The following is a 114,422-nucleotide window of genomic DNA, read 5'->3' as shown; positions in this document are numbered from 1 at the left end:
GCGTGCCCGGTGCCGGACTGCAGGAGGGCGGCCCAGGCGTGGCCGCGCAGCGAGTCGAGGCCGACGCGGCGGGCGGCGGCCCGGTCGCGACGGTGCGGGTCGTCGCGGTCGCGGTAGGCGCGGGCCAGGGCGAGGCCGGTCGGCGCGTGCAGCCGGTGCTCGGGGCCGCCCGCCTCGGCGAGGGCGCCCTCCAGGAGGGCGATCCCGCGGGCCAGCCGCTCCCGTCTGTGGACCCGGTCGATCTGCATGGAGGCGAGCACGCAGTGGGCCATGCCGAGGCAGTTGGCGTAGCGCAGCCGGTTGTCGCTGCCGGGGTCGGACAGGTCGTACGCCTCCTGCAGCAGCCGGGCCGCGTCCGACAGGCCGGGCCCGTCCTGTGCCGTCCCGGCCCTGCCGAAGCGGGTGACGCCGTTGTCGCCGAGCACCCAGGCCCGGTGGTCGCGGGGCAACCGGGCGGCCTGGCGGCGCAGTTCGAGTACCCCGGGGCGGTGGGCGGGCGGCGCGAGCGGGGGCACGCCGAGCGTCTCGGCGAGATGGTCGCGGGCGGCGCGCGCGTTCTCCATGAGCGTGTAGATCTGGATGCGGCTGGGGTCTTCGTCGCTCATCTCGGCGTGTCCGGTGGCGAGTTGGACGATGCTGCGGTCGGCCGCCGCGAGGTCGCCGCGGCGGGTCGCAGCGAACGCGTCGTGGGAGGCCTGCTGCAGGTCCATGGACTGCCGCAGGTACCGGGGCACGGTCGGGTCCTCGCGCAGCCGCCGCCACGCCTCGGCGCCGGCCTCCATGTCGTCGGCGGCGCCGCCCGTCTGCCCGCGCCGGGTCTGCGCGGCGAGCCGGGCGAGGGCGACGCCGTAGTCGCGACCGGAGTCCTGCCCCGCGGCCTCGGCCTGGTCGAAGTGGGCGAGCACGGCGTCGAGGCCGGAGCCGGAGCCGGCCATCTCGGCGCCGAGCAGGGAGACACCGGCCACCGCGTGCGCCTTGCCGAGCCAGGCGGGGTCCTGCTCGACCCGCTGGAACACGGCCTCGATCAGCTCGCGCCGCTGGTCGGCGGTGACGTGGCGGCCGTCGGGGTCGAAGGCGATGAGGTTGCCGAGGAGCATCGAGGCGAGCCGGGCGCGCGCCTCGCTGCCGGGCTCGGTGGCGCGCACGCCCGCGAGCACCTGGTCGAAGGCCGCCTGCCGCCGGTGGCTGCCGGTCACGTCCCGGCCGAAGCCGGGCAGGTGCTCGTCCTCGCCGAAGTCGAAGTGGGAGCGGCCCTGCTGGAGGTCGTCGTTCATGGCGTTGTACGCGGAGAGGACGCCTTCGACGTCGAGCCCCTCGGGTACGCCCTCGCGCTCGGCGAGAAGCCCGTGCTCGACGAGCCGGTAGCGGGCCCAGGCGTCCATCAGAAGGGCCATGGGCCTCAGGCCCTGCACGTCGAGGGAGCTCCGCAGGGTCGGGGCGACTCCTTCGAGGACGTCGCGGGCCCGCCCCGGGTCGGGGTCGTCGGGGTAGCGGGCCTGCTGGAAGAAGGCGAGGAACATCGCGGTGACGGTGGAGTCGCCGTCGCGTGCGGGGTCCCAGGTGTCGAGGGCGTGCCGGAGCAGGGCGATGGCCCGGTCGCGGCCGCCGGCGTCGTCGCGCTCCGCGGCCCGTTCGTACAGCAGCCGCCCGAAGACGTCGAGGTACGGCGGCAGCAGCCGGTCCTCGGCGCCGGGCACGGCCAGCAGCCGGGTCAGCTCGACCTCGGCCGCCGCGCCGTGGGCCTGGTCCTTCCAGACCGCCCAGAGCGTCGCGCGGATGAACACGGCGTCGCAGCGCACCTCCCACGCCCACTCGGGGGCGTCGGCGCCCGAGCGGCGCAGCTCGGTGAGGGCGGTGTCGAAGGCGTCGCGGGCGGACTCCAGCTCGCGGCGGTCCTCGGTGGCCCGCCCGTGCAGCATCAGGGCGACGCCGGCGCTGTGCCACACCTGGGGCACGTCGGCGGCGGCGACGGGGTGCGCGCCGTCCAGGGCGGCACGGTAGTGGCGGGCCGAGGCGGCGGCGTCGTCGAGGTCCCCGCGCAGCGCGAACCGCCGGATGTGCAGCAGGCCCAGGTCGACGCGGAGGTCGGCGATCCCCTCGATGGCCGGGTCGGCGGCAGACAGGGCGTCGTGGTGGCGGGTGAGCGCATCATCGAGGAGGGCGCCCTCGTCGTCGGCGGGGGTACGGCGCTCGTAGCGTTCGCGGGTGCAGGCGACGAGCAGGGCGTGCGCGACCTCGCGGACCGGGTCGAAGTCCGGGTCGTCGGGCGGCAGTCCGTCCGCGCCGACACCCAGCAACTCCACCACCTCGGAAAGGAGTTCCCGGTCGGGTCGGGCTTCGTCGTAGCGCTGCGCCCGCAGATGCCCGAATATCACCCGCCATGCCGACCACATGGGGTCGTCGGCGGGGCCCGGGCGGCCGAAGGCGTGCTCGAAGGCGTCGAGCGCGACGGCGTCCTCGTCGTCGCCGTGGCCGAGGGCGTGCAGGCGGTAGCTCAGCTCGCCCGCGTAGCCGCAGAGGGCGGGCGCGTCCGGGTCGCCGGAGGACAGGCGGGAGAGATCGTCGAGCACACGGTCGCGCTCGGCGGCGATCTCCGCCACGAGGGCGGACAACTCTGCTGCGTCGTCGGGCATATGAGCAATTCTTCTACGACTTCTACGGCGTCTGTGGCGTCTGTGGCGTCTGTGGCTTCTACGGCGCGAGGCGGGTGAAGTAGGGCCGGAGGACGGAGTCGAGCCATCCGCGTCCGTCGTCGGTCGCGAAGTCCACGGTGTGGCCTTCGACTTCGGTGACGGCGTCGGGCGGACAGCGGTCGCCGAAGAGGACCACCGTGCGGTCGCCGGGCTCGCGCTTGGAGGACCAGACCATGCCCTGCGCCCAGGGCTCGGTGTGGCGGCGGATCCAGTGCGCCCAGTCCCGGGTGTAGGCGTACTCGGCGGCCTCGGTCTGCACCAGCCAGCTGTCCTGGTGGACGCCCGCGAGGTCCTGCGCGGTCATCAGGGCGACCACGGTGACGTCGGCGGCCAGCCGCAGGGTGCTCACGCCCCGGCCGCGCACCGCGGCCCGGGGCAGCAGCCGGGGGCCGCCCGCCGGGTCGAAGGGCAGCGAGCGCAGCAGGGTCTCGCAGACGGCGGCGGCCGGGGTGGTGCCCGCGTAGAGGTAGCCGTAGCGGTCGCAGGCGGTGGCGTCGAACCGGCCGCCGCCGTAGAGGCAGTGGGCGGGGCGCGGGTTGAAGGCGGTGGCGGGCCGGTGCAGGGAGTGCACGCGGTGCAGCACGGTGCCGCGGGTCAGCACGGCCTTGGCGGGGGTGGCCGTCAGGTGCTCGGGCGGCCGGTAGTTGGGCACGGTCAGCTCTCTTCCTGGGGGGTGGGCGGCACGCTCACTCCTCCTCCATCAGGAACCGCGCGATGTCGACGAGGTGCGGGTCGCGTCCGGTGCCGAGCAGCGCGGCGGGCGCGCCGCCGAGCCAGGCGTTGGGCGACAGCCACCAGTCGGCGGCGCCCCAGGGGTCGTGTGCGGCGTCGAGGAGCGCGTTGACCTCCAGGACGACCAGCCAGGGCAGGGTGTCCTCGGAGAACTGGAAGCGGGGCAGCCGCGCCCGGCCGCCGGGGCCGGGCAGCCGGATCAGTCCGGGCGCCTGCGGGTCGCCGCCGCGCCGCAGCAGGGCGTCGGCGTCCAGCGCGGGCGCGGCGAGCAGCCGTTCGCGCACGGGGCCGAGGACCGGGCCGACCATACGGTGCCCGTCGAGGACGAGGACGGCGAGGTCCTCGGCGTGGAAGCCCTGGTAGGCGGGTGGCGTGCCGGGGGGCGCGCCGGCGAGCCGGGACTCGGCGCCGGGGCCGAACTCGCCGGGCAGCGCCTCGCGCAGCAGCCCGGCGGCCTCGGCGGCGGCGTCGTCCCGCGCGCGGGTGTCGCCGTGGTGGTCGCCACGGATGTCGCCGTGGTGACCGCGGACGACGGCGAGCAGGGCGGCGAGCCGCTCCCGGGTGGGCTCGGCGAGCCGGCCGGCCAGCCGGTCCCAGCCGGCGGCGGCGACGGCGAGCACGGCGTACGGATCCACTGGTCCCCCTGTCACCGCTTCTCCTGTCCGGGCCCGTGCGCTCCGCCCAGCAGCCGTTCCACGAGGTCGGCCCGGGCGTGGCGGCGCATCACCAGGTGCACCTGCCACGGCGCGCCGCGGGCGAGTTCGGCCTCCACGGCGGTCCACAGCGCGCCGAAGCTCTCCAGCGGCGGCAGCCCGCCGCGGCCCGCGCCGAGCAGCGGCAGGCAGATGGAGGTGAGCGGCGGGTCGTGGCGCGGGGCCTCGTCGGCGAGCAGCCGGAAGGCGCGGGTGACCCCGCGGGTGATGTCGGCGGGCTGGACGTCGTAGTCGCTGGTGCCGGGCCGGGGCACGGCCACGGCCACGTGGTAGATGCGGCGCACGCCCTGCTCGGCGAGGGCGCCCGCGCCGGTCGGGGCGACCGTGCCGGGCAGGGCCGCCCGGCCGGGTGTCCCGTGCCGGACGGCCCACCCCCGCAGCTCGTCGTGGACCAGGTCCTCGACGAGCGCCCCCGTCGGGTCGGTGCGCGCTCCCGCGCGCCGCAGGGTCGCGGCGACGGACGCCTTGTAGGAGGCGGGCAGCGCGAAGTGCGTGTTGGACGGGGAGACGACGACGTCGACGTCCCGCAGCAGCTCGACCGAGTGCACGTGCAGGGTGATGGCGACGGTGCGGTCGTGGACGTACGGCCGTACGACGCGGTGGGCGGCGGCCAGCCGTCCGGGGCGGACCGGGGCGGCGGTGCGGCGGGCGGCGATGCCGAGGAGCTGTTCGGCGATCTGCCCGAGCACCATCAACTCGTGGTGCTTGCGGAACCGTTCGACGCTGACGCCGTACACCTCGGCGGCGCGCCTGCGCCGGTCGGCGGCCGGCCAGTCGCGGGTGCCCTGGGCGAGGCCGAGGCTGTACTCGGCGGCGGTCTGCAGGGTGCCGCCGCCGATCGCCAGGACGGCTTCGCGCAGCAGGCGTTCGATCGCGTGGGCCGGTAACTCGCCCTCCTCCCCCGGCCGTTCACCGGCCATGCGGGCGAGCTGCGGGGTGTCGAGTCCGCGCAGCCGGACGACTCCGGCCCGCCGCACGGTCCTCACCTCGGCGAGCACCGCGCCGTGATCGGGCAGGTGAGGGAGGTGCGGCATGAACCCAAGAATTCCATCGCCGCCTCCGCCCTCACAAGCCCGATCCGGTTGCTCCCCCTCGTCCATTGCACACGGCGGGCCGGTCGGGGCCCGGGTGGAAACGGGTCGATTCCGGGGCGGAGTCGCCGCACGGCCCGACTCCGAGTCCGACTCCGCTGCCAGGAAAGGGAGTTCTTCGCGGAGGTGGGCGGTCAGCCGAGCACGGCCAGCGCGTCGATCTCGATCAGCAGGCCGGGCGGCAGGCCGACGTAGACGGTGGTGCGGGCGGCGGGCGGCTGGGTGAGGGCCTGCTCCTCGAAGTAGCGGTCGTAGATCTCGTTGAACTCGGGGAAGTGGGCGACGTCGGTGAGGTAGACGCGGATCATCACCACGTCGTCCCAGCCCGCGCCACCCTCCTCCAGGACCGCCTTGACGTTGGCGAGGGTCTGCAGGGTCTGCTCGCGCAGGGTGGGCCCGGCGGGCACGGGGGCTCTGCCCTCCTCGGCCGGCAGGAAGCCGACCTGGCCCGCGGTCTGGAGGATGTTCCCCTTGCGGATGCCGTGCGAGAACTTCGCGGGCGGGGCGGTGTGGGTCTTCGGGGTGAGCGCGATCTTGTCCGTCATGCGGGTTCCTTTGCTGGGTCGTTCTCCGGGGGCCGCCCGGAGTACTCGGCGCTGACGGCGTCGGCGGTGCGGCGCACCAGCGGGAGCAGGGTGAGGAGTTCGTCGGCGCCGACGACGACGTTCGGCGCGGAGACCGACAGCGCGGCGGCGACCTTGCCGTCCGCGCCGCGGATCGGGGCGGCGACGCAGTTGATGGACTCCTCGTGGCCGCCGAGGTCGGTGGCCCAGCCCTGTTCCCGCACCTTGGCCAACTCGCGCAGGAAGGCGGGGGCGTTGGGGGTGGAACGGGGCGTGTAGAGGGGGTAGTCGAGGCCGCCGGCGACGGTGCGGCGCTCGGCCTCGGGAAGGTCGGCGAGCAGCAGTTTGGCGACGGCGGCGACGGTGAGGGCGACGGGGCGGCCGATGCGCGAGTACATGCGCACGGGGTAGCGGCTGTCGACCTTGTCGAGGTAGAGCACCTCGCCGTCCTCGTACACCGCGAGGTGCACGGTGTGCCCGCAGCTCTCGTTCAGCCGGACGAGGTGGGGGTGGGCGATCTCGCGGACGTCGAGGTTCTCCACGGCCTCCTGGGCCAGGGCGAAGAGGCGGGCGCCGAGGCGGTAGCGCTGGTCGGACTGGCGGTAGACGAGGCCGTGCTCGTCGAGGGTGCGCAGCAGGCGCAGCGCGGTGGACTTGTGCACGCCGAGCCGGTCGGCGACCTTGCCGAGATCGGCGGGTCCCTCGGCGAGCAACGGCAGGATGCTCAGGGCCCGGTCGACGGACTGGCTCATGCGGTGGGCACCTCCTCATGGACGCCGACCTCGGCGCCGGGGGCGGGCGGGGTCTCGGAGTGGGACTGGGCGTGGGTCGCGCCCTGGGTCTCGGCGTGGGCGTCGGCCTCGGACTGGGTCTCGTCCCGGGGCGCACTCCGGGAGTCGGCCCGGGTCTCGTCCCGAGAGTCGCCCCGGGGCTCGTCCCAGGCGTCAGCCCGAGGCTCGTCCCGGGCGGCGCCCCGGGGCTCGTCGCGGGTCTCGTCCTGGGCGTCGGCCCGGGGCTCACCCCGGGAGTCAGCTCGGGTCTCGTCCCAGACGTCAGCCCCGGGCTCGTCCCAGACGTCAGCCCGGGGCTCGTCCCGGGCGTCAGTCCGGGCCTCGGCCCGGATCTCACCCCGGGAGTCGGCCCGGGTCTCGTCCCAGACGTCAGCCCCGGGCTCGTCCCAGACGTCAGCCCGGGGCTCGTCCCGGGCGTCAGTCCGGGCGTCAGCTCGGGCCTCGGCCCGGATCTCACCCCGGGAGTCGGCCCGGGTCTCGTCCCAGGCGTCAGCCCGGGGCTCGTCCCAGGCGGCAGCCCCGGGCTCGTCCCGGGCGTCGGTCCGGGTCCAGCCCGTGGCGAGTCGGAGTCTCCCCCACGCGGTGTCGTCGAGCGCGGTCAGGCGGTCGGCGTGGGCGCGGGACGGCGGGCGGGCGAGGTCGCCGGGGACGGTGAGGGCGGCCGCGGCCGCCAGGTGTCCGTGGCGCAGGCGGTCGCGGAGCGGCAGCCCGCGCAGCGTGGCGGAGAGGAACCCGGCCGCGAAGGCGTCGCCCGCGCCGACGGCCGCCACGACGTCGACCCGCAGGGCGGGCGCGTGGGCGGTGACGGGCCCGGCGAAGGCGGTGGCGCCGTCCGCCCCCTGCTTGACGACCAGGATCCCGGGGCCGGGCAGCGCGGCGCGGACGGCCTCGGGGCCGACGAGGCCCCACAGCTCGGCGGCCTCGTCCGCGCCGACGAACACGAGGTCCGCGGCGCGCGCGAGGTCGAGCAGCACGGGCCCGGCGGCCCGCTCCCGCCACAGGGCGGGCCGGTGGTTGACGTCGAAGGAGATCAGCGGGCCGCCCGGGGCCGCGGGCGCGGTCAGCGCGCGGACGAGGGCGTGGCAGCCGGCGGAGAGGGCGGGGGTGATCCCGGTCAGATGCAGGACGCGGGCCGCGCGCAGCGCCGCGCGGTCGACGTTGTCCGGGGTCATGGCGGAGGCGGCCGATCCGGCGCGGTAGTAGGCCACCTCGTGGTCGCCGTGCGCGCGGTCGGCCGCGGTGCGGAAGTAGACGCCGGTTTGACGCGCCGGGTCGCGGCGCACGGCGGCGACGTCGACGCCGTGGCGGCCGATCGTGGCGAGGAGGTGGTCGCCGAAGCCGTCGGCGCCGACCCGGCCGACCCAGCGGGTGGAGTGACCGGCCGCGGCGAGGGCACAGACCACATTGGACTCCGCCCCGCCGACCCCGCGCACGAAGGCGGGCGCGTCGGCGAGGCGGCCGGGACGGGTGGGGTGGAAGGTCACCATGGACTCGCCGAGCGCGGCGACGTCGACCCGGGCGGGGCCGGCAGCGGCAACGGCTGCGCCTGCGGCTACGGGACCTGCGGTGGTCACGGTGCTCGGGGCTCCTCGGGGCGGGCGCGGTGGGCGAGGCGGGCGGGTCGAGCGGGGCGGGGCGCGCGAGGTCGAGCGGGGCGAGACGGGCGGCGCGAGCGGGGCGGGCGGACGGAGCCGGTTCGTTGACCCCGTGTCGGGCGAGATGTTAGACAGCGGTGAGCGACATACGCAATGGACGTTGCACAGGACGCAACGTACCTGATCAGGAGGGTCGATGAGGTCCGAAGCGCTTGCCGGGCTGGCCGCGGAGCGGGTCGGTCACCGTTTCAAGGGGCTGCCCCCGGACGCCGAGGGGCTGACCGTCGGGGAACTCACCGCGCAGCGCCGGAACCTGTTCGACGGCGGCTTCACCACGCCCGTTCTCGCCCTGTCCGCCGAGCGCCTGGAGCACAATCTGCGCCTGATGGAGACGTACGCGGTCCGGCACGGCCTCGCGTTCGCCCCGCACGGCAAGACGACCATGGCCCCCCAGCTGTTCGATCGGCAGATCGAGCGCGGCGCGTGGGGCATCACGCTCGCCGTCCCCCACCAGGTGTGGGTGGCGCGGGCGTTCGGCGTGCGGCGGATCTTCCTCGCCAACGAGCTGGTCGACCCGGCGGCGCTGCGCCGGATCGCCGGCGAGCTGGCGGCCGACCCCGGTTTCCGCTTCGTCTGCTACGTCGACTCGGTGCGCGGCGTGGAGCTGATGGACGCGGCTCTCGCGGGGAGCGGGCGCCCGCTGGACGTCGTGATCGAACTCGCCGCGGGCGACGGCGCGCGGACCGGGGTGCGCACGGAGGCGGAGTGCGCGCGGGTCGCGGACGCGGTGGCGGCCGCACGGCACCTGCGGCTGGTCGGCGTGGCGGGCTACGAGGGCGAGGTGCCGGGCGCGGACCCGGAGCGGGTGGGCGCCTGGCTGTCCCGGCTGGTGGCGCTGGCCGCCGGCTTCGACAAGGAGGGCCGGTTCGGGGGCGCGGACGAGATCGTGGTGAGCGCGGGCGGCAGCGCGTGGTTCGACACGGTCGCCGAGGTCTTCGCCGAGATTCCGGAACTGTCCCTCCCCGTGCTCAAGTTGCTGCGCTCGGGCGCGTACGTGTCGCACGACGACGGGCACTACCGCAGGCTGACGCCGTTCAACCGGGTGCCCGGGGAAGGCGCGTTGGAGCCCGCGTTCCGGCTGTGGGCGCAGGTGGTGTCGCGGCCGTCGCCCGAGCAGGCGTTCGCCAACGCGGGCAAGCGCGACGCGGCCCACGACCTGGATCTGCCGGTGGCCCTGGCGGTGCGCCGCGACGGTGTCGAACGCCCCGCGACCGGCGTGTCGGTGGCCCGCCTGTCCGACCAGCACGCGTGGCTCGACACCGGCCCGGAGGCGGACGTCGAGGTCGGCGACTGGGTCGGGCTCGGCCTGTCCCACCCCTGCACGACCTTCGACAAGTGGCAGTTGATCCCGGTGGCCGAGGCCGACGGCACGGTGGTCGACTACATCCGGACGTTCTTCTAGGAGGCCTGCGATGGAGGAGTTGGTCGTCCGGGACGCGGACGTCGTCGACGGCACCGGCGGCGACGCCTACCGCGCGGACGTGGTGGTCGACGGCGGCCGGATCGTCTCGATCGTCAAGGAGGCGGCCGCCGCCGGGTGCCAGCGCCCGAAGGCGCGCCGGGAGCTGGACGCGGAGGGCCTGGTCCTCGCGCCCGGCTTCATCGACATGCACGCCCACTCCGACCTCGCCCTGCTCACCGACCCCGGCCACTGCGCGAAGGCGGCGCAGGGCGTCACCCTGGAGGTGCTGGGCCAGGACGGGCTGTCGTACGCCCCGGTCGACGACCGCACGCTGGCCGAGGTGCGGCGCGCGATCACCGGCTGGAACGGGCCCGGCGACGACGTCGACTTCGACTGGCGCTCGGTCGGCGAGTACCTGGACCGCCTGGACCGCGGGATCGCCGTGAACGCGGCCTATCTGATCCCGCAGGGCACGGTCCGGGCGCTGGTCGTCGGCTGGGCGGACCGGCCCGCCACCGCGCGGGAGCTGGACCGGATGCGGCGGTTGGTCGCGGAGGGGCTCGAACAGGGTGCGATGGGGCTGTCGTCCGGACTCACCTACACGCCCGGGATGTACGCCGAGGACGGTGAACTGACCGCGCTGTGCCGGGTGGTGGCGGAGTACGGCGGCTACTACTGCCCGCACCACCGTTCCTACGGCGCCGGGGCCCTGGAGGCGTACGCGGAGATGATCGCGCTGGCCCGCGAGGCGGGCTGCGCGCTGCATCTGGCCCACGCGACGCTGAACTTCGGCGTGAACGAGGGCCGGGCGCCCGAGCTGCTGGCGCTGCTGGACCAGGCGCTGGACGCCGGGGCGGACCTCAGCTTCGACACCTACCCGTACACCCCCGGCTCGACCACGCTGGCGGCGCTGCTGCCCGGCTGGGCGGGCGCGGGCGGCCCCGCGGAGGTCCTGGCCCGGCTGGGCGACGAGGCGACCGCCGAGCGGATCCGGTACGACCTGGAGGTCACCGGCGCGGACGGCTGCCACGGGGTCCCGGTGGACTGGGACACGGTGGAGATCTCCGGGGTGGGCGACCCGGCGCTCGCGGAGTACGTCGGCCGTACGGTCCAGGAGTCCGCGGACCGGCTCGGCGAGGCCCCGTGGACCACGGCCCGGCGGCTGCTGCTCGCCGACCGGCTCGGCCCGACGGTGCTCCAGCACGTCGGCCACGAGGAGAACGTCCGCGCGATCATGCGGCACCGGGTGCACACGGGCGGCTCCGACGGCATCCTGCGCGGCGCCAAGCCGCATCCGCGGGCGTACGGCACCTTCCCGCACTATCTCGGGCGCTACGCAAGGGAGTTGGGAGTGCTGCCGCTGGAGGAGTGCGTCGCGCATCTCACCGGCCGGCCGGCCGCGCGGCTGCGGCTGCCGGACCGGGGGCTGGTGCGCGAGGGGTACCGGGCGGACCTGGTGCTGTTCGATCCGGCTTCGGTCGCGGCGGGGGCCACCTTCGAGCAGCCGCGGGCGCTGCCGACGGGCATCCCGCACGTCCTGATCGACGGCCGGTTCGTGATCGAGGACGGGCACCGCACGGACGTACTGGCCGGACGGGCGGTCCGCCGTACCCCGGTGTGACGGGCCCGCGCGCGGTCACCACCCCGTGGCGCCACGGCCGTGTCCCGACGGCCGTCGCGCTGCTACCGGGGACGGGTCACGGCTTGGGCAGGGTGCAGCCCGAGGCGCTCAGGTTCAGCACGTTGCCCGTGGTGAAGCAGGCGGGGATGAGGTAGGTCTCCTCGGCGTAGTTGATGCCCTCGCGCACGGTGACGTTGCCGTTCTCGTCGACCTCGCACGGGTTGTCCTCCGTGCAGCGCTCGCCGTCCTCGTTGCCCGTGTTGTTGACGGCGACCACCAGGCCGGTGGAGGTGTCGATCACCGGGGAGCCCGAGGTGCCGCCGATGGTGTTGCAGGCGGAGGTGTAGCGGACCGAGTCCTTCCAGGTCCAGTCGCCCTCCTTCAGCCGGTACACGAACCCGTCGATGGCGCAGGTGTACGTGGTCTTCCAGTAGCCGGACACCACCTTGATGGCGGCACCGGCGGTCGGGTGCGTGGCGCTGAGGGTGAGCGCGCTGATGCCGTAGGAGCTCTTGATCGCCGCGTACGTCGTGGTGGTGCGGTAGATCGTGACGTCCGTGTCGGTCATGGTCGAGTACACGACCCGGTTGGCGCGGAGCGTGGCGACCTTGCTGCCGGAGGAGTTCAGCAGCCCGAACGTGCGGCTGGAGGACTGGTTGGTGATGACCTCGCCGGCCGCCGGGAAGCCGGTCTCCAGGCAGTGGCCGTTGGTCATGACGAGCGCCGGGTCGCTGTCCGCCGAACCGGCGAACCGGATGACGGAGCCGGAGCAGTTGCTGAGCGAGACGGTGCCCGCGTAGGTGACGGTCACCGCGGCGGGCGCCTGGGGAGCGGCGACCGCGGGTGCCACGCCCGCCCCGGTGACGACCAGGGTGCCGAGCACGGCGAGAAGAGGCTTCTTCATGTGGGGGTCCCCTCTTCGGACGGGAACGGCCGGAGATCTTCCGGCCGAGCCTTGTTTTGTCATGGACATTCTGAGGCCGGAGAGAGGGTCCGACAAGAAGCCCTGTGAGCCGGGCCTTTGAACGCGCGGGCACGGCGAAGAGCCCCCGCCCCGGAGGAGGGGGCGAGGGCTCAGGAAGCCACGCGGACTGCGGCCGTGTCCCCGGCCGGACGCCTGGTCGTGTCCCTAGCGCTGCGACCGCACTAGCCGCGCCCGTGACCGTGCCCGTGGCCGTGGGTCGGGTAGCTGACGCTCGGCGTGGGGGTCGTCGCGGAGGCGGACGCGGTCGTCGGCGAGGGCGAGACGGACGCCGGCGGGGCGGACGTCCGGCCGGCCGACGCCGTCGCGGCGGCGGGCGTGCTCGTCGCCGTCACCGAGGGGGCCGCGGCGGAGGCGCCCGCCGTGGTGGTCGCGCTCAACGGCAGCGCGCTCTCGCTCACGGCCGCGGAGGACGCGGACGCCGTCGCCGACGAGGCCGCGTCGCCCGGCGCGGAGTCGTCGGCGCTCGCGCCGCCCCGCCCCGCCGTGCCCTGGGAGCCGTCGGGCGAGGACGACCCGGAGAAGGTGAGCCCCGCGATGACGGCGGCCAGCGACAGGGCGCCCACCGCGCCGACGGCCGTCGCGACCCGGCGCGAGCCCGACCGGTTCGACTTCTTCAGGGCCCGCCGGCGCCCCGCCCGTCCCCCGTCGTCCGCACCGGCGGTCGGGGCGCCGGGACCCGGCGGCGCGAGGTCGGCGACCCGGGGCAGTTCGCGCGTCTCGTCGTACGCGTTCTGCCAGCCGTGCGCCGCCGCGGGGTCGGCGTACGCGTCGTACTCCGGGGCGTCGACGAGCCCCGGATGGTAGACGTTCGGCACCGCGCCGGGCAGGTCACCCGTGCGGCCCTCGCCCTGGACACCGAAGGCGTCCGTGGCATCGTTGGCGGCATTCACGCCGTGCGCCCCGTTTCCGTAGTGGGATGCCTGGACATGGCCGGGGAATTCTAGATACCACCCGGTCCGGCGGAACACGGAGGGCGGCAATCACCCGCGGCACGCCGTCTCACGTGGCGGAAAACACGGGCCAAACGCCGTTACCGGGCCGTAAGCTCCCAGTCATGCAGGTGATCCAGTCGACGAAGCTCGCCAACGTCTGTTACGAGATCCGGGGCCCGGTGCTCGAGGAGGCGATGCGGCTGGAGGCTGCCGGTCACCGCATCCTCAAGCTGAACACGGGCAACCCGGCGGCGTTCGGCTTCGAGTGCCCGCCGGAGATCCTGGAGGACATCCTCCGCAACGTCTCCACGGCGCACGGCTACGGCGACGCCAAGGGCCTGCTCGCCGCCCGCCGCGCGGTGGTGATGCACAACCAGACCCTCGGCATCGAGACCGACGTCGAGCACGTCTTCATCGGCAACGGCGTCTCCGAGCTGATCGTGATGGCGATGCAGGGCCTGCTGGACGACGGCGACGAGGTCCTGGTCCCCGCGCCCGACTACCCGCTGTGGACCGCCGCCGTGTCGCTCTCCGGCGGCACCGCCGTGCACTACCGGTGCGACGAGCAGTCCGACTGGATGCCCGACCTCGCCGACATCGAGCGCAAGGTCAGCGACCGCACCAAGGCGATCGTCATCATCAACCCGAACAACCCCACGGGCGCGGTGTACGACGAGGCGATGCTGAAGGGGATCACCGACATCGCCCGCCGGCACAACCTGCTGGTCTGCTCGGACGAGATCTACGACAAGATCCTCTACGACGGCACCACGCACACCCCCACCGCGAAGATCGCCCCCGATCTGCTCACCCTCACCTTCAACGGCATGTCGAAGGCGTACCGGGTGGCCGGCTACCGGGTGGGGTGGATGTCCATCTCCGGCCCGCGGGCGCACGCCGACTCCTACATCGAGGGCCTGACGATCCTGGCGAACATGCGCCTGTGCGCCAACATGCCGGGCCAGCACGGCGTGGTCGCCGCGCTCAGCGGCCGCCAGACCATCAACGACCTGGTGCTGCCGGGCGGGCGGCTGCGCGAGCAGCGGGACGTCGCGCACGAGCTGCTCACCCAGATCCCGGGCGTGACCTGCGTGAAGCCGAAGGGCGCGCTGTACCTCTTCCCGCGCCTGGACCCCAAGGTCTTCAAGATCAAGGACGACCGGCAGATGGTCCTCGACCTGCTGCGCAGCGAGAAGATCATGGTGGTGCAGGGCACCGGCTTCAACTGGCCGGAGCCGGACCACTTCCGGGTGGTCACCCTGCCCTCGGTGGACGACCTGCGGGACGCGGTCACCCGGATCGGCACGTTCCTGGACGGCTACGGACAGCCGTAGGCCGCCGGCCGCGGACCGGACCGCCACCACAACGGCCGCGGACCGGCACGCTTCCCGCCCCGTCCGCTCACCACACGCGGTCGGCCGGACGAGTTCTGTCATCGCCACAACTTTAGACGAAATCTAAGCTAGGATGGCTTCTGCCACTGCACAGGAGGCCATCCATGTACGAACCGATCCGCACCAAGTCGGTCCACACGACGATGGCCCGCGCCACCTCCGACTTCCCCCACCGGTCGCGCGAGGAGGAGCTGGACATCCAGCTCGCGGGTCATCTCGCCGCGCTGCTGGCCGTCACCGACGAGCTGCGCACGCTGACCCCGTCCACCGACCTCGACACCGCGGCCGAGCGGCTCGCCACCCAGGTGGCGCGGCTGCGCGGCGGACGTCCCCCGCTGCGCGCGACGGCGACCTCCGCCGCGGCGCCCACGGTGCTGCACCGCAGGGCGCACGCCCTCGCGGGGCGCGCCCTGGTCGTCGCGGCCTCCCGGGCCGACACCGCGGCGGCGATCCTCGCCGCCGAACGGATGGACGCCCACGCCGCCGCGGAGGAGTTGAGCGCGGCCCACTGACCCCCCGCGGGGTCCCCCATCGGCCCCGGTCCGCGTGCACCCGCAGCGACGCGCGGACCGGGCGCCATGACCTCCCGCCCCGGCCCGGTGAGGGTCCAGGTCGCCCGCTCGCCGGAAGGCCCGGCTCCGGTTGCATACCGGGAACGCCTGGACACCCCCCGTTCACCCGTCCCGACCGGGAATGTCTGATTCCGAGAGCACGCTCCGGGACGTGAGACGCATAGCGGGAATCGTCCTCGCGGTGCTGCTGATCGGTGGCGTGGTGGCCGCCGTCGTCACGGGCCGGAACAACGGGGACACGAGCACGGCAACGAAGACCGTGCGCGCAGTGATCGGGTCGGAGAAGGCCGAGTTCTTCGCCGATCCCGACGTGGTGAAGGCCCTCGCCGCCAAGGGCTACACCGTCAAGGCCGAGACCTCCGGGTCCTGGGCCATGGAGGGTCTCGACCTCAAGGGGTACGACCTCGCCTTCCCGTCCAGCCAGGCGCCCGCCGACGCGCTGGCCGCGAAGTACCACGCCCGGGAACCGCTCCCGCGGCCCTTCTACTCGCCGCTGGTCGTGGTCGCCCACCGCAGCGCGGCCGCCGTGCTCGCGGCGAACGGACTGGCCACGCTCGACGGCAAGGGCCGCGGCATCCTGCGGATGAGCGCCTATCTCGACGCGGTGCGGCACGACCGCACCTGGCAGCAGCTCAAGGGGGCGTCCGCGCACGGCGAGTTGAGCGGCACCCTGTACATCGCCAGCACCGACCCGGAGACCTCCAACTCCGGCGCCCTGTATCTCGCGGCCGCCTCCTACGTGGCGAACGGCGGCAAGGTGGCGGCGGGCCAGGCCGACATCGACCGCACGGCGCCGCTGATGCGCAAGCTGATCAGCGTCCAGGGCGCCCAGCAGTCCAGCTCCGACGGCCCGTTCCGGGACTTCGTCAGCGGCGCCGGCAACCCGCTGGTGCTCGTGTACGAGTCCCAGGTCGCGACCCTGCTGACACAGCAGCACGGCGCCGACGACCTGGTGGTGCTCTACCCGGACACCACCGTCAACAGCGACCACACCGTGGTCCCGCTGACCGACACCGGGCGCGCGCTCGGCGAACTGCTCAGCACCGACCCGGCCTTGCGCAGGCTCGCCGTGAAGCACGGATTCCGGCCGCAGGGGGACGCCGCCGAGTTCACGGCGGCCACGGCCGACCGCGCCACGTATCTGAACCAGAAGCTCACCGGTGTCCGGCAGGCGCCCGTGCCCACCTCCACGGTGCTGCACGAGATGGCGCGCCGGGCGCGCGGACAATAGGGGGAACGCACATGACCGTCAACAGCAGCGCCGGCGAAGGCGAGTTCACGCTCACACCGCCCGAGGCCGTCGCCCCGGTGCCCCGGGAGAAGGCCGGCGGGCTGGTCCCCGTCGACGAGAGCGTCCGCGCCGACATGGCCCGCAAGGCCGCCGCCTACGTGGGGGAGCTGGCCTCCCTCGACGCCCGCTCGCCCCAGTTCGCCGGCAAGGTCGGCGAGATCACCGCCCTCGGCGCCGGGGAGATGCGCAGCGCCACCGCCCAGTCCAACCGGATGCTGGAGCGCGCGGTGCGCAGCCTGCCCGACAAGGGCGGCGACGCGCAGTCCAAGGTCGCGGGCTCGCTGGTGGAGCTGCGCCGGGTGGTCGAGGACCTCGACCCGCGCGACCTGCCCGCCGCCAAGGGCCGCAGGTTCCTCTCCCGGCTGCCCGGCGGCAACCGGCTGCGCGACCACCTCGCCAAGTACGCCAGCGCGCAGTCCACCCTGAACACCATCGTCGGCTCGCTCCGCGGCGGCCAGGACGAACTGCGCCGCGACAACGCCGCGTTGCAGACCGAACGGGTCCGCCTGTGGGAGAACATGGGCAAGCTCCAGGAGTACGTCGTGCTCACCCAGGCCCTCGATGCGGCCGTCGAGGAGCACATCGCGGGCGTGGCCGGCGAGGACCCGGCCCAGGCCGACACGCTCCGCGCCGACATCCTCTTCCCGGTCCGGCAGAAGCACCAGGACCTGCTCACCCAGCTCGCGGTCTGCGCCCAGGGCTACCTCGCGATGGACGTCGTACGGCGCAACAACGACGAGCTGATCAAGGGCGTCGACCGGGCGGCCACCACGACGGTGTCGGCGCTGCGCATCTCCGTGATGCTGGCCTCCGCCCTCGACCACCAGAAGAAGGTCGTCGACCAGGTCAACGCGTTGCGCGGCACCACCGAGGACCTCATCCGCGGCAACGCCGAGATGCTCGCCACGCAGAGCGGCGAGATCCAGCGCATCGCGGCCGATCCGGCGGTCGGCGCGGAGACCCTGCGCTCGGCGTTCCAGCAGATCTACCGCACCCTCGACACGATCGACACCTACAAGGTGCAGGCGACCGAGGCGATGGCCGCCACGGTCGAGTCGCTGACCGCGGAACTGCAGGGCGCCGGGGCCTATTTGGAGCGCAGCCGGGCACAGGGCGCGCTGGACGGGGGGCTCGCATGAGATCCCCGCGCACCCTCGCCGCGGTCCTCGTGGCGACCGCCCTGCTCGGCGCCTGCTCCGGCGGCGGCCACCAGGACAGCACGTCGAACGCCCCCGAACCCGGCACCCTGCGCGTCCTCGCCTCCAGCGAACTCAGCGACATGACCGCCGTGTTCGACCGGGTCCACAAGGACACCGGCATCCGCATCCGGCCCACCTACATGGGCACCCTCGACGCCGTCGACCTGCTCGCCAAGGGCAAGGCGGACGGGAAGTACGACGCGCTGTGGCTGTCGTCGGACGCCTATCTGCGGCTGCGCCCCGAGGCGGCGAAGCGGGTGGAGTCGGAGACGTCCGTGATGTCCAGCCCGGTCGCCATCGGCGTGCGCACGGCCACCGTCCGCGCCCTCGGCTGGAACCCGGACCAGGTCACCTGGTCCCAGGTCGAACAGGCCGTGCAGGACGGCAGGCTGACCTACGGCATGACCGACCCGGCCCGCTCCAACTCCGGCTTCGCCACGCTGATCTCGGTCGCCTCGGCGCTGTCCGGCGCGCAGTCCGCGCTCACCGACGCCGACGTGACGAAGGCGACGCCGAAGCTGAAGGAGTTCTTCAAGGGGCAGAAGCTGACCTCGGGCTCCTCGGGCTGGCTCGCCACCGCCTACAAGCGGCGCGGCGACATCGACGCCCTGCTCAACTACGAGTCGGTCCTCAAGGGCATCCCCGGCCTCACCGTGATCCGCCCCCGGGACGGCGTCGTCACCGCCGACTACCCGCTGTCCTCGCTCACCGCGAGCGACGCCCGCACCCGCGAGGACGTCCGCAAGGTCACCGACGACCTGCGCACCGACGCCGTACAGAAGCTGATCACCGACACCACCCACCGGCGGCCCGTCGTCGCCTCGGTCGCGCCCGCGCCCGGCCTCGACACCGGCAGGCGGCGCGAACTGCCCTTCCCCGGCAGCCGGTCCGTGGCCGACGGGCTGCTCGACTCCTACGAGAACACGCTGCGCCGCCCCTCCCGCACGGTGTACGTCCTCGACACCTCCGGCTCCATGGAGGGCGACCGGCTGTCCCGGCTGAAGTCGGCGCTGACCGGTCTCACCGCCGACTTCCGGGACCGGGAGGAGGTCACGCTGATGCCGTTCGGGTCGAAGGTGAAGAGCGTGCGGACCCATGTCGTCGACCCGGCACGGCCGCGCGACGGGCTCGACGCGATCCGCAAGGACACCCGCGCGCTCAGCGCCGACGGCGGCACCGCGATCTACACCTCGCTGGAGCAGGCCTACGGCCAACTGGGCGTGGACGGGGACAGGTTCACGTCGATCGTGCTGATGACCGACGGCGAGAACACCGCGGGCGCCAAGGCCGGCGACTTCGACGACTTCTACCGACGGCTGGTCGGCTCCCAGCGGAACATCCCCGTCTTCCCCATCGTCTTCGGCGACTCCGACCGCTCGGAGCTCCAGCACATCGCCGACCTGACCGGCGGCCGCCTCTTCGACGCGCAGCAGGGCTCGCTGGACGGCGCCTTCGAGGAGATCCGTGGCTACCAGTAGGAAGAGCGAGCGGCCGGGCCGGGGACTGCTCGGCCGGCTGGAGTCCCGCAAGAACATCGCGGGCAGCGCCTGCGGGCTGGTCGGCCTGGTGCTGACCTTCACCGGAGTGGCGGGGCCGTACTGGCCCGTCGTGGTGGCCGGACTCTACGGCGCGGGCGCGCTGATCGCCCCGCCGGAGCGCCCGCCGCTGCCCGACTTCCCCGATCCCTCCGCCCAACTGGAGGAACTGCGGGAGGACTTCGAGCGGCTGCGCGGCTATCTGCGGGAGGTCGGGCTGCCGCCCGTCGCGGCGGCCGGTGCCGAGCGGCTCGACGAGGTGCTGGCCGCGCTGCTCGACCCGGGCTGGGCGGCCGAACTCCTCGCCCAGGACCCGGAGAGCCTGCATGTGCTCGCCCGGACCGTGCGGCGGGACGTCCCGGAGGCCGTGGACACCTTCAACCGGACCCGCTGGTGGACCCGGCTCGCCCCGGGCCAGCAGCCGCCCGAACACCACCTGGAACGCCAGCTGGCGCTGCTGCACGAGGAGTTGCTGCGGACCGCCGACGCGCTGCGCGAGACCGAGGCGCGCCGCCAGGAGTCCCACACGCGCTATCTGGAGGACCGGGGCCAGGCCGGCTGACCCGCCCGCCCCCGCCCGTCCCGGGTCAGCCGCCCGCGACGGCCGCGACCAGGATGACGATCACGAGGAGCGCCAGCAGCACGGCCACCGCGATCTGCGGTGGGCCGAAGGCCGGCTTCGGCGGGTTGGGCGGGACCGGGGGCACGCCCGCGGGCACCGGCGGGTTGAACACGTCGTGCCCGGTGGTGGTGGCCCGCGCGCACCACGGGCAGGCGTTCAGATGGGAGCCGTAGACGTGCAGCGGGCGGGTGGCGCAGCGCTTGACCTGCCGGCGTTCCTTGTCGAGGGCGCGCAGCCACGCCTCGGCCGACGGCCGGAACTCGGGGTCGTGCACCCCGATGCCGAAGGCGCTGCGGGCCAGCACCAGCAGCTCGGGCGGCAGCACCGACGGATCGAGCGTGCTGCGCGGCACGGTGACCAGCTCGGGCCGCACCACGTAGGAGACGCTGGAGACGATGTTGTCCTTGACCCCCGACTGGGAGACGCTGTCGCGGGCGACACCGCCGAAGGGATGGTTGCCCGCGGTCAGCAGCTGGTAGACCAGCACGGCGAGCGCGAAGTCGTCGCTGGCCGCGGTGGCCGGTCCGCCCGCCTGCCGCTCGGGCGCGGAGTAGTCGGTGGTGTGCATCAGGCAGGGGAAGACCTCACCGCTCTTCTCGTCGGTGAAGGCGATGGAGTCGCAGTCGAGGAACGTGACGAAGCCGTTGGCGTCCACGACGACGTTGTTGCTGGAGAAGTCGCCGATAACCAGCTTCTCGTGGTGCATCCGCGCCGTCATGAAGGCGAGGTTCCAGCCGACCCCGAGCAGGAACCGCCAGTCGGCCCGGTCGGGGAACCGCTTCAGCCGCTGCGACCGGGTGAACAGGCCCACCAGCTGCACGTGCTGGGGCTCGCCGAAGCGGCGCATCGCGTAACCGATGAACTTTCCCTGGCTGTTGCGGGCGATGGCGGTGGGCCAGGCCAGTTCGGGCGGCTGCGCGCTGTCCAGGGGACGGCCGCCCAGCGGTGACATGGTGCGCATCCGGGTCAGCCGCCGCTCCTGGTCGGGTCCCGGCATGTCGTGGTAGAGCTTCACCACCACCTGCTGGTCGCCCCGGACCGCGTACACGGCGGCCTGTCCGCCGCTCTTGAGGGGCGGCTCGACCAGGACGACGGCCCTGCCGTCCAGGAAGACCGTGCGGTCGGTCATGAACGCCCCCTGCGCACGGCCCGCAGCAGTGTCTTGTCGTCGGCGTTGAGCGCGGTCAGCCGGTCCGATCTGAGCAGCGCCGCGAGCGCGTCGTGTGCGTTGTCGGTGACCGGCCCCGGAGCGTCGAGGGAGCGCAGCACGGCCTCCACGAAGGCCGTGTGCGGGATCGTCCCGCCGCCCGGCCCGCGGCTCAGCGCGGCCTGGGCGAGGCCGTCCGTCGACAGCAGCACCCCGTCCACGCCGGGGTCCTTGACGCAGCTGTCGTAGACCCAGTCGGGCGCGTCGTTCGAGGTGAGGAAGACGGTCTCGTTGCTGTACTCGCTGACGGCCGCGGGCTGCGGCAGCAGGTGGTACTGGCGTACGCCGTCCTCGGTGCCGGCCCGCAGTACGACGAAGCCGTCCCCGACGCTGACCTGGCCGATCCACTCCGGGGCGAGCACCACGACCGTGAGGGTCGTCGCGAAGTCCGGCGCGTCGGCCCCCGTGTGCTCGCGGAAGGCCTGCCGGACCTCGAGGAAGGTCTCCCTGAGCGCGTCCCGGACCTTCGCCCCGGGCAGGGCGGCCAGGGCGCCGGCCCGGCGCCCGAAGTGGTCCATGGCCAGCCGGACGGCGAACTTCGACCCCTCGTCGGACCGGGGCCTGCTGCCCGCGCCGTCGGCGACGGCCAGCACGGTCACCGGGCCCACGACGCGGTGCTCGCACGCGTCCTGGCAGGGCACGCCCGAGCGCCGGTGGCGGTAGCCCTCGACGCTCACCCCGTGGACCCGCCACGGCGTGTCCCGGTCCTGCGAACCGTTCACCGCTCCCCCTCCGGACCGCTCACCGCTCCCCCTCCGGACCGCTCACCGCTTTTCCTCCGGACCGTTCACCGCTTCCCCTCCGGACCGCTCACCGCTTCCCCCGCATGTCAGCTCTCCCAGGCCGGGCGCTGCGTCTTGAACTGGCTGAAGATCTTCTCGAACACCTCGTCGCCCGCGCCCTTCTGCTCGGCGTTGGCGCTGGCCGACATCATCTGGAGCAGCTCGCGGAACGGGAAGCCCTGGATGCGCGCGTTGAACTTCGGCGCGAAGTTGCGCAGCACCTGCTCGCCCAGCTCCGTGATGCCGCCGACGCCGATCGCGTAGAGCCGGAAGCGGCGGTTGCGCTGCTCCTCCTCCAGGACCGGGATCAGCCGCCGCCAGGTCTCGGTGAAGTGCCCGGTGGCGTCGGTCGGCAGTCCGTCGGTGACCAGGCAGATCTGCGGCCGGTAGTACTGCAGCCCGCTCGCCCTCAGCTCGGCCTTGCGGGCGGCGATGATCCGCATCGACAGCTCCAGCGCCTCCGTCATCAACGTGACCCCGGAGGCCGCGAGTTGCGGGGCCTGGAACATGTGGGCGGGCACGAAGGGGCTCACCCCGGCGCGCGCGTCGAGGAGTTGGGGTCCGCGCCAGGAGCAGACGCCGAACCGGCCGCCGAAGGTGACCACCGCGACCTCGACGCTGTAGCTGAGGGAGACGTCCTCCTGGAGCTCGCGGGTCCATTCGGCCAGCGCGGTGTTGAGGGTCTGGATCGGTGCGCCCGCCATGGAACTGGAGATGTCGAGGCAGAGCACCAGCGGCAGCCGCTGGGCGTTGTTCTCGAACTCGATGTCGGCGTACTCCGCCGGCATCGTGGGCGGGTATTCGCTGGACATGGTGATCTCCTGACGAGCCGCTGATGCTCAGTGGTGGTGGACCCGTTCACCGGGCGCCCGTGACGGGCTGTTGCTCGGAGGGGAAGGCGTAGAAGACGTCGTCGTCCTGGTCGTGCGGTTCGGTGAGGTCGATGACGCCGCCGGGCGGGGGCGGCGGCTGGCTCGGGTCCGCCCACACCGCCCGGTACAGCACGCGGTCGACCTCGACGTAGCCCTGCGGGTGCAGCTCGGTGCGCACGACGGCCGTGGTGGACGGGGAGCGCCGCGGGCCGACGGCGCGGCCGGGGCTGCGCGGGGGCTCCTTGGGGCGGGGGCGCACGACCGCCGTCGGCTCGTCGCCGCCCCGGGCGGGCATGGCGGCCGTGCGGGCCGCGGCCGGGCCGCCACCGGCACCGGCACCGGCGAAGGCGTGCCGGGAGTGCGGGAGGGCGCCGCCGGTGCGGCGGATGAGGAACACCAGCACGCCGAGGACGATCACCAGCAGGGCGATCACGGAGATCAGGATCCCGCTGGTGGAGCCCGAACCGGAGTCCTCGGCCCGGCCCCCGGCGCTGCCGCCCGCCTTGTTCTGCGCGGTCTTCGTCGCCGCGGGGTGGGAGGCGGAGGCGGACGGGACGGTGATCACCTGCCGGTCGAGCGCCTCGGCCACGCCGTCCTGGACGAGGTCGGCGCCCTCGGCCGTGGTCCGGCCGGCGGTCGCGGCGAACGGCTTGCAGTCGATGGCCTTCGTCCCGCAGATCCCGTCGTGGGTCAGCCGGGTCACGGTGTCGGCGGACAGCAGCTCGATCCGGGCCTTGTCGGCCACGAACCGGTTTCCGGCCAGCAGCAGCAGTACGGTGCCGCCCTGGCCGGTGCGTACCCCGGACGGCACCTGGACCATGAGGTCGCTCCGGCGCTGCACGACGGCCTTCTCCGCCTCGCTGTCCGGCTCCTTGTAGTCCAGCGGCTTCCTGAGGGTCACCGTGACCGGCGTCCCGCCGTACGCCGAGCAGCTCACCAGCTCCGTGAACGCCTGGCCGCAGTCGACCGACGCGGTCCCCGAGGCCGCCACCGCCGTCGACGCGCCCCACATCACCGGCAGCGCGCCGAAAGCGAGCAGCAGGAACGAAAGGAACGGTCGCCTCATAAGACCCCCCGTGGCCGAAACCGCACGCGCCCATAGTGGCGGTAACAGGGGCAGTCTGTAAGGGTTTTGCAAGGAACGATCAAATCCGACTTACAACTCGAACACCTCACGACACCTGGTGAACATCTGCCGCGCCCGTTCCGCCCAGTCGGTCACGAGATCGTCGAACTCGGTCTGTGTCAGGCGGCAGTTGAGCGGAAGGTCGCAGACCCCGGCCAGACAGGGGCTGGGGCCGCGCACGTCCCAGACCGACAGCATCGGATAGAGCTGCTCCGTGTTCCACGCGTTGGCCGCCGCCGCGGCGACCGCGAGCTGGTCCTGGCGCAGCGCCCGGCCGTCGGTGAAAAACGCGACGAGGAGCCGTTTCGTCGTCATGAAACGCACGGTGAGCAGCCGCCCCGTCTCCCGCACGTCGAGCAGCAGGGAGACCGAGTCGGTGTTCGCGTCGGTCTCGGTGGGGTGGTGCTCGCGCTCCCCCCACGTGTGGACCAACTGCCGCCAGCGGGCGCCGATCTCCTGCCCGGCGTACGGTTCAGCGACCGCCACGTGCCACCGCCTCGGAGACCATCGCGTCGGTCAGGCCCGCGTCCAGCAGCGCCTGTGCGTGCAGGCGCAGGCAGGACGGCACGGAGAGGCTGGTGCCGGGCGCGCGGCGGCGGCGGTCGGCGAGGTCGCCGGCGCGCCTGGTGATGCTGCGGGCGACGGTCTCCGGCGGCCAGACCGCCGTCGGCGGCTCCTCACCGAGCAACGCGCGCAGCAGAACGGCGAGTTCGGGCCGCTCCTCCGGGCGCCGGGCCAGGCAGTGGGAGACGGTCCCGCGCAGGGTGTCGGGCACCCCGGTCAGGTCGGGGGTGCCGTGCACGATCCGGTAGGAGACCTGGTCGCCGCCGCCGAACGGCGGGCGCCCGGTCAGCGCGTACGTCAGCACACCGCCGAGGGAGAACACGTCGCTGGGCGGCCCGACCGGCTGCCCCCGCATCTGCTCGGGGGACATGAACGGCGGGGTGCCCATCACGACGCCGTGCCGGGTGAGTCCGGGCACGCCGTCGACCCGGGAGATGCCGAAGTCGATGACCCGCGGCCCGTCGGCCGCCAGCAGCACGTTGGCGGGCTTCAGGTCGCGGTGCACGACCCCGGCGGAGTGGATCGCCTGGAGCGCCTCGACCAGTCCGGCGCCGAGGCTGCGCACCTGCGCCTCGGCGAGCGGGCCGTCGCCGCTCACGGCCTCCGACAGCGGCGGTCCCGGCACGTAGAGCGTTGCCAGCCAGGGCAGTTCGGCGTCCGGGTCGGCGTCGACGACCGGCGCGGTGTAGGCGCCGCTGACCGCGCGCGCGGCGGCGACCTCGCGGGCGAAGCGCGCCCGGAACTCGCGTTCGGCGGCCAGTTCGGGCCGGACCACCTTCACCGCGACCTCGCGGCCCGCGGGCGACCGGCCGAGATAGACCCACCCCATCCCGCCGGAGCCCAGCCGCCCGACGATCCGGTACGGCCCCACCCGCAACGGATCACTGACCGGTGTGCGCACCCCGCTCACCTCTTTCACGGGTTCGTTCAAGGATGTCCCGAGTGTCCCCCGAAATGGGCGACGGCAAAGAGGCGATGCGGGAATTGGGGGTGGCGGATTGTGGCTCCGGCGCCTCCGTGCCCTGCGGGGTGCCCTGCGGGCGGCATGTTCGAGGGTGCGGGGGGTTGCCGTGCGGGCGGGAAGGCCGGGGGCCGCGGTGGGGGTGGCGCCCGGTGGCCGGGTGCGGGGCCGTCGTGGCTGGTCGCGCAGTTCCCCGCGCCCCTTTCGGGGGCCGCCGTGCGGGAGGTGCACGGTGGTCGGGTGCGGGTGCGTCGTGGCTGGTCGCGCAGTTCCCCGCGCCCCCTTCGGGGCGCTGACCCCGGCGTTGCTTCGGTGGTGGGGCATGGCGGGGCCCGCCGTCGTGGTCTCCGTCGGGGCGGACGGAGGGTGGACGGCGGGCCCATGGCCTCGCACGCCGTTGTGCGGGGCTCGCCGGTCTCACCGCGGCCGGCCCGTGACGATCACTGGTCAGGGCGCGTCGGCCGGCCGCGGAGTCGTGGTGCGGGCGTCAGCCCAGGCGCTCGACCAGCGCGTGGTACTGGTCCCACAGCTCCTTCGGGGTGTGCTCGCCGAAGGTCTTGAGGTGGTCCGGCACCAGCGAGGCCTCCTCGCGCCAGATCTCCTTGTCGACGGTGAGCAGGAAGTCGAGGTCCGACTCGGGCAGTTCGAGCCCGGCGGTGTCGAGGGAGTCCCTGGTCGGCAGGATGCCGATCGGGGACTCGACGCCCTCGGCACGGCCGTCGAGACGGTCGACTATCCACTTCAGGACGCGGCTGTTCTCGCCGAAGCCGGGCCACACGAACGCGCCTTCGTCGTTCTTGCGGAACCAGTTGACGTAGTAGATCTTCGGCAGCTTCGCCTGGTCCTTGTCCTTGGCCACGTCGATCCAGTGGGCCATGTAGTCGCCCATGTTGTAGCCGCAGAACGGCAGCATGGCGAAGGGGTCGCGGCGCAGTTCGCCGACCTTGCCCTCGGCGGCGGCGGTCTTCTCGGAGGCCACGTTGGCGCCGAGGAAGACGCCGTGGTTCCAGTCGAAGGACTCCGTCACCAGCGGCACCGCGGTGGCGCGGCGGCCGCCGAAGAGGATCGCGGAGATCGGCACGCCCTTGGGGTCCTCCCACTCGGGCGCGATGATCGGGCACTGGTCGGCGGGGACGGTGAAGCGGGCGTTGGGGTGGGCGGCGGGCTCCGCGGAGTCCGGCGTCCAGTCCCGGCCCTTCCAGTCGGTGAGGTGGGCCGGGGTCTCCTCCGTCATGCCCTCCCACCAGATGTCGTTGTCGTCGGTGAGCGCGACGTTGGTGAAGACGGAGTTGCCCCACAGCGTCTTCATCGCGTTGGCGTTGGTGTGCTCACCGGTGCCGGGCGCGACGCCGAAGAAGCCGGCCTCGGGGTTGATGGCGTAGAGCCGCCCGTCCTCGCCGAAGCGCATCCAGGCGATGTCGTCGCCGATCGTCTCGACCGTCCAGCCGGAGATCGTCGGCTCCAGCATGGCGAGGTTGGTCTTGCCGCAGGCGCTCGGGAAGGCGGCGGCGACGTACTTGGACTCGCCGTGCGGCGGGGTCAGCTTCAGCACCAGCATGTGCTCCGCGAGCCAGCCCTCGTCGCGGGCCATGACGGAGGCGATGCGCAGGGCGTAGCACTTCTTGCCGAGCAGGGCGTTGCCGCCGTAGCCGGAGCCGTAGGACCAGATCTCGCGGCTCTCGGGGAAGTGCGAGATGTACTTGGTGCTGTTGCACGGCCACGGCACGTCCTGCTCGCCGGGCTGGAGCGGGGCGCCCAGGGTGTGCACGGCCTTGACGAAGAACCCGTCGGTGCCGAGCTCGTCGAGGACGGGCTGTCCCATGCGGGTCATGGTGCGCATGGACGCGGCGACGTAGGCGGAGTCGGTGATCTCGACGCCGATCGCGGAGAGCTCGGAGCCGAGCGGACCCATGCAGAACGGGACGACGTACATCGTGCGGCCGCGCATGGAGCCGCGGAAGATGCCGTTCTCACCCGTGAAGATCTCGCGCATCTCGCCGGGCGCCATCCAGTGGTTGGTGGGCCCCGCGTCCTGCTCCTGCTCGGAGCAGATGTAGGTCCGGTCCTCGACCCGGGCGACATCGGTCGGGTCGGAGGCGGCGTAGTAGGAGTTCGGGCGCTTGATCGGGTCGAGTTTCTTGAAGGTGCCCTTCGCGACGAGCTCCCCGCACAGGCGCTCGTACTCGGCCTCGGATCCGTCGCACCAGACCACGTTGTCCGGCTGCGTGATGTCGACGATCTCGTTGACCCACGAGATCAGTTCCTGGTGCTGGGTGGGGACGACGGTGGGAGCCGCGATGTCGCGCGCCACGATTGCTCCTAAATGAGGGATTTTGGGTTGGAGGCCCCGTGGGGGCTGCGACCCGGACGCCCGCCAGACGGATGCCTGGCGCTCATCCGGTGCCGACCGCACTCATTTGATCCTGCGATGCGTCCGCCCATCTGTCCAGAGGGCCTCACAGGTGAGCGGCGTGATGAAGACCACGGTTTCGGCGTTTCTTTGCGTGCACGTTTGGTTCAGCTGAAGGACTTTTTGCGTTGCGGCCTGATCAAGATCGATCGCGCCGTGATCGGGACATGACCGCCGTGAGACGATGGCCACTCTTGGTCCCCGCGTGGGACCACCCTGATCCGCAACTTACGGTTCCGTAGGTACGATGCCCCGCATGACTGCGCACGTCCCCGAAGCAGCCAAGGGCCAGGACGCCGGCGACGGTTCCGCGCCGCCCTCCCTGCCGCAACAGATCAAGCAGCAGGCCCAGGAGCTCGTCGAGCCGGTCAAGCCGAGACTGCGCGGCTGGCTGCACCTCGGCATGTTCCCGGCCGTCCTGGTGGCGGGCCTGGTCCTCACCGCCCTGGCGGACTCCACCCGCGGCCGTATCGCCTGCGGGGTCTACATCCTGACGGCGTGCCTGCTGTTCGGGGTGAGCGCCCTGTACCACCGGGGCAACTGGAGCCCGCGCATGGACGGCATCCTGCGCCGGCTGGATCACGCCAACATCTTCCTGATCATCGCGGGCACCTACACACCGCTGACGATCCTGCTCCTCGGCGGGAGCAAGCGTCAGTGGCTGCTGTGGGGCATCTGGGCCGCCGCGGCGGCCGGCATCGCCTTCCGGGTGTTCTGGGTCGGCGCCCCGCGCTGGCTCTACACCCCCTGCTACATCGCGATGGGCTGGGCCGCGGTCTTCTTCCTGCCGGACTTCATGCGCACCGGCGGCATCGCGGTCCTGGTGCTGGTGATCGTCGGCGGTCTGCTCTACAGCGCGGGCGGCGTGATCTACGGCATCAAGCGCCCGAACCCCTCGCCGCGCTGGTTCGGCTTCCACGAGGTGTTCCACTCGCTGACGCTCGCCGCCTTCGTCGTGCACTACGTCGGCATCTCGCTGGTCGCCTACCAGCACGGCTGACCCTCCGGCCGGCGCACGCCCAGCCCTCCCAGCCCTCCCAGCTCTCCCAGCGGTCACGGCCTCCCGGTCGTGGCCGCTTTCGCATGTCCGGCACCGCCCCCGCCGCCGCTTTCTGCCGCCTTGCTAGAGAGCCACTCGCATTCTATTGACAGCACACCTCTTTTGACAGCTACTCTCATTTCATGGTTGCTCTCACTCAGAACGTGCAGACGCAGCGCGATCCGCGCCGCTGGTGGGCCCTCGGGGCCCTGGTCGCGAGCATGCTGGCGCTCGGCTTCGACATCACGATCCTCAACGTGGCGCTGCCGACCATGGCGGACCAGCTCGGCGCCTCGATCAGCCAGCAGCAGTGGATGGCGGACTCGTACACCGTCGTCTTCGCCGCGCTGATGCTCCCCGCGGGCCTGCTCGGCGACCGCTTCGGCCGGCGCCGGATGCTCATCACCGGCCTCGCGGTGTTCTTCGCCGGCTCCCTGGTCGGCACCCTGGCCGACGACGTGAACTGGGTCATCGCCGCACGTGCCGTCATGGGCGTGGGCGGGGCGCTGGTGATGCCGCTCGCGCTGTCGGTGCTGCCCTCGCTGTTCGGGCCCGACGAGCGCACCAAGGCGGTCGGCATCATCTCGGCGTCGTCGGCGATGGGCCTGCCCCTCGGCCCGATCATCGGCGGCTGGCTGCTCGACCACTTCTGGTGGGGCTCGGTCTTCCTGATCAACCTGCCGATGGCCGCGATCGGCGTCGTGGCCTGCGTCTTCCTGCTGCCCGAGACCCGCGACCCGTCCTCCCCCAAGGTCGACGTCGTCTCCACCGCGCTCACCGCGGCCGGCCTCGGCTCGCTGATCTACGCCATCATCGAGGCCCCCGACCGCGGCTGGGGCGACCCGCTGGTCCTCGCCCTGTTCGCCGTCTCCGCCGTACTGCTGACGCTGCTGGTGCTGCGCGAGCGCCGCTCCGCGCGCCCCATGCTCGACATGAAGCTGCTCGCCGACCGCGGCTTCCTGCTGAACACCGTGGCCGCGACGCTGGTCATGTTCACCATGTCCGGGCTGCTGTTCGTGCTCCCGCAGTACCTCCAGGCGGTCCTCGGTCACGACGCCTTCGGCACCGGCCTCAGGCTGCTGCCGATGATGGGCGGCCTGCTGGTCGCCGCGAAGGGCGCGCCGCCGGTGGTGACCCGCTTCGGCTCACGGGCCGTGGTCTGCGCCGGGCTCGTCGTGCTCGCCTTCGCGGCGGTCCTCGGCAGCCGTACGACGGCGGACTCGGGCTACGGCTTCACCGCGCTGTGGCTGTCGATCGCGGGGCTCGGCTTCGGCTTCTCCGTGGTCCCGGCGATGGACGGCGCGCTCGCCGCCCTGCCCGCCGACCGGGCCGGCAGCGGCTCCGGACTGCTGATGACCCTGCGCCAGGTCGGCAGCGCGATCGGCATCGCCCTGCTCGGCTCCCTGCTGGCGAGCACCTTCCGCGACCGGCTGGACGTCACCGGGCTGCCCGCCCGGCTCGCGGACACCGCCGGGGACTCCGTGGTCGCCGCGCACATCGTGGCCCGGACGGTCGGCTCCGCCCATCTCGCCGCCTCGGCGAACAGCGCCTATGTGCACGGCATGGGCCTGATCCTGCTGGTCTGCGGGGTCGCCTCGGTGGCCGCCGCCCTGCTCGCGGCGGTGTTCCTGCCGAACACGCCGGTCGCGGAGCGGCCCGAGGGCGCCGGATCGCGCGGCTACGACGGGGACGGCCTCCCCGCCGGACACGCACCGGTCTCCCCCGGCTCGGACGCCTCGGACGGCTCGGACAGCTCGGAACCGGCCATGGCCGCCCCCGAGGCGGATGACCGACAATGACCACCATGACGGAACGCACCACCACCCCCGCCGACCGCCCCGCCCTGGGTCTGCGCGAGCGCAAGAAGATCAAGACCCGCGAGGCGATCCGCACCGCGACCTACGGGCTGATCGGCGAGCAGGGGTACGACGCCACGACGATCGAGCAGATCGCGGAGCGCGCCGAGGTGTCACCGTCGACGGTCTTCCGGTACTTCCCCACCAAGGAGGACATCGTCCTCACCGACGAGTACGACCCGCTGATCATGGAGGAGCTCCGGTCCCGGCCCGCCGACGAGCCGTGGCCGGACTCCCTCCGGTACGTGATGCACCGGGCCACCCAGCTGGGCGCGGACGAGGACCCCGAGGTCTCCCGGCTGCGGACCCGGCTGATGGTCGAGGTGCCGGCGGTCCGCTCGCGGATGATGCAGAGCATGTCCTCCACCGGGCGGATGCTCTGCCAGGCCATCGCCGAGCGCACCGGCCGCGACCCGGAGGGCCTGGAAGTGCGGGTCTACGCCATGTCGTTGATCGGCGGCCTGATGGAGACCTCCCTGTACTGGGCGGAGAACGGACACCGGGAGGACTTCCAGGCCCTCCTCGACCGCACCCTGGACGTCCTCCAGCACGGCCTCGGCACCGAAAAGAACTGAGGCCGTGCCCGTCGGCCGTGCCATGCTGACCGGGTGAACGGACCCGAGATCCACGTCGGCTTCGCCCCCGGACTGCATGTGTTCGTCCCGCAGGCGCGGCGCCACGGCGCCACCGCGGTCGCGACGGACGGTGTCTCCACCCTCGGCCATGTCGTCGAGTCGCTGGGCGTCCCGCTGACCGAGGTCGGCGCATTGAACGTCGACGGGCGCCCGGTGCCCGCCTCCCATGTGCCGGCCGCCGGCGAGACCGTGACGGTGGCCCCGGTCGACCGCCCCCAGCGGGTGCCCGGGGCTCCCCTGCGCTTCCTGCTCGACGTGCACCTCGGCACCCTCGCGCGGCGGCTGCGGCTGCTCGGGGTCGACGCCGCCTACGAGTCGACCGACATCGGCGACCCGGCCCTCGCCGCCCGCTCGGCCGCCGAGAAACGGGTCATGCTCAGCCGCGACCGCGGTCTGCTGCGCCGCCGCGAGCTGTGGGCCGGGGCGTTCGTCTACAGCACCCGCCCCGAGGACCAGCTGCGCGACGTCCTCGAACGCTTCGCCCCCGAGCTGCGCCCGTGGACCCGCTGCACCGCGTGCAACGGGGTGCTGGAGCGGGCCACCAAGGAACAGGTCGCGGACCGGCTCAAGGGCGGCACCGAGCGGTCCTACGACGTCTTCGCGCAGTGCCGCGCGTGCCACAGGGTGTACTGGAAGGGCGCGCACCACGAGCAGTTGGAGGCGATCGTCAACCGCGCCCTGGCCGAGCACGGCTGACGACCACTCACCACCGGTTGCCCGGAGGGCCGTTCAGAGGCCGCCCAGCGCCTCGCGCAGGCGTTCCGGGTCGGTCGTCGGGGCGTCGCAGGTAAAGTTGCGGCAGACGTAGGCGGTGGGCGCGCCGTCGACCAGCGGCCGGTCGGCGAGGAGGGGGAACTCGTCGCTGTCCGGCGTGCCGAAGGCGACCACCGCGCCGGGCGCCGTGCCCAGAAGTGCCGTACGGTGCAGGGCCTTCGAGGCCTCGTCGTCGAGGGACGGGCCGACCACCGCGACCTCGCGGGGTCCGTCGCGGTACGCCTCCGCGACCGCGAGGCCCCAGCCGATGAAGCGCGGGACGCGCGGCCCGAGCGCCGCGACCACCCCCAACGCCCGCTCCGCGGCGGCCCGATGGGGTTCGGAGCCGGTCTGCGCGGCATAGCCGAGCAGGGCGCCCGCGGCGGCGCTCCAGCCGGACGGCGTGGCGCTGTCCGTGGGGTCCTGGGGGCGGCGGATGAGCGGCTCGGCGTCCTCGGCGGTGTCGTAGAGGGTGCCGGTGGCGGGGTCGGTGAACCGGGCGAGGACGTGGTCGACGAGCAGTTCCGCGAAGTCCAGCCAGACGCCCTCGCCGGTCACGGAGGCGAGCGCGAGGAAGCCCTCGGCGACGTCGGCGTAGTCCTCCAGGACGCCCGCGTGGGCGCCGGCCCTGCCGTCCTTGCTGGTGCGCACGAGCCGGGCCTGCTCGTCGAGGTGCACCCGCACGAGGAGGTCGGCGGCGCCGACGGCGGCCTCGACGAGGTCGGGCCGGTCGAAGTAGGTGCCGGTCTCGGCCAGCGCGGCGACCGCGAGGCCGTTCCAGGCGGCGACCACCTTGTCGTCGCGGCCCGGCGCGGGGCGCCCGTCGCGCGCGGCGAGCAGCCGCGCGCGGACCGACTCGACCCGTTCGGCGTCGTAGAAGCCGTCCTGCTGCGGGAGTTGGAGCACGGAGGCGCCCTCCTCGAAGGTGCCCTCCTCGGTGACGCCGAAGTACCGTTCGGCGAGCTCCGCGTCGTCCGCGCCGAGGACCTCGCGCAACTGGGCGGGCGTCCACACGTAGTAGGCGCCCTCGACGTGCCGGCCGGTGCCGTCGTCGCTGTCGGCGTCGAGCGCGGAGGCGAACCCGCCCTGTTCGGTGCGGAGTTCGCGCACCAGGAAGTCGGCGGTCTCCAGCGCGACCCGGCGGGCGAGCGCCGATCCGGTGGCCCGCCACAGGTGCGCGTAGACCCGGCACAGCAGGGCGTTGTCGTAGAGCATCTTCTCGAAGTGCGGCACCACCCAGTCGCGGTCGACGGAGTAACGGGCGAAGCCGCCGCCGAGCTGGTCGTAGATGCCGCCGCGTGCCATCCGCTCGCAGGTGTCCTGGGCCATCTGGAGCGCGCCCTCGGCCCCGGTGCGGGCGTGGTGGCGCAGCAGGAACTCCAGGGCCATGGACGGCGGGAACTTCGGCGCCCCGCCGAATCCGCCGCGCTGCGGGTCGTACTCCCGGGTCAGTCCGAGCAGCGCCTGCGCCAGCTCGTCCTCCTGCGGCGGCCGCTCGCCGGTGTGCGCGATCTCCCGTTCCGAGAGGTCCCGCACGATCTTCCCGGCGACCTCGGCGACCTCCTCGCGCCGCTCGGTCCAGGCGCTGTGCACGCCCTCGAGGACCTGCCGGAACGAGGGCATCCCGGCCCGCGGCTCGGGCGGGAAGTAGGTGCCGAAGTAGAAGGGCTCGGCGTCGGGGGTGAGGAAGACGGTCATGGGCCAGCCGCCCTGGCCGGTGGCCGCCTGCACCGCCTCCATGTAGACGGCGTCGACGTCGGGCCGCTCCTCGCGGTCGACCTTGACGCTCACGAAGTGCTCGTTGAGGTACTCGGCGGTCGCCTCGTCCTCGAACGACTCGTGCGCCATGACATGGCACCAGTGGCAGCTCGAGTACCCGACGCTCAGCAGCACGGGTCTGCCCGCCTCCCGCGCCGCCTCGAAGGCCCCCTCGGACCAGGGCCACCAGTCGACGGGGTTGTCGGCGTGCTGCAGCAGATACGGGGACGTCTCATGGCCCAGGCGGTTCGGCATGGCATCCATCCTGCCGCAGTACGCGGATCGGGGCGTGGATCAACGGCCCGGAAGGCGCGAGGGCCACCCGACGGCGGACACGGGACGGCGGGCACGGGCGGGTGCCGCCCCCGGTCCCCGCCCCTCCCGCCCCGGTCCCGCCCGGTCCCGCCGGACAGATCCGCTTCCGCTCTCTCGCGCAAGCGTCCCGCCCCAAGCACACTCGTAGGCGTAGGAGTTGCCGCCGGAGGGGGACGGGACATGCGGGACGGCCATCGGGCGGAGGTCGAACGGATGATCGGGCGGGCGGTGGAGGAGGAGGTACGGCGGTCGGGCGGGCGGCTCGACGCGCAGGTGCTGACGACCAGGGCGCGGTCCGCGCTCGACGCGATGGCGCAGACGGCGGCGCAGGAGTACGACGCCTATGCGGGCGCCCTCGCCGAGGCGGAGGCGGGCCAGATCAGCTTCGGGCAGCGCTACGCCCGCGAGGGCGCCGGAACTCCCCTGCTGGTGGCGGCCGTTGCGGCCGTCGCCGCCGCGGTGGCCGACCTGTCGCTGGGCACCGGGGCAGGCACCGCGCTCGGCGCCGGCGCCGTCGTGGGGGCCGTGGGAGCCGCGGCCACCGTGGTGAAGGTGGCCGGGGCGCACCTGCCCGCCGCCCACCACCGGGCCGGGGCGGTGAGCCAGCCCGGCGGGCCGGAGGCGCTGCGCCTCCAGTGGCTGACCGCGCTGGAGGTGCGCGGCATCCGCCCGTTCCTCGATCAGCAGCGCATGATCAGTGCGTCCACCGGCCCCAAGGCGGGTCCCAAGCTGCGCGGCAGCGACAAGAGCGCCGCGGCCCGCAGGCGCAGCGCGCTGGAACAGTCCTTCGCCCAACTGCCGGACGCGGACCGCACGTTGGCCGGTCGTCGCAGTGAGCTGGCGCAGCTCAGGCAGTGGGTACAGGCGGCCCGCGCGCACACCGAGACCCGGCCGACGGTCGTCGTGCTGCACGGCGCGCCCGGCTCCGGCCGGACCGCGCTCGCGCTGCGCGCCACCCACGACCTCAAGGACCACTTCCGCGGCGCCTGCGTCGTCGACCTGCGCGGGGACAGCGCCGGGGAGACCCCGCTGACCACCCGCGACGCCCTGCTCCATCTGCTGAACCGGCTCGGCGCGCCCCGCGAGCAGCTGCTGTTCCGCGAACGCTCGTCCCCCGACCAGCAGGTCAAACGGCTCGGCGAGCTCTACCGCCAGCACCCCGCGAGCCTGCCCGTGACCATCGTGCTCGACGACGCGCGCGACCCCGAACAGGTCCGCGCCCTCCTCCCGGAACGCTCCGACAGCCTGGTCCTGGTCACCGCCCGCGAACCGCTCGACCTGCCCGCGGACCTGCCCGCCTGGGTGCACCGGCTGCCGGTCCAGGCGCTCGGCCCGGCCGGCGCCGAGGAACTGCTCGCCTCCGCCGCACAGCACCGCCCGGAACCGTACGACGCCGAATCCAGCGACCGGATACGGCAGTTGTGCGGCGGGCTGCCGCTGGCGCTGCGCATCGCGGGCTCCTCGCTCGGCCCGCGCTCGCCCCGGGAGCTGGCCGGCGACCTCGGCGCGTACGGCCCCGTGGCCCCCGTCGAGCGCGCCCTGTGGCTGCGCTACACCGACCAGCAGGAACCCGCCCGGCGCCTGCTGCGGCGGCTCGCGCTGGCCGGCCGGGCCTCGCTGGGCACCGCCGCGGCCGCCGCGCTGCTGGCCACCGACGAGCCGGAGGCGACCCGCCATCTCGACGCCCTGGCCCGCGCGGGCCTGCTCGACCAGGTGCGCGGCAGCCGCTACCGGCTGCACGACCTGGTGCGCGCCTTCGCCCAGGCCCGGCTGCTCGACGAGGAGGACCCGGCCGAGCGCTCCGCCGCGCAGGAACGCCTCATCGTGAACTACGCCGACCTCGCCGACTCCGTGCTGCGGCTGGTCGACGGCAACATGTCGACCCGCTCCGACCGCTTCGGCCCGCACGGCTTCACCTCGCTCGACGAGGCGCTGCGCTGGCTGGACGACGAGTCGAGCTTCATCACGGCGACCCTGCGGCACGCCGAGGGCGTGAACCAGGCGGCCGTACGCAATCTGCTGGGCGCGCTGTGCGACTACTGCCTGCTGCGCGGCGACCTCTACCGGCTGGGCGAGATCAGCGAGCTGGCCCAGGCCGTGGACGAGGGCCTGCTGGTGCGCTCGGTGCAGTGGCGCACCGGCATCGCCGCCCGTCAGCTGGGCGAGCTGGACAAGGCCCGCACCACGCTGACCTCCGTGGTCGACCTGTACGTCCAGGCCCATCACGACGCGGGCGCGGCCCGCGCGCTGTGCTCGCTGGGCATCACCCTGCACCACCAGGGCCAGCTCACCGAGGCCGCCGCCCGGCTCCAGGAGGCCCTCGACCTCCAGCAGGCCCCCGAGCTGGCGACGGACCGGGCCTGGACCATGCACGCCCTCGCGGCCGTGGAACGCGACCGCTCCCGCCTCGCCGACTCCCTCGACCTGCTCACCCGCTCCCTGGTCCTGCACCGGCGGGGCAAGTCCGTGCACGGCGAGGCCTGGGCCCACTTCCAGCTGGGCCAGCTGTATCTGCGCATGGACGACGTACCGGGCGCCGAGGCGCACCTGCGCACGGCCCTCGACCTCTACGGCCGCACCCGCGACGCGCGCGGCGAGGCCTGGGCGCTCACCCAGCTGTCCCGGGCCCGGGTGGTGGCCGGCGACCCGCTGCCGGCCGTGGACGGCTTACGGCAGGCGGCGGCCCGGCACCGGGACAACGAGGACGCGCGCGGCGAGGCCTGGACCCTCTACCACCTGGGCCAGGCCCTGGAGGAGACCGGCGACCTGGACCAGGCGGTGCGCGAGCTGGAACGGGCCCGGACGATGTTCTCGCGGATCCGCGACGTGTACGGCCTGGCCTGCGCCCGGCACCACTCCGCCCGCGTCACCCGCGACCAGAGCGCGGCGCGGACCGGTTCGCTGCGCAACTCCGGCTTCGCCCGGCAGCTGCTCGTCGACGCCCGCGCCGACTTCCAGCGCATCGGCGTCGCCCACGGCGAGGCGTGGACCTGCCTGGAGCTGGCGGTCGTCGAGGCGGGCAACAGCCGTGCCGCGCAGGCGCTGGACCTGTGCGACCAGGCGCTCACCCTGTTCACCTCGTACGGCGACCGGCGGGGCGAGGACTGGGCGCGCTTCCTGCGCTGCACGCTGCTGCCGTACGCGGCGCCCGGCGGCATCGAGGTGGGCACGGCGGTCGCCCAGGAGGACCTGTCGCAGCTCGCCCGGACGGGCCACGCCCTGCGCGACGAGAAGCTCGGCGACTACATCGAGGCGTACCAGCTGCTGCTGGAGCGGGGCGCCGGGCTGGAGGCGGGGTGGCAGGCATGGCGGCTCGGCATGGTGCCCAGCCGCCATGCCCGCGAGGTCATGGGGGTGGCCGTACCGGCCGCCCGGCAGTGACGCCCACGGGTACCCCGCGAGACGGGGCGGCTCGGCGGCCGCCCCGGCCGGTCGCGGCGGCGGCCCCGCCGGGTCGCGTCCGGCCCGCGGGGCCGCTCTCAGCCCTGCCGGGGCTCGGCGTCCGCCGGGACGGCGTCGGTCGGCTCGGCCGCCGCGGACGCGTCCGAGGACTCCTTGAAGTCGACCTTGCCCATGTGCTTGCTCATGGACTTCATCAGGCCCCACACGGCCAGGGCCATCACCGCGAAGACGATGAACCCCAGGACACCGGGGGTGACCTTGTTCTCGTCGACCTCCTTGGCGAGGGGGACGAGGTGGGTCACTGCCAGGCTCACACTTGCGCTCATGTCAGGCATTGTCGCGGACGCCCGCGAAGAGGTCGTCCTCGGGGAGGGAGGTATCGACGAGCGACTTCGCCAGCTCGTACTCCTCCGTCGGCCAGACCTCCTTCTGGATCTCCATCGGCACCCGGAACCAGCCGCCGTCCGGATCGATCTGCGTGGCGTGCGCGATCAGCGCCTTGTCACGGATCTCGAAGAAGTCCGCGCACGGGATGTGCGTGGTCAGCGTGCGCTCGGCCCGCTCGAACTCCTTCCACCGCTTGAGCCAGTCCCCGTACGGCGACTCCAGGCCCCGCTCCAGCAGCGCCTGGTGCAGCGCCTCGGTACGGGGGCGGTTGAAGCCCTGGTTGTAGTACAGCTTCTGCGGCTGGAACGCCGGGCCGAACTCGGACTCCGGGTACTTCTCGGTGTCCGCCGCGCCCTCGAACGCCACCATCGAGATCTTGTGGGTCATGATGTGGTCGGGGTGCGGGTAGCCGCCGTTCTCGTCGTAGGTGGTGATCACCTGGGGACGGAAGGAACGGATCTGCTTGACCAGCTCTCCGGCGGCCTTGTCCACGTCCTCCAGCGCGAAGCAGCCCTCGGGCAGCGGCGGCAGCGGGTCGCCCTCGGGCAGACCCGAGTCGACGAAGCCGAGCCACTCCTGGTGGACGCCGAGGATCTCGCGGGCCTCGTCCATCTCCTTCTTGCGTACCTCGTGGATGTTCTCCTCGATGTACGTGTCGCCCTGGAGCTTCGGATTGAGGATGGAGCCGCGCTCCCCGCCGGTGCAGGTCACGACCAGCACGTCCACCCCCTCGGACACGTACTTCGCCATGGTCGCCGCGCCCTTGCTCGACTCGTCGTCGGGGTGGGCGTGGACGGCCATCAGTCGCAGCTGGTCAGTCAAGACTCAATCCTCGGTAGGTCGGCGCCCCGATGGGTCGGGGTGCGATCGGCGGCTTCTATAGTGACCGAATCGGGGGGCGAATAATTCCGCGGAGAGGACGATCATGAGTACGGCGAGCACGCGGCTGCCCGAGGGCCGCTACGGCCGTTCCTCGGACGAGCGCTCCGACCGACGGCTCAGAATCGCCGCGATCGTCATGGGATCCCTGCTGGCCGCCGCGGTCGGCTGGTTCGCCTGGGACTACGTCGGCGGGACCGAGATCAGCGCCCAGGTGATCACCTTCCAGGCCAACGACACCGCCGTGCAGGTGCACCTCGAGGTCCACAAGGACGCCGGCACGGACGGCTACTGCACCCTGCGCTCACAGGCCGCGGACGGCAGCGAGGTGGGCCGGGCGGACTTCCACTTCGACGGCAGCGCCACCCGGATCGACAAGGTCGTCACGCTCCGTACGACCGCCCGGGGCACCACCGCCGAACTGCTGGGCTGCCACAGCGGCTGACCGGCGCACGCGCCCCGGTCGCACATCACCCTCGCCTTGTCGGCGCTGACCAGGGCCTATGGAAATTCAGTGCCTTATGTCCTCCCCCTTCGGCGCTTGAATTGTTAGGCTCGTGGTTTCGCCCTTCCGTGAGGAAGCATTCTTCTGGGTAGGGCGATGCTTTGTATTCCCAGTACCGACGAGGAGCACCTGTGACCCAGACCAGCGAGAACGTCACCTGGCTGACCCAGGAGGCGTACAACAAGCTCAAGGACGAGCTTGCGCACCTTACTGGTCCTGCGCGCACGGAGATCGCCGCCAAGATCGCGGCCGCGCGCGAGGAGGGCGACCTGCGCGAGAACGGCGGGTACCACGCCGCCAAGGAGGAGCAGGGCAAGCAGGAGCTCCGTGTGCGCCAGCTGACCCAGCTTCTCGAGAACGCCCAGGTCGGCGAGGCGCCGGCGTCGGCGGACGGCACGGTCGCGCCGGGCATGGTCGTGACGATCGCCTTCGACGGCGACGAGGACGACACGATGACGTTCCTGCTCGCCTCCCGTGAGTACGCCAGCTCCGACATCGAGACCTACTCGCCGCAGTCCCCGCTCGGCACGGGCGTGATCGGCCACAAGGTCGGCGAGGACGCGGACTACGAGCTGCCCAACGGCAAGAAGGCCTCGGTGCGCATCCTCAAGGCCGAGCCCTACTCGGGCTGAGCCCTGCCACGCGCCCTGACCAGGACGAGCCCCCGGTGTCCGCGGACACCGGGGGCTTCGTCGTGCCGGTCCGAGGTCACGCCGTCAGGCCGTCACGGCGTCACGGCGTCAGGCCGTCGCCGAGCGGTACTTGCGGACCGCCAGCGTCCGGAAGATCGCGACGATCACGACCGAGTAGAGCAGCGAGGCCCACACGGGGTGCGCCATCGGGAACGCGTCGGACTGCGAGACGCCCGGGTCGCCGAAGAGCATGCGGCAGGCCTGGACGGTGGCGCTGAACGGGTTCCACTCGGCGATCGGCTGGAGCCAGGACGCCATCTGCGAGGAGTCCACGAACGCGTTCGAGATGAAGGTGACCGGGAAGAGCCAGATCAGCCCGCCGGAGGTGGCCGCCTCCGGGGTGCGCACCGACAGCCCGATCAGCGCGCCGATCCAGGTGAACGCGTACCCGAGGAGCAGCAGCAGGCCGAAGCCGGCCAACACCTTTCCGACGTTGGTCGGGTTCTCGAAGCCGGGCCGCCAGCCCACCAGCAGCGCCACGATCGCCAGCACGAACAGGGTCACCGCGGTCTGCACGAGGTCGGCCAGGGTCCGCCCGGTGAGCACCGCGCCGCGCGCCATCGGCAGCGAGCGGAACCGGTCCACCAGCCCCTTGTGCATGTCGTCCGCGATGCCCGCACCGGCACCCGCGGTGGCGAAGGTGACCGTCTGCGCGAAGATGCCGGCCATCAGGAAGTTCTTGTAGACGTCCGGATCGGTGGAGCCGCCGACGGTCATCGAGCCGCCGAAGACATAGGTGAACAGGACCACGAACATAATTGGCTGAATCAAGCCAAAAATGATCATCTCTGGAATCCGACTCATGCGAATCAAATTCCTGTGGGCGATGACCAGGGAGTCGTTCAGGGCGCTCACTTGGCGGCCTCCTTCTGCTGCCGGGGCTCCTTGGCCGCCGGGTCGCCGGAACCGTTCGCCCCGTTCTCCTCGGCGGTCAGCTCGGCGACATGGCCGGTGAGGGAGAGGAAGACGTCGTCCAGGGTGGGGCGGCGCAGTCCGATGTCGTCGATCTCGATGCCGCGGGTGTCGAGTTCGCGGATCACCTCGGCGAGCAGCTTCGCGCCTCCGGTGACCGGGACGGTGAGCTTGCGGGTGTGCTCCTCGACCGTGGTGTCGCCCTTGCCGAAGCCGCGCAGCACCTCGGCGGCGGTCGGGATGTGCTCCCGCTCGTGCACCACGACCTCGACGCGCTCGCCGCCGGTGCGGGCCTTGAGCTGGTCGGAGGTGCCCTGGGCGATGACCCGGCCCTGGTCGACGACCGCGATGTCGTGCGCGAGGTGGTCGGCCTCCTCCAGGTACTGGGTGGTCAGCAGCAGCGTCGTACCGCCGGAGACCAGTTGCTTGATGACCTCCCACAGCTGCTGGCGGTTGCGCGGGTCGAGGCCGGTCGTCGGCTCGTCCATGAACATCACCGGCGGCGAGACCACCAGGGCCGCGGCGAGGTCGAGCCGGCGGCGCATACCGCCGGAGTAGGTCTTCGTGGGGCGGTCGGCCGCGTCGACGAGGTGGAACTGCTCCAGCAGCTCCTCCGCGCGCGCCTTCGCCGCCGCGGCCTTCAGCTGGTAGAGCCGGCCGACCATCTGGAGGTTCTCGCGGCCGGTGAGATATTCGTCGACCGCCGCGAACTGGCCGGACAGGCCGATGTTGCGGCGGACGGCGTCGGGGTGCTTGAGGACGTCGATGCCCGCCACGACGGCCGTGCCGCTGTCCGGGCGCAGCAAGGTGGTCAGACAGCGGACCGTGGTCGTCTTGCCCGCGCCGTTGGGCCCGAGCAGGCCGAGGACCGTGCCTTCGGGGACGTCGAGGTCGACGCCGTCCAGAGCCTTTACGTCACCGAAGGTCTTGACCAGGCCTTCGGCATGGATGGCGCCTGGCATGTGAGTCTCCGTGTCGTCGGGGTCGTCGGAAAGCAGTGCACATGAACCATTGACCGGAACCGGGGACGGAACTGAGCGGTACGTCGGCCGTCGGCGGTCCCGCCGCCACCGTCCCCCGCCCTCACGTCACCCGTCCACCCGACACACCATAACGCGATGTATCGCGTCTCTCAATGGACTTCACTCGAACGGGTGCGGCCTCGTTCACACCGTGCCACGGTACGGCGGCGGGGCGGCGGGCGCCGCCGGATTTCCGGGCGGGCCGTCCGGGCGCGCGCCCCGGCTCAGTCGATGACGGTGTAGCCCGCCTCGCGCAGCGCACGGCCGAGCTCGTCGCAGTGGGCCGGGCCCTTCGTCTCCAGGTGCAGCTCGACCTCGGCCTCGGTGAGCCCGAGCCGCGGATCGGTCCGCACATGGCTCACGTCGAGGACGTTGGCGTCCGCCGCGGACAGCACCCCGAGCAGCGTCGCGAGCGCGCCGGGGCGGTCCGTCAGGCGCAGCCGTACGGCCAGGTAGCGGCCCTGCGCGGACATGCCGTGCCGCAGCACCCGCTCCATCAGCACCGGGTCCACGTTGCCGCCGGACAGCACCGCGACGACCGGCCCCGCGAACGAGCCGGGCGCGCTCAGCAGCGCCGCGACCGGGCTCGCGCCGGCCGGCTCGACGACCAGCTTGGCCCGCTCCAGGCAGAGCAGCAGCGCGGCGGACAGCTCGTCCTCCGTGACCGTACGGACCTCGTCCACCAGGTCCCTGACGAGCGCGAACGGCACCTCGCCGGGCCGCCCGACCCGGATCCCGTCGGCCATCGTGGCGGGAGCCTCGATCGACACCGGCCGGCCCGCCGACAGCGACGGCGGATAGGCGGCCGAGCCCACCGCCTGCACCCCGACGACCCGCACATCGGGCCGCAGCGCCTTCACGGCGACCGCGATGCCCGCCGCGAGCCCGCCGCCGCCCATGCCGACCAGGATCGTGCCGACCTCGGGGCACTGGTCCAGCACCTCGAGGCCCACCGTGCCCTGGCCCGCGATGACGTCCGGGTGGTCGAAGGGGTGGATGAACACCGCGCCCGTCTCGGTGGCGTACTCCTGCGCCGCGGCCAGCGTCTCGTCGACCACCTGGCCGTGCAGCCGCACCTCGGCGCCGTACTCCTCGGTGGCGCTGATCTTCGGCAGCGGGGCGCCCTTCGGCATGAACACCGTCGAGCGGACCCCGAGCAGGGAGGACGCCAGCGCCACGCCCTGCGCGTGGTTGCCGGCGCTCGCGGCGACCACACCGGCGGCCCGCTCCTCGGGCAGCAGCCCGGCGATCCGCACATAGGCGCCACGCAGCTTGAACGAGCCGGTCCGCTGGAGGTTCTCGCACTTCAGGTGCACCGGCGTGCCCGCGAGCCGGGACAGGAGCCTGCTGCCCTCCATCGAGGTCACCCGGGCGACACCGGCGAGCATCTTCTGGGCTCCCCGCACATCGTCGAGGGTCACGGAGCGCAAGGAGTCGGCCGTGCTGTAGCTCATCTCTCCAGCATCGCAGTTCACACTCGGTGGGCGCCGCTGTGACCAACCTCCGAGACTGGTTTGGGCAGCGCCGGTACGCCCCGCCCCCCGGCCGCGTACTCTGTCCCCCATCCCAGCAGCCTCCATGAAGCGAGCCCCCGGCCATGCCCACAACACCTGGAATGTCGATGGACATGTCGACCGTCGGTGACCCCGGTCTCCTCGACACCTTGCAGCACGAGGTGGCGGTGTTCGCCCGCCGTGCCGAACAGACACGGCTCGGTGGGGTCGGCCAGGTGCGCAACTCGATGGACCGGGCCGCGTACCTGCTGCTCAACCGCCTGGACAAGGAAGGCCCCATGGGGGTCAAGGCGCTGGCCGCGTCCATGGGCATCGACTCCTCGACGGTGACGCGGCAGGTCGCCCCGCTCGTGGACACCGGCCTGGTCAAGCGCACCTCGCACCCCGAGGACGGGCGCGCGGTGGTGCTCCAGCTCTCCCCGCGCGGGCAGGCGCGCCTCGAGGAAGTCCGCTCCTCGCGGCGTCAGTTGATGGCCGAGCTGACACACGACTGGGCGCCCGAGGAGCGCGAGACGTTCTGCACGCTCCTCATGCGCTTCAACACCGCCCTGTCCGCCCGGACGAGCGCCCAGGGCCTGCCCGGCGCGGAGCCGTCGCCCCAGTCCTGAGCGCCCTGCCCGCCCGTGTCCGGCTCCCCGGCTCTTGACCGTGGGGCCACCCCTGGCCTCATATGAGATCGGGCCCGTCGTGCGCGGTCTTTCGGCCGCGGGGCGGGGCCCGTCACCTCCGGGTGACCGGGATGCAGTCGGGAGGCGCGGTGGGAGAACGACACGCGTCGCGACGCGCCCGCCGGGCGAAGGAGTTCGAGGCGTTCGTGGCGGGCGCGGCCGGGCGGCTGCTGCATGCCGCCACCCTGCTCACCGCCGAGGCTCCGGACGACAACCCGCGCGCGCGGCGCCTGCTGGCCCTGGCGCTCGCGCACACGTACGCGGGCTGGGACCGGCTGCGCGGCGAGGATCCGTACGACCGGGCCCGGCAGTATCTGGCGGCCCGGTTCGCGCACGGCGCCTGGCGCCCGCACGGCTTCGGCCGCTCCGCCCGGCGGGCACCGGGCGCCCTGGCCGCGCTCGGCCCCCAGGAGCGCCTGGTCCTCGTGCTCAGGTTGTACGAGGGGGTCGCCGAGGAACAGGTCGCGGCGCTGCTCGGCCTGCCCACGGAGCGGGTCCACACGGTGTGCGACCGCGCCACGGCCACCCTGCTGCACCCGCCGCGCGGACCGGCGCCCGCGCCGGTGCGGGGCGCGAAGGCGGTGGCGTCGTGAACCGGCCCGAACGCGAGGCCGCCGTACGGCGGATCATGGAGCGTGGCGCGCCCCAGGTGCCGCCCGACCTGTACGCGGACGCCGTACGGCGCGGCGGCCGGATGCTGCGCCGCAGGCGCGCGGCCCGGCGGCTGATGTGGCTGCTGCTGTGCGCGGCGGCCGTCGCCTTCACGGTGTGGGCCCTGACGGCGCGCCCGTGGGTGGAGCCGCCGTCCGAGACGACTCCACCGCTCACGGGCTGGTGACCCCGGCGAGTCCGGCGACGACCCGCCGGGGGCGGGTCTAGCCGAGCGCCTGCCGGAGGTCCTCCAGGAGGTCGTCGACGTTCTCGATGCCCACGGAGAGGCGGACGAGGTCGGCGGGGACCTCCAGGGGGGAACCGGCGGCGGAGGCGTGCGTCATCCGGCCGGGGTGCTCGATCAGCGACTCGACGCCGCCGAGGGACTCGCCGAGGGTGAACACCTTGGCGCGGTTGCAGACCTCGACGGCCGCCTCCTCGCCGCCCTCGACCCGGAAGGAGATCATGCCGCCGAAGGCGCGCATCTGCTTGGCGGCGACCTCGTGGCCGGGGTGGTCGGGCAGGCCCGGGTAGAGCACGCTCGTCACGCGCGCGTGCCGGGTCAGCATGTCGGCGACCTTGCCGGCGTTCGCGCTGTGCCGGTCCATGCGCACCGCGAGCGTCTTGGTGCCGCGCAGCACCAGCCAGGAGTCGAAGGGGCCGGCGACGGCGCCCATCGCGTTCTGGTGGTACGCCAGTTCGTCGCCGAGCGCCTGGTCGGACACGATCAGGGCGCCGCCGACGACGTCCGAGTGGCCGCCCATGTACTTGGTCAGCGAGTGCACGACCACGTCCGCGCCGAGCGAGAGCGGCTGCTGGAGGTAGGGCGTGGCGAAGGTGTTGTCGACGACGAGCCGGGCGCCCGCGTCGTGGGCGACCTGGGCGACGGCGGCGATGTCGGTGATGCCCAGCAGGGGGTTGGAGGGGGTCTCCACCCAGACCGCCTTGGTCTTCGGGGTGAGGGCGGCCCGGACGGCGGACGGGTCGGAGGTGTCGGCCACGGACCACTCCACGCCCCAGCGGGAGACGACCTTGGCGAAGAGCCGGAAGGTGCCGCCGTACGCGTCGTTGGGGATGACCACGTGGTCGCCCGGGCTGAGCAGCGTCCGCAGCAGGCAGTCCTCGGCCGCGAGACCGGAGGCGAACGCCAGGCCCCGGCGGCCGCCCTCCAGGGCGGCGAGGTTCTCGTCCAGGGCGGTCCTGGTCGGGTTGGCGCTACGGCTGTACTCGTAGCCCCCGCGCAGTCCGCCGACGCCGTCCTGCTTGTAGGTCGAGACCTGGTAGATGGGCGGGACGACCGCGCCGGTGAGGGGATCCGCGGTGTTGCCGGCGTGGATCGCGAGGGTCTCGAAGTGCTGACTGATGTGCCTGTCACTCATGGGCCCCGAGCGTAGTCCGCCGACGGGGGTGGTGCGGGGCGGTGCGCCCGCCCCCGGGCCCGGACGGGGGACGGCCGCGGGGGCGCGAGGCGCGGGTGCGGACGGGGTGTGTGACGCGTTGTCCACCTGCGAGAGGGAGTTGTCCACCGGCGCGGCGGAGTTGTCCACGGGTGGAGCCGAGTTGTCCACAGGCTGCGGCGGGAGTTTTCCACAGCCGCCGGGGCACGTTGGCCAATTGTCGGCGGCGTCTGGTTCGCTTGAGGCATGGAGATTCTCTGGGTCCTGATGGCGCTGGTCATGATGGGCTGCGTGCTGCTTCCCTTCCTGCGGCGCCGCCGCGGCATGATCGAGCAGGTCCCGCCGGGGCACCCGGACGCCGCGGACCCGGCGGACTACGGCTTCGTGCGCGAGGAGGACCTGGACGTCCGGATGCCCGGCCCGGACCAGGACCTGCTGGACGTGCTGGACCTCGTGCAGCGCACGCAGGACCACCGGGCGGCGACCCAGCTGCTGGCCGGCACCCCGGCGGAGGGCGAGGTGCGCTGGCAGCGGGTGCAGGCGTTCGCGGGCGCCGCGTCGCTGGAGCTGCAGCGGCGTCCGGGCGGCGTGAGCGAGGTGCCGGGCGGCCAGTGGCAGCGGGTGTGGCGGGCCGAGCAGCCGAAGGACCCGGGGGGCGCGGCCGTGCACGCGGAGTTCCTGGTGCAGCAGGCGTGGCGGACGTCGACACCGGGGACGGACGAGTTCCGGATCATCATGGAGGAGGCCAGGGACGCCTGCGGCCAGGCCGCGCTGCTGGCCCCGGGCGACCCGGTGCCGTACATCGTCGAGCTGTCGGTGGCGCGGGGGCTCGGCTACGCGCAGCCGGAGTTCGAGAAGCTGTGGCTGAAGATCCTGGACCGCGCCCCGCACCACATGGGCGCGCATCTGGCCGCGCTGCACTACTGGTGCGAGAAGTGGCACGGCTCGCGCGCCCTCGCGTACGAGTTCGCCGAGGCCGCGGCGGCCCGCGCGCCGCAGGGCTCGCTGCTCGCGGCGATGCCGCTGTTCGCGGTGTTCGAGCATCTGCCCGAGGTGAACCTGGTCCGCGGTTTCTACCAGAGCGAGGTCGTGACGAAGGCGATGCACGGCGCGCTGTTCGCGGTGCACTCGGCCCGCCCGGACGACCCGATGCTGGCGCACGTGCGCCATCTGCTGGTCTTCTTCCTGGTGCGCGCGGAGCGCTGGTCCGAGGCGATGGACCAGCTCATACACGTGGACGGGCACGTGGGCGCCCTGCCCTGGACGCTCTGCGGCGATCCGGCGGCCGAGTTCGCGGTCTACCGCGCGCTGGCGGTGGCGGGCTACGAGGCGAACGGCGGCAGCCCCGCGACGCTGATGAGCTGACCGCCGTAATTCGTTTGCCCCCGGCGGGCCGGTGCGCGCCAATGGGAGCATGGCCGACATTCAGGGCTCGTACGACGACCTGTTCCTCGCGGTGCCGCGACTCCTCGGGGAATTCCTGGACGCGGGGGACGCGGGCGGGTCGGTCGCGGTGTTCGTGGACGGCAAGCCGGTGGTGGACGTCTGGGGCGGGTTCGCCGACGCGGACCGGACGGCTCCCTGGCAGCGGGACACGATCACCAACGTCTGGTCGGTCACCAAGACGATGACGGCGCTGTGCGCGCTGATCCTGATCGACCGCGGCGACCTCGACCCGGACGCGCCGGTGGCGCGGTACTGGCCCGAGTTCGCCGCGGCGGGCAAGGAGAAGGTGCTGGTACGGCACCTGCTCGCGCACACCGCGGGGCTGCCCGACTGGGACGGCCCCGTCGAGGGTCTCTACGACTGGTCCGCCGCGACGGCGGCGCTGGCCGCGCGGCCGCCGCTGTGGGAGCCGGGGACCGCGGCCGGATACCACTCGCTCACCCAGGGGTTCCTGGTCGGCGAGGTGGTGCGCCGGGTCGGCGGACGGTCCCTGGGCGAGTTCTTCGCGCGGGAGGTGGCCGGCCCGCTGGACGCCGACTTCCACATCGGGCTGTCCGCCGAGCACGACTCCCGGGTGGCGCGGTCGGTCCCGCCGCCGTCACAGGACGAGGACTACGCGGCGAGCGCCCCGGGCGGCGACCCGTCCTCCGCCCCCGCCGCCACCGCCATGCGGGTCCGTGACGGCAACGGCGTGGCGTGGCGGCGCGCGCAGATCCCCGCCGCGAGCGGCTTCGGCAACGCCCGCTCGGTCGCCCTCGTGCAGTCCGTGATCGCCTGCGGCGGCACGGTCGGCGGGGTGCGGCTGCTGTCCCGGGCGGGCTGCGACCTGGCGGGCGAGGAGCAGTTCAGCGGCGACGACCGGCGGCTTGGGATGCCGGTCCGCTGGGGGATGGGCTACGGGCTGTTCGGCGGCTCCGTCGGCTGGGGCGGCTGGGGCGGCTCCCTCGTCGTGACCGACCCCGAGGGCGGGATGACGGTGGCGTATGTGACGAACCAGATGCGCGAACCCGCGGACGACAACCGGGGGATGGAACTCGTGATGGCGGCCTACGACGGGCTCACGGGCCTGCGCGCCTGACCCGGGGCCCGGGACCCGCGCCGCCGCCCGCGCCGACACCCGCCCCGTCCCCCACGGGGCCGCCCGCGCCCCGCAGTGCCGGGAGCAGATCGGCGAGTCGTTCGAGCTGTGCGTGCTGGGCGGGCAGCCCCAGGGCGCCGAGCCGGGCGACGACCTGCCGGGCGCCCGCGGCGGCGTACCGGTCGAGGCGCTCGCGCACCCGTCCGGCGGGCCCGATGACGACGGCCTGGATCTTCTCCAGCTCCTCCAGCGGCATTCCGTAGGCGGCGCGGGCGTAGGCGTCCATGGCCCGGCGGCCGTGTTCGGCGTCGTCGTCGACGCGTACGGTGACGAACAGGGCCGGGGTGACGTCCTCGGGCGCCCGGCCCGCGCCGGCGGCCGCCGCGCGGACGCGGGAGAGGCCGGCGGCGTACTCCGCGGGGTCGGGCGGATAGGGCAGCCAGCCGTCGTACGACCGGCCCGTGCGGGCCAGCGCGGAGGGGCTCGCGCCGCCCAGCCAGACCGGCGGCCCGCCGGGCCGCCCGCGATGGGGCACGGTCACCGGCGGGATGTCGTCCAGGCGCAGGATCTCGCCGTGGAAGCTGCGGGCGCCGTCCCACATCGCCCGCCACAGCGCGACGGTCTCGTCCAGCCGGGCGAAGCGGCGCTCCCACGGCACCCCGGACAGCGTGTAGAGGGGCTGCCCGAAGCGGCCGGGGAAACCCGCGCCGACGGTCACGGTCAGCCGGCCGCCGGAGAGCAGGTCGACGGAGGCGAGGGACTGCGCGGCCTGCACCGGCAGGCGCAGGAACGGCAGCAGGGCGGCCGTGCCGAGGGCCACGCGGTCCGTCGCCGGGGCGAGGGCGGCCAGCATGGTGAGGGCCTCGACACGGGGGCTGATCAGGGAGTCGTTGACGAAGAGCGAGGCGAGGCCGAGGCGCTCGGCCCGGCGGCCGAAGCCGACCAGGTCCCGAGGGTCGTCGCCCGCGCTCCACTGGGCGGTTCCGGTCGGAAGCAGTACGCCGATGTCCATGGCCACGATGGTCGGCACGGGCGGGGGCGGCGACAATTCCCTGCGGGGAATGGCCGGGCGCCCGGCGTCCCGCTAGAACGGAGGCGTGGACTTCCCCCGCGCGCTCCGCGAACGCCGTACCGGCCGCCGGCTCAGCCAGCTCGACCTGGCGCTGCGGGCGGGCACGACCCAGCGGCACCTGAGCTTCATCGAGTCCGGCAGGTCGCTGCCCGGCCGGCGGATGGTCGTACGGCTCGCCGAGTCCCTCGACCTGCCGCTGCGCGACCGCAACGAGCTGCTGATGGCGGCGGGGTACGCGCCCGTGTATCCGGAGAACTCGCTGGACGCGCCCGAGCTGGCGCCGGTGCGGGCGGCGATCGAGCAGATCCTGCGCGGGCATCTGCCGTATCCGGCGGTGGTCGTGGACCGGCGCGGTGACCTGGTCGTCGCGAACAGCGCCTTCGACGTGATCACGGAGGGCGCGGCGGCCGAGCTGGTGGGGCCGGGCAGGAACGTGTACCGGCTGGCGCTGCACCCGGACGGCGTGGCGCCCCGCATCCGCAACCTGGCCGAGTGGTCCCGCCACATCCTGACCCGCCTCGATCACTTGCCGGACCTGCGGGACGAACTCGCCGCCTACGCGCCCGCCCTGGAACCCTCGGAGGGACTGCTCGGCTTCGCGGTCCCCCTCCGACTGCGCTCCTCGTACGGCGAGTTGAGCCTGATGACGACGGTGACGACGTTCGCCACCGCCGTCGACGTGACGCTCGCCGAACTCAAACTGGAGGCCTTCCTGCCGGCCGACCCCGAGACGGCCCGCGCCCTGACGGCGGCGGCCGGGGCGGCAGCCGCCGACAGGGGAGAGCCGAAGGCGTAGAGCCCGTCGCGCGGACCGGGCCGGGCGTCGGACGAGCCCGCCTGCGGGCCCGTGCCGTCCACGGACCCGCTCACGAGCGCGACATCACTGGCCCGACATCGCGTTCCCGAACTCGGGGTCGTCGCCGGACTTGGTGATGCCGACGGACGTCGCGCCGAAGCTCACGGCGCCGGTGGTCGTGACGCCCCCGGTGGCGCCGCGCAGGACCCAGACGGCGCCGTCGTCGCTGTTCTCCCCGCCCGCGCCCACCGCCAGGTCGGCGCGGCCGTCCTTGTTGAGGTCGGTGAGGTGGAGAGCGTGGGTGAACAGGTCGCCCGTCTCGTTGGCGCCCGGCACGCCCGCGGTGCCCTGGTTGAAGGACTGCGCGCCGGTCGCCGTCAGGCCGGACTTGCCGCCGCGCAGCACCCAGACGGTGCCCACGTCGGAGGCCGAGCCGATGTCCTCCCCGGTCGCGCCGACGGCGAGGTCCGGATAGCCGTCACCGTTGACGTCGCCCGCCGCGAGCGAGGCCCCGAACCAGTCCTCGGACTCGTCCGTCCCCTGCACACCCGCCGTGGCCTGGCTGAACAGGGCGCTGCGCGTGGTGTCGACGCCGGCCGTGCCGCCGTAGAAGACGGTGGCGTAGCCGCCCTTCGCCGGCTGGGGCAGGACGGAGACGAAGTCGTTGCCGACGACCAGGTCGTCGTGGCCGTCGCGGTCGAAGTCGGCCACGGTGAGCGCGTCCGAGTACCCCGCGCCCGCCTCGGTCTGGAAGGTGAGCCCCGCCGAGCCGCCCCGGTAGACGAAGTTGCCCGTGGCGGACCCGATCACCAGGTCGTCCTTGCCGTCGTTGTCGAAGTCCCCGGCTGCCAGCTGAACGGCGCCGTCGGGGGCCGCGCCGGAGTCGATCTGCGCGTCGAGGCGCAGCTTGCCCGCCGCGCCGCCGGACTTGGTGAAGCCGCCCTTGAAGATCCACACGTCCTTGCCGGTGGAACCGACCGCCAGATCGGCCTTGCCGTCCCCGGTGAAGTCGCCGACCGCGAGGGACTGGCCGAACCGGTCGTGGCCCGAGGCGTTGGGGTCGCTGATCGTCGTACCGCCCGACAGGCCGGACGAGCTGCCCCACAGGATGGTGACCGAACCGCCGTCGGCGTCGCTGCCGACGTCCTCCAGCGGCGTGCCGACGACCAGGTCGCCGTAGCCGTCGTTGTTGAGGTCGCCGCCGGCGAGCTCGGTGCCGAAGCGGTCGGAGGTCTCCGAGGCGCCCGGCACACCGGCCGAACTCTGCGAGGTGACCTTGTGGCGCGAGGCGCTGACACCGCTCGACGAACCGTAGTTGACGACCACGGCCCCGGCCTTCGCCTTGCCGCCGGCGACGGCGCCCGGGGCGTTGGTCGCCAGATCGCGGTAGCCGTCCCCGTTGTAGTCGTCGGCGAGGCCCGACGGGGCGGCGCTCGCCCCACCGGGCAGACCGATCAACAGTCCACCGGCCAGGACGGCACCGACGACGGTGACACCCACGAACGCGGGACGACGGGAGCGCTGATGACGGGACCGAAGCATGGGTTCCCCTCCAAGACATGCGTGCTTACCTGGAGTTGACCTTTGGTGAGAGAAAACGGTTGCACCGTGCAGGCATCTCGTCGATCTTTCACATTTACTTCACGTCCACCCTGCGGTCCGCCGCCCGCCATCACCCCCGTCCCGTCCCGGTGTTCACGCCTCCGAAATCGGCCAGTCCGCCGCGAGTTCGCGCTTGAGGATCTTGCCGGTGGGGCCCTTGGGGAGCGCCGCAACGACCGTCACCACGCGGGGGTACTTGTAGGCAGCCACCTGCTCCTTGGCGTAGGCGCGGATCTCGTCCGCCGTCGCCCGCTCGCCCGGCCGCAGCACGACGGCCGCGGCGACCTCCTCGCCGTGCGAGGGGTGCGCCACGCCGACCACCGCGCACTCGGCGATCGCGGGGTGGCCGTAGAGGACCTCCTCGATCTCGCGCGGGTAGACGTTGTAGCCGCTCCGGATGATCAGGTCCTTCTTGCGGTCGACGATGAAGTAGCAGCCGTCCTCGTCGACGCGGGCCAGGTCACCGGTGTGGAACCAGCCGTCGCGGAAGGCCAGGGCGTCGGCGTCGGGGTTGGCGAAGTAGCCCTTCATCACGTTCTCGCCGCGGACGGCGATCTCGCCGATCGCGTCCCGCGCGTCCTGCGCGGCCGGGTCCAGTACGGTCCCGTCGTCCGCCACCAGACGCAGTTCGACGCCCCGCACCGGCGTGCCGATCGAACCCGCCTTGCGCGGGCGGTCGGGGTGGTTGAAGGCGGCCATCGGCGAGGTCTCCGACAGGCCGTAGCCCTCCAGGACCGGCGCCCCGAACGTCTTCTCGAAGCCGTGCAGCACCTCGACGGGCAGGGCGGCGCCACCCGACACCGCGAGCCGCAGCCGCGGCGGCGCCGCGGGGCGGTCCCCCGGCCGCTCGGCGTGCAGCAGCGCCGAGTACATCGTCGGTACGCCCAGGAAGACGCTGACCTCGTCACGGTGCATGATCTCCAGCGCCGTCACCGGGTCGAACCGGGGCAGCAGGGTCAGCGTCGCGCCCGCGGCCACGGCGGTGTTCATCGCACAGGTCTGCCCGAAGGCGTGGAACAGCGGCAGGCCGCCGAAGAGCACGTCGTCGGGGCCGAGCCGGAGCAGCGTCTCGGCGGTCGTGGACGTGTTGCTCAGCAGGTTGCGGTGGGTCAGTTCCGCGCCCTTGGGGGTGCCGGTCGTGCCCGAGGTGTAGAGGATGACGGCGGTGGCGTCGTCGGAGCGGTCCACTACACCCGCGTCGGCCGGGGCGAGGTCCGTGTCGCTCTCGGTGACGGGGTCCGTGCCGCTTCCGGTGGCGGCGTCCGTGCCGCTCCCGGTGGTGGCGTCCGTGCCGCTTCCGGTGGCGGCGTCCGTCGTCAGGAACGTCGTCCCCGCCGCTGCCGCCGCCTTCGCGACCTCGTCCGCGCAGGCCGGGTGCGCCAGCGCCACCCGCGCCCCCGAGTCGCGCAGCACGAACGCCGCCTCCCGCTCCTTCAGCAGCGGGTTCATCGGCACCGCGACGGCTCCGGCGCGCAGGATGCCGTAGTAGACGACGGGAAAGGCGGGCACGTTCGGCAGGGTCATGGTGACCCGGTCGCCCGGCCGTACGCCGTGGGCGCGCAGCGCCGCGGCGAGCCGGGCGCTGGCCTCGTCCAGCTGCCGGTAGGTCAGGGTGCTGTCGTCGTGGCGCACGGCGACACGCTCCCCGTGCGCTGCCGCGGAGGTCAGCAGGAGGGTGGCGAGATTGGTCATGGCGGCGGGTCCTCCGGTCGGCGGGGCGGATCGAGTCGAGTCGGTGAGGTCGGGGCGGGTCGAGTCGGTGAGGTCGGGGCGGGACGGGTCGGTGAGGTCGGGACGGGGCGGGGTGGGGCGGCGCGGGCGCCGGATCAGCGCGGGCGCCGGTCCGTCGCGCGGGCGCGGCCGGGCGGGGCCGTGCGCAGGTTCCGGGGGCGGATGACGTCGCGCGGGGCGATCCCGCGGCGGGCCCGGTCGGCCGCGACCGCGGGGGCGGTCTCGCGGGCCAGCCACAGCCGCAGCAGATGCCGCCCGCGCCCCGGTCCGACGACGTCCTCGTAGGCCGTGCGCCCGTGCAGCACCACATGGCTGTCGAGCAGCAGCAGGTCGCCGGGGCGCAGGTCCACCTCCAGCCGTACGGCGGGCGAGGCGGCCGCCGCGTCGAGGGCGTCGTACAGCTCGGCCCCGGTGCCGTCCAGGCGGCCGCGGTCGTAGCGCATGCTCGGCCGGTCGCCGTCCCTGACCACGATCGGGGAGGTCTGGTACGGCCGCTCCTCGCCCGGCTCCCCGACCTCGCCGAACGTGTGGCTGCGGTACAGCAGTTCCGCGAGGTCGGGCCGCGTGTCGAGCACCGTGTTGTGCACGGCCGCCGCACCCGCCAGCAGGACGCTGCCGCCCGAGCGGGCCGGGCGGACGCACAGCAGCCCGAGCAGATCCGACTCCGCGGTCCGGAACGGCTGCGCGGCGCCGGTACGGACCGGTTCCGGGGCACCGGTCGGACCCGCCACCACCGGGGTACCAGCCGAATACGCCGGCACCGGGTCACCCGCCGGACACGCCGGCCCCGTCGCCGGGACCGGGCCCGTGCCGCCGTACGGCAGCTCCCCCGCGTCCCGGATGTGGCACAGGGTGCGGCCGTCGGCGGTCTGCGGGACGGGCCGGCCGAGGTACTGGCCGATGCCGCGCAGCACCGTGCCCGCCTCCGCCTCGCCGAGCAGGTCCGCCGGCACACCACGGAGCAGCGCGAGACCGCGGCCCGTGGCGAGCGTGGCGGCGACGCGCGCGAGCGGTGCGGCGAGCGTCGGCAGCGGGAAGTCGCCGACGGTCATCCGCAGCAGGGTGGCGCCCCGCTCGCGCGCGGTGTGCACGGCGGTGCGCAGTTCGGCGCACTGCCCGGCGGTCAGCGTCAGCGCCCAGTCGTCCTCGCGCCCTGCGAGCTCGGCGCCGTACCAGAGGACAGGGCCGGTGAACGGCTCGGCGGCGGGGCGGGGGAAGGGCTCGGCGGCGGGGCCCGGACTCGGCTCGGTCGGCGGATCGTCGGCCATGGTCGCCTCCACGAGGTCGGATGAACGGGGACCGGGATCGCCGTCCCGCGTCGACGGGGATGCTATGAATCACCTGGCCGGAGTGCTTGACGCAAGGGGACGAGAAACTTAACTTCTGGGGACCCGCAGCCCTGGAGCGTGCCCATGAGGCCCCTTGTCCGCACCGCCGCGCTGAACGGATACGTCGAGCTGAGCCGTTCCCTCGGTCTCGACCCCCGCGCGCTGATGAAGAGCGTCGGCCTCGACACCGCCGACCTGGCCGTCCAGGACCGCTGGATCTCCGGTACGGCCGTGGTCCGGCTGCTGGAGCTGTCCGCGGCCACCTCCGCGCGCGAGGACTTCGGCCTGCTCCTGGCCGAGCTGCGGCGCTTCTCCAACCTCGGCCCGATCAGCCTCCTCGTCCGCGAGGAACCCGACGTGCGCAGCGCCCTGGCCCTGCTCATCCGCCACCAGCACACCTACAACGAGGTCCTGCACGCCCGGCTGTCCGAGGGCAACGGCGTCGCCACGCTCAAGGTCGACGTACGGCTGGGCGAGCCGCAGCCGACCCGGCAGGGCACGGAGCTGGCGGTGGCCGCGTTCCACCGGGTGCTCTGCGGCTTCCTCGGCCCGCACTGGCGCCCGTCGGCGGTCTGCTTCGCGCACCGGGCGCCGCGCGACACCGCGAGCCACCGCCGGGCGTTCGGGCCCGTGATCGAGTTCGACCGCGGCTTCAACGGCATCGAGTTCTACGCCGACGACCTGGACGCGGCCAACGCCATGGCCGACGCGCAGCTGCGCAGCTACACCCGGCAGTACTTCGAGCCCGTCGCGACCTTCCGGGAGGCGACCGAGGCGGACCGGGTGCGCGATCTCATCGAGGCGCTGCTGCCGACCGGGCGCTGCTCCATCGAGCAGGTCGCGCGCAGCCTCGGCGTCGACCGGCGCACCGTCCACCGGCATCTGGCGCGCTCCGGGCAGACGTTCTCCTCGCTGCTCCAGTCCACCCGTACGGCGCTCGCGGAGCAGTTCGTGCCGAACCCGAGCCGGTCCCTGACCGAGGTGTCCACGCTGCTCGGGTTCTCCTCGCTGAGCGCCTTCTCCCGCTGGTTCCACGAGCACTACGGCGTCGGGCCGCGGGAGTGGCGCCGCAATCCCGGCGGCGGGGCGGCGGCCGGTGTCCCCGATTGACAAGTCACGTGTCACGGCAGGCAAAGCGGGCCCGTGTCGGCCGCCCTACCTTTGCAGCACCGCACAGGCGGCCGGCCCCGGAGGGAGCCCGCTGCAACTTCCCCCAAGGGGGCTCCCTCCGGACCGGTTCGCTGCCGCCCGGGCGGATGGATCAAGAGCCGTAGAGCCGTAGAGCCCGTAGAGCCCGTAGAGCCGTAAGCCACAGAGCCGCCAGCCGCCGGCCGCCAGCCGGAGAGCCCGTCACCGCGCCGCAGCCGCGAAGCCGCCCTCGTACCGCCGTCATCACCTCGTCGTAGCGACAACCCCCTTCGCCGCAGGGCTTCTTCGCCGTGCCCGCGGCAGCTCAGGCGTACCCGTCAACCCCACCTCAAGGAGACGCACCGTGCACTTCCACGACGACTCTCTCTTCCCGGAGAACCAGGAGAAGCTGGTCATCCAGGCCGCGCCCTACGGCCCCGAGTGGCTGCCCGGCGACGCGGACGACCTGCCGCTGACCATGGACGAGCACGTCCAGGCGGCCGTCGACTGTTACAACGCCGGCGCGACCGTGCTGCACATCCACGTCCGTGAGCTGGACGGCAAGGGCTCCAAGCGGCTGTCCATGTTCAACGAGCTGATCGGACGACTGCGCGAGGCCGTGCCGGACATGGTCCTGCAGATCGGCGGGTCGATCTCCTTCGCCCCCGAGGGCGAGGGCTCGGAGGCCAAGTGGCTCGACTTCGACAGCCGTCACATGCTCGCCGACCTGGACCCCAAGCCCGACCAGGTCACCATCGCGATCAACACCAGCCAGATGAACATCGTCGAGATCATGACCGACGACGATCTCGAAGGCACCTCGATCGCCAAGCCCGACTACTACAAGGCGTACCGGGACATGTACCTGGAGGCCGGTCCCGACTTCTACCTCGAGCACCTCAAGCGGCTCGGCGAGAGCGGTATCCAGCCGCACTTCCAGCTCGCCACCCTCGCGCAGCTCGAAACCGTGGAGCGCCTGATCCGGTCCGGTGTCTACACCGGCCCGCTGGTCCTCAACTACGTGGCCATCGGCGGCGGTTTCGCCGGCCGGCACCCCGCCGACCTGATCGAGTTCGTGCGCCGCGTCCCCGACGGCGCCGTCCTGACCATCGAGAGCTCGATGCGTGCGGTGGCACCCATGAACGCGATCGGCATCGCGCTCGGTGTGCACGTCCGGGTGGGCAACGAGGACAACCTGTGGCGGCGCAAGGGCGAGCGCATGTCCAGCGTCGAGCAGGTCGAGCAGATGGTGCAGATCTCCGAGGCGCTCGGCCGTGACATCGCCACCGGCGCGGAGGCCAGGAAGATCTACCGGATCGGCGAGACCTTCGCGAGCACCGACGAGACGCTCGCCCAGCTCGGCATGGTGCCCAACCGCCGTCCGGGACAGCGCGGCTTCATGCTGCGCGACGCCTGATCCGTCCCGTCCCGTCCCGGCCGCCCGGCCGCCCGTCCCCGCGACTACGACCCCTCTCTGGAGCACCCCGTGGCATTCGCCGTCCGCTTCCGTGAAACCGGTGGCCCCGACGTCCTCACCTGGGAGGAGGTGACCGTCGGCGACCCCGGCCCGGGTGAGGTGCGCGTGCGGCACGAGGCCGTCGGGCTGAACTTCGCCGACACCTACTTCCGCACCGGCCTGTACCCGGTCCGGCTGCCCGACGGCATGGGCGTCGAGGCCGCGGGCGTGGTGGAGGCGGTCGGCGAGGGCGTCACCGACGTCGCCGCGGGCGACCGGGTGACGTACACCGGAAGTCCGCTCGGTGCGTACAGCACGGAGCGGGTCATGCCCGCCTCGCATCTGATCAAGCTGCCCCCGCAGATCAGCTGCGAGACGGCGGCCGCGATGACCATGCGCGGTCTGACGGCGGCCTATCTGCTGCGCAGGATCCACCCGTTGAAGCCCGGCGACACCGTGCTGCTGCACGCGGCGGCGGGCGGAGTGGGCCTGATCGTCAGCCAGTGGGCCGCGCTGCTCGGCATCCGTGTGATCGGGACGGTGTCCAGCGAGGAGAAGGCCGAACTCGCCCTGGCACACGGATGCGAGCACGTCATCCGCTACCGGCAGGAGAACGTGGCCGAGCGGGTGCGGGAGCTGACCGGCGGGGCGGGCGTCCCGGTGGTCTTCGACAGCATCGGCAAGGACACCTTCGCGGGGTCGCTGGCCTCGCTGGCCCGCCGCGGCCTGCTCGTCTGCTTCGGCACCGCCTCGGGTCCGGTGCCGCCGATCGACGCCATGCAACTCGCCGTCGCGGGCTCGGTGTTCGTCACCCGGCCCGCGCTGGCCGACTACATCGCCGACCCGGCCGAGCGCGCCGCCCTCGCGGGCGAGCTGTTCGAACATGTCGCCGCGGGCCGGATCAAGATCGAGATCAATCAGCGCTACGACCTCAAGGACGCGGAGCAGGCCCACCGCGACCTGGAGTCCGGGCGGACCACCGGGTCCTCCGTCTTCGTCCTCTGACCCGGCCGACGGCCCTCGTCGCCCCGGCCGACCGGGGCGGCCTCGCCCGACCGGACCGGCCTGACCGACAGGACCGCAGGACCGACCTGACCGACCTGACCGGCAGGACCGACAGGACCGACCTGACCGGCCGGGGCGACCGGGCCGGCCGAGGCGCCCCACCCCGCCCCACCCCCCACCACGTCACCCCATGGAGTGAGCACCCATGACAGACACCCTTTCGCCGTCGGACCAGGCCCCGGCGCAGGCGCGCCCGGCCGCTCGATGTACGTCGATCGAGGTCGAGCGGCTGACCTGCAGCATCGGCGCCGAGCTGCGCGGGGTGAACCTCGCCGACGCGGCCCGTGACGACGAGCTGTTCGCCGAGATCAAGGGCCTGCTGCTGGAGCACAAGGTGCTCTTCCTGCGGGACCAGGACCTCTCCCGCGCCGACCATGTCGCGTTCGCCTCGCGCTTCGGCGCGCTGGAGGACCACCCGGTCGCCGGCAGCGACCCCGACCACCCCGGCCTGGTGCGGATCTACAAGGACCTCGACAGCCCGCCGGAGCACTACGAGAACGCCCTCCACACGGACGGCACCTGGCGCGTCAACCCGGCGATGGGCGCCGTGCTGCGCTGCGTCGAGTCGCCCCCGGTCGGCGGCGACACCATCTGGGTCAACATGGCGGAGGCCTACCGCCGGCTGCCCGACCCGGTGAAGGCGCAGATCGAGGGGTTGCGCGCGCGGCACAGCATCGAGGCCAGCTTCGGTGCCGTGATGCCCGAGGAGAAGCGGCTCGCGCTGCACGAGCAGTACCCGGACGCCGAGCACCCGGTGGTGCGCACCCACCCGGAGACCGGCGAGAAGATCCTCTTCGTCAACGCCTTCGCGACGCACTTCACCAACTTCCACACCCCCGCGAACGTCCGCTTCGGCCAGGACTACGCGCCCGGCGCGAGCCAGTTGCTCAGCTACCTGATCAGCCAGGCCGCCGTCCCCGAGTACCAGGTGCGCTGGCGCTGGACGCCCGGCTCCGTCGCCATCTGGGACAACCGCTCCACCCAGCACTACGCCGTACAGGACTACTGGCCCGCCGTCCGCAAGATGGAGCGCGCCGGGATCGTGGGCGACAGACCCTTCTGACCTGCAACTCCCCTGCAGTTTCGAGCAGTAGAGGTGATGACAATGGAGTTTCACACCACTGCGCAGTCCCCGGCTCCGGCCGTGGCGGCGACCCCGTCGGCCTCCGGGCCGGCCTCCGAACCGGTCTGGCCCGTGGGCCGCGGCTATGCCTGGACGGTCTTCGCGCTGAGCTTCGGCCTGCTGCTGTCCGACTACATGTCCCGGCAGGTCCTCAACGCCGTCTTCCCGATGCTGAAGTCCGAGTGGCTCCTGTCGGACGGGGCCCTCGGTTCGCTCAGCAGCATCGTGGCCCTCGCGGTCGGCGTGCTGACCTTCCCCATGTCCCTGATGGCCGACCGGTGGGGGCGGGTGCGCAGCCTGCTGCTCGCCGCCACCCTGTGGTCCATCGCCACCATCGGGTGCGCGATATCGGCGAACTACGGCCAGATGTTCGTGGCCCGGCTCTTCGTCGGCATCGGCGAGGCGGCCTACGGCAGCGTCGGCATCGCCGTGGTGCTGAGCATCTTCCCCATCGCCCTGCGGGCCACCCTCTCCGGTGCCTTCATCGCGGGCGGCGCGTTCGGTGCCGTGCTCGGCGTCTCCATCGGCGGCGCGGTCGCCGACGCCGCGGGCTGGCGCTGGGCGTTCGCCGTGATGGGCATCCTCGGCCTGGTGCTCGCCGCGGTCTACGGCGTCGTCGTCAAGGAGCGCAAGCTCGTGCCGGCCGCGGACCTCGGCGACACGCCGGAGGACGCCGCCGAGGCGAGCGCGCCGCTCCGGGCCCATCTGCCCCGGCTGTTCTCCTCCGTCTCCGTCATCAGCGCCTACGTCGGCAGCGGTCTGCAGCTGTTCATCGCCGCCACCCTGCTGTCCTGGCTGCCGAGCTACTTCAACCGCTACTACCACCTCACGACGGCCAAGTCGGGCAGTGCGGCCGGGGTGTACGCGCTGGTCATCGGCGTGGGCATGATCCTCGGCGGCGTCGCCTCCGACCGGATCAGCGCCGGCGTCCCGATCCGCAAGTGGGCCGTCGCCGTCGGCTGCAGCATCGGTTCCCTGGTACTGCTCACCGTCGCCTTCCAACTGCCCAACGGGCCAGCCCAGTTGATCACGCTGGGGCTCGGCGCCCTGCTGTCGGCCGGTTCCGCCGGACCCGCGGCGGCGATGGTGGCGAACCTGACCCCCGCAAACGTCGCCGCGACCGCCTTCGGCACCCTCACGCTGGCCAACAGCCTGCTCGGCCTGGCCCCCGGCCCGGCGCTGACCGGCGTCCTCGCGGACCACGTGGGCCTGCTGGGCGCCCTGCGGGTCATGCCCCTCGTCGCGATCGCGGCCACCGCCGCCTTCCTGGTCGGCCGGCACTGGTACGAGCGCGACCTGCTCCGCATCGGCGGCCACCCGGCGCCGGCCGCGGAGCCCGAACTCCCCGCGGAGAGCACCTCATGAGCACCACCCCCGAGTCCACCACGGTCACCGTCCCCGAGCCCACCACGGTCACCGTCCCCGAGCCCACCGTGGTCGTCGTCCCCGGCCTGCGCGACCATGTCGCGGACCACTGGCAGACCCTGCTGGCCGACCGGCTGGTGGGCGCCGGCCGGGCCGTCGCGACCGTCCCCCCGCCGCCGGGCGACCGGCTCGACCTGGACGCCCGGATCGCCGCCCTCGACGCGACGATCAGCGCGGTCGACGGACCGGTGCTGCTGGTCGCGCACAGCGCCGGCTGCGCCACCACCGTGCACTGGGCGCTGCGCCACCGCGCCGACGTCGTGGGCACGCGTGCCGACGTCGTGGGCGCGTTGCTCGCCACGCCGCCGGACCTGGAGACGCCGCTGCCCGCGGGCCACCCGGCCCCCGGCGAGCTGGCCGAGCACGGCTGGACCCCCGTGCCGCGCGCGCTCCTGCCGTTCCCGGCCGTGGTCGCGGTCAGCTCCGACGACCCGCTGGGCGAGCCGGAGCGGGTCACCGAGCTGGCCCGCGCATGGGGCGCCGAGACGGTGGAGCTGGGCCCGGTCGGGCACCTCAACCCGGCCTCCGGGTACGGCGAGTGGCCCCGGGCCGAGGAACTGATCCGGGCGCTGGAGCACGCGTGAGCACGGACGTCGTAGGAGAGACGGACCCGCGGGGCCGCGAGGCCGGCGCGGACGATCCGTGGGGCGGCCCCGGCGGTGCGCCGCTCTGGGCCCCCGGGCGGTGCGAGCTGGAGGAGTCCAACGTCGCGTTGTTCATGGATTGGCTGGCCCGGACCCGCGATCTGCGGTTCGCCGGGTACGCCGAGCTGTGGCGGTGGAGCTCCGCCGAACCGGCCGCCTTCTGGTCGGCGGTCTGGGAGTACTACGGCCTCGACGAGGTCGGCGGCTACGACGAGGTGCTGGCGGACGCCCGGATGCCGGGCGCCCGCTGGTTCACCGGCGCGCGGCTGAACTTCGCCGAGCGGTGCCTCGCGCGGGCGACCGACGCCCGGCCGGCGCTGGTCGCCGTGGACGAGGGCGGCGAGCCGGTCGAGTGGTCCTGGGACCGGCTGCGCCGCGAGGTCGCGGACGTCGCGGCGGCGCTGCGGCGGATGGGGGTGCGGCCCGGCGACACGGTCGCCGGGTATCTCACCAACCTGCCGCAGGCGGTGGTGGCGCTGCTGGCGTCGGCGGCGGTCGGCGCCGTGTGGACGGCGTGCTCCCCCGACTTCGGCACCCCCAGCGTGCTCTCCCGGCTGCGGCAGGCCGAGCCGGTGGTGCTCGTCGCCGCGGACGGCTACCGCTACGGCGGCAAGGCGCACGACAAGCGCGCCACGGTCGCCGAACTCGTCGACGGGCTGCCCACGGTCCGGCACGTCCTCGCCGTCGGCCATCTCTTCCCGTCGGACACGGACTCCTGGTCGCTGCGGGCCGGGGTCGGGCTGACGGCGTGGTCCGCGCTGCCGTCCACCGGCCGGGACCCGGACTTCGCGGACGTCTCCTTCGACCATCCGCTGTGGATCCTGTGGTCGTCGGGCACCACCGGCATCCCCAAGGGGATCGTGCAGGGCCACGGCGGCATCGTCGTCGAACTGCTGAAGGCGCTGGGGCTCGGCTGCGATCTGCGGGCCGAGGACCGGTACCTGTTCGTCACCTCCACCAGCTGGATGGTGTGGAACTTCCTGGTCGGCGGACTGCTGCACGGCTCCACGATCGTCCTGTACGACGGCAGTCCGACGTTCCCCGACACCGCCGGCGCGCTGCGGGTCGCCGAGCGGACCGGGGCGACGCTGGTCGGGGTGGGCGCGGCCTATCTCGCGGCGGTGCAGCGGTCGGGGCTCGACCCGGCGGCCGAGCTCGGCCTGGGCGCCGTGCGGTCGGTGCTCCAGACCGGGTCGGCGATGGCGGAGAGCACCTGGCGGTGGGCGCACGAACGGCTCGTGCCCGGGGTGTGGCTCCAGTCCATCTGCGGCGGCACCGACGTGTGCTCCGTGCTCGCGGGCGGTACCCCGCTGCTGCCGGTGCGGGCCGGCCGTATCCAGGCCCCGGCGCTCGGCGTGGCGCTGGCGGCGTGGGACGCGTCGGGGCGGCCGCTCACCGGCGAGCAGGGCGAGCTGGTGGTGACCGCGCCGCTGCCGTCCATGCCCTTGCGGTTCGTCGGCGACCCCGACGACGTGCGCTACCGGGCGAGTTACTTCGCCACCTACCCCGGGGTGTGGCGGCACGGCGACTGGGTGACCGTGGCGGAGGACCTGTCGGTCGTCGTGTCGGGCCGGTCCGACTCCACGCTGAACCGGATGGGCGTACGGATGGGCTCCGCCGATCTCTACGACGTCGTGGAGCAGCTGCCCGGCGTGGCGGACAGCCTGGTCGTCGGCGTCGAGGAGGACGACGGCGGCTACTTCATGCCGCTGTTCGTGGTGAGCGGTGGGGAGGGGGCCGGCCCGTCGGGCGAGTCCGACGAGGACCTGCGCGGCCGGATCACCGCGGCCGTCCGGGCGCGGCTGTCGCCCCGGCACGTGCCGGACGTGATCGTGCGGGTGCCGGCCCTGCCCCGCACGCTGACCGGCAAGAAGCTGGAGGTCCCGGTCAAGCGGCTGCTGCAGGGCGCGGAGGTCTCCGAGGTGGCGGGGCCGGGCGCGGTCACGGAGGCGCACATGCTGGACTGGTTCGCGCACTTCCACGCCGAACGGCGGCAGCGGTCCGCCGGCTGACCGACGTCCGGTCCGCCCGGCCCTACGGCTCGGACGGCCCGGACGGGTGCGAGGGCCCGGACGAGGCGGCCGGGTCGGGCGCGGCGGGTGGGCGCGGCGAGGTGGGCGGGTCGTCGTGGCGGCCGGCGTCGCGGCGGCTCAGGGAGGTCATCCAGGTGCCCAGCCCGGCCGCGACCAGCACCACCACCACGACCAGCGCGAACTGGTTGGTGTCGGCGACGACGACGGCGACGACGCTGCCCGCGCCGACGGCCATCACCGCGCCGCCGCCCCGCACCACGTTCATCGGTCGCTCGCTCTCCGCTCTCCCCCAGGGGGACGGTTCGAGGCTAGTGGCGGAACCGGCCGACCGGGGAAGCGAGCGGAAGCAGCCGTCTGGCCATTTCCGCAGGCCAGAAGGGGTGTGAGGGCCATCCTGGCGCCGCGGGCCGTCCCCAGGGGACACGGCCGTGTCCCGAAGGGGCACGTCGCTGCGTCCGCCGAGTGATCTCGGCACCCGACCGGCGCAGCACGTTTGACCTGGGGCTCACGGGGGTTTAGCTGGAGGTCCAGCACCTCGGAGCGTGTCCATGGAACCTCTCGTCCGCAGCGCCGCACTGACCGGCTACCCGGAGCTGTGCCGTGCCCTCGGGGCGGATCCGGCCGCGCTGCTGCGCCGGGCGGGCGTCGACCCGCATCTCCTCGCCGACCAGGACCACTGGATGCCGGCCGCGGCCGCCGCCCGGCTGCTGGAACTGGCGGCGGACGCCTGCGGCCGGGAGGACTTCGGTCTGCGGCTGACGGAGCGGCGGCGCCTCGCGAACCTCGGGCCGGTGAGCCTGCTGGTGCGCGAGGAGCCGGACGTGCGCAGCGTGCTCCGGCTGCTGATCCGCTACCAGCGCATGTACAACGAGGCCCTGCGGGCCGCTCTGCACGAGGACGGCTCGACGGCGACGCTGCACATCGCCCTGGACATCCCGGCCGTGCGGCAGCTCCGGCAGGCCACGGAGCTGGTCGTCGGCGCCTACCACCAGATCCTCGCCGGATTCCTGGTGCGGCGGCCCCGGCCGTACCGGGTCTGCTTCACCCACCCGGCGCCCGCCGACCCCACCACACACCTCCGGCTGTTCGGGACGGCCCCCGTGTTCGGCGCGGGCTTCGACGGGATCGTGCTGCCGACCGCCGCGCTGGAGGTGCCCAACAGCCGGGCCGACCCGGTGCTGCGCCGCTATGCCGAGGAGTACGTCGGCCTGCTGGCGCACGGCGAGGACCCGTCCGCCCCGGAACGGGTGCGCCGCATCATCGAGATCCTGCTGCCGACCGGCCGGTGCAGCGCCGACCAGGTGGCGCGCAGCCTGGGGGTCGACCGCCGTACCGTGCACCGGCGCCTGGAGGGGTCCGGCGAGACGTTCTCCTCCGTCCTCGACGCGACCCGGGTCGACCTCGCGCGCCGCTTCGTGGCCGACGGGAACCTGCCGCTGACCGAGGCCGCCCGGCTGCTCGGGTTCGCGTCCTCGGGCGCCCTCTCCCGCTGGTTCCGCGCCCGCTTCGGCACCAGCCCGACCCGCTGGCGCGGCGACCCGGACCTCCGTGCCGCCGCACCCGACGGATGACCGTCGCCGTACGCGTCAGATCGTCGCCGTGTCGATCACGAAGCGGTAGCGCACGTCGCTGGAGACGACGCGGTCGTAGGCCTCGTTGATGCGGTCCGCGGAGATCAGCTCGATCTCGGCGCCGAGGCCGTGCTCGGCGCAGAAGTCGAGCATCTCCTGGGTCTCCGGGATGCCGCCGATGCCGGAGCTGCTCACGCTGCGGCGGTGGCCGAAGAAGGACGACAGCAGGATGCGCACCGGCTCCTCGGGGATGCCGACGTTCACCATGGCGCCGTCGGTGCGCAGCAGCGACAGGTAGGCGGCGAAGTCCAGCGGCGCGGAGACCGTGTTCAGGATGATGTCGAAGGTGCCCTTGAGCTCCTCGAAGGTCGTCGGGTCGCTGGTGGCGCGGTAGTCGTCGGCGCCGAGCCGCAGGCCGTCGTCCTTCTTGCGCAGCGACTGCGACAGCACGGTGACCTCCGCGCCGAGCGCGTGCGCGATCTTCACGCCCATGTGCCCGAGCCCGCCGAGGCCGACGACGGCGACCTTCTTGCCGGGGCCGGCGTTCCAGTGCTTGAGCGGGGAGTAGGTGGTGATGCCCGCGCACAGCAGGGGCGCGGCGACGTCCAGGGCGAGGCCGTCGGGGATGCGGACGACATAGCCCGCGTCGACGACGATCTTCTCGGCGTAGCCGCCGTAGGTGCGCTCGCCGTCCTTGCCGACCGCGTTGTACGTCCAGACCGGGCCGCCGCCGGTGCAGTACTGCTGGAGTCCGGCGAGGCAGTTGTCGCAGGTGCGGCAGGAGTCGACCATGCAGCCGACGCCCACCCGGTCGCCGACCTTGAACCCGGTGACGGCGGAGCCGACCTCGGAGACGACGCCCGCGATCTCGTGGCCCGGGACCATCGGGAACATGGCGGTGCCCCAGCCCTCGCGGGCCTGGTGGATGTCCGAGTGGCAGATGCCCGCGAACTTGATGTCGATCAGTACGTCGGACTCCCCCACGGCCCGGCGCTCGATGGTGGTGCGCTCCAGCGGAGCCTTGGCCGCGGGGGCGGCGTAGGCGGCAACAGTGGTCATGCCGGGTCTCTCCTGGTGTGAGGGGTCGTGACGGGTGTACGGCCGGGGTGCCGGCCGTACGCCTCAAGCCTGCCGGAGCCTCCTCCGGCCGTGCGTCTCCACCCTGCCGGATGCCCGTCCCGCCACCCAGATCACGCCCTTGCCTACGCTCACCGGTCCTACCACTGGCGGGGTCAGGCTGCTGGACGTACGACCCTGAATACTGGACGGTATGGACGAACAGCCCGACACCGAGCCCCGACCCGCCGCGGGGGCCGGCGCGCCGCTGGACCGGCGGGCCGAGCTGAGCGAGTTCCTGCGCAGCCGCCGGGCCCGGCTGAAGCCGGAGGACGTGGGGCTGCCCGACTTCGGCCGGCACCGCCGGGTGCCGGGGCTGCGCCGCGAGGAGCTGGCGCAGCTGGCCGGGGTGTCGGTGGCGTACTACACCCGGCTCGAACAGGGCAACGGGCGCAACGTGTCGGCGGAGGTGCTGGACTCGATCGCCCGCGCGCTGCGGCTCAGCGACGCCGAGCACGCGCATCTGACGCATCTGGCGAAGCCGAAGCAGCACAAGAAGAAGCCGTCGGCGCGGGCGCAGCAGGTGCGCGGCTCGCTGCGGCAGCTGCTGGACACGATGGACGGGGTGCCGGCGTATCTGGTGGGGCGGCGCTCGGAGATCCTCGCCTGGAACCGGATGGCGGCGGCCGTCTTCGGGGACTGGGGCGAGCTGCCTCAGGCGGAGCGGAACTGGGCGCGGATGGTGTTCCTGCGCCCCGCCTACCGCGACCTGTTCGCGGACTGGGAGCAGAAGGCCATCGACATCGTCTGCCAGCTGCGCATGGACGCGGGCTGCTATCCGGACGATCCGCGGCTGTCGGCGCTGGTCGGGGAGTTGTCGGTGAAGAGCGAGGACTTCCGGCGGCTGTGGGCGACGCACGACGTGCGGGAGAAGAGCCACGGGCTCAAGCAGCTGCACCATCCGCTGGTGGGGCCGTTGCAGCTGTACTTCGAGTCGTTCCGGCTGCCGGACGATCCCGATCAGGCGCTGGTCGTCTATCACGCGGAGGCGCACTCGGCGTCGGGCGACGCGCTGCGGCTGCTGGCCAGCTGGGGCACGGACGCGACGACGGCGGCCCCCACGGCCTGAACGGACGCGGGGTGGCCCGGCGCGAGCTCGCGCCGGGCCACCCTGTCGTTCAACCGCTCAACCGCGCAACTGTCCAACCGCTCAGCGGCCGTAGTACGCGTTGTAGATCGAGATCGTCGACTTGTTCCCCTTCTTGTCGGCGATCTTGGCGTGGAAGGAGATGCCCTGCCCCGCCGCGGGGTTCTTCACGGTGATCTTCCCGCCGTGCACCACGAGCTTCTTCCAGGTCTGCCCGTAGTCGTACGACACCCACACGCCCAGCGACTTGAGGTTGCGGCCCGCCGCCGCGCCCTCGACGGTGACCGGGAAGGTGACCGTGCGGCCCGCCTCGACCCGGCTGTCGAGCCCGGTCGTCGCGCCGAACCGGGCGGTGGAGACGGGGAGCGTCGCCACGTCACCGGCGGCCGGCTTCTTCGAGCGGAACGTGAAGCTCGCGTCGATCCGGGTGGAGGCGGCCGCGACGCGGACGCTCCGCTTGACCGAGGTGGTCAGCCGGTACTCGGCGTCGCCCGCCGGGACCTTGAAGGGCTTCTCCCCGAACAGCGGGTCGTCGGTGGTGCCGACCTTGGTGCCGTTGCGGTACAGGGTCGTGGTCACCGAGCTGAACGTCGACGAGCCGGCGTGCCGGGACGAGTCGGCGTACAGCGGCACCAGGCCGTAGAGGTCGTTGCCCTCGCGGAAGACGCCGTAGCCGGAGCCCAGACGGGGGCCGAAGACCGCGGTGTTGAAGGTCTTCGTGTACGACGAGCCGCCCTTGAAGGTCTGCGCGGCGCCGAGCGTGTAGTACGCCTCGTCGACCGGGAACCCGTCGGCGTCGACGCCGCCGTACTGCTCGAAGTCGAGCTCCCACTGGATGCCGCCCAGCGTGGACAGGTGCAGGACCCGGGTGCCGGGCAGCTGCTGCGGGACGCCGATGCCGGAGCCGCCGGAGCTGCCGGGCAGCCAGCCGAACGCGGTGACCGCGCCCTTCTTCCCGCTCGCCGCGGCGCCCATGCGGGTCTTCACCGTGGCCAGGTCGCTCGCCTTGTAGTGCTTGGTGTAGCCGGTGGCGAGCTTGCTCACCTGGGCGACCACCGCGGTGTCGTACTGCTCGTCGTCGCCCTTGGTCCAGTGCGCGTCCCACTGCTCGGAGAGCGAGCCGTCGGTGACCGCCGGACCCAGGTGGGCGGTGCGGAAGCCGGCGTAGGAGTCGAGGAACCAGCCGAAGGACACACCGAAGTCGGCGGTGTCGATGCTGTACTCGGGCGAGGCGAACGCCGACGTGGCGGCCGTGTCGGGCACGGTGATGTCGACCGGCTTGGTGGTGCGGGCGTCGAGCGTCACGGTGGTGTTCTTCGTGACGTCCAGCCGCGGTTCGGCGATCCAGTCGGCGCCCTTGGTGAAGTCCTCCGGGTCCACGAAGATCCCGCCGTCGAGGACGTAACGCCCCTTGGGCACGCGGACGGTGACCGTGCCGGACTTGTCGTACGGCGAGAACCACTGGCCCTTGCCGAGGCCGCTCAGCCCGGACAGGGAGGCGTTGTAGTACGGCGCGGGCGCGCCGTCGCGGCCGATGACCTTCAGCGTGACGTCGTACGACTGCACCTCGCGGACCACCGCCGCGGCGGTGCGCACGCTCTGCCCGTCGCCGGTCGCGGTGACGTAGGCGGAGTAGGCGCCGTCGACGGTGCCGCCGAGGCGGGTGTCCGCGGTCAGACCGACCGACGCCGTGCCGCCCGCGGGGACCGTCACCTTGGTCTTCGCCAGCTTGAAGAAGCCGGCCGGCGCGGTGTGGCCCTTGGGGTCGGTGGCGGTGACGGCCAGGCTGAGGGTGACGTCCTTGGTGCCGAGGTTGCGGTAGGTCACCTGCTTGGTGGCCGGCTGGTCGTCGGTGTGCGGCCACTGCTGGACGCCGAAGCTCACCGAGACGGGGTCGGCGACGACGGTCGTCTTGATGGCCCGGTCGACGGCGATACGGCCCGCGCCCTGCTGGAACGGCGTGTACGCGCCGCCCTTCGCGGAGCCGGTCAGCGCGCCCTTCAGCTCGGCGTAGCCCCAGGTCGGGTGCTCCTGCTTGAGCAGAGCCGCGGCGCCCGCGACGTGCGGGGTCGCCATGGAGGTGCCCGAGATGGTCAGGTAGCCGGGCGGGTTCTCGCCGACCTCCTTGTCGATGACGCTGCCGGGGGCCGCGGCGGCGGTGATGTCCACGCCCGGCGCGGTCACGTCCGGCTTGATGGCGTAGTCGCCGACGCGCGGGCCGGTGGAGGAGAAGTCGGCGAGCTTGTCGTGCTTGTCGACGGCGCCGACGGTGAGGGCGGCGTCGGCGCTGCCCGGCGAACCGATCGAGTCAGGGCCCTCGTTGCCGGCCGCGATGGCGAACAGGATGCCCTTCTCGGTGGAGAGCTTGTTCACCTCGGCCTCCAGCGGGTCGATCCCCGGGGAGTCCTGGCCGCCCAGGCTGAGGTTGACCACGTCGGCGCCCTCGGCGGCGGCCCACTCCATGCCCGCGAGGATGCCGGAGTCGTCACCGGAGCCGGTGTCGTCGAGGACCTTGCCGTTGAGGATCTTGGCGCCGGGCGCGACGCCCTTGTACGTGCCGTGCGACTTGGCGCCGGTGCCCGCGGCGATGGACGCCACGTGGGTGCCGTGCCCGAAGTGGTCGTTCGCGTCGGCGGCGGTGGAGAAGTTCTTCGAGGCGATCACCTGGGTGCTGAGGTCCGGGTGGTCGGCGTCGACACCGGTGTCCAGTACGGCGATCTTGACGCCCTTGCCGGTGTACCCGGCGGACCACGCCGCGGGGGCGCCGATCTGCGGCACCGAGGTGTCCAGGGCGGCCTTGCGGACGCCGTCGAGCCAGACGTGCGCGACCCCGGAGGCGGCGCGGTCGCCGTCGGTGACCGCGTCCCACAGCTCGTGCGCGTCCTTGCCCGGCGTCTGCACCGCGTCCGCGTTCAGCGTCTTCAGGGTGCGGCGCACGGTGCCCGCCTCGCGGACGTCGGCCCGGGTGGCGCCGGCCGTCCCCGCGTAGCCGACGATGACCTTCAGGCCCTTCTTCTGCGAGGCGCGGGCGGCGGCGGTGTCGAGCCCCGTGATGTCGAACAGCCGCTGGTCCAGCTTGCCGGTGGCGACCAGATGGGCGGCGTCCGCCGGGATGACGTAGGTGTGCCCGTCGGCCTTGCGGAGCTGGACGGGTATGTGCGCGCGCCCCTTGGCCGGCTCGAAGGCGAGGATGCGGGACTTGGCGCCCACGGTGACGCGGTCGCCGGTGATCAGGGTGATGTGGTGCTGAGAGGTGAACGAGGCGGCGCCGGCCGACGCGCGCTGTGCGGGCCTGGCCGCCGCCGGGTTGGTCATCCCCGCGGCGAGGGCCACCGCGGCGGCCGTGGCCACCGTGGCCGCGCATGCTCTTTTCACTTGTCTGCGCAAGAGTCCCCCTGCTGATGAGTGCCGGGTGGTGCCGGTCAGCACTCACCCGTCCGGGGGTGGTCTCGAACGCATGTGCGTCACCCCCCGGTCTACGGAGTATCCCGGGGGGTGATCAGTCACTACAAGAAGATGAGGAAACGGTGAGAAGACCGCCGGAAGACTGTTACATCCGGCCCCAACTCCGTTACCAGATCGCGGGGTTACTTCGCCGCGTTCTCCTTGACGGTTATCTTGCCCTTGCGGATCGTGGCGAGGCGCGGGGCCTTCTTCGCGATGGCGGAGTCGTGGGTGACCATGATGAAGGTCAGCCCCAGCTCCTTCCACATGCGGTCCAGGACGTCCATGATCTCGTCACGCATGCCCTCGTCGAGGTTGCCCGTGGGCTCGTCGGCGAGCAGCACCTTCGGCTGCTTGACCAGGGCCCGCGCGATGGCCACACGCTGCTGCTGACCGCCGGACATCTCCGAGGGCAGGTGCCCGAGCCGCTCGCCGAGGCCGACCGACTTCAGCGCCTCGGCCGCGCGCTCGCGCCGGTCCTTGGCCTTGATGCCGAGGGGCACGAGGGCGGTCTCGACGTTCTCCTGCGCGTTGAGCGTCGGGATGAGGTTGAACGACTGGAACACGAAGCCGATGTTCTCGCTGCGCACCTTGGTCAGGCGCGCCTCGGAGAGCTTGGCCAGGTCGGTGCCGTCGAAGACGATCTCGCCGGCGCTCGGACGGTCGAGGGCGCCGAGCATCTGGAGCAGCGTCGACTTGCCGCCGCCGGTCGGGCCCTGGATGACCAGCCGGTCGCCGTCGGCGATGGTGAGGTCGATGCCGTCGAGGGCGCGCACGACGTCCTTGCCGCGCGAATAGAGCTTGGTGACGTTTCTCAGTTCGTACATGGGAACTCCTGGTGGGCTTCGGGTGGTACGCGTCGTCGGTGACCGAGGGTCGAGGGGGAGCAGAGGCACGGTGTCCCGAGCTCCCCGGGTCGGCGTGCTCGGCCGTGCGGTGACGTGCCGCTACTCCACCCGGCGCAGCGCGTCCGCGGGACGCAGCCGCGACGCGCGCCAGCCGCCGAAGCCACCGGCGATCAGACCACCGGCCACGGCGAGACCCACCGCGATCACGATGGTGCTCACGCTGACCGGCGCGGTGAGCGCCACTTCGAGGGTCTTGGAGGCCGCCTGGCGGGCGCCGCCACCGCCGCCACCGCCGGGCAGGCCGCCACCGCCGCCGCCACCACCGGGGAAGCCGCCGCCACCACCGGTGCCGCCGCTGCCCGAACTGCCGAGGGACGCCTGGAGCGTCGGGCTGATGGCCGTGACCACGTACGCGCCCGCCAGACCGAGGCCGATACCGAGGGCGCCGCCGACCAGGCCGTTGACGATGGCCTCGCCGACCACCTGCCGGGTCACCCGGCCGGACTTCCAGCCGAGGGCCTTCAGGGTGCCGAACTCACGGACGCGGCGGGAGACCGCCGAGGAGGTCAGCAGACCCGCGACCAGGAACGCGGCCACGAGCACCGCGATGGACAGCCACTTGCCGACGTTGGAGGCGAGGCTGGAGGCCGTGGACAGCGAGCCGGAGACGGTCTTCGCCAGGTCGGACGAGGTGGTGACCGTGGTGCCCGAGATGTTCTTCTGGATGGTGCCCTTGACGGCGTCGATCTTCTGGGAGTCGGTCGCCTTGACGTAGATCGTGGTGACCTTGTTCTTCTCGTCCGCCAGCGTCTGCGCCTGCTTCAGCGGCATGTACAGGTTGGCCGCCGAGTCGCCGCTGCTCGCGGTGGCGATGCCGATCACCTTGTACTTGACGCTCTTGACGGTGACGGTCGAACCGACCTTGTACTTCTTCTCCTTGGCGTACGCCGAGTCCGCGATGATGACCTTGGCGTCCGTCTCCGTGGTCTTGAAGGCGCGACCGCTGGTGATCTTCGAGGAGGTCAGCGGGCCGAGGCCGGCCTTGGTGACGTCCGTGCCGAACACCGAGTACGAGTTGATGTTGAAGTTGGCGCCGCCGCCCTGGACCTCGCCCTGCGGGGCTCCGCCCTGGCGGTTGAAGCCGCCGCCGCTGTTGCCGTCCTGCTTGAACTGGCCGCGGGTGAACTGACCGCTGACCTTGACCACGTTGAGGCTCAGGCCGCCGACCGCGGTCGAGACGCCCTGCTGGCCCTGGACCTTGGTGACGGTCGAGGAGGCCAGCGTGGTGAAGCCCTGGACCATGACCCGGTCGCTGCTCTGGGTCTTGGAGCTGTCGTCGCCGTTGGCGTCGAACTTGAAGTTCGGCCGCTGCGACGCGCTCGTGGACGCGCTGGCCGCCTTGGTGACGGTCATGTCGGTCCCCAGGCCGTACAGCGACTGGAGAACCTTGTCCTGCGCCTTGTTCATGCCCGAGGACACCGACGTGACGACGATGACCAGGGCGATGCCCAGCGCGAGGCCGGAGGCGACGACGAGGGCCGCTTTTCTGCGGCGGCGCAGTTCGCGCCTCAGGTAGGTGAAGAACATGGCCGCAAGCTAGGCAGGCGGTGTGATGACTCGATAAGGCCGAAATAAGAGAACCATGAGAAGACTGTGCAGGCCCCCGGAAATCTCCAGGAGAACGCCGGGAGTGCACCGAACCGAGACCGGAACGTGACGGACCGGCCCCGCAAGCGGCGATGCCGCCCCCGGTGAGGGGCGGCATCGGCGCTACGGCTCGGCAGGGGTCGGGACTCCGCGTCAGGCGGCGGAGCCGGCCTTCCACTGCGCCCAGTCCATGTTCCAGCCGTTGAGGCCGTTGTCCGGGGAGACGGTCTTGTCGCCGGTGTTCTGGACCACCACGACGTCGCCGATCATCGAGTTGTTGTAGAACCACGCGGCCGGCATGTTCGCGTCGCCGGCGCCCTTGACGTCCTGGAGGCCGACACAGCCGTGGCTGGTGTTGACGCTGCCGAAGACGGACGGGCCGCCCCAGTAGTTGCCGTGGATGAAGGTGCCGGAGTTGGTCAGGCGCATGGCGTGCGGCACGTCCTTGATGTCGTACTCGCCCTTGCCGTCGTCGTCGGTGAAGCCGACCGTCGCGCCGTTCATGCGGGTCTGCTTGAACTTCTCCGAGATCACCATCTGGCCCTCGTAGGTGGTGTGCTCGGGCGAACCGGCGGAGATCGGGATGGTCTTGACCGTCTTGCCGTCCTGGGTGACCTTCATCTGCTTGGTCTTGGCGTCGACGTACGAGACCTGGTTGCGGCCGATCTTGAAGGTGACCGTCTTCTGCTGCACGCCGTAGACCCCGGAGGCGCCCTCGACGCCGTCGAGCGCGAGCTTCAGCGTGACGGTGGAGCCTTCCTTCCAGTACGTCTCGGGGCGGCAGTCCATGCGGTTCGCGTTGAACCAGTGGCAGGCGACCTCCTGGCCGGAGGTGGACGTGACCGTGACGCCCTTCTGCACGGCGGCCTTGTTGGTGATCGCCTTGTCGAAGTTGATGGACACCGGCATGCCGACCCCGACGGTGGAACCGTCCTCCGGCGTGAAGTTGCCTATGAAGCTGTTGGCCGGGGAGACCGTGGTGAAGGAGGCGTTCTCGTGGGCGACCAGGCCCGCGGAGTCCTTGGCGGTGGCGGCCACCTTGTAGGTGGTGGAGCGCGCCAGCTGGCCGGTGGGCTTCCAGCTCTTCTGGTCCGCGGAGAGCCGGCCGGCGACCGCGGTGCCGGACTGCGTGGTCATGGTGACGTCGGTGAGCGTGCCCTTGCTGACCGTGACGGCCGCGGAGTTGTTGATGGAGGCGTTGTCGGAGCCGTCCTTGGGCGTGATCGTGATCTGCGCCTCGGACGACTTCTTGGCGGCGGCCGCGTCGGCCTTCGCCTGCGAGCTGTCCTCGTCGCCCGCGGCCGCCTTGTGGCTGCCACTGGAACAGGCCGTGAGCACCAGCACACCGCCGAGCAGGGCGGACGCGGCCGTCAGCCTGCGCCGCTTGCTGTTCGTCATCACACGCTTCTCCATAGTCGCCGATCGGTCGTATCCCCGTGCCCCGTGATCCCCCGATAGGAACTGCAACGCACCGCGCGGCACATCCGGTTCCGCTTCCCGGACAGGTGTGGGGCACACCACGTCCGCCGGTACGACGGAGACGGGTGTGCCCCGGGCTGCTCCGGACCGGGCCTAGGCCCGGTCCACCTCCGCCTCGTCGTCGGCGTCGCGTTCCTCGCCATCTTCCACGTCGAGATCCCAATCGGGCGAATCCGGGTCATAGTCGATCTGCTCGCTGGACCAGGAGGCTTGCGCGAGTTCCACCCCGGGCACCTCGCTGACCAGGTCGAACGGGTCGACGAGATAGGCGAGCGCCTCGGCCGTGTCTTCCGTCACAGCGCTCTCGGCGTGGTCCCGTTCGTCGCCGGGCATGTCCTCATCGGCGGCGATCCGCTCGAGCGCGGCACCGATCACGGCGTCGGCGTCGTCGACTTCGAGGATCAGGTCCACGCGAAGCCGTACATAACGTGCAGTCTCTTCAGTGCTCATGCCCCGGAGCGTAGAGCCCATGGCCACTGTGACTTTCCCGTGACCCGCGCTGTTCACTAACATCGCCCCACACGGCCAATTCGCCAGCGTCACAAGGGGATCGATATTCCGTGTCATCCGCGCGCCGCTCGTTGCTGACCGCCACCGCCGCGGCCACCGTCCTGGGGGCCCTGTGGTTCGTCCCGTCCGCCCACGCGTCCCAGGACGACTCGGCGAGAACGGCGTCCCCGGCGGTCACGCAGCAGGCCCGGGTGACGACCGGGGCGGACAGCGCCGCGGCCGCGCAGTCCGGCTCCCAACTCGCCGACACCGGAAGCGTGGACACCACGCCCTACGTCGTCGGCGGCACTCTCTTCCTCACGCTGGGCGCGGGGTTCGTGGTCTATTCGGTACGCCGGGAACGCCTCGGTTTCTGACGACATGACGGACGCGTCCGGGTCCTCTTCTCGCGGAAAGGCCCCGGACGCGCCGTCGTTCGTGCCGCGCGGCGCCCGGCCGGGCGCCATCTCGCCTACCGGAGCGGGCCGGTGACCTTCTCCGCGGCCGCGACCAGCCCGCCGCCGCGCACGAACGCGTCGGCGGCGGCGAGGTCGGGGGCGAGGAAGCGGTCGGGGCCGGGGCCGCCGACGCCCGCGGCACGGGTCGCCTCGATGACGGACCGCGTGGCCGGGGCCGGGGTCAGGCCCTCGCGCAACTCGACGGCGCGGGTGGCGGCGTAGAGCTCGATGGCGATGATCCGGGCCAGGTTCGCGACGGCCGTGCGCAGCTTGCGCGCCGCCGACCAGCCCATGGACACGTGGTCCTCCTGCATCGCGGAGGACGGGATCGAGTCGGCGGAGGCCGGCACGGCGAGCCGCTTCATCTCGCTGACCAGGGCGGCCTGCGTGTACTGGGCGATCATCAGGCCGGAGTCGACACCCGCGTCGTCGGCGAGGAACGGCGGCAGGCCGTGGCTGCGGTTCTTGTCGAGCAGCCGGTCGGTGCGCCGCTCGGCGATGGAGCCGAGGTCGGCGGCGGCGATGGCGAGGAAGTCGAGGACGTACGCCACCGGGGCGCCGTGGAAGTTGCCGTTGGACTCCACGCGCCCGTCGGGCAACACCACCGGGTTGTCGACGGCGGAGGCCAGTTCGCGCTCGGCGACCAGGCGGGCGTGCGCGAGGGTGTCCCGGCCGGCGCCCGCGACCTGCGGGGCGCAGCGCACGGAGTAGGCGTCCTGGACGCGCGGGGCGTCGTCCTGGTGGTGGCCGGTGAGCTGCGAACCCTGGAGCACCGCCAGCATGTTGGCGGCGGAGGCGCCCTGGCCCGGGTGCGGGCGGATGGCGTGCAGCTCGGGCGCGAGGACCTTGTCGGTGCCGAGCAGCGCCTCCAGGCTGAGGGCGGCGGTGATGTCGGCCGCCGTGTAGAGGGCGTCGAGGTCGGCGAGGGCCATGACCAGCATGCCGAGCATGCCGTCGGTGCCGTTGAGGAGGGCGAGGCCCTCCTTCTCGCGCAGCTCGACCGGCGCGATGCCGTGCTCGGCGAGCAGCTCGCCGGCCGGGCGGACGGTGCCGTCGGGGCCCTCCGCGTCGCCTTCGCCCATCAGGGTGAGGGCGCAGTGGGACAGCGGGGCGAGGTCGCCGGAGCAGCCGAGGGAGCCGTACTCGTGGACGACCGGGGTGATGCCGGCGTTGAGCACGTCCACCATGGTCTGCGCGACCTCGGGCCGCACGCCGGTGTGGCCGGAGCAGACGGTCTTCAGCCGCAGGAACATCAGGGCCCGTACGACCTCGCGCTCGACGCGGGGGCCCATGCCGGCGGCGTGCGAGCGGACGATGTTGCGCTGCAGCTGGGCGCGGAGTTCCGGGCTGATGTGCCGGGTCGCCAGGGCGCCGAAACCGGTGGAGACGCCGTAGACCGGCTCCGGCTTGGCGGCCAGCGCGTCCACGATCTCGCGGGCGGCGGCGAGGGCCGCGACCGCCTCCGCGGAGAGCTCGACGCGGGCACCGGCGCGCGCCACGGCGAGAACGTCGGACGCCGTGACACCGGACGTCCCCACCACCACAGTGTGCATATCCATATTCAGGAGCGTACGCATTGAATGCGGCGATGTCACTAGCGGGCCACGGGGGCGCCCCTTACCAGGGGGTGTGCTCCGCGTCACGGGGCGGCGGGCGCCTCAGGGCCGGCGGCCGCGGAAGCGGCGGCGTTCGGCGCGGGTCGGGGACGGCTCGTCGGCCAGGCGCACCACCGGGTCGTCCGGGCCCTCCCGCCCGGCCACCACCGGACGGTCCCCGCGCACGGCCTTGGCCCGGTACTGCGCCGCGTCCGCCAGCCGGAACAGCCGGCGGGCGTCCCGCACCGGCCCGATCGGGTCGTCGGTCGAGGCGACCCCGCAGGCCACGCCCTCGCCCAGCTCCAGCTCGCCCGCGCGGCGGCACAGCTCCTCGGCCGCCTTGACCACGTCGTCGGCGGGCGGGCCGACCGCCAGCAGGCAGAACTCGTCCCCGCCGAGCCGCGCGACGAGCGCGCCCGGCAGCATCGCGCCGCACAGCGAGAGCACCGAGCCGAAGCGTTCCAGCAGGCGGTCGCCGACCGCGTGCCCCTGGGTGTCGTTGACCCGCTTCAGCCCGTTCAGGTCGCAGACGACCAGGCTGACCACCACACCCTCGCGCCGGTGCCGCTCGACGGCCTCCTCCAGGCGTACGTCCACCGCGCGGCGGTTGGCGAGTCCGGTGAGCGCGTCGGTGTAGGCGAGCCTGCGGGCCTCCTCCAGGCGCTCGGTCTGCGCGATGCCCGCAGCCGCCACGGCCGCGAGAACGGTCGCGAAGTCGGCGTCGGCGCGGCCGTAGACGGGGGCTCCGGCGCGGCGGGCGACGTACAGCTCGCCCCAGGCGCGGCCGTGCAGCACCACCGGCGCGACCACGCAGCAGCCCCGGCCGCGGCGGCGCAGCGCGGCGACGCGCTGATGGACGTAGCCGGGGCGTCCGGCGGCCGGGCCCTCGGCCGTCTCCACCCAGGCGCTCGGGCCGCCGCCGCCCACCCAGCGCTCGTGCAGGAACTCGGTGATCTCCGGGAACTGGTGGACCGGGTAGGCCTCCGCCTCGGGGAACTCCTCCTCGTCGGCGGCCCGCTCGCCCACGTTCACCAGGACGCGCAGCCGGCCCAGTTCCCGCTCCCACGCCGACAGCGCGGCGAAGCTGCCGTCCAGCGCCCGGCACGCGCCCTCGGCCGCCGCCCGCCACGACTCGCGCGGGGTGTGCGCCGCCGCCATCCCCTGGGCCAGCCCCACCACATCGGCAAGCCGCTTGTCCTCACCCATCTGTCCAGGCTAGGGAGGTTTTACCCGTTTTGGGACTTTGATGCGCCGAACAGGTGGGCGGCCCGGCCGGTCCCGGCGCCGCTCGCGCCCGGGGCCCGTCGCCACCTTCCCGTCCGCCACGCGACGCCCGGCCCTACTCCCCCGGCCAGCGCGGCGCGCGCTTCTCGTTGAAGGCCGCGACGCCCTCGGCGCGGTCGCCGGAGAAGGCCACCGAGCGCCAGGCCGCGTCCTCGACCTCCAGGCCCGCCCGCAGGTCGAGGCCGTGACCGAGGCGCAGGGCGCGCTTCGCCGCGCGCAGGCCCACGGGCGAGTGCGCGGCGATGCGGCCCGCGAGGGCCAGCGCCTCCTCCCGGTCCCGGCCCTCGTCGACCAGGAGGTCCACCAGGCCCAGCTCCCGGGCCTCGGGCGCCGCCACCCGGCGCGCGGTGAACACCAGCTCGGCGGCGCGCGCGGCGCCGACCCTGCGGGGCAGCAGCTGGGTGCCGCCGCCGCCCGGGATCACGCCCACGGACACCTCGGGCAGGCCGACCACGGCCGTGCCGTCGGCGACGATCAGGTCGCAGGCGAGCGCCAGCTCGAACCCGCCGCCCAGCGCGAAGCCGTGCACCGCGGCGACGGTCGGCTGCGGCAGCTCCAGGACGCCGGTGTACGCGGCCCGCGTCACCGGGCGCTGGCGCAGCAGGTCGGCGTCCGTGAAGGAGTTGCGCTCCTTCAGGTCGGCGCCGACGCAGAAGGCCCGCTCGTGCGACGAGGTCAGGACGACGACCCGGACGTCCCGGTCGGCGCCCAGCGCGGCACACGCCCCGGACAGGGACCGGGCCATCTCGGTGGACACGGCGTTCATCGCCTTGGGGCGGTCGAGTACGAGTTCGGCGACATGCCCGCCCCCGTCCCGCCGCACCACCACGAACTCGCCGAACCGCTCCTCGTCCATGACACCCCTCCTGGTTAACGCAGGTTAACTTGCCGGACCCCGATCATGACAGCCGCGGGGGCGGGGGGAAAGCCCCGCCCCGGCGCCCGCGGGCCCCGTACCGGCGTCGCCCTCGCCGCGCCCATCGCCCGTACCGCACCACCGCAAACCCGCGGAACCATCGGCTACCCGTTCGAGTGATATTGCACCCCGATCACCCCGCAACCGGCTCAAATGCGCATAACGTGCGTCCGCCACGGCATGGGCACCGGGAGGTACGGACATGGTGAGTACGGCGTCGGCGCGGCCCGGAAGGGGCCGCCACCGCAGGCCACGCCCCCGCAAGGTGCTGTTCGCGGCCGGGGGTCTGGCCCTGGCGGCCGGGGCGCTGAGCCTCGTGCGGCTGACGCCCCACGCGGGGGTGGGCGGCGTCGGCACGGCGGAGGCGGAGCCGCACCGGCCGGTGGCCGAGGGCACCGAGAGCGTCGGGGAGCACTCCGCGAACGCGGCCGCCACGGTGGGGGCGGCGCCGTCGGCTCGGCCCTCGGCGACGTCCACGATGGGGGGCGCGTCCGCGCTGCCGACCGGGGCGGTGAGCCTCGCGCCGGCCGCCACGGGCTCGCCCACGGCGGCGGCGGCCGCCCGCGCGGCGACGCCGTACGCCACCTCGGCGCCGGTCGCCACGACCATCCCGGACCGGCCCAACACTCCGCGGCCCACGGCCCCGGCCCCGTCCGCGACGCCGACGTCCGCCGCGCGCGCCGCCTCCCCGGCGCCGACGACCGCCCGGCCGCAGCCCACGGGTACGCCTGCGCCCGCTCCGACCGGCAGCCAGGGCCTGTGCGTCCCGCTCATCGGCCTCTGCGTGGACCCGTACCTGACGAACTCGGCCTGACGGCCCGCACCGGACCACACCGCTCGTCCCCCGCCCGCGGCCCGGTGGGGCCCTTTCGCGCAGTTCCCCGCGCCCCTGTCGGGGCGCCCCGATAGGGGCGCGGGGAACTGCGCGAGCAACCACGAGGAACCCGCGGACGGCCACTCCCCCAGGGGCGCGGGGAACGGCGCGAGCTACCACCACGGACCCGCGGACAGGTGAATCCCCAGGGGCGCGGGGAACGGCGCGAAGGGGTCCCACCGGGCCACGGTGGGTGGGTGGTCGAGCTCAGCCGCCGGCGTTCCCGCCGGCGTTCCGGCGGGTCAGGAGCCACGGTTCGACCACGCCGAGCCCGCGGACCGGCCGCTGCCACATCGGCTGGAGCGCGAAGCGGTAGGTCGGGGGCTCCTCGCCCTCCTTCTCCGCCGCGGCGGCGGCCTCCGCCGCCTCCGCCTCCGACGCGGGGGCCTCCCCGGAGCGGATCAGCTCCTCCGCGAAGGCGCTGTCGACCAGGACCGCGTCCCGCGGCGCTATGGACGTCAGCCGCGACGCCAGGTTCACCGTCGTACCGAAGACGTCGCCCATCCGCGTCGTGACCGTGCCGAAGGCCATGCCGACCCGCAGCTCGGGCATGGTCTCGTCGTTCGACATCGTCTCGATCAGCCGCAGCGCGATCTCCGCCGCGATCCCGCCGTCGTCCGCCGCGTAGAGCACCTCGTCGCCGAGGGTCTTGATCAGCCGGCCGCCGTGCGCGGCCACCAGGTCGGCCGCGGTGGTCTCGAACGCCTCGACGAGCTCGCCGAGTTCCTCCTCCTCCATCCGGCGGGTGAGCCGGGTGAAGCCGACCAGGTCGGCGAAGCACACGGCGAGCCGCCGGTCGACCATCTCCTCGTCGTCGGCGGCCTGCACGACCCGGCCGGTCGCGGCGGCGAGCTGGCGCCGCCAGACGTAGACGAGGAACTCCTCCAGTTCCGGCAGGAGCAGCTCGACCAGCGGGTAGGTGACCTCGGTGCGGGTCATGCCGGGCTCGGGCGGCTCGGTCAGGCCCTCCAGGAAGCTGTCGATCTGCCACTCGGCGAGCCGGGCCGTGGTCTGCCCGGTGGAACGGGCCACCTGCACCGCCATCGCCTCGCTGAGCAGCCCGGCCTCGACCAGGCCGGCGAGCCGGCGCAGCGCCAGCACGTCCGCCTCGGTGAGCGCCTTGGCCTGCCCGATGTCGGCGAAGCCCATCGCCCGCCAGAACCGGGAGGCGAGCTCCATGGAGACGCCCGCGCTGCGGGCCGCCTGGAAGGGGGTGTAGCGGCGCTCGGCGCCCAGGATCAGCCCCTCGAGCCGAAGGGCGAGCGGGTCCTCGACGGGGTCCGCCTCATGCGGATCCACCCGGCCGGACGCGGCCGGGCGCTGAGGAGGGCCCACCCGGCCGTCCGCGTCCGCGCCGGAGCCCGTGTCGTCGACGGTCACGCCTGCTGCCCTTCCGATCTGCCACGGTCAGGTATCGACCGGCCCCAACTCTACGGCAGCTGTGGGCCAGCTCACTCCTTCGTGGGACCAGCCGCTTCGGCCCACGGTCAGGCGGGCCGCCTCGGGAGACGAGCCGCTCGGGTCGGCCACGGTCAGGCGGGCCGCAGGTGCACGATGTCCCCCGCTCCCACCGGCTCCCGCACCCCTTCCGCCGTCGCCAGCACCAGCCGTCCGTCTCCGTCGACCGCGACCGCCTCCCCGGTGACCGACCGGTCCCCGGGCAGCTCGGCGCGCACGACCCGTCCCAGCGTCGCGCACCCGGCGGCGTATGTCTCCTGGAGTCCGCTGGAGGCCGGGTCTCCGCCGGCCTCCCGCCAGCGCCCGTACCAGTCCTCCAGCGAGCGCAGCACCGCGCGCAGCAGCGGGTCGCGGTCGGTGCCCGCGGCCCCGGCCAGCGCCAGCGATCCGGCCTGCGGCACGGGCAGTTCGTCGGCGCGCAGGCTGACGTTGACGCCGACGCCGACGACCACCCCGTCGTCCCCGGCCCGCTCGGCGAGGATGCCGCCCGTCTTGCGCTCCTCACCGGCCACGGTGACCAGCAGGTCGTTGGGCCACTTGAGTGCCGTGTCCACACCGGCCGCGCGGGACAGGCCGGTGGCGACCGCGACCCCGGTGAGCAGCGGCAGCCAGCCCCAGCGGGCCACCGGCACCTCGGCGGGCCGCAGCAGCACGGAGAAGAACAGCCCGGAGCGGGCCGGAGCGGTCCACTGCCGGTCCAGGCGGCCGCGCCCGGCGGTCTGCTCCTCGGCGACGAGGACGTACCCCTCGGGGACGTCGCCCTTGGCGGCCCGCGCGGCCAGGTCACTGTTGGTGGAGCCGGTGCGCGCCACCAACTCCACCTCGGACCACAGCCCGCCCTCGCGCACCAGGGCCCGGCGCAGGGCGCTCGCGTTCAGGGGCGGCCGGCCGAGATCGGACCACCGGCCGTTGTCGTCTGATGCATCTTGCCGTGTCATGCAAGCCACCCTAGGTGTGGTAAACGCCGCACTGCCGATCGGTAGGCCCCCCACTACTCTACGGATGAGTAACCGTCCCCCCTTTTGAGCAGGCAGGGAGCCGTATCCCGATGTCCGAGCCGGAAGAGATCGACATTCACACCACCGCGGGGAAACTCGCGGATCTCCAGCGCCGTGTCCAGGAAGCGACACACGCCGGTTCGGAGCGCGCCGTAGAGAAGCAGCACGCCAAGGGCAAGCTGACGGCCCGTGAGCGGATCGAACTGCTCCTCGACGAGGACTCGTTCGTCGAACTGGACGAGTTCGCGCGCCATCGCTCCACCAACTTCGGTCTGGAGCACAACCGTCCGTACGGCGACGGTGTCGTCACCGGCTACGGCACGGTCGACGGCCGCCCGGTCGCGGTGTTCTCGCAGGACTTCACCGTCTTCGGCGGCGCCCTGGGCGAGGTCTACGGCCAGAAGATCGTCAAGGTGATGGACTTCGCCCTGAAGACGGGCTGTCCGGTCATCGGCATCAACGACTCCGGCGGCGCGCGCATCCAGGAGGGCGTCGCCTCGCTGGGGGCGTACGGCGAGATCTTCCGCCGCAACACCCATGCCTCCGGCGTGATCCCGCAGATCTCGCTGGTGGTCGGGCCGTGCGCGGGCGGCGCGGTGTACTCGCCCGCCATCACCGACTTCACGGTCATGGTCGACCAGACCTCGCACATGTTCATCACCGGCCCCGACGTCATCAAGACGGTGACCGGCGAGGACGTCGGCTTCGAGGAGCTGGGCGGCGCCCGCACCCACAACACGGCCTCGGGCGTGGCCCATCACATGGCGGGCGACGAGAAGGACGCCATCGAGTACGTCAAGCAGCTGCTGTCGTACCTGCCGTCGAACAACCTCAGCGAGCCCCCGGCGTTCCCGGAGGAGGCGGACCTCGCCGTGAGCGACGAGGACCGCGAGCTGGACACGCTGGTGCCGGACAGCGCCAACCAGCCGTACGACATGCACACGGTGATCGAACACGTCCTGGACGACGCGGAGTTCTTCGAGACGCAGTCGCTGTTCGCGCCGAACATCCTCACCGGCTTCGGCCGGGTGGAGGGCCGCCCGGTCGGCATCGTCGCCAACCAGCCGATGCAGTTCGCCGGCTGCCTGGACATCGCCGCGTCGGAGAAGGCGGCCCGCTTCGTGCGGACCTGCGACGCGTTCAACGTGCCCGTGATCACCTTCGTCGACGTGCCGGGCTTCCTGCCGGGCGTCGGCCAGGAGCACGAGGGCATCATCCGCCGCGGCGCCAAGCTGATCTACGCCTACGCCGAGGCGACCGTCCCGCTGATCACCGTGATCACCCGCAAGGCGTTCGGCGGCGCGTACGACGTCATGGGCTCCAAGCACCTGGGCGCGGACCTCAACCTGGCCTGGCCGACGGCGCAGATCGCGGTGATGGGCGCGCAGGGCGCGGTCAACATCCTGCACCGGCGCACCCTCGCCGAGGCGGAGGCCACCGGCGAGGACGTCGAGGCGGTGCGCGCGCGGCTGATCCGGGAGTACGAGGACACCCTCCTCAACCCGTACGTGGCGGCCGAGCGCGGCTACATCGACGCGGTCGTGCTGCCGTCCGACACCCGCCGGCACATCGTGCGGGGCCTGCGTCAGCTGCGTACCAAGCGGGAATCCCTGCCTCCGAAGAAGCACGGCAACATCCCCCTCTAGGCCGCTGGGAGCCGACATGACGATCAAGGTCGTACGGGGCAACCCGACCCCGGAGGAGCTGGCCGCCGCTCTGGCGGTGGTCAGGGCCCGCGCCGCGGCGGCCGCCGCGGCGCCCGAGCCGGCCCCGCGGGGCCGGGACGCGTGGGCCGACCCGTCGCGCATCGCGGCGCACCGGCTCCCGCAGCCGGGCCCGGCGTCCTGGGCCCGCACCTTCTGGCCGGGCTGAGCCGCCCTGCTCGTGGGGCGCGGACGGTCGGGTCCGCGCCCCGCCGAGCGCCGGGCGCCGAGTTGAGTACGTGTACTCAGGCGCCCGGCCCCCGGCCCGTCGCAGGCTGGAGTGATGCTGTGGTCCGACCCCGAGAACGAGCCCCCGAAGGAACTGCGCGACATGCAGGAGATGTTGCGCAGACTGGGCGTTCTCATGGCGGTGGCCATGGTGCTGGCGCTGATCGTCCTCGGACTGCTGTGACTCCCCGGCTGCTGTGACTCCCCGACTGCTGTGAACACCCGCGCGGGGGCCCGGCTCCGGGGCCGGGACAGGCCCTAGGCTGGCCGTATGACCGACACCCCGCGCAGGCGTCTCGTGCTCGCCTCCCAGTCCCCGGCCCGGCTCCAGCTGCTGCGGCAGGCCGGCCTCGCTCCCGAGGTCGTCGTCAGCGGTGTCGACGAGGACGCGGTGAGCGCCCCGTCACCCGCCGAACTGGCGCTCGCCCTGGCCGAGGCGAAGGCCTCCGTCGTGGCCGCGCGGCCCGACGTCATGGGCGCCCTGGTGATCGGCTGCGACTCGGTGCTCGACCTGGACGGCCAGGCGCTCGGCAAGCCCGCGGACGCGGAGGAGGCCACCGCCCGCTGGAAGGCGATGCGCGGCCGGGCGGGCACGCTCCAGACCGGGCACTGCGTGTGGGACACCGCGAGCGGCCGGCACACCTCGGCCGTCGCCTCGACCGTGGTCCGTTTCGGCGAGCCGACCGACGACGAGATCGCCCGCTACGTCGCCTCGGGCGAACCCCTGCACGTGGCCGGGGCGTTCACGCTGGACGGCAGGTCGGCCCCGTTCATCGACGGCATCGACGGCGACCACGGCAACGTGATCGGCATCAGCCTGCCCCTGATCCGCCGCCTGCTCGCGGAACTGCACGTCGGCATCACGGAGTTGTGGGCGACCCCGACGGACTGAGCCCGCGCGACCGCCCCGCCTCCCCCTCTTCGGCGCTACGGCGTCACGGCCGTCGCCAGGGCGTCGGCGTACGCCTCGCTCGGCGTGGTGTCCTTCGGCGCGGGGCCCTTCGTCAGCTCGACGCGGGGCTCCTCGCCCTCGGGTGCCTCGGGCGCGCCGGAGGCGTCCTCCTCGGCCCGTGGCGCGCCCTCCTCCGGCCTCTCGTCGCCGGCCGGCGCCGCGGGCGCCTCGCCGGTTCCCGGGGCCGTCTCGGGCTCAGCCTGGGCGTCGTACGTCATCAGCAGGAGCACGATCAGCGCGAGCACGATCACCATGTAGAGGAACGAGCGCCACCCGATCAGCCCCCAGGCGAACGCGCCCAGCAGCGCGTGCACGACCGCCACGCTGATCAGCAGTACGCGGCCGACGCCCGCCGGGGCCCGGTCCCGGATCGCGACGAGCAGGGCGACGACCCCGCACAGCGCGAGGTACAGGCCGAAGACCAGCCCGCCGGCCTTGGCGCCCAGCGCCATCCTGTCCGGGTCGAGGCCCGCCATCGACATGTTCTGACGGTCGACGATCGTCCCGAGGAACCAGTTCACCGCCCCGACGGTGAACGCCTCCACGAGGAGCACGACCGCCACGATCCACGCCACCGGTCTGCGCACCACCGGTACCCACCCACTCTCCAGCCGAGCCTGTTACCCGAAGTACGTTCCAGCCATCGCGAACGCTACTAACGGGTAAACCCAGGGACAAGGGTTCCGTCAGGAGCAAAGAATCATTGGGCCATTCGTAGGGACTCCACAAAGAAACGGAGTGGGGCGCAGCACGCTCTCACAGAGACCTTGACCACACAGGAGGGCTAGGGTTTCCCGAAGGAGTACTGCGTACCGCGGTGCGACAAGGGATTTCGCGAGTCGAGCGAGCCTCGAATCACGCTCCGTGTGGGCAAGCTCACCATTGAGGACGGGTCGATGTGCCGTGTCGGCTGTCCCTAAACTCGGCTTGTTTCAAGGAGGGAGCCTCAATCGTGCGCAAGGTGCTCATCGCCAACCGTGGCGAAATCGCTGTCCGCGTGGCCCGAGCGTGTCGGGACGCCGGTATCGCGAGCGTGGCCGTCTACGCCGAACCGGACCGGGACGCTCTGCATGTCCGCGCCGCGGATGAGGCGTTCGCCCTCGGCGGTGACACTCCGGCGACCAGTTATCTGGACATCGAGAAGGTCCTGAAGGCCGCGCGGGAATCCGGTGCGGACGCCATCCACCCGGGCTACGGCTTTCTCTCGGAGAACGCCGAGTTCGCGCAGGCGGTGCTGGACGCCGACCTGATCTGGATCGGCCCGCCGCCGCAGGCCATCCGGGACCTGGGCGACAAGGTGGCGGCCCGTCACATCGCCCAGCGTGCCGGCGCGCCGCTGGTGGCCGGCACGCCCGACCCGGTGTCCGGCGCCGACGAGGTCGTCGCGTTCGCCGAGGAGCACGGCCTGCCGATCGCGATCAAGGCCGCGTTCGGCGGTGGCGGCCGCGGTCTGAAGGTCGCCCGGACCCTGGAAGAGGTTCCGGAGCTGTACGAGTCCGCGGTGCGCGAGGCGGTCGCCGCCTTCGGCCGCGGCGAGTGCTTCGTCGAGCGCTACCTGGACCGGCCGCGCCACGTGGAGACCCAGTGCCTGGCCGACAAGCACGGCAACGTGGTCGTCGTCTCCACCCGTGACTGCTCGCTCCAGCGCCGCCACCAGAAGCTGGTCGAGGAGGCCCCGGCGCCGTTCCTCTCCGAGGAGCAGGTCGCCGAGCTGTACCGCGCCTCCAAGGCCATCCTGAAGGAGGCCAGCTACGAGGGCGCGGGCACCTGCGAGTTCCTCGTCGGCCAGGACGGCACGATCTCCTTCCTGGAGGTCAACACCCGTCTCCAGGTGGAGCACCCGGTGACCGAGGAGGTCGCGGGCATCGACCTGGTGCGCGAGATGTTCCGCATCGCCGACGGCGAGGAGCTCGGCTACGGCGACCCGGAGCTGCGGGGTCACTCGTTCGAGTTCCGTATCAACGGCGAGGACCCGGGCCGCGGCTTCCTGCCGGCGCCCGGCACGGTCACCCGCTTCGAGGCCCCGTCCGGTCCGGGCGTGCGGCTGGACGCGGGTGTGGAGTCCGGCTCGGTCATCGGCCCGGCGTGGGACTCCCTGCTCGCCAAGCTGATCGTCACCGGCCGCACCCGCAAGGAGGCGCTGGAGCGCGCCGCCCGCGCGCTGGACGAGTTCCAGGTGGAGGGCATGGCGACGGCGATCCCGTTCCACCGCGTGGTGGTGCGCGACGCCGCGTTCGCCCCGGAGCTGACCGGCTCCACGGACCCCTTCTCCGTCCACACCCGCTGGATCGAGACCGAGTTCGTCAACGAGATCAAGCCCTTCGCCGCTCCGGCCGACGCCGAGGCGGACGAGGAGTCGGGTCGCGAGACGGTCGTCGTCGAGGTCGGCGGCAAGCGCCTGGAGGTCTCCCTGCCGGCGTCGCTCGGCATGACCCTGGCCCGTACGGGTCTCGCGGCGGGCGCCAAGCCCAAGCGCCGCGCGGCCAAGAAGTCGGGTCCGGTGGCCTCCGGCGACACCCTCGCCTCCCCGATGCAGGGCACCATCGTGAAGGTGGCGGTCGAGGAGGGCCAGGAGGTCAAGGAGGGCGACCTGATCGTCGTCCTGGAGGCCATGAAGATGGAGCAGCCGCTGAACGCGCACCGCGCGGGCGTCATCAAGGGCCTCGCGGCGGAGGTCGGCGCGTCCGTCACGTCGGGCGCCCCGATCTGCGAGATCAAGGACTGACCCACCCGCACCCCGGAACGCCCGGCCCCCGCCTCAGCGGACAGGCCGGGCGTTTCCGCTACCGCGACGCCTTCTACACGCGCGGGTCCGTCGTGGCTAGTCGCGCAGTTCCCCGCGCCCCCAAGATCGCGGGGTCACGCGCAGGGGCCGCCTGGTGGGCGGTGGTGTCGACTGCGCAGTTCCCCGCGCCCCCAGGTCGGCGGGCCCCCAGTCCCCCAAGGGGCGCGGGGAACTGCGCGACCAGCCACGACGAACCCGCAGACGCACCCTCCCCAGGGGCGCGGGGAACTGCGCGCTCGGACACCCCCGCCCACCAGGCACGCCTTCAGCGCAACCCCGCATTCCTGGGGGCGCGGGGAACTGCGCGATCAGCCCCCACCGGCCCGCACCGGACAGGGACACGGCGCACCGCGCAACCGATACACCGCGCCCCGGGGGGCACCCCTGCGCGGAAACCCCGCCCCGGGGCGAGGCCGGCGCCTAGCGCCGCCGCAGGTCGGCGACCCGAGCCCGTTCCGCCCGCTCGGCGCCGCCCGCCCCCTCCGCACCCAGCACCGCGGCCGACCGCAGCCCGTTCGCGGTACCGCGGCGCGGCCCCGGCAGCGGCACGTCCCGACGCTGATGGCGCGCCGGGACCTGGTCACCCCCCTGGCCCCCGGTCGCCCCGGCCACGGCGATCTGCACCCCCTGATCGGCCAGAGCCTGGAGCTCGGTGGCGGCCCGGTCGTCGTGGGCGGGCGGATCGTCCGTCACCAGACGGGTGATCACATCCGTGGGCACCGTCTGGAACATGGTGTCGGTGCCGAGCTTGGTGTGGTCCGCGAGGACCACGACCTCCGAGGCGGCCTGCACGAGCGCCCGGTCCACGGACGCCGACAGCATGTTGGAGGTCGACAGGCCGCGCTCGGCCGTCAGACCGCTGCCGGACAGGAACGCCTTGGAGACGCGCAGCCCCTGGAGGGACTGCTCGGCACCGGAGCCGACCAGGGCGTAGTTGGAACCGCGCAGGGTGCCGCCGGTCATGACGACCTCCACACGGTTGGCATGGGCCAGCGCCTGCGCCACCAGCAGGGAGTTGGTGACGACGGTCAGGCCGGGCACCCGCGCGAGCCGGCGGGCCAGCTCCTGCGTGGTCGTCCCCGCCCCGACCACGATGGCCTCGCCCTCTTCGACGAGGCCCGCGGCGAGATCGGCGATGGCCGTCTTCTCGGCGGTCGCGAGATGGGATTTCTGCGGAAAGCCGGACTCCCGCGTGAAACCGCCCGGCAGTACCGCACCGCCGTGCCGGCGGTCGAGGAGTCCTTCTGCCTCCAGTGCCCGCACGTCCCGCCGTACGGTCACTTCGGAGGTCTGGACGACACGGGCGAGCTCACGGAGCGACACGGCCCCGTTCGCTCGCACCATTTCGAGGATCAATTGGCGACGTTCTGCAGCGAACACGAAACTGACAGTAATGCCAACGACCGTCTGGTTTCAGCTGTTTGCGCCGAATAACAGAAGTTGTTCGCACCCTGGGGTGCCAGGTGGTATAGGGCCTAGTCGCCCCGCCTATGCCGAACGCATGCTCGACAACTCCCCGTGACCGGCGGGGAGTCGGATTCGGCCGTCAGGCCTCACCGGCCGTCTTGCGCGTGTGCAGCTGCCGCGCGACCTCGGCGATCGAACCCGAGAGGGAGGGGTACACGGTGAAGGCGTTCGCGATCTGCTCGACCGTCAGATTGTTGTCGACGGCGATCGAGATGGGGTGGATGAGTTCCGAGGCGCGGGGCGCGACGACCACGCCGCCGACCACGATCCCCGTGCCGGGGCGGCAGAAGATCTTGACGAAGCCGTCCCGGATGCCCTGCATCTTGGCGCGCGGGTTGCGCAGCAGCGGGAGCTTCACGACCCGGGCGTCGATCTTCCCTGCGTCCACGTCGGCCTGGCTGTAGCCGACGGTCGCGATCTCGGGGTCGGTGAAGACGTTGGAGGAGACCGTCTTGAGGTTCAGCGGGGCCACCGCGTCGCCGAGGAAGTGGTACATGGCGATGCGGCCCTGCATCGCGGCGACGGACGCGAGGGCGAAGACACCGGTCACGTCACCGGCCGCGTACACACCCGGCGCGGTCGTACGGGAGACCTTGTCGGTCCAGATGTGACCGGAGTCGCGCAGCTTGACGCCGGCCTCCTCCAGGCCGAGGCCCGCGCTGTTGGGGATGGCGCCGACGGCCATCAGGCAGTGGGTGCCGGAGATGACGCGCCCGTCGGCGAGGGTGACCTCGACCCGGTCGCCGACCCGCTTGGCGGCGGAGGCGCGGGAGCGGGCCATGACGTTCATGCCGCGGCGGCGGAAGACGTCCTCCAGGACGGCGGCCGCGTCCGGGTCCTCGCCGGGCAGCACGCGGTCCCGGGAGGAGACGAGGGTGACCCGGGAGCCGAGCGCCTGGTACGCGCCGGCGAACTCGGCGCCGGTGACGCCGGAACCGACCACGATGAGCTCCTCGGGGAGCTCGGTGAGGTCGTAGACCTGGGTCCAGTTGAGGATGCGCTCGCCGTCCGGCTGGGCGTCGGGCAGCTCGCGCGGGTGGCCGCCGGTCGCGATGAGCACGGCGTCGGCGGTGAGGGTCTCCTCGGTGCCGTCGGCCGCGGTGACCACGACCTTGCGGGAGCCGTCGAGGGACTGCATCCCCTGGAGCCGGCCGCGGCCGCGCAGCACGCGGGCGCCGGCCCGGGTCACGGAGGCGGTGATGTCGTGCGACTGCGCGAGCGCGAGCCGCTTCACCCGCCGGTTGACCTTGCCGAGGTCCACGCCGACGACACGGGCGGCCTGCTCGATGTGCGGGGTGTCGTCGGCGACGATGATGCCCAGCTCTTCGTACGACGAGTCGAAGGTGGTCATCACCTCCGCCGTGGCGATGAGGGTCTTCGACGGCACGCAGTCGGTCAGGACCGACGCTCCGCCCAGACCGTCGCAGTCGACGACGGTCACCTCCGCGCCGAGCTGCGCGGCCACCAGCGCCGCTTCATATCCGCCGGGTCCGCCACCGATGATCACGATCCGAGTCACGTACTCCATTGTCCCGCACGCTTCAACGTGCTAACGCCCGGGGCGTGACGAAAGCGTGTTCTGTTACGCACGGGACGGCGGTGAGGGGAGTTTCCGCTGCCGTACCCTCGACGCATGTCGCTCTACGCCGCCTACGCGGGCAACCTCGACGCGCGGCTGATGTCCCGCCGCGCCCCGCACTCCCCGATGCGCGCCATCGGCTGGCTCAACGGATGGCGGCTGACCTTCGGCGGCGAGCACATGGGCTGGGAGGGCGCGCTCGCGACGGTCGTCGAGGAGCCCGGGGCGCAGGTCTTCGTGGCGCTCTACGACATCGCCCCCATGGACGAGGACTCCCTCGACCGGTGGGAGGGCGTCGGCCTCGGTGTCTACCGCCGGATGCGGGTGCGGGTGCACACCCTCGACGGCGAGGAGTCCGCCTGGATATACGTCCTCGACGGCTACGAGGGCGGCCTGCCCTCGGCCCGCTACCTCGGCGAGGTGGCCGACGCCGCGGAGTCGGCGGGCGCCCCCCACGACTACGTCATGGAGCTGCGCAAGCGCCCGTGCTGAGCGGCCCGCGGCTCCTAGACTGAGCACACCGGCACAGCGACGGGAGTTGCCCATGCCCCCCGCCACGTACGACATCTACTACACGGTGCAGGCCGCCGAGGCCCGCGACCGGCTCGACGACCGGCAGCGCATCGCGTTCGACAAGGGCATGGCCCTGCTCGCCCGCGACCCGTTCCTGTCGGTGTCGCGGCCCATAAGCTCCACCGGCGACGACCGCACGATCCGCATCACCCAGAACATCCTCGTGGAGTACACGATCAGCCGCGGCCGCCTGCTGATCTTCATTGTCGAGGTGTTCAACGACAAGGACGTGCTGATTCCGGACGAATAGATTCCGGACGAATCCGCGGCAGTGTTCCGGCCGGGGCGGCCGGCCCGGCGCGGCGCGGCGGCCCCGGACGCCCGAGCGTCGCGCCACGGATGAGCCGTACGCACAGCCAGGTCACAGCCGTCGCACAGACCGCCCGGGGCGCCGCCTGTCGCAGCGTACGGAGCCGCCGTGAGCCCCCTCTCGTCGGAAACGACAAGACAACGATCGCCATCCCGGCAGCTCTGCCATCTACGCGCGTAGGCCCAGACCGGCTAGGCTCATCGGCGTGAACGCATCTCTTCTTCCGGACGACATCCAGGGCGACCCGTACGCCGCCGCCGACGCGGCCGCTTCGCGCCTGCGCGCCCTCACCGGCGCCGAGACCCACGACGTCGCCCTCGTGATGGGCTCCGGCTGGGGCCCCGCCGTCGACGCCCTGGGCGCTCCCGACGCCGAGTTCCAGGTCACCGAGCTGCCCGGCTTCCCGCCGCCGGCCGTCGAGGGCCACGGCGGCAAGATCCGCTCGTACCGGATCGGCGCGAAGCGGGCCCTGGTCTTCCTCGGCCGCACGCACTACTACGAGGGCCGCGGCGTCGCCTCCGTCGCCCACGGCGTGCGCACCGCGGTGGCCGCGGGCTGCAAGACGGTCGTGCTGACCAACGGCTGCGGCGGCCTGCGCGAAGGGATGCGTCCGGGTCAGCCGGTGCTGATCAGCGACCACATCAACCTGACGGCGACGTCGCCGATCGTCGGCGCCAACTTCGTCGACCTCACCGACCTGTACTCGCCGCGGCTGCGCGCCCTGTGCAAGGACGTCGACGCCACCCTGGAAGAGGGCGTCTACGCCCAGTTCCCCGGCCCGCACTACGAGACCCCGGCGGAGATCCGCATGGCCCGGGTGATCGGCGCCGACCTGGTGGGCATGTCGACGGTGCTGGAGGCGATCGCGGCCCGCGAGGCGGGCGCCGAGGTGCTGGGCATCTCGCTCGTGACCAACCTCGCCGCCGGCATGACCGGCGAACCGCTGAACCACGAGGAGGTCCTCCAGGCGGGCCGCGACTCGGCCGCCCGCATGGGCCAGCTGCTGGCGCGGGTGCTGGAGCGCCTGTAACGGCCCCCGCCCGGCCCCGCACCGGCCGCACCCCGGCTCACGCGCCACACCCCCGCGCGTCCGGACGGGCGTACGACCGGAGACGCGGGCGCGGGCGGACACGTACCGGGGCATGAAGACCTGCGGACGCGGACGTACGACCGCGGGGCACGGCGACGCGCCCCCGGCGCGGACGTCGCGGCGGGCGCAGGCAGACAAGGAGAGGTTGACCAAAGGTGCACGACGATCTCATGGCCGAGGCCGCCGCATGGCTGGCCGAGGACCCGGACCCGGAGACCCGCGCGGAGCTGGCGGCGCTCATCGAGGCCGGTGACGTCACCGGCCTCGCGGACCGCTTCGGCGGCACCCTCCAGTTCGGCACCGCGGGCCTGCGCGGCGAACTCGGCGCCGGGCCGCTGCGCATGAACCGCTCGGTGGTCATCCGCGCCGCGGCCGGACTCGCCGGGTACCTGAAGAAGCACGGCAGCGCCGGCGGCACCGTCGTCATCGGCTACGACGCCCGCCACAAGTCCGCCGACTTCGCCCGCGACACCGCCGCCGTGATGACCGGCGCCGGCCTGCGCGCCGTCGTACTGCCCCGCCCGCTGCCCACGCCCGTCCTGGCCTTCGCGATAAGGCACCTGGGCGCGGTCGCCGGCGTCGAGGTCACCGCCAGCCACAACCCGCCGCGCGACAACGGCTACAAGGTCTACCTCGGCGACGGCTCGCAGATCGTGCCGCCCGCCGACGCGGAGATCGCCGCCGAGATCGACGCGATCGGCAGCCTGCACGACGTGGACCGGCCCGAGGACGGCTGGCAGGTCCTCGACGACTCCGTGCTCGACGCCTACCTGGCCCGCACCGACGCGGTCCTCGCCGCGGGCTCCCCGCGCACCGCCCGCACCGTCTACACGGCCATGCACGGCGTCGGCAAGGACGTGCTGCTCGCCGCGTTCGCCCGCGCGGGCTTCCCCGAGCCGGTCCTCGTCGCCGAACAGGCCGAACCCGACCCGGACTTCCCGACCGTCGCGTTCCCGAACCCCGAGGAACCCGGCGCGATGGACCTCGCCTTCGCCGAGGCCGCCCGCACCGCCCCCGACCTGGTCATCGCCAACGACCCCGACGCCGACCGCTGCGCCGTCGCCGTCCGGGACGGCGAGCGCTGGCGGATGCTGCGCGGCGACGAGGTCGGCGCGCTGCTCGCCGCCCACCTGGTCGACCGCGGCGTGACCGGCACCTTCGCCGAGTCGATCGTCTCCTCCTCGCTCCTAGGCCGGATCGCCGAGAAGGCGGGGCTGCCGTACGAGGAGACGCTGACCGGCTTCAAGTGGATCGCCCGCGTCGACGGCCTGCGCTACGGCTACGAGGAGGCGCTCGGCTACTGCGTCGACCCCGACGGCGTACGCGACAAGGACGGCATCACCGCCGCCCTGCTCATCACCGAGCTGGCCTCCGTGCTCAAGGAGCGCGGGCGCACCCTGCTCGACCTGCTCGACGACCTCGCCGTGACGCACGGGCTGCACGCCACCGACCAGCTCTCGGTGCGGGTGCAGGACCTGACGGTCATCGCGGACGCCATGCGCCGGCTGCGCGAGAACCCGCCGGCCGGGCTCGCGGGGCTGACCGTCACCCGGGCCGAGGACCTCACCGAGGGCTCGGAGAAGCTGCCGCCCACGGACGGCCTGCGCTACACGCTCGACGGCGCCCGCGTGATCGTCCGCCCGAGCGGCACCGAGCCCAAGCTGAAGTGCTACCTGGAGGTCGTCGTCCCGGTCGGCGACGCGGCCGGTCTCCCCGCGGCCCGCACGGAGGCGACGGCCCGCCTGGAAGCCCTCAAGCGGGACCTCTCGGCGGCGGCGGGGATCTGAGGCGGTCTCGGCAGCGGAGACCGTTTCGGCAGCAGAGACGGTGAACGGGTGGACGGGTGGCGGCCCCGCGGAGGGGCCGCCACCCGTTCTCGTCCGTCCTCGTCCGTTCTCGTCCGTCCTCGCCTGTACGGCGGCGGCGGCCGCGGGGTGTCGGCTCTGCCGCCCGGTGCGTCAGAACCAGACGAGGGTGCAGACCACGGCCGCCGTCCACGCCGCGGCCAGCAGCGCGGTCAGCGGCCACAGCGGGCGGGCGCGCTCCGCCGGGTCGCTGTCCGCGGTGGGGCGCAGGGCCGGGTCGTCGCGGAGGACCGTCACCTCGGCGGCCAGGGTGTCGTACGGGTGCGTCAGGCCGTAACGGCGCTGGAGCCGGTCCCAGCGGGGCGCGCCGACCTCCCAGGAGCCGTCGTTCCAGCGCAGTTCGACCTGGAAGGCCTCGCGGCGCACCGGCCGGAGGTCGTCCCAGAGGACGTGGGTGTCCTTGCGGAAGCCGTTGATCCAGAGTCCGGTGCGGTCGGCGGTGATCCGCCAGGCCAGATGCCGCGCGCACCGCCCCGCGCCGAACAGTCCCAGCACGAACATCAGGATCTGCTGCCACCGGCCCGCGGCCGAGTCCGTGTAGGTGGCCCAGATCACGCACACCGCCGCCAGGACCATCAGCGCACCCACCAGCCGGTCGACGGCCCCCGCCCGCCAGCTCCGCACCGGTACGGCCGCCATGACGGCCGCCGCCGCCCGCGCCGCCGCCGCGATCCGCGCCTCCTCCCGCGCGGTCCGGGCCACGTCCCGCTTCTCGCGGGCGGCCCGGCGGGCCAGGCTCGCGGACACCAGCGGCTGCACGGGCCCGGTGGACCACTCGACGGACGGCGGGTCACGGGGGTCCGTGGGCGCGCTGACCAGCAGCACCTCGGCGCCGTCGCAGGGCACCCCGTAGAGCACCGCCTCGCGCAGGGGGCCGGGCCGGCCGTCCTCCAGCGCGTCCAGCAGCTCGTTCAGCTCCCGCTCCTCCTCCTCGTCGTCGGCGCCGTCCTCGTCGTCGTGCGCGTTCGTGACGGGGACGGTGAGGAGCGGGCGCAGGGCCGTGACGTCGTCGGCGGCGAAGACCTCCATGTCGAGGTCGGCGCGCTGCCGCACCAGCACCCGCAGCACGGGCACAGGGGCGGCACGCAGCGCGAGGGCCCGGCGGCGGCCCAGCAGGCCGGAGAGCAGGAGGGTGAGCCCGAGCCCGGCCACCAGCCAGCCGACGGAGGCGGAGTCCCGGCGGTCCTCGACGTCGGACCAGAGGCCGTGGGTGGCGACCAGGGCGGCGCCGACGGCCGTCACCACCGCGCCGAAGCCGATGAGGAAGGCGCCACGGGCGGGCCGCCGGTCCCGGTCGGGGGCCGCCACGGTGACGCCGCCGGCCGCCTCGACGGCGAGCCCGCGCTGCCGGACGCGGGCCCGCAGCCGGAGCTCGGCGAGGACCAGCACGCCCACGGCGACCACGAGCGCCACCGCCGTCAGCACGGTGTCCGGGCGCTCGACAGCGACCGCGACGACCAGGGCCGGCGCGGTGAACCGCACCGCCTCGGGCCGCCCGGTCAGCCAGACGAGCTGGAGCGGCAGCAGGGCGGAGACCACGGCGGGCTGCCCGCCGAGCGGGAGCAGCAGGGCGCCGAGCAGGGCGACAAGCACGACGAGCGCCCGGGCCCGCAGCGGCAGCCACCACGGCGGCAGCGCGTCGGTCCAGGCACCCGCCTGCCCGGACTCCCAGGCGCGGCAGTCACCGGGTATCGCGGACGCGGGCAGCCGCAACGGCTCACAGGTATCGGCAGACATCGCTTCCCAGACACTCGGATCACACAGGTGGTTGGACTCGGCCTCGGTGTCCGGGTGGGGCCGTCACGACCAGGGCGGGGGGGCATCGTCCCCGAGAAAGCTGTGCGCGGGCACAGGGTCCGCGCGGGGCCACGGCGGCGGGCTCGCGGGCGGCGCCGCCCTGGCGGCTCCCGGCGCCGCCCGCCCCCTCCCGGGGCACCGGATCGTCCCCACCCGCGGCCCGGTGGCGTGCCGGTCGCGCAGTTCCCCGCGCCCCTTCAGGGGCACCGGACCGGACCCGCCCTCGGCCCGGCGGTGCGCGCAGTTCCCCGCGCCCCCTCCAGGGACACCGGACCGGACCCGCCCGCGACCCCGTCACGACTGAGCGCGCAGTCCCCACGCCCCTTCACCCGCGGCCCGGCGGTGGGCCGGTCGCGCAGTTCCCCGCGCCCCTTCAGGGGCACCGGATCGTCCCCACCCGCGGCCCGGTCGTGGCTGAGCGCGCAGTTCCCCGCGCCGCCTTCAGGGGCGCCGGATCGGCCTCGCTCGCGGGTCGGGTGGCCCGGTGGTGGGCTGAGTGCGTAGTTCCCGCGCCCCTCAGCGGGGCGACGGCCCAACCCCCAAGGGGCGCGGGGAACTGCGCGACCAGCCACGACGCAGCCGCACCCGCCCCCGGACCCGCCCCCGAAGCGGAGCTACACCGCCAGGAGGATCACCAGCAGTACCGCCCCCGCGACGACCGGGCCGATCACCTCGTACGCCCAGCGCGCAGCGACCTCGCCCTGGGCCGATTCCGCCTTCTCCCTGGTCTCCCGCAGCTCGCGCAGGTCGTCGATGACCTGGTCGGTCTCCGAGCGGGTCGGGCCGTCCGCCAGTACGCCGCCGCGCGCACCACGCATGCCGAAGCCGATACCCGTTCCGGTTCCGGTTCCGCCGAGCCAGCCGCCCGGGGAGCGCCCCGCGGCCGCGTCCGCCGCGGCACGCGCCTGGTGCCGGGCCGCCTTCTTCCGGGCCCGCAGCGACACCGGAATGGCCCACAGCTGGTACTTCGCGCCGGACTTCGTGACGGCCTCGTTGGAGTACCCCGAGCGCAGGGAGGCGACCTCGCCCCAGGGCAGCGTGACCACCCGGAAGGGGTTGCGTACGCGCAACCGGTCGGCGCCCGCGAAGACGGCGGGCCGCAGGGTGAACGCGGACACCAGCGGCACCAGCAGGATCATCCCGGCGAGCGCCAGCCACGGCGTGTGGCCGTGGCCCCGGACCAGCGCGTCCACGCCGAGCCACAGGATGAGCGCCAGCAGCAGTACACCGCCGACCATGCCCCAGGGCGAACGGTAGATCCGGTCCTTGGGCTCGGATGCCGGCTGCGGCTCTGGTGACTGGTCTTCCGGGGTCGTCATGGCCTCGATTCTGCCCCATACGGGCGCCGGTGCCCCGAGTCGCCCCGGAGACATCGGCAACAGCCCGGAAGCCGCCCGCGCGGGACGGGGAAACGATCCCTCACGCAGCGCCCTCCGGGCCGGCCCCGCAGCACCCACGCCCCTGAGCGATGACACCTGCGGGCCGGTGGGGCCCCTTCCCGCAGTTCCCCGCGCCCCTTTCGGGGCACGGCTGTGAGGAGCCCTCAAAGGGGCGCGGGGAACTGCGCGAAAGACCCCGCGGCCCCCGTTCCCCCACCTCCCGCAAATCTCCCCGGGCTGTACAGCCGCTACGCGCGTAGATATGCTCGTCTGGTGACCATGCCCACTGCACCCACAGCTCACGCCCTGACGGACGTCACCTCGTCCGACAGCTCGCTGCGCCGGTTCCTTCACGGGCTGCCCGGCGTCGACGCGGTCGGCCTGGAGGCGCGCGCAGCGTCTCTCGGCACCCGTTCCATCAAGACCACCGCGAAGGCGTACGCCATCGATCTCGCCATCTCGATGGTCGACCTGACGACGCTGGAAGGCGCGGACACCCCGGGCAAGGTCCGGGCGCTCGGCGCCAAGGCGGTCCACCCCGACCCGACCGACCGCACGACCCCCGCGACCGCGGCCGTCTGCGTCTACCCCGACATGGTGCCCGCCGCCAAGGAGGCCGTCGCCGGTTCCACGGTGAAGGTCGCCTCGGTCGCCACCGCCTTCCCGGCCGGCCGTGCCGCGCTCGACGTGAAGCTCGCCGACGTGCGCGACGCCGTCTCCGCGGGCGCCGACGAGATCGACATGGTGATCGACCGCGGCGCCTTCCTCGCGGGCCACTACCTGAAGGTCCACGACGAGATCACCGCCGTGAAGGAGGCCTGCGGCGGCTCGGCCCGCCTGAAGGTCATCTTCGAGACCGGCGAGCTGTCGACGTACGACAACATCCGCCGGGCGAGCTGGCTCGGGATGCTGGCGGGCGCCGACTTCATCAAGACGTCGACGGGCAAGGTCGCGGTGAACGCGACCCCCGCGAACACCCTGCTGATGCTGGAGGCCGTGCGCGACTTCCGCGCCCAGACCGGCGTCCAGGTGGGCGTGAAGCCCGCCGGCGGCATCCGCACCTCCAAGGACGCCATCAAGTTCCTCGTCCTGGTCAACGAGACCGTCGGCGAGGACTGGCTGGACAACCACTGGTTCCGGTTCGGCGCCTCCTCGCTGCTGAACGACCTGCTGATGCAGCGTCAGAAGCTGGCCACCGGCCGCTACTCCGGTCCCGACTACGTGACGGTGGACTGATCACCATGGCATCCGCATCCGCATCCGCATTCGAGTACGCGCCCGCCCCCGAGTCCCGCTCGGTCGTCGACATCGCGCCGTCCTACGGCCTGTTCATCGACGGCGAGTTCACCGAGGCCGCGGACGGCAAGGTCTTCAAGACGGTCAGCCCGTCGACCGAGGAGGTCCTCTCCGAGGTCGCGCAGGCCGGTGCCGAGGACGTCGAGCGCGCGGTGAAGGCCGCCCGCAAGGCGTTCGCGTCGTGGTCCGCGCTGCCGGGTTCCGAGCGCGCCAAGTACCTGTTCCGCATCGCGCGGATCATCCAGGAGCGCAGCCGCGAGCTCGCCGTCCTGGAGACGCTGGACAACGGCAAGCCGATCAAGGAGACCCGCGACGCGGACCTCCCGCTGGTCGCCGCGCACTTCTTCTACTACGCGGGCTGGGCGGACAAGCTCGGCCACGCGGGCTACGGCGCGAACCCGAGGCCGCTCGGCGTCGCCGGCCAGGTCATCCCGTGGAACTTCCCGCTGCTGATGCTGGCGTGGAAGATCGCCCCGGCACTCGCGACGGGCAACACGGTCGTGCTGAAGCCGGCCGAGACCACCCCGCTGTCCGCGCTGTTCTTCGCGGACATCTGCCGCCAGGCGGGCCTGCCCAAGGGCGTCGTCAACATCCTTCCCGGGTACGGCGACGCGGGCGCCGCGCTGGTCGCGCACCCGGACGTGAACAAGGTCGCCTTCACCGGCTCCACGGCCGTGGGCAAGGAGATCGCGCGGACCGTCGCGGGCACGCACAAGAAGGTCACCCTCGAACTGGGCGGCAAGGGCGCCAACATCGTCTTCGACGACGCCCCGATCGACCAGGCCGTCGAGGGCATCGTCAACGGCATCTTCTTCAACCAGGGCCAGGTCTGCTGCGCGGGCAGCCGCCTGCTGGTCCAGGAGTCGATCGAGGAGGAGCTGCTGGACTCGCTGAAGCGCCGCCTGTCCACGCTCCGGCTCGGCGACCCGCTGGACAAGAACACCGACATCGGCGCGATCAACTCGGCCGAACAGCTCGCGCGCATCACCTCGCTGGTGGACGCGGGCCAGGCCGAGGGCGCCGAGCGCTGGTCCCCGGCCTGCGAACTGCCGTCCTCCGGCTACTGGTTCGCGCCGACGCTGTTCACCCAGGTCACCCAGGCGCACCGGATCGCCCGGGACGAGATCTTCGGCCCGGTCCTGTCGGTGCTGACCTTCCGCACGCCCGACGAGGCGGTCGCGAAGGCCAACAACACGCCGTACGGCCTGTCGGCGGGCATCTGGACGGAGAAGGGTTCGCGCATCCTGGCGGTCGCGAACAAGCTCCGTGCGGGCGTGATCTGGTCCAACACGTTCAACAAGTTCGACCCCACCTCGCCGTTCGGCGGCTACAAGGAGTCGGGCTTCGGCCGCGAGGGCGGCCGCCACGGCCTGGAGGCTTACCTCGATGTCTGACAAGACCGAGACGGTGGCGCGGCTCTCCGTCTTCAAGACCTACAAGCTGTACGTCGGCGGGAAGTTCCCGCGTTCCGAGAGCGGCCGGGTGTACGAGGTGTCCGACCAGAAGGACAAGTGGCTGGCGAACGCCCCGCTGGCGTCCCGCAAGGACGCCCGGGACGCGGTGGTCGCGGCGCGCAAGGCGTTCGGCGCGTGGTCCGGCGCGACGGCGTACAACCGGGGCCAGATCCTCTACCGCGTCGCGGAGATGCTGGAGGGCCGCCGGGAGCAGTTCGTCCGCGAGGTGGCCGAGGCCGAGGGCCTGTCGAAGTCGAAGGCCGCCGCGCAGGTCGACGCGGCGATCGACCGCTGGGTCTGGTACGCGGGCTGGACCGACAAGATCGCCCAGGTGGTCGGCGGCGGCAACCCGGTGGCGGGCCCGTTCTTCAACCTGTCCTCGCCCGAGCCGACCGGCGTGGTCGCCGTGCTCGCGCCGCAGGAGTCGTCGTTCCTCGGCCTGGTGTCGGTGATCGCCCCGGTGATCGCCACCGGCAACACGGCGATCGTGATCGCGAGCGAGAAGTCCCCGCTGCCCGCGCTGTCGCTGGGCGAGGTGCTGGCCACCTCCGACCTGCCCGGCGGCGTGGTCAACGTCCTGTCCGGGCGTACGGCGGAGATCGCGGCGCCGCTCGCGGCGCACCAGGACGTCAACGCGATCGACCTCACCGGCGCCGACGAGACGCTGGCGACGGAGTTGGAGGTCGCGGCGGCCGACAACCTCAAGCGCGTGCTTCGTCCACAGCCTGTGGACAACGCGGGCTGGTCGGCGGACCCGGGGACCGGCCGCATGACGGCGTTCCTGGAGACGAAGACGGTCTGGCACCCGACGGGCTCGCTCGGGGCGTCCGGCTCGGCGTACTGACGCCGTCGCGCGCACCGGCATCCGAGCACGCCGGGCACACCCGTGTCCGAGCGTGCCGGGCGCGCGGTCACCCTTTTCACCGGCCGGTCCCGGTGCCCCCCGCGGGGCACCGGGACCGGCCGGTGCCGTATGCCGTCCCAGGCGGCCTCGGAGGGCCCCAGGGGGTCCAAGGCGGCCTCGGGCGCCCGCGTGGGGCCCGAGGATGACTGCTCAGGCTCCCGTCGCCCCCAGCACCTGCCCCAGCACCGGCACGCTGCCCAGCGACGGCGCCTCCGCCAGCGGCGCGGTCAGGGTCCGCGTGGCGATCGGCTGGAAGTCGGCGATCTGGGTGCCCAGACCGTTGTCCAGCGGGTCGACGCCGGTGCCCGCGAGCGGGTTGGGCTTGAGGCCGGCCACCGGCCCGGTGATGTAGCGCACCGAACCGGTCAGCGCCGCAAGGCCGTTCTGCGGGTCGATCTGCCCGAGCGAGGTGGGCCGGCTCGGCACCTCGACGATCGGCGCCGTGGCCGCGGAGGCCGCCGTGGCGCCCGCGCCCAGGGCCACGGACGCGGTCGCGAGGGCGACGAGGGCGCGCTGGGCGGTGGGGTGCGGGGAGGACGCGTGTCGTGCCATGTCTGGTGCCACCTTCTGGTGCGCTGGGTAAGCGGATGGACACGAAGGGTAGTTGAGGGGCGGGGCGGGTTCCAAAGTCGACCCGCGCGGCCCGTCTGGGCATGTGACGCGCACTGCAAAGGCCGCCCGAGGGGTCGTTCGCCTCCCGTTCATGCCGCACACTGGTGTTCCGTGAGCTCCCATCCACCCCTACCGACACGAGTCGTGCTGCTCTGCGGCCCCTCCGGCTCCGGCAAGTCCCTCCTCGCGGCCCGCGCCGGTCTTCCGGTGCTGCGGCTCGACGACTTCTACAAGGAGGGCGACGACCCGACGCTGCCGCAGGTTCTGGGAAGCTCCGACATCGACTGGGACCACCCCGAGTCGTGGGACGCGGACGCGGCGATCGCCGCCATCACCGACCTGTGCCGTACGGGCCGTACGCACATCCCGGTCTACGACCTCTCGCTCAGCGCCCGCACCGGCGAGGAACTGGTCGACATCGGCCCGACCCCGCTGTTCGTCGCGGAGGGCATCTTCGCCGCGGAGATCGTCGCCCGCTGCCGTGATCTCGGCGTGCTGGCCGACGCGCTGTGCCTGAGCCGCGGGCCGGTGACCACCTTCCGCCGCCGCTTCCTGCGCGATCTGCGCGAGGGCCGCAAGTCGGTGCCGTTCCTGCTGCGGCGCGGCTGGCGCCTGATGCGGGCCGAGCGCTCGATCGTGGCCCGGCAGTCGGCGCTCGGCGCCCATGCCTGCGACCGGGACGAGGCGATGGCCAGGCTGGCGGCGGCCGCGGGCCGCTCCCCGCAGTCCCTGAGCCCGGCGCCGTCACAGGCGTGACACCCCTGCGCACGCGACACGCGACGCGGGCGCACACAGCAGACAGCAGACAGCAGCGGGACTGGATGGACCCCCCGGCCCTCCAGTCCCGCTTCCTTGTGCGTCCCCCCAGGTGGTGCTCCCCCGCGTTCCCCCGTGGTGGTGCTCCCCCTTTGTTACCGCCCCCGTGAGGCGCTCCCCCGAGCGCCCCGTCCCCCGTGTCCCCCCACAACCCTCAGGCCACAAGCTCCCCGAAGGCGTTCTCCTCGTCACGGCCGAAGCTGAGGACCTCGTCCTCGCGCAGCCGGCGCAGCGAGCGCCAGATGCTGGACTTCACCGTGCCGACACTGATGTCGAGTATCTCCGCGATCTCCGGGTCGGTGCGGCCCTCGTAGTAGCGCAGGACCAGCATCGTGCGCTGGAGTTCGGGCAGCCGGGCGAGCGCCTGCCACAGGACGGCGCGCAGTTCGGTGCCGCGCATCGCGTCCGTGTCACCGGGCGTCTCCGGCAGTTCCTCGGTCGGGTACTCGTTCAGCTTGCGGCGGCGCCACGCGCTGATGTGCAGGTTGGTCATGGTCCGCCGCAGGTATCCCCCGACGGCGGCCTTGTCGCTGATCCGCTCCCACGCCCGGTAGGTCGAGAACAGCGCGCTCTGCAGCAGGTCCTCGGCCTCGAAGCGGTCGCCGGTCAGGTGGTAGGCGGTTGCGTACAGGGAGGCGCGACGCTCCTGGACGTAGGCGGTGAACTCCGCCTCCGTCAGCGAACGGCGCTCCCCCGAGGCCTCCCCGTACGCGGTTCCCCCGTGTGCTTCCCCCGTGTTCGCGTCAACCACCGTCATGCGCGGTGCGAGAGACACCTGCGCATGAGCGGTGTGCTGACGCCCGGTACCGCGTGAGCACCCCCGCCCTCCCACGGCACCGGACTTCTCCGCGACCCGGTTCACGTCGTGGAGGCGCGTGACCACAGCGCCGGTGCTGTTGCCGTGCAGCGTGTTCATCTCGCGCCCCCGTCGTGGACTTCCGGTCGTTTCCCCGCTCCCGGCCGTGGTTCCCTGCCGGTGCGAAAAAGCTTGCCGTCCGACCTTCATGGCGGTGTCCGCCGACTGTCACAGACCTGTCACAGGGGTCGGCGACAGTGTCGGCACAGGCCGCCCACAAGGGGCGCCGCTACGCCCGCGGCGTCCCGTCCGCCGCCGCATCGGTGCGGAATAACCGCACGTCGGGGGCGTGTTGGGTAGCGCGCCCGGCTCCGGGGGCGCCCACAGGTCGAACCGCACCCCCTCCATGGGCCAGAATGACACCCGTGCCTTCCCTGTTGCTGATCGAGGACGACGACGCCATCCGTACGGCCCTGGAGCTCTCACTGACGCGCCAGGGACACCGTGTGGCCACCGCTGCCACCGGTGAGGACGGTCTGAAGCTGCTGCGCGAGCAGCGGCCGGACCTGATCGTGCTGGACGTGATGCTGCCCGGCATCGACGGGTTCGAGGTGTGCCGCCGTATCCGGCGCACCGACCAGCTGCCGATCATTCTGCTGACCGCGCGCAACGACGACATCGACGTCGTGGTGGGCCTGGAGTCCGGCGCGGACGACTATGTCGTCAAGCCCGTCCAGGGCCGCGTGCTCGACGCCCGCATCCGTGCGGTGCTGCGCCGCGGCGAGCGGGAGTCCAGCGACTCGGCGACCTTCGGCAACGTCGTCATCGACCGTTCCGCGATGACGGTCACCAAGAACGGCGAGGACCTCCAGCTGACCCCGACCGAGCTGCGGCTGCTGCTGGAACTGAGCCGCCGGCCCGGACAGGCGCTGTCCCGGCAGCAGTTGCTGCGGCTGGTGTGGGAGCACGACTACCTCGGCGACTCCCGGCTCGTCGACGCCTGCGTGCAGCGGCTGCGCGCCAAGGTGGAGGACGTGCCCTCCTCGCCGACGCTGATCCGCACCGTGCGCGGCGTCGGTTACCGCCTGGACGCGCCTCAGTGACCGACGGGCAAGGGGGGCTGCGCGGCTGGGCCGCGGAGCGCAAGGGAGCCCTGTCGCGGCTCAGGTTCACCAGTCTGCGGCTGCGGCTGGTCGTGGTGTTCGGGCTGGTCGCGCTGACCGCCGCGGTGTCCGCGTCGGGGATCGCGTACTGGCTCAACCGCGAGGCGGTGCTCACCCGCACCCAGGACGCGGTGCTGCGGGACTTCCAGCAGGAGATGCAGAACCGGGCCGGCGCGCTGCCGGTCCGTCCCACGCAGGCCGAACTCCAGCGCACCGCGGGGCAGATGGCCAACAGCAGCCAGCGCTTCAGCGTGCTGCTGGTCGCGCAGGACGGGAACGGCACCACCGTCTACGGCTCCTCGGGCGGGCTCAACGGCTTCGCCCTGGAGGACGTGCCGAAGGCGCTGCGTACGGCGGTCGACCGCAGGCAGCCGACGGACGACGCCGACTCGTCGCCGTACCACCTGTACTGGCAGCGGATCGTGGACCACGGTACGCCCTATCTGGTGTCCGGCACCCGGGTGATCGGGGGCGGGCCGACCGGTTACATGCTCAAGTCCCTGGAGCCGGAGGCCAAGGACCTGAACTCGCTGGCCTGGTCGCTGGGGATCGCGACCGGGCTCGCGCTGATCGGCTCGGCGCTGCTCGCGCAGGCGGCCGCGACCACCGTGCTGAAGCCCGTGCACCGCCTGGGCGTTGCCGCGCGCAGGCTCGGCGAGGGCCGGCTCGACACCCGGCTGCGGGTCTCCGGCACCGACGAACTCGCCGATCTGTCACGGACGTTCAACCACGCGGCGGAGGCGCTGGAGCATCGCGTCGACGAGATGGCCGCGCGCGACGAGGCCTCCCGGCGGTTCGTCGCCGACATGAGCCACGAGCTGCGCACCCCGCTGACCGCGATCACCGCGGTGACCGAGATCCTCGAGGAGGAGCTGGAGTCGGAGACGGGCAGCATCGATCCGATGATCGAGCCCGCGGTACGGCTCGTGGTCAGCGAGACCCGGCGGCTGAACGACCTCGTCGAGAACCTGATGGAGGTCACCCGGTTCGACGCGGGCACCGCCCGGCTGGTCCTCGACGACGTCGACATCGCCGACCAGATCACCGCCTGCATCGACGCCCGCGCCTGGCTCGACGCGGTCGAACTGGACGCGGAACGCGGTCTGCACGCGCGGCTCGACCCGCGGCGCCTGGACGTGATCCTCGCCAACCTGATCGGCAACGCGCTCAAGCACGGCGGCTCCCCGGTCCGGGTCTCGGTGCGGGAGGCGGACGACTGGCTGGTCATCGAGGTGCAGGACCACGGTCCGGGCATCCCCGAGGACGTACTGCCGCATGTCTTCGACCGGTTCTACAAGGCGAGCGCGTCCCGGCCGCGTTCGGAGGGCAGCGGGCTCGGGCTGTCGATCGCCATGGAGAACGCGCACATCCACGGCGGCGAGATCACCGCGGCCAACGCGGCCGAGGGCGGTGCCGTGTTCACCCTGCGGCTGCCGCGGGGCCTCGCCGAACCCGCGCAGGACGAGGCCGAGGAGCCGGACGGCGGCGCGCCCTCCTCGGCGGCGCCCACGTCGTCGGCGGCGGACACGTCACCGGCGGTGCCGGGGCCGACGGCGGCCAGGCCGGCGCCCAAGTCGTCGAAGAAGGACGTGCGATGAGGCTACGGCGACCGCGTGCGGCGGGGTCCCGGCGGCGGCTTCTGGCGCTGCCCGCGCTCGGGCTGCTGCTGACCGGGCTGACCGGCTGCGGCATCCGCGCCACCCAGGTGCCCACCGACTTCGGCGCGGCGCCGTCCCGGGTGCCCTGCTCGCTGACCGAGCCGGACCCGGCGGCGCAGACCGCGAACGGGGTGCCGGTGCAGGTCTTCCTGCTGTGCGGGTCGTCGCTGGTGACCGTGGACCGGACGGTGCGGGTGCCGGACGCCACGGCGGACGCGCAGCGCCGGGTGCTGGTCGCGCAGGGGCTGCTCGACCAGCTCGCCGAGTCGCCGTCGTCGAGCGAGCAGGCGGCCGGGTACTCCACCGACGTGCGCGGCGGGATGGCGGTGAGCGGGCCGCGCGGCCGGGACCCGGAGGACACGCTGCGGCTGAGCACGGCGCCGCAGGACCTCACGTCGTACGCCCTCTCGCAGATCGTGTGCACCTTCTCCGACTCCGCGGCGGCCGAGGGCGACGGCTCGGTGATCCTGGGCGGGCCCGGCGCGGACGGGCTGCGGCGTTACGCGTGCACGGACGAGGTGCGGTCCCGGCCGGGCAGCAAGCAGCCGCCGTCGACCGCGGTCACGGCGGGCTGACCGCGGGTCCACTGCGGGACCCGGGCTGACCGCGGGTCCACGGCGGGACGGGGACAGGACGGGCGCCGGGCGCGGGAGGGCCGGTGGCCGGACGGCGGCGGGACGGGCTCCGGACGGGGCGGGCCCATGGCTGGACCGGGGGCCGGACGGCGGCGGGACGGGGGCGCGGGCGTGTGGCGAGGGCCTCACTCCGGTACCCGCGCGGGTCCCGGAACCGATCGTGCCGGTCGGAGCGTCTTGGGGGGCGTGCAGCGTCAAGGCTCCATCGGCGGCAGCGCCGCGATCCGCATCCGTGTGACCGGAGGTGTCCTCCTCGTCGCCCATCTCGCGTTCGTCGCCTGGGTCATGCTGCGGCCCCTGGACGTCCCCTGGGTGACGCCGGCCAATCTGCGGCCGTTCGCCACCGTGCGGGCGGATCTGGCGCTGGGCTGGCCCCGGGCCGCGTGCCGGATCGGCTCCGGACTCGGACTGCTGGCCCCGCTCGGGGTGCTGATACCGATGGCGCACGGCAGGCTCGACGCCTCGCCGTTCGGTTCGCTGATCCGTACGGCGACCGCGGGCGCGCTGATCTCGCTGGGCGTCACCCTGCTCCAGACCGGTGTGCCGGGCCGGGTCGCGGACGTGGACACGCTGCTGCTGAACACCGTCGGGGTGGCGCTGGCCCATCTGGCCGTGGTGCCCGCGACCCGGTCCCGGCTGCGCCGCAGGGGCGTACGCGAGCCGCTGCCGGACGCCCTTCCCGCGGAGGAGGCGGCTCAGGGTCGCACCCCGACGATTCCCAGGGTCGGGATCGCCCCGTAGAGCGACGATTCGTCCGGTCGCGCTGCGTAGCGTGGAACGCGGATGAGGGGCCGACCGGGCCGCCTCGCACCGACGTTCATGAAGGAGCCGACCATGGCCGCGCTTGTCCGCCCCCGCGAAGGCCGCATGATCGGCGGAGTGTGTGCCGCGCTGGCCCAGCGCTTCGGCACCTCCGCCACCACGATGCGGGTGCTCTTCGTGCTGTCCTGCCTGCTGCCGGGGCCGCAGTTCCTGCTCTACATCGCCCTGTGGATCCTGTTCCCGGCCGAAGGCGGCAGCCGTACCGCCTGGTGAACCACCGGGGACGCCGCCGGCCGCTCCCCTCGCTCTCGTACGCCGTCGGGGCGCACCCCTGCTTCCAGGGGTGCGCCCCGACGGCGCATGGGGGTCGGATGCGGCTCAGCCCAGCGGGACGCCGTTGACCGGCAGGCCGTGCGTGGGCAGGCCCTTCAGGGGCAGTCCGCCGAGCAGACCGGCGACGGGCGCGGTCGGGCCGTCGGCGAGCACCTTCTGGACGGCCGGCTGGGCGGCGGTCAGGCCGGCCCCCACCGCGCTCTGCCCCTGGGCGACGGCCTCGCCCGCGCCGGGCAGCGCCTGGGCGACGTTCTCCGCGGGCAGCGTCCGGGTGACGGTGTCCAGTGCCTGGCTGGTGTCCGGGAGCGCGGCGGCGTTCGCGGCGCCGGCACCGGCGGCGGCGAAGGCGGCACCGAGCGCGGCGACACCGAGGGTCTTGGCAGCAGACTGCTTCATAGAACGCGTCCTTGGGTGGGTGACGGGGACTGGGCGGTCCACGACCGTAAACACCCGCGGGACCGTCCGCAAACATCGAAATGCGGCGGAGTCGTGAACGCTCCGCCGCATCCGGACGCCGACGTCAGCCCAGCTCAGCGGCAGAACCGCTGGTGGAGGCGGTCTGCTTGAACAGCCATTCGGATTTCAGCTCGGCATAGCCGGGCTTCACCACGTCATTGATCATGGCCAGTCGTTCATCGAAAGGAATGAACGCTGATTTCATCGCATTGACGGAGAACCACTGCATGTCGTCGAGCGTGTAACCGAACGCGTCGACCAGGCGCTCGAATTCGCGGCTCATGCTGGTCTGGGACATCAGACGGTTGTCGGTGTTGACCGTGGCGCGGAAGTGCAGCCGGCGCAGCAGCCCGATGGGATGCTCGGCGAAGGAGGAGGCGGCGCCGGTCTGGAGGTTGGAGCTCGGGCAGAGCTCCAGCGGGATGCGCTTGTCGCGGACGTAGGAGGCGAGCCGTCCGAGCTTGACCGAGCCGTCCTCGTGGACCTGGATGTCGTCGATGATGCGCACCCCGTGCCCGAGCCGGTCGGCGCCGCACCACTGCAACGCCTGCCAGATGGACGGCAGTCCGAACGCCTCGCCGGCATGGATGGTGAAGTGGTTGTTCTCCCGCTTGAGGTACTCGAAGGCGTCGAGGTGCCGGGTGGGCGGGTGGCCCGCCTCCGCGCCCGCGATGTCGAAGCCGACGACGCCGAGATCCCGGTAGCGGTTGGCGAGTTCGGCGATCTCCAGGGCGCGGGCGGCGTGCCGCATCGCGGTGAGCAGGGCTCCGACCCGGATGCGCCGGCCGTCCTCGCGGGCCAGCGCCTCACCCTGCCGGAAGCCCTCGTTGACGGCCTCGACGACCTCCTCCAGACTCAGCCCGCCCTCCAGGTGCTGCTCGGGGGCGTAGCGCACCTCGGCGTAGACGACGCCGTCCTCGGCGAGGTCCTCGGCGCACTCGCGGGCGACCCGCACCAGGGCGTCGTGGGTCTGCATCACGGCGACGGTGTGCGAGAAGGTCTCCAGATAGCGTTCCAGCGAACCGGAGTCGGCGGCCTCGCGGAACCAGACCCCGAGCCGGTCGGGATCGGTCTCGGGGAGCTGGGAGTAGCCCTGTTCCAGGGCGAGTTCGACGATGGTCCCCGGGCGGAGGCCGCCGTCGAGGTGGTCGTGCAGCAGAACCTTCGGCGCCCGGCGGATCTGGTCCGGCGTCGGGGTGGTGGTGGTCTGGCTCGTCATTTCCGCACTCTAACTCCTACGCGCGTAGATCGCTCGGTGTACACCACGGCCGATACGTAACGGTGACCGCACGGCAGGGTGGCGTACACCGCTGCTTCTGACACTGTTCTGTCATGGCACAGCAAGCGACGCCGGCGCGCACGGCCCGGCTGGGGAGGGCCCTCGGAGCGGAACCGACGGCGGTCAGCGGCGTGGTGCTGCTGCTCCCGCCCGGCGACGAGGTCTCCGTACGCAGGCCGTCCCCCGTCCTCGCGACGTCTCTCGTACGGTCGTTGGGGCGCCGGTTCGCACGCGCGGGCCGCGACGAGGAGCTCGCCGCGCATGTCGTCCACTACCGCTACCGCGGCTGGAACGGCAGCGAGGCCCATCTCGCGCACGACGCCGGCTGGGCGGTGGAGGAGGCGGTACGACGCTACGGCGACGTGCCCGTCTGCCTGGTCGGCGTGGACATGGGCGGCCGGGCGGCACTGCGCGCGGCCGGCCACGAGGCCGTCAACTCCGTGGTCGCGATCGCCCCTTGGCTGCCCGAGGAGGACGTCGCGGCACCGCCCGAACCGGTGAAACAACTGGTGGGGCGGCGGGTGCTGGTGGTGCACGGCACCAACGACGAACGCACCGACCCCGAACTGTCCTTCCGGCTCGCCGCACGGGCGAAGAAGGCCAACCGGGACGTGTGCCGGTTCGAAGTGCACGCGGACGGGCACGGGTTGCACCAGTACCGCGGGGAAGTGCTGGCTCTCGCGGAGGACTTCGTGATGGGGGCGCTCTTCGGCCGTTCCCTCTCCCGCCCGGTGCACGACGCCCTCGCGGCCCCGCCCCCGCTCGGGCTGCGGATGCCGCTGGCGGCGGGGTTCGGGAAATCGTTGCGGCGGTAGGCGGGGGGCCGCCTGCGGACACGGAGCCCGGCGGCACGGCGGACGGCGGGCGGCAGGCGGCGGACGGCGGACGGCGGACGGCTCAGGGCAGCAGGTTCCCCCGTCGGGACAGCAGGAACTTCTTGAAGGCGGCGACCGGCGGGGTGTCCGGGTGACCGTCCAGCCACGCCACGCCGATCTCGCGCACCGCCCGCGGTGCCGTGACCGTCAGCTCGGCGACGCCGGGCCGCGGGAGGACGGGCGGCGGCAGCAGCGCCACGCCGAGGCCCGCCGCCACCAGGCCGCGCAGGGTCTCCGCCTCCTCGCCCTCGAACGCCACCCGCGGGGTGAAGCCGGCCTCCCGGCACAGGGCGTCGGTGATGCGGCGCAGGCCGTAGCCCGGCTCCAGCGTCACGAAGGTCTCCTCGGCGGCCTCGGCGAGCCGGATGCGCCGGCGGGCGGCGAGCGGATGGTCGGCGGGCACGACCAGGCGCAGCTTCTGCTCGTCGAGGCGGCGGGCCACCAGATCCGGCTCGTCGGGCACCGGCGAGGTCAGGCAGAGGTCGAGGTCGCCCGCGCGCAGGCCCTCCAGCATCGCCTCGCCGTAGTTCTGCACGAGGCTGAAACGGACGCCCGGGTGGTCGGCGCGGAACGCCTGGAGCAGCCCGGGGACGGTCTCGGCACCCATGGTGTGCAGAAAGCCGAAGGCGACCTTTCCGGTGGCGGGGTCGGCGTCGGCGCGCACCTCCTCGGCGGCCCGCTCGATCTCGGCGAGGGCCCGTTCGGCGGAGGCGAGGAAGGTACGGCCGGCCGGGGTGAGGGAGACGGTGCGGCCACGCCGGGCGAACAGTTCCACGCCGAGGTCCTGTTCGAGCCGGACCATCGCCCGGGACAGCGTGGACTGCGGCACCCGGGTCTCCTGCGCGGCCCGGGTGACGTGCTCGGTCCGGGCCACCGCCGCGAAGTAGGCGATCCGCGGGGCCAGCAGCCGGACCAGGTCCGCCATGTCTTCTGTGTCACTGGACGGTGACAGCCGCGGCTGTGACCTCTGCTCATGCACCATGGGAACGATTATGGCGATTCCATGCATTGGACGGATGAGGGCCGCCGTCCTTAGTTTCGTGGCATGTCTCCCGCCAGTACCGGGGCGCCCGCCGCCGTGGGCGCCACAGCGTCCGTCCCCGCCCCCGACTCGACCGCCCCCGACTCCCGTATGGCCCCCGGCAGCCCCGGCTACCGCCGGATGAGCTTCGCGCTCTTCCTCGCCGGTGTCGCGACCTTCGCGCTGCTGTACTCCACCCAGGCCCTGCTGCCGCTGATCTCCGGCGGCTTCGGGGTCTCGGCGAGCGAGGCGAGCTGGACCGTGGCGGCCGCGACGGGCGGCCTCGCGCTGTTCGTGCTGCCGATGAGCGCGCTGTCGGAGCGGTTCGGGCGCCGCACGGTGATGACGGCCAGCCTGGCGGTCGCCGTGTCGGTCGGACTGCTGGTGCCCTTCGCCCCGTCGATCGGCGCGCTGGTGGTGCTGCGCGCGCTGCAGGGTGCCGCGCTGGCCGGGCTGCCGGCGTCGGCGACCGCGTATCTCGCGGAGGAGGTCCGGCCCAAGGCGCTGGTGACCGCGATCGGGCTGTTCGTGGCGGGCAACAGCGTCGGCGGGATGAGCGGGCGGGTCGTCACCGGCTGGGTGGCCCAGGCGTGGGGCTGGCGGGTCGCCGTCGCGGTGATCGGTCTGGTCGCGGTGGGGTGCGCGGTGGCGTTCCGGCTGCTGCTGCCGGCCCCGCGGCACTTCACGGCGGGCTCGCTGCGGCCGCGGGTGCTGGCCGGCACGGTCCGCGACCACCTCTCGAACCCGCTGCTGCGCCGCCTGTACGCGATCGGCGCGCTGTTCATGACGGTGTTCGGCGGCGTGTACACGGTGATCGGCTACCGGCTGACGGAGGCGCCGTTCGGGCTGCCGCAGGGCATCGTGGGCTCGATCTTCCTGGTGTACCTGGTCGGTACGGTCTCGGCGTCGACGTCGGGCCGCCTGGTGGGCCGGCTCGGCCGCCGGGGCGCGCTGTACCTGGCGGGCACCACCACGGCGGCGGGCCTGCTTCTGTCCCTGGCCGGCACCCTGCCGCTGGTCCTGCTGGGCCTGGTCCTGATCACGGCGGGCTTCTTCGCCGGCCACGCGGTGGCGTCCTCCGCGGTCGGCCGCACTGCCACCCACGGCCGGGCGCAGGCCGCGGCGCTCTACCAGTCGGCGTACTACATCGGCTCCAGCGTCGGCAGCACGGTGGGGGCGCTGGCCTTCCACGCGCGCGGCTGGTCCGGGACGGTGGGCGTGGGCCTGCTCGCGGTGGTCGGCGTCATGACGATCACCCTCCTCGGCACCCGGGCGGCGCGCCTTGCCGCGGCCCCGCGGACGGTCCCGGCCCACTGACACCGCGCCTGCGCCACCCCCGCCGCCC

At 73.1% G+C, this 114,422-nt stretch carries 100 protein-coding genes and 1 pseudogene (1 of these 101 running past the window's edge); 52 read left to right on the top strand and 49 right to left on the bottom strand.

The window, feature by feature from the left end:
* From WN71_RS25460 to WN71_RS42880, 7 genes and pseudogenes are all read right to left on the bottom strand, one after another.
* Positions 1-2,633, bottom strand: the 5' portion of a protein-coding gene (locus WN71_RS25460; protein ID WP_046590109.1) for a CHAT domain-containing protein. It extends 1,660 nt beyond the left edge of the window; only the first 2,633 of its 4,293 coding nucleotides appear in the window; its start codon is at positions 2,631-2,633; the stop codon falls past the left edge of the window.
* A gap of 58 nt (positions 2,634-2,691) precedes the next feature.
* The gene (locus WN71_RS25455) at positions 2,692-3,345 is read right to left on the bottom strand and encodes an RES family NAD+ phosphorylase (RefSeq protein WP_046590106.1); all 654 of its coding nucleotides are present in this window, start codon (positions 3,343-3,345) and stop codon (positions 2,692-2,694) included.
* 34 nt (positions 3,346-3,379) lie between these two features.
* Positions 3,380-4,075, bottom strand: coding sequence for a hypothetical protein (locus tag WN71_RS25450; RefSeq protein WP_420856527.1), 696 nt, complete (start codon positions 4,073-4,075; stop codon positions 3,380-3,382).
* Positions 4,072-5,172 carry a macro domain-containing protein gene (locus tag WN71_RS25445; RefSeq protein ID WP_046590102.1) on the bottom strand — a complete coding sequence of 367 codons (1,101 nt, stop codon included), beginning with the start codon at positions 5,170-5,172 and terminating at the stop codon, positions 4,072-4,074. Before WN71_RS25445 ends, WN71_RS25450 begins: the two co-directional genes overlap by 4 nt.
* Positions 5,173-5,363: 191 nt before the next feature.
* On the bottom strand, positions 5,364-5,774 hold the full coding sequence (locus WN71_RS25440) for a RidA family protein (RefSeq protein WP_046590100.1): 411 nt from the start codon (positions 5,772-5,774) through the stop codon (positions 5,364-5,366).
* Positions 5,771-6,544 (bottom strand): IclR family transcriptional regulator, encoded by a 774-nt coding sequence (locus WN71_RS25435; protein WP_046590098.1) that lies wholly within the window; start codon positions 6,542-6,544, stop codon positions 5,771-5,773. The genes WN71_RS25440 and WN71_RS25435 overlap by 4 nt, the downstream gene beginning before the upstream one ends.
* Before the next feature lie 563 nt (positions 6,545-7,107).
* A pseudogene (locus WN71_RS42880) lies at positions 7,108-8,157 on the bottom strand (sugar kinase); the annotation flags it as partial.
* Between the two features lie 217 nt (positions 8,158-8,374).
* On the opposite strand from WN71_RS42880, the gene WN71_RS25425 reads away from it, so the two are divergent.
* A complete protein-coding gene (locus tag WN71_RS25425) occupies positions 8,375-9,640 on the top strand; it encodes an amino acid deaminase (RefSeq protein ID WP_046590096.1) in 1,266 nt (421 codons plus the stop codon).
* Between the two features lie 10 nt (positions 9,641-9,650).
* On the top strand, positions 9,651-11,261 hold the full coding sequence (locus WN71_RS25420) for an N-acyl-D-amino-acid deacylase family protein (RefSeq protein ID WP_046590095.1): 1,611 nt from the start codon (positions 9,651-9,653) through the stop codon (positions 11,259-11,261).
* Positions 11,262-11,337: 76 nt separating this feature from the next.
* On the opposite strand, the gene WN71_RS25415 is transcribed toward WN71_RS25420, so the two are convergent.
* Both WN71_RS25415 and WN71_RS25410 read right to left on the bottom strand, forming a co-directional pair.
* Positions 11,338-12,165: a S1 family peptidase gene (locus WN71_RS25415; RefSeq protein WP_046590094.1), complete on the bottom strand. Its 828-nt coding sequence runs from the start codon at positions 12,163-12,165 to the stop codon at positions 11,338-11,340.
* Between the two features lie 242 nt (positions 12,166-12,407).
* Positions 12,408-13,136, bottom strand: a complete 729-nt coding sequence (locus WN71_RS25410; protein WP_052743153.1) for a hypothetical protein — start codon at positions 13,134-13,136, stop codon at positions 12,408-12,410.
* Between the two features lie 164 nt (positions 13,137-13,300).
* Between WN71_RS25410 and WN71_RS25405 the strand changes: the two genes are divergently transcribed.
* The 6 genes from WN71_RS25405 to WN71_RS25380 all read left to right on the top strand — a co-directional run bounded on the left by WN71_RS25405 (position 13,301) and on the right by WN71_RS25380 (position 19,731).
* On the top strand, positions 13,301-14,512 hold the full coding sequence (locus WN71_RS25405) for a pyridoxal phosphate-dependent aminotransferase (protein ID WP_046590093.1): 1,212 nt from the start codon (positions 13,301-13,303) through the stop codon (positions 14,510-14,512).
* Positions 14,513-14,676: 164 nt separating this feature from the next.
* Entirely contained in the window at positions 14,677-15,084 is a 408-nt protein-coding gene (locus WN71_RS25400; protein ID WP_046590092.1) for an SCO4983 family protein, read from the top strand.
* Between the two features lie 211 nt (positions 15,085-15,295).
* Positions 15,296-16,375 carry a substrate-binding domain-containing protein gene (locus WN71_RS25395; protein WP_046590091.1) on the top strand — a complete coding sequence of 360 codons (1,080 nt, stop codon included), beginning with the start codon at positions 15,296-15,298 and terminating at the stop codon, positions 16,373-16,375.
* Positions 16,376-16,386: 11 nt separating this feature from the next.
* On the top strand, positions 16,387-17,574 hold the full coding sequence (locus WN71_RS25390; RefSeq protein WP_046590090.1) for a toxic anion resistance protein: 1,188 nt from the start codon (positions 16,387-16,389) through the stop codon (positions 17,572-17,574).
* Positions 17,571-19,112, top strand: a complete 1,542-nt coding sequence (locus WN71_RS25385) for a substrate-binding and vWA domain-containing protein (protein WP_046590088.1) — start codon at positions 17,571-17,573, stop codon at positions 19,110-19,112. Before WN71_RS25390 ends, WN71_RS25385 begins: the two co-directional genes overlap by 4 nt.
* Positions 19,099-19,731, top strand: coding sequence for a hypothetical protein (locus WN71_RS25380; protein ID WP_240529754.1), 633 nt, complete (start codon positions 19,099-19,101; stop codon positions 19,729-19,731). The genes WN71_RS25385 and WN71_RS25380 overlap by 14 nt, the downstream gene beginning before the upstream one ends.
* 25 nt (positions 19,732-19,756) lie before the next feature.
* Here WN71_RS25380 and WN71_RS25375 read toward each other — a convergent pair whose 3' ends face one another.
* From WN71_RS25375 to WN71_RS25345, 7 genes are all read right to left on the bottom strand, one after another.
* The gene (locus WN71_RS25375; protein ID WP_046590087.1) at positions 19,757-20,920 is read right to left on the bottom strand and encodes a hypothetical protein; all 1,164 of its coding nucleotides are present in this window, start codon (positions 20,918-20,920) and stop codon (positions 19,757-19,759) included.
* The gene (locus tag WN71_RS25370) at positions 20,917-21,720 is read right to left on the bottom strand and encodes a PP2C family serine/threonine-protein phosphatase (RefSeq protein ID WP_046590086.1); all 804 of its coding nucleotides are present in this window, start codon (positions 21,718-21,720) and stop codon (positions 20,917-20,919) included. The genes WN71_RS25375 and WN71_RS25370 overlap by 4 nt, the downstream gene beginning before the upstream one ends.
* A 107-nt stretch (positions 21,721-21,827) precedes the next feature.
* Positions 21,828-22,592: a vWA domain-containing protein gene (locus WN71_RS25365; RefSeq protein WP_046590085.1), complete on the bottom strand. Its 765-nt coding sequence runs from the start codon at positions 22,590-22,592 to the stop codon at positions 21,828-21,830.
* Positions 22,593-22,638: 46 nt separating this feature from the next.
* Complete coding sequence (locus WN71_RS25360) at positions 22,639-23,718, bottom strand: hypothetical protein (protein WP_046590084.1); 1,080 nt, start codon at positions 23,716-23,718, stop codon at positions 22,639-22,641.
* A gap of 90 nt (positions 23,719-23,808) precedes the next feature.
* Complete coding sequence (locus tag WN71_RS25355; RefSeq protein ID WP_046590082.1) at positions 23,809-24,264, bottom strand: hypothetical protein; 456 nt, start codon at positions 24,262-24,264, stop codon at positions 23,809-23,811.
* Entirely contained in the window at positions 24,251-25,273 is a 1,023-nt protein-coding gene (locus WN71_RS25350) for a serine/threonine-protein kinase (protein ID WP_240529753.1), read from the bottom strand. The genes WN71_RS25355 and WN71_RS25350 overlap by 14 nt, the downstream gene beginning before the upstream one ends.
* 517 nt (positions 25,274-25,790) lie before the next feature.
* Positions 25,791-27,614 (bottom strand): phosphoenolpyruvate carboxykinase (GTP), encoded by a 1,824-nt coding sequence (locus tag WN71_RS25345; protein WP_046590079.1) that lies wholly within the window; start codon positions 27,612-27,614, stop codon positions 25,791-25,793.
* Positions 27,615-27,969: 355 nt separating this feature from the next.
* Between WN71_RS25345 and trhA the strand changes: the two genes are divergently transcribed.
* The 4 genes from trhA to WN71_RS25325 all read left to right on the top strand — a co-directional run bounded on the left by trhA (position 27,970) and on the right by WN71_RS25325 (position 31,939).
* Complete coding sequence (gene trhA, locus WN71_RS25340) at positions 27,970-28,713, top strand: PAQR family membrane homeostasis protein TrhA (RefSeq protein WP_079178092.1); 744 nt, start codon at positions 27,970-27,972, stop codon at positions 28,711-28,713.
* A gap of 182 nt (positions 28,714-28,895) precedes the next feature.
* Positions 28,896-30,551: an MFS transporter gene (locus WN71_RS25335; protein ID WP_046590077.1), complete on the top strand. Its 1,656-nt coding sequence runs from the start codon at positions 28,896-28,898 to the stop codon at positions 30,549-30,551.
* Entirely contained in the window at positions 30,548-31,183 is a 636-nt protein-coding gene (locus WN71_RS25330; protein ID WP_046590074.1) for a TetR/AcrR family transcriptional regulator, read from the top strand. Before WN71_RS25335 ends, WN71_RS25330 begins: the two co-directional genes overlap by 4 nt.
* Positions 31,184-31,216: 33 nt before the next feature.
* Complete coding sequence (locus tag WN71_RS25325; RefSeq protein WP_046590072.1) at positions 31,217-31,939, top strand: Mut7-C RNAse domain-containing protein; 723 nt, start codon at positions 31,217-31,219, stop codon at positions 31,937-31,939.
* A gap of 33 nt (positions 31,940-31,972) precedes the next feature.
* Here WN71_RS25325 and WN71_RS25320 read toward each other — a convergent pair whose 3' ends face one another.
* A complete protein-coding gene (locus WN71_RS25320) occupies positions 31,973-34,009 on the bottom strand; it encodes a thioredoxin domain-containing protein (RefSeq protein ID WP_046590069.1) in 2,037 nt (678 codons plus the stop codon).
* Between the two features lie 240 nt (positions 34,010-34,249).
* Here WN71_RS25320 and WN71_RS25315 point away from each other — a divergent pair, with 240 nt between their 5' ends.
* Positions 34,250-37,450, top strand: a complete 3,201-nt coding sequence (locus WN71_RS25315; protein ID WP_046590066.1) for a tetratricopeptide repeat protein — start codon at positions 34,250-34,252, stop codon at positions 37,448-37,450.
* Positions 37,451-37,548: 98 nt separating this feature from the next.
* On the opposite strand, the gene WN71_RS25310 is transcribed toward WN71_RS25315, so the two are convergent.
* Complete coding sequence (locus WN71_RS25310) at positions 37,549-37,806, bottom strand: hypothetical protein (protein WP_079178091.1); 258 nt, start codon at positions 37,804-37,806, stop codon at positions 37,549-37,551.
* Positions 37,799-38,659 carry a mycothiol conjugate amidase Mca gene (gene mca, locus WN71_RS25305; RefSeq protein ID WP_046590062.1) on the bottom strand — a complete coding sequence of 287 codons (861 nt, stop codon included), beginning with the start codon at positions 38,657-38,659 and terminating at the stop codon, positions 37,799-37,801. The genes WN71_RS25310 and mca overlap by 8 nt, the downstream gene beginning before the upstream one ends.
* 124 nt (positions 38,660-38,783) lie before the next feature.
* Between mca and WN71_RS25300 the strand changes: the two genes are divergently transcribed.
* Positions 38,784-39,182 carry a DUF4307 domain-containing protein gene (locus WN71_RS25300; protein ID WP_046590061.1) on the top strand — a complete coding sequence of 133 codons (399 nt, stop codon included), beginning with the start codon at positions 38,784-38,786 and terminating at the stop codon, positions 39,180-39,182.
* Positions 39,183-39,373: 191 nt separating this feature from the next.
* Positions 39,374-39,874: a transcription elongation factor GreA gene (greA, locus tag WN71_RS25295; RefSeq protein WP_046590059.1), complete on the top strand. Its 501-nt coding sequence runs from the start codon at positions 39,374-39,376 to the stop codon at positions 39,872-39,874.
* A 108-nt stretch (positions 39,875-39,982) separates the two neighbouring features.
* Here the strand turns inward: greA and WN71_RS25290 are convergent, their stop codons facing one another.
* From WN71_RS25290 to ilvA, 3 genes are all read right to left on the bottom strand, one after another.
* Complete coding sequence (locus WN71_RS25290) at positions 39,983-40,789, bottom strand: ABC transporter permease (protein WP_046590058.1); 807 nt, start codon at positions 40,787-40,789, stop codon at positions 39,983-39,985.
* Entirely contained in the window at positions 40,786-41,808 is a 1,023-nt protein-coding gene (locus tag WN71_RS25285) for an ATP-binding cassette domain-containing protein (RefSeq protein ID WP_046590054.1), read from the bottom strand. Before WN71_RS25285 ends, WN71_RS25290 begins: the two co-directional genes overlap by 4 nt.
* Before the next feature lie 284 nt (positions 41,809-42,092).
* Positions 42,093-43,322 (bottom strand): threonine ammonia-lyase, encoded by a 1,230-nt coding sequence (gene ilvA, locus WN71_RS25280; protein WP_046590052.1) that lies wholly within the window; start codon positions 43,320-43,322, stop codon positions 42,093-42,095.
* A 161-nt stretch (positions 43,323-43,483) separates the two neighbouring features.
* On the opposite strand from ilvA, the gene WN71_RS25275 reads away from it, so the two are divergent.
* The 3 genes from WN71_RS25275 (at position 43,484) to WN71_RS25265 (ending at position 44,888) form a co-directional block, all read left to right on the top strand.
* On the top strand, positions 43,484-43,990 hold the full coding sequence (locus tag WN71_RS25275) for a MarR family winged helix-turn-helix transcriptional regulator (RefSeq protein WP_206300138.1): 507 nt from the start codon (positions 43,484-43,486) through the stop codon (positions 43,988-43,990).
* Positions 43,991-44,139: 149 nt separating this feature from the next.
* Positions 44,140-44,643 carry a sigma factor-like helix-turn-helix DNA-binding protein gene (locus tag WN71_RS25270; protein ID WP_046590050.1) on the top strand — a complete coding sequence of 168 codons (504 nt, stop codon included), beginning with the start codon at positions 44,140-44,142 and terminating at the stop codon, positions 44,641-44,643.
* Entirely contained in the window at positions 44,640-44,888 is a 249-nt protein-coding gene (locus WN71_RS25265) for a hypothetical protein (RefSeq protein WP_046590049.1), read from the top strand. Before WN71_RS25270 ends, WN71_RS25265 begins: the two co-directional genes overlap by 4 nt.
* 37 nt (positions 44,889-44,925) lie before the next feature.
* On the opposite strand, the gene WN71_RS25260 is transcribed toward WN71_RS25265, so the two are convergent.
* A complete protein-coding gene (locus WN71_RS25260) occupies positions 44,926-46,080 on the bottom strand; it encodes a cystathionine gamma-synthase (protein ID WP_046590047.1) in 1,155 nt (384 codons plus the stop codon).
* A 264-nt stretch (positions 46,081-46,344) separates the two neighbouring features.
* Here WN71_RS25260 and WN71_RS25255 point away from each other — a divergent pair, with 264 nt between their 5' ends.
* The gene (locus WN71_RS25255) at positions 46,345-47,463 is read left to right on the top strand and encodes a hypothetical protein (RefSeq protein WP_046590045.1); all 1,119 of its coding nucleotides are present in this window, start codon (positions 46,345-46,347) and stop codon (positions 47,461-47,463) included.
* 49 nt (positions 47,464-47,512) lie between these two features.
* Positions 47,513-48,622: a serine hydrolase domain-containing protein gene (locus WN71_RS25250; RefSeq protein ID WP_046590043.1), complete on the top strand. Its 1,110-nt coding sequence runs from the start codon at positions 47,513-47,515 to the stop codon at positions 48,620-48,622.
* Here WN71_RS25250 and WN71_RS25245 read toward each other — a convergent pair.
* Positions 48,603-49,634 carry an LLM class flavin-dependent oxidoreductase gene (locus WN71_RS25245; RefSeq protein ID WP_046590152.1) on the bottom strand — a complete coding sequence of 344 codons (1,032 nt, stop codon included), beginning with the start codon at positions 49,632-49,634 and terminating at the stop codon, positions 48,603-48,605. The genes WN71_RS25250 and WN71_RS25245 overlap by 20 nt on opposite strands.
* An 85-nt stretch (positions 49,635-49,719) precedes the next feature.
* On the opposite strand from WN71_RS25245, the gene WN71_RS25240 reads away from it, so the two are divergent.
* A complete protein-coding gene (locus WN71_RS25240) occupies positions 49,720-50,490 on the top strand; it encodes a helix-turn-helix transcriptional regulator (protein ID WP_046590041.1) in 771 nt (256 codons plus the stop codon).
* Between the two features lie 84 nt (positions 50,491-50,574).
* On the opposite strand, the gene WN71_RS25235 is transcribed toward WN71_RS25240, so the two are convergent.
* From WN71_RS25235 to WN71_RS25225, 3 genes are all read right to left on the bottom strand, one after another.
* Complete coding sequence (locus WN71_RS25235) at positions 50,575-52,032, bottom strand: FG-GAP-like repeat-containing protein (RefSeq protein WP_046590039.1); 1,458 nt, start codon at positions 52,030-52,032, stop codon at positions 50,575-50,577.
* Between the two features lie 153 nt (positions 52,033-52,185).
* The gene (locus tag WN71_RS25230) at positions 52,186-53,784 is read right to left on the bottom strand and encodes a long-chain-fatty-acid--CoA ligase (RefSeq protein ID WP_071369878.1); all 1,599 of its coding nucleotides are present in this window, start codon (positions 53,782-53,784) and stop codon (positions 52,186-52,188) included.
* A gap of 134 nt (positions 53,785-53,918) precedes the next feature.
* Complete coding sequence (locus WN71_RS25225) at positions 53,919-55,091, bottom strand: TauD/TfdA family dioxygenase (RefSeq protein ID WP_046584934.1); 1,173 nt, start codon at positions 55,089-55,091, stop codon at positions 53,919-53,921.
* A 144-nt stretch (positions 55,092-55,235) separates the two neighbouring features.
* Here WN71_RS25225 and WN71_RS25220 point away from each other — a divergent pair, with 144 nt between their 5' ends.
* The 7 genes from WN71_RS25220 to WN71_RS25190 all read left to right on the top strand — a co-directional run bounded on the left by WN71_RS25220 (position 55,236) and on the right by WN71_RS25190 (position 64,004).
* Positions 55,236-56,261, top strand: coding sequence for an AraC family transcriptional regulator (locus WN71_RS25220; protein ID WP_046584933.1), 1,026 nt, complete (start codon positions 55,236-55,238; stop codon positions 56,259-56,261).
* 382 nt (positions 56,262-56,643) lie between these two features.
* The gene (locus tag WN71_RS25215) at positions 56,644-57,696 is read left to right on the top strand and encodes a beta-keto acid cleavage family enzyme (RefSeq protein WP_046584932.1); all 1,053 of its coding nucleotides are present in this window, start codon (positions 56,644-56,646) and stop codon (positions 57,694-57,696) included.
* A 69-nt stretch (positions 57,697-57,765) separates the two neighbouring features.
* Complete coding sequence (locus WN71_RS25210) at positions 57,766-58,740, top strand: quinone oxidoreductase family protein (RefSeq protein WP_046584931.1); 975 nt, start codon at positions 57,766-57,768, stop codon at positions 58,738-58,740.
* Positions 58,741-58,945: 205 nt separating this feature from the next.
* Positions 58,946-59,863, top strand: coding sequence for a TauD/TfdA dioxygenase family protein (locus WN71_RS25205; protein WP_046584930.1), 918 nt, complete (start codon positions 58,946-58,948; stop codon positions 59,861-59,863).
* A 42-nt stretch (positions 59,864-59,905) separates the two neighbouring features.
* The gene (locus WN71_RS25200; protein WP_079178090.1) at positions 59,906-61,288 is read left to right on the top strand and encodes an MFS transporter; all 1,383 of its coding nucleotides are present in this window, start codon (positions 59,906-59,908) and stop codon (positions 61,286-61,288) included.
* Positions 61,285-61,932, top strand: a complete 648-nt coding sequence (locus WN71_RS25195; RefSeq protein WP_052743017.1) for an RBBP9/YdeN family alpha/beta hydrolase — start codon at positions 61,285-61,287, stop codon at positions 61,930-61,932. The genes WN71_RS25200 and WN71_RS25195 overlap by 4 nt, the downstream gene beginning before the upstream one ends.
* 134 nt (positions 61,933-62,066) lie before the next feature.
* Positions 62,067-64,004: an acetoacetate--CoA ligase gene (locus tag WN71_RS25190; protein ID WP_420856528.1), complete on the top strand. Its 1,938-nt coding sequence runs from the start codon at positions 62,067-62,069 to the stop codon at positions 64,002-64,004.
* Between the two features lie 22 nt (positions 64,005-64,026).
* Here the strand turns inward: WN71_RS25190 and WN71_RS41050 are convergent, their stop codons facing one another.
* Positions 64,027-64,290, bottom strand: coding sequence for a hypothetical protein (locus WN71_RS41050; protein WP_046584928.1), 264 nt, complete (start codon positions 64,288-64,290; stop codon positions 64,027-64,029).
* 283 nt (positions 64,291-64,573) lie between these two features.
* Between WN71_RS41050 and WN71_RS25180 the strand changes: the two genes are divergently transcribed.
* Positions 64,574-65,596, top strand: a complete 1,023-nt coding sequence (locus tag WN71_RS25180; RefSeq protein WP_046584927.1) for an AraC family transcriptional regulator — start codon at positions 64,574-64,576, stop codon at positions 65,594-65,596.
* 15 nt (positions 65,597-65,611) lie between these two features.
* Here the strand turns inward: WN71_RS25180 and WN71_RS25175 are convergent, their stop codons facing one another.
* Positions 65,612-66,655 (bottom strand): NAD(P)-dependent alcohol dehydrogenase, encoded by a 1,044-nt coding sequence (locus WN71_RS25175; RefSeq protein ID WP_046584926.1) that lies wholly within the window; start codon positions 66,653-66,655, stop codon positions 65,612-65,614.
* A 211-nt stretch (positions 66,656-66,866) separates the two neighbouring features.
* Between WN71_RS25175 and WN71_RS25170 the strand changes: the two genes are divergently transcribed.
* On the top strand, positions 66,867-67,781 hold the full coding sequence (locus WN71_RS25170; RefSeq protein ID WP_046584925.1) for a helix-turn-helix domain-containing protein: 915 nt from the start codon (positions 66,867-66,869) through the stop codon (positions 67,779-67,781).
* Positions 67,782-67,862: 81 nt separating this feature from the next.
* Here the strand turns inward: WN71_RS25170 and WN71_RS25165 are convergent, their stop codons facing one another.
* From WN71_RS25165 to WN71_RS40100, 5 genes are all read right to left on the bottom strand, one after another.
* Complete coding sequence (locus WN71_RS25165; protein ID WP_240529755.1) at positions 67,863-71,174, bottom strand: S8 family peptidase; 3,312 nt, start codon at positions 71,172-71,174, stop codon at positions 67,863-67,865.
* Positions 71,175-71,386: 212 nt separating this feature from the next.
* Complete coding sequence (locus tag WN71_RS25160; RefSeq protein WP_046584924.1) at positions 71,387-72,070, bottom strand: ABC transporter ATP-binding protein; 684 nt, start codon at positions 72,068-72,070, stop codon at positions 71,387-71,389.
* A 120-nt stretch (positions 72,071-72,190) separates the two neighbouring features.
* Positions 72,191-73,678, bottom strand: a complete 1,488-nt coding sequence (locus WN71_RS25155; protein WP_046584923.1) for an ABC transporter permease — start codon at positions 73,676-73,678, stop codon at positions 72,191-72,193.
* A 213-nt stretch (positions 73,679-73,891) separates the two neighbouring features.
* Positions 73,892-75,136 carry a L,D-transpeptidase gene (locus WN71_RS25150; RefSeq protein ID WP_046584922.1) on the bottom strand — a complete coding sequence of 415 codons (1,245 nt, stop codon included), beginning with the start codon at positions 75,134-75,136 and terminating at the stop codon, positions 73,892-73,894.
* Between the two features lie 174 nt (positions 75,137-75,310).
* A complete protein-coding gene (locus WN71_RS40100) occupies positions 75,311-75,667 on the bottom strand; it encodes a hypothetical protein (protein ID WP_107469756.1) in 357 nt (118 codons plus the stop codon).
* Positions 75,668-75,777: 110 nt separating this feature from the next.
* Here WN71_RS40100 and WN71_RS25140 point away from each other — a divergent pair, with 110 nt between their 5' ends.
* Complete coding sequence (locus tag WN71_RS25140) at positions 75,778-76,083, top strand: hypothetical protein (RefSeq protein WP_206300136.1); 306 nt, start codon at positions 75,778-75,780, stop codon at positions 76,081-76,083.
* A 95-nt stretch (positions 76,084-76,178) separates the two neighbouring features.
* Here the strand turns inward: WN71_RS25140 and hutH are convergent, their stop codons facing one another.
* The 3 genes from hutH to WN71_RS25125 all read right to left on the bottom strand — a co-directional run bounded on the left by hutH (position 76,179) and on the right by WN71_RS25125 (position 79,899).
* Positions 76,179-77,717, bottom strand: a complete 1,539-nt coding sequence (hutH, locus tag WN71_RS25135) for a histidine ammonia-lyase (RefSeq protein ID WP_046584919.1) — start codon at positions 77,715-77,717, stop codon at positions 76,179-76,181.
* A 105-nt stretch (positions 77,718-77,822) separates the two neighbouring features.
* Positions 77,823-78,965 carry a GGDEF domain-containing protein gene (locus WN71_RS25130; RefSeq protein ID WP_046584918.1) on the bottom strand — a complete coding sequence of 381 codons (1,143 nt, stop codon included), beginning with the start codon at positions 78,963-78,965 and terminating at the stop codon, positions 77,823-77,825.
* 133 nt (positions 78,966-79,098) lie between these two features.
* Complete coding sequence (locus WN71_RS25125; RefSeq protein WP_046584917.1) at positions 79,099-79,899, bottom strand: enoyl-CoA hydratase/isomerase family protein; 801 nt, start codon at positions 79,897-79,899, stop codon at positions 79,099-79,101.
* A 262-nt stretch (positions 79,900-80,161) separates the two neighbouring features.
* Here WN71_RS25125 and WN71_RS25120 point away from each other — a divergent pair, with 262 nt between their 5' ends.
* Positions 80,162-80,773, top strand: coding sequence for a hypothetical protein (locus WN71_RS25120; protein WP_240529752.1), 612 nt, complete (start codon positions 80,162-80,164; stop codon positions 80,771-80,773).
* Between the two features lie 267 nt (positions 80,774-81,040).
* Here WN71_RS25120 and WN71_RS25115 read toward each other — a convergent pair whose 3' ends face one another.
* The gene (locus WN71_RS25115) at positions 81,041-82,213 is read right to left on the bottom strand and encodes an adenylate/guanylate cyclase domain-containing protein (protein ID WP_046584915.1); all 1,173 of its coding nucleotides are present in this window, start codon (positions 82,211-82,213) and stop codon (positions 81,041-81,043) included.
* 152 nt (positions 82,214-82,365) lie between these two features.
* Entirely contained in the window at positions 82,366-83,229 is an 864-nt protein-coding gene (locus tag WN71_RS25110) for a biotin--[acetyl-CoA-carboxylase] ligase (protein WP_046584914.1), read from the bottom strand.
* Positions 83,230-83,339: 110 nt separating this feature from the next.
* Here WN71_RS25110 and WN71_RS25105 point away from each other — a divergent pair, with 110 nt between their 5' ends.
* The 4 genes from WN71_RS25105 (at position 83,340) to WN71_RS25095 (ending at position 86,112) form a co-directional block, all read left to right on the top strand.
* Entirely contained in the window at positions 83,340-84,935 is a 1,596-nt protein-coding gene (locus WN71_RS25105) for an acyl-CoA carboxylase subunit beta (protein WP_046584913.1), read from the top strand.
* Positions 84,936-84,951: 16 nt separating this feature from the next.
* Complete coding sequence (locus WN71_RS25100) at positions 84,952-85,161, top strand: acyl-CoA carboxylase epsilon subunit (protein WP_046584912.1); 210 nt, start codon at positions 84,952-84,954, stop codon at positions 85,159-85,161.
* Between the two features lie 114 nt (positions 85,162-85,275).
* The gene (gene mmpB, locus WN71_RS43265) at positions 85,276-85,404 is read left to right on the top strand and encodes a morphogenic membrane protein MmpB (protein ID WP_107469750.1); all 129 of its coding nucleotides are present in this window, start codon (positions 85,276-85,278) and stop codon (positions 85,402-85,404) included.
* A gap of 87 nt (positions 85,405-85,491) precedes the next feature.
* On the top strand, positions 85,492-86,112 hold the full coding sequence (locus WN71_RS25095) for a Maf family protein (RefSeq protein ID WP_046584911.1): 621 nt from the start codon (positions 85,492-85,494) through the stop codon (positions 86,110-86,112).
* Between the two features lie 35 nt (positions 86,113-86,147).
* On the opposite strand, the gene WN71_RS42870 is transcribed toward WN71_RS25095, so the two are convergent.
* Positions 86,148-86,762: a hypothetical protein gene (locus WN71_RS42870; protein WP_240529751.1), complete on the bottom strand. Its 615-nt coding sequence runs from the start codon at positions 86,760-86,762 to the stop codon at positions 86,148-86,150.
* Positions 86,763-87,124: 362 nt separating this feature from the next.
* Here WN71_RS42870 and WN71_RS25085 point away from each other — a divergent pair, with 362 nt between their 5' ends.
* Positions 87,125-88,897: an acetyl/propionyl/methylcrotonyl-CoA carboxylase subunit alpha gene (locus WN71_RS25085; protein ID WP_046584910.1), complete on the top strand. Its 1,773-nt coding sequence runs from the start codon at positions 87,125-87,127 to the stop codon at positions 88,895-88,897.
* Between the two features lie 480 nt (positions 88,898-89,377).
* Here WN71_RS25085 and WN71_RS25080 read toward each other — a convergent pair whose 3' ends face one another.
* A complete protein-coding gene (locus WN71_RS25080; RefSeq protein WP_046584909.1) occupies positions 89,378-90,301 on the bottom strand; it encodes a DeoR/GlpR family DNA-binding transcription regulator in 924 nt (307 codons plus the stop codon).
* Positions 90,302-90,503: 202 nt separating this feature from the next.
* Positions 90,504-91,952 (bottom strand): NAD(P)H-quinone dehydrogenase, encoded by a 1,449-nt coding sequence (locus WN71_RS25075; protein ID WP_046584908.1) that lies wholly within the window; start codon positions 91,950-91,952, stop codon positions 90,504-90,506.
* A 105-nt stretch (positions 91,953-92,057) separates the two neighbouring features.
* On the opposite strand from WN71_RS25075, the gene WN71_RS25070 reads away from it, so the two are divergent.
* The 4 genes from WN71_RS25070 to WN71_RS25055 all read left to right on the top strand — a co-directional run bounded on the left by WN71_RS25070 (position 92,058) and on the right by WN71_RS25055 (position 95,763).
* Positions 92,058-92,495, top strand: coding sequence for a gamma-glutamylcyclotransferase family protein (locus WN71_RS25070; RefSeq protein WP_046584907.1), 438 nt, complete (start codon positions 92,058-92,060; stop codon positions 92,493-92,495).
* Positions 92,496-92,547: 52 nt separating this feature from the next.
* Positions 92,548-92,826 (top strand): hypothetical protein, encoded by a 279-nt coding sequence (locus WN71_RS25065; RefSeq protein ID WP_046584906.1) that lies wholly within the window; start codon positions 92,548-92,550, stop codon positions 92,824-92,826.
* A gap of 265 nt (positions 92,827-93,091) precedes the next feature.
* Positions 93,092-93,916: a purine-nucleoside phosphorylase gene (locus WN71_RS25060; RefSeq protein WP_046584905.1), complete on the top strand. Its 825-nt coding sequence runs from the start codon at positions 93,092-93,094 to the stop codon at positions 93,914-93,916.
* Positions 93,917-94,131: 215 nt separating this feature from the next.
* Positions 94,132-95,763, top strand: a complete 1,632-nt coding sequence (locus tag WN71_RS25055; protein ID WP_046584904.1) for a phospho-sugar mutase — start codon at positions 94,132-94,134, stop codon at positions 95,761-95,763.
* Positions 95,764-95,934: 171 nt separating this feature from the next.
* Here WN71_RS25055 and WN71_RS25050 read toward each other — a convergent pair whose 3' ends face one another.
* Both WN71_RS25050 and WN71_RS25045 read right to left on the bottom strand, forming a co-directional pair.
* Positions 95,935-97,578: a hypothetical protein gene (locus tag WN71_RS25050; RefSeq protein WP_046584903.1), complete on the bottom strand. Its 1,644-nt coding sequence runs from the start codon at positions 97,576-97,578 to the stop codon at positions 95,935-95,937.
* A 674-nt stretch (positions 97,579-98,252) separates the two neighbouring features.
* Complete coding sequence (locus WN71_RS25045) at positions 98,253-98,957, bottom strand: PH domain-containing protein (protein ID WP_046584902.1); 705 nt, start codon at positions 98,955-98,957, stop codon at positions 98,253-98,255.
* 339 nt (positions 98,958-99,296) lie between these two features.
* Here WN71_RS25045 and deoC point away from each other — a divergent pair, with 339 nt between their 5' ends.
* From deoC to WN71_RS25030, 3 genes are read left to right on the top strand one after another with little or no spacing between them, the layout of a single operon-like run.
* Entirely contained in the window at positions 99,297-100,253 is a 957-nt protein-coding gene (gene deoC, locus WN71_RS25040; RefSeq protein ID WP_046584901.1) for a deoxyribose-phosphate aldolase, read from the top strand.
* A 5-nt stretch (positions 100,254-100,258) separates the two neighbouring features.
* Positions 100,259-101,707, top strand: a complete 1,449-nt coding sequence (locus WN71_RS25035) for an aldehyde dehydrogenase family protein (RefSeq protein WP_046584900.1) — start codon at positions 100,259-100,261, stop codon at positions 101,705-101,707.
* Positions 101,700-102,611, top strand: coding sequence for an aldehyde dehydrogenase family protein (locus WN71_RS25030; RefSeq protein WP_046584899.1), 912 nt, complete (start codon positions 101,700-101,702; stop codon positions 102,609-102,611). Before WN71_RS25035 ends, WN71_RS25030 begins: the two co-directional genes overlap by 8 nt.
* A 210-nt stretch (positions 102,612-102,821) precedes the next feature.
* On the opposite strand, the gene WN71_RS25025 is transcribed toward WN71_RS25030, so the two are convergent.
* Positions 102,822-103,223, bottom strand: coding sequence for a hypothetical protein (locus WN71_RS25025; RefSeq protein WP_046584898.1), 402 nt, complete (start codon positions 103,221-103,223; stop codon positions 102,822-102,824).
* Positions 103,224-103,394: 171 nt separating this feature from the next.
* Here WN71_RS25025 and WN71_RS25020 point away from each other — a divergent pair, with 171 nt between their 5' ends.
* Positions 103,395-104,039, top strand: a complete 645-nt coding sequence (locus WN71_RS25020; protein WP_079178086.1) for a uridine kinase family protein — start codon at positions 103,395-103,397, stop codon at positions 104,037-104,039.
* Between the two features lie 214 nt (positions 104,040-104,253).
* Here WN71_RS25020 and WN71_RS25015 read toward each other — a convergent pair whose 3' ends face one another.
* The gene (locus WN71_RS25015; protein ID WP_046584896.1) at positions 104,254-105,015 is read right to left on the bottom strand and encodes a SigE family RNA polymerase sigma factor; all 762 of its coding nucleotides are present in this window, start codon (positions 105,013-105,015) and stop codon (positions 104,254-104,256) included.
* Between the two features lie 305 nt (positions 105,016-105,320).
* Between WN71_RS25015 and afsQ1 the strand changes: the two genes are divergently transcribed.
* The 5 genes from afsQ1 to WN71_RS24990 all read left to right on the top strand — a co-directional run bounded on the left by afsQ1 (position 105,321) and on the right by WN71_RS24990 (position 109,386).
* A complete protein-coding gene (afsQ1, locus tag WN71_RS25010; RefSeq protein WP_046584895.1) occupies positions 105,321-105,998 on the top strand; it encodes a two-component system response regulator AfsQ1 in 678 nt (225 codons plus the stop codon).
* Positions 105,995-107,656, top strand: a complete 1,662-nt coding sequence (locus tag WN71_RS25005; protein WP_046584894.1) for a sensor histidine kinase — start codon at positions 105,995-105,997, stop codon at positions 107,654-107,656. The genes afsQ1 and WN71_RS25005 overlap by 4 nt, the downstream gene beginning before the upstream one ends.
* On the top strand, positions 107,653-108,291 hold the full coding sequence (locus WN71_RS25000) for a hypothetical protein (protein WP_046584893.1): 639 nt from the start codon (positions 107,653-107,655) through the stop codon (positions 108,289-108,291). Before WN71_RS25005 ends, WN71_RS25000 begins: the two co-directional genes overlap by 4 nt.
* A 246-nt stretch (positions 108,292-108,537) precedes the next feature.
* The gene (locus WN71_RS24995; RefSeq protein ID WP_046584892.1) at positions 108,538-109,092 is read left to right on the top strand and encodes a VanZ family protein; all 555 of its coding nucleotides are present in this window, start codon (positions 108,538-108,540) and stop codon (positions 109,090-109,092) included.
* A 93-nt stretch (positions 109,093-109,185) separates the two neighbouring features.
* The gene (locus WN71_RS24990; protein ID WP_046584952.1) at positions 109,186-109,386 is read left to right on the top strand and encodes a PspC domain-containing protein; all 201 of its coding nucleotides are present in this window, start codon (positions 109,186-109,188) and stop codon (positions 109,384-109,386) included.
* Positions 109,387-109,491: 105 nt separating this feature from the next.
* On the opposite strand, the gene WN71_RS24985 is transcribed toward WN71_RS24990, so the two are convergent.
* Together WN71_RS24985 and WN71_RS24980 are read right to left on the bottom strand one after the other, a co-directional pair.
* Positions 109,492-109,842: a hypothetical protein gene (locus tag WN71_RS24985; protein WP_046584891.1), complete on the bottom strand. Its 351-nt coding sequence runs from the start codon at positions 109,840-109,842 to the stop codon at positions 109,492-109,494.
* A 124-nt stretch (positions 109,843-109,966) separates the two neighbouring features.
* Positions 109,967-111,121 (bottom strand): adenosine deaminase, encoded by a 1,155-nt coding sequence (locus WN71_RS24980; protein ID WP_046584890.1) that lies wholly within the window; start codon positions 111,119-111,121, stop codon positions 109,967-109,969.
* Between the two features lie 113 nt (positions 111,122-111,234).
* On the opposite strand from WN71_RS24980, the gene WN71_RS24975 reads away from it, so the two are divergent.
* Positions 111,235-111,996, top strand: a complete 762-nt coding sequence (locus tag WN71_RS24975; protein WP_046584889.1) for a dienelactone hydrolase family protein — start codon at positions 111,235-111,237, stop codon at positions 111,994-111,996.
* 82 nt (positions 111,997-112,078) lie between these two features.
* On the opposite strand, the gene WN71_RS24970 is transcribed toward WN71_RS24975, so the two are convergent.
* Positions 112,079-113,038 carry a LysR family transcriptional regulator gene (locus tag WN71_RS24970; RefSeq protein WP_046584888.1) on the bottom strand — a complete coding sequence of 320 codons (960 nt, stop codon included), beginning with the start codon at positions 113,036-113,038 and terminating at the stop codon, positions 112,079-112,081.
* A 63-nt stretch (positions 113,039-113,101) separates the two neighbouring features.
* Between WN71_RS24970 and WN71_RS24965 the strand changes: the two genes are divergently transcribed.
* Positions 113,102-114,394, top strand: coding sequence for an MFS transporter (locus tag WN71_RS24965; RefSeq protein ID WP_046584887.1), 1,293 nt, complete (start codon positions 113,102-113,104; stop codon positions 114,392-114,394).
* Positions 114,395-114,422 lie beyond the last annotated feature (28 nt).

The organism is Streptomyces mangrovisoli, from assembly GCF_000974985.2.
Lineage (GTDB): Bacteria > Actinomycetota > Actinomycetes > Streptomycetales > Streptomycetaceae > Streptomyces > Streptomyces mangrovisoli.
This window is presented reverse-complemented; position numbering and strand designations above follow the sequence as displayed.

Bases quoted from the DNA above. Each gene is read 5' to 3' on its own strand.
- WN71_RS25300 (WP_046590061.1), top strand. From the start codon at position 38,784: ATGAGTACGGCGAGCACGCGGCTGCCCGAGGGCCGCTACGGCCGTTCC.
- WN71_RS25390 (WP_046590090.1), top strand. From the start codon at position 16,387: ATGACCGTCAACAGCAGCGCCGGCGAAGGCGAGTTCACGCTCACACCG.
- WN71_RS25360 (WP_046590084.1), bottom strand. From the start codon at position 23,718: ATGAGGCGACCGTTCCTTTCGTTCCTGCTGCTCGCTTTCGGCGCGCTG.
- WN71_RS25190 (WP_420856528.1), top strand. From the start codon at position 62,067: ATGGATTGGCTGGCCCGGACCCGCGATCTGCGGTTCGCCGGGTACGCC.
- WN71_RS25015 (WP_046584896.1), bottom strand. From the start codon at position 105,015: ATGAACACGCTGCACGGCAACAGCACCGGCGCTGTGGTCACGCGCCTC.
- WN71_RS41050 (WP_046584928.1), bottom strand. From the start codon at position 64,290: ATGAACGTGGTGCGGGGCGGCGGCGCGGTGATGGCCGTCGGCGCGGGC.
- WN71_RS25080 (WP_046584909.1), bottom strand. From the start codon at position 90,301: ATGGTGCGAGCGAACGGGGCCGTGTCGCTCCGTGAGCTCGCCCGTGTC.
- trhA (WP_079178092.1), top strand. From the start codon at position 27,970: ATGACTGCGCACGTCCCCGAAGCAGCCAAGGGCCAGGACGCCGGCGAC.
- WN71_RS25075 (WP_046584908.1), bottom strand. From the start codon at position 91,952: ATGGAGTACGTGACTCGGATCGTGATCATCGGTGGCGGACCCGGCGGA.
- WN71_RS25425 (WP_046590096.1), top strand. From the start codon at position 8,375: ATGAGGTCCGAAGCGCTTGCCGGGCTGGCCGCGGAGCGGGTCGGTCAC.
- WN71_RS25335 (WP_046590077.1), top strand. From the start codon at position 28,896: ATGGTTGCTCTCACTCAGAACGTGCAGACGCAGCGCGATCCGCGCCGC.
- hutH (WP_046584919.1), bottom strand. From the start codon at position 77,717: ATGCACACTGTGGTGGTGGGGACGTCCGGTGTCACGGCGTCCGACGTT.
- WN71_RS25105 (WP_046584913.1), top strand. From the start codon at position 83,340: ATGTCCGAGCCGGAAGAGATCGACATTCACACCACCGCGGGGAAACTC.
- WN71_RS24965 (WP_046584887.1), top strand. From the start codon at position 113,102: ATGTCTCCCGCCAGTACCGGGGCGCCCGCCGCCGTGGGCGCCACAGCG.
- WN71_RS25035 (WP_046584900.1), top strand. From the start codon at position 100,259: ATGGCATCCGCATCCGCATCCGCATTCGAGTACGCGCCCGCCCCCGAG.
- WN71_RS25225 (WP_046584934.1), bottom strand. From the start codon at position 55,091: ATGGCCGACGATCCGCCGACCGAGCCGAGTCCGGGCCCCGCCGCCGAG.
- WN71_RS25320 (WP_046590069.1), bottom strand. From the start codon at position 34,009: ATGCCGAACCGCCTGGGCCATGAGACGTCCCCGTATCTGCTGCAGCAC.
- WN71_RS25125 (WP_046584917.1), bottom strand. From the start codon at position 79,899: ATGGACGAGGAGCGGTTCGGCGAGTTCGTGGTGGTGCGGCGGGACGGG.
- WN71_RS25375 (WP_046590087.1), bottom strand. From the start codon at position 20,920: ATGACCGACCGCACGGTCTTCCTGGACGGCAGGGCCGTCGTCCTGGTC.
- WN71_RS25110 (WP_046584914.1), bottom strand. From the start codon at position 83,229: ATGACACGGCAAGATGCATCAGACGACAACGGCCGGTGGTCCGATCTC.
- WN71_RS40100 (WP_107469756.1), bottom strand. From the start codon at position 75,667: ATGAGCACTGAAGAGACTGCACGTTATGTACGGCTTCGCGTGGACCTG.
- mca (WP_046590062.1), bottom strand. From the start codon at position 38,659: ATGGCCGTCCACGCCCACCCCGACGACGAGTCGAGCAAGGGCGCGGCG.
- WN71_RS25440 (WP_046590100.1), bottom strand. From the start codon at position 5,774: ATGACGGACAAGATCGCGCTCACCCCGAAGACCCACACCGCCCCGCCC.
- WN71_RS25155 (WP_046584923.1), bottom strand. From the start codon at position 73,678: ATGTTCTTCACCTACCTGAGGCGCGAACTGCGCCGCCGCAGAAAAGCG.
- WN71_RS25195 (WP_052743017.1), top strand. From the start codon at position 61,285: ATGAGCACCACCCCCGAGTCCACCACGGTCACCGTCCCCGAGCCCACC.
- WN71_RS25150 (WP_046584922.1), bottom strand. From the start codon at position 75,136: ATGACGAACAGCAAGCGGCGCAGGCTGACGGCCGCGTCCGCCCTGCTC.
- deoC (WP_046584901.1), top strand. From the start codon at position 99,297: ATGCCCACTGCACCCACAGCTCACGCCCTGACGGACGTCACCTCGTCC.
- WN71_RS25205 (WP_046584930.1), top strand. From the start codon at position 58,946: ATGACAGACACCCTTTCGCCGTCGGACCAGGCCCCGGCGCAGGCGCGC.
- WN71_RS25315 (WP_046590066.1), top strand. From the start codon at position 34,250: ATGCGGGACGGCCATCGGGCGGAGGTCGAACGGATGATCGGGCGGGCG.
- ilvA (WP_046590052.1), bottom strand. From the start codon at position 43,322: ATGAGCTACAGCACGGCCGACTCCTTGCGCTCCGTGACCCTCGACGAT.
- WN71_RS25095 (WP_046584911.1), top strand. From the start codon at position 85,492: ATGACCGACACCCCGCGCAGGCGTCTCGTGCTCGCCTCCCAGTCCCCG.
- WN71_RS25310 (WP_079178091.1), bottom strand. From the start codon at position 37,806: ATGCCTGACATGAGCGCAAGTGTGAGCCTGGCAGTGACCCACCTCGTC.
- WN71_RS25050 (WP_046584903.1), bottom strand. From the start codon at position 97,578: ATGTCTGCCGATACCTGTGAGCCGTTGCGGCTGCCCGCGTCCGCGATA.
- WN71_RS24975 (WP_046584889.1), top strand. From the start codon at position 111,235: ATGGCACAGCAAGCGACGCCGGCGCGCACGGCCCGGCTGGGGAGGGCC.
- WN71_RS25245 (WP_046590152.1), bottom strand. From the start codon at position 49,634: ATGGACATCGGCGTACTGCTTCCGACCGGAACCGCCCAGTGGAGCGCG.
- WN71_RS24985 (WP_046584891.1), bottom strand. From the start codon at position 109,842: ATGAAGCAGTCTGCTGCCAAGACCCTCGGTGTCGCCGCGCTCGGTGCC.
- WN71_RS25130 (WP_046584918.1), bottom strand. From the start codon at position 78,965: ATGGGTGAGGACAAGCGGCTTGCCGATGTGGTGGGGCTGGCCCAGGGG.
- WN71_RS25260 (WP_046590047.1), bottom strand. From the start codon at position 46,080: ATGAGTGACAGGCACATCAGTCAGCACTTCGAGACCCTCGCGATCCAC.
- WN71_RS25160 (WP_046584924.1), bottom strand. From the start codon at position 72,070: ATGTACGAACTGAGAAACGTCACCAAGCTCTATTCGCGCGGCAAGGAC.
- WN71_RS25025 (WP_046584898.1), bottom strand. From the start codon at position 103,223: ATGGCACGACACGCGTCCTCCCCGCACCCCACCGCCCAGCGCGCCCTC.
- WN71_RS25220 (WP_046584933.1), top strand. From the start codon at position 55,236: ATGAGGCCCCTTGTCCGCACCGCCGCGCTGAACGGATACGTCGAGCTG.
- WN71_RS25180 (WP_046584927.1), top strand. From the start codon at position 64,574: ATGGAACCTCTCGTCCGCAGCGCCGCACTGACCGGCTACCCGGAGCTG.
- WN71_RS25435 (WP_046590098.1), bottom strand. From the start codon at position 6,544: ATGAGCCAGTCCGTCGACCGGGCCCTGAGCATCCTGCCGTTGCTCGCC.
- WN71_RS25030 (WP_046584899.1), top strand. From the start codon at position 101,700: ATGTCTGACAAGACCGAGACGGTGGCGCGGCTCTCCGTCTTCAAGACC.
- WN71_RS25420 (WP_046590095.1), top strand. From the start codon at position 9,651: ATGGAGGAGTTGGTCGTCCGGGACGCGGACGTCGTCGACGGCACCGGC.
- WN71_RS25255 (WP_046590045.1), top strand. From the start codon at position 46,345: ATGGAGATTCTCTGGGTCCTGATGGCGCTGGTCATGATGGGCTGCGTG.
- WN71_RS25285 (WP_046590054.1), bottom strand. From the start codon at position 41,808: ATGCCAGGCGCCATCCATGCCGAAGGCCTGGTCAAGACCTTCGGTGAC.
- WN71_RS25445 (WP_046590102.1), bottom strand. From the start codon at position 5,172: ATGCCGCACCTCCCTCACCTGCCCGATCACGGCGCGGTGCTCGCCGAG.
- WN71_RS24990 (WP_046584952.1), top strand. From the start codon at position 109,186: ATGGCCGCGCTTGTCCGCCCCCGCGAAGGCCGCATGATCGGCGGAGTG.
- WN71_RS25235 (WP_046590039.1), bottom strand. From the start codon at position 52,032: ATGCTTCGGTCCCGTCATCAGCGCTCCCGTCGTCCCGCGTTCGTGGGT.
- WN71_RS25070 (WP_046584907.1), top strand. From the start codon at position 92,058: ATGTCGCTCTACGCCGCCTACGCGGGCAACCTCGACGCGCGGCTGATG.
- WN71_RS25415 (WP_046590094.1), bottom strand. From the start codon at position 12,165: ATGAAGAAGCCTCTTCTCGCCGTGCTCGGCACCCTGGTCGTCACCGGG.
- WN71_RS25385 (WP_046590088.1), top strand. From the start codon at position 17,571: ATGAGATCCCCGCGCACCCTCGCCGCGGTCCTCGTGGCGACCGCCCTG.
- WN71_RS25045 (WP_046584902.1), bottom strand. From the start codon at position 98,957: ATGACGACCCCGGAAGACCAGTCACCAGAGCCGCAGCCGGCATCCGAG.
- WN71_RS25065 (WP_046584906.1), top strand. From the start codon at position 92,548: ATGCCCCCCGCCACGTACGACATCTACTACACGGTGCAGGCCGCCGAG.
- WN71_RS25365 (WP_046590085.1), bottom strand. From the start codon at position 22,592: ATGTCCAGCGAATACCCGCCCACGATGCCGGCGGAGTACGCCGACATC.
- WN71_RS25100 (WP_046584912.1), top strand. From the start codon at position 84,952: ATGACGATCAAGGTCGTACGGGGCAACCCGACCCCGGAGGAGCTGGCC.
- WN71_RS24970 (WP_046584888.1), bottom strand. From the start codon at position 113,038: ATGGTGCATGAGCAGAGGTCACAGCCGCGGCTGTCACCGTCCAGTGAC.
- WN71_RS25200 (WP_079178090.1), top strand. From the start codon at position 59,906: ATGGAGTTTCACACCACTGCGCAGTCCCCGGCTCCGGCCGTGGCGGCG.
- WN71_RS24980 (WP_046584890.1), bottom strand. From the start codon at position 111,121: ATGACGAGCCAGACCACCACCACCCCGACGCCGGACCAGATCCGCCGG.
- WN71_RS25175 (WP_046584926.1), bottom strand. From the start codon at position 66,655: ATGACCACTGTTGCCGCCTACGCCGCCCCCGCGGCCAAGGCTCCGCTG.
- WN71_RS25120 (WP_240529752.1), top strand. From the start codon at position 80,162: ATGGTGAGTACGGCGTCGGCGCGGCCCGGAAGGGGCCGCCACCGCAGG.
- mmpB (WP_107469750.1), top strand. From the start codon at position 85,276: ATGCTGTGGTCCGACCCCGAGAACGAGCCCCCGAAGGAACTGCGCGAC.
- WN71_RS25170 (WP_046584925.1), top strand. From the start codon at position 66,867: ATGGACGAACAGCCCGACACCGAGCCCCGACCCGCCGCGGGGGCCGGC.
- WN71_RS25275 (WP_206300138.1), top strand. From the start codon at position 43,484: ATGTCGATGGACATGTCGACCGTCGGTGACCCCGGTCTCCTCGACACC.
- WN71_RS25230 (WP_071369878.1), bottom strand. From the start codon at position 53,784: ATGACCAATCTCGCCACCCTCCTGCTGACCTCCGCGGCAGCGCACGGG.
- WN71_RS25405 (WP_046590093.1), top strand. From the start codon at position 13,301: ATGCAGGTGATCCAGTCGACGAAGCTCGCCAACGTCTGTTACGAGATC.
- WN71_RS25330 (WP_046590074.1), top strand. From the start codon at position 30,548: ATGACCACCATGACGGAACGCACCACCACCCCCGCCGACCGCCCCGCC.
- WN71_RS25400 (WP_046590092.1), top strand. From the start codon at position 14,677: ATGTACGAACCGATCCGCACCAAGTCGGTCCACACGACGATGGCCCGC.
- WN71_RS25250 (WP_046590043.1), top strand. From the start codon at position 47,513: ATGGCCGACATTCAGGGCTCGTACGACGACCTGTTCCTCGCGGTGCCG.
- WN71_RS25000 (WP_046584893.1), top strand. From the start codon at position 107,653: ATGAGGCTACGGCGACCGCGTGCGGCGGGGTCCCGGCGGCGGCTTCTG.